At 69.0% G+C, this 85810-nt stretch carries 57 protein-coding genes; 26 read left to right on the forward strand and 31 right to left on the reverse strand.

Annotation, left to right across the window (positions count from 1 at the left end; translation table 11 throughout):
* Positions 1-115 precede the first annotated feature (115 nt).
* From ACWIGI_RS36170 to moxR1, 3 genes are read right to left on the reverse strand one after another with little or no spacing between them, the layout of a single operon-like run.
* Entirely contained in the window at positions 116-1120 is a 1005-nt protein-coding gene (locus ACWIGI_RS36170; RefSeq protein WP_454208062.1) for a VWA domain-containing protein, read from the reverse strand.
* Positions 1117-2091: a DUF58 domain-containing protein gene (locus ACWIGI_RS36175; protein WP_454208063.1), complete on the reverse strand. Its 975-nt coding sequence runs from the start codon at positions 2089-2091 to the stop codon at positions 1117-1119. The genes ACWIGI_RS36170 and ACWIGI_RS36175 overlap by 4 nt, the downstream gene beginning before the upstream one ends.
* Positions 2092-2117: 26 nt before the next feature.
* Positions 2118-3314, reverse strand: coding sequence for a chaperone MoxR1 (gene moxR1, locus ACWIGI_RS36180; protein ID WP_454208064.1), 1197 nt, complete (start codon positions 3312-3314; stop codon positions 2118-2120).
* Between the two features lie 458 nt (positions 3315-3772).
* On the opposite strand from moxR1, the gene ACWIGI_RS36185 reads away from it, so the two are divergent.
* Positions 3773-4714 (forward strand): M23 family metallopeptidase, encoded by a 942-nt coding sequence (locus tag ACWIGI_RS36185; protein WP_454208065.1) that lies wholly within the window; start codon positions 3773-3775, stop codon positions 4712-4714.
* Positions 4715-4840: 126 nt separating this feature from the next.
* On the opposite strand, the gene ACWIGI_RS36190 is transcribed toward ACWIGI_RS36185, so the two are convergent.
* Complete coding sequence (locus tag ACWIGI_RS36190; protein WP_454208066.1) at positions 4841-5254, reverse strand: hypothetical protein; 414 nt, start codon at positions 5252-5254, stop codon at positions 4841-4843.
* 219 nt (positions 5255-5473) lie between these two features.
* Here ACWIGI_RS36190 and ACWIGI_RS36195 point away from each other — a divergent pair, with 219 nt between their 5' ends.
* Positions 5474-7027, forward strand: a complete 1554-nt coding sequence (locus tag ACWIGI_RS36195) for an amino acid permease (RefSeq protein ID WP_454208067.1) — start codon at positions 5474-5476, stop codon at positions 7025-7027.
* Between the two features lie 111 nt (positions 7028-7138).
* Here the strand turns inward: ACWIGI_RS36195 and ACWIGI_RS36200 are convergent, their stop codons facing one another.
* Positions 7139-8503, reverse strand: a complete 1365-nt coding sequence (locus tag ACWIGI_RS36200; RefSeq protein WP_454208068.1) for an MFS transporter — start codon at positions 8501-8503, stop codon at positions 7139-7141.
* 96 nt (positions 8504-8599) lie between these two features.
* Positions 8600-8818, reverse strand: coding sequence for a heavy-metal-associated domain-containing protein (locus ACWIGI_RS36205; protein WP_454208069.1), 219 nt, complete (start codon positions 8816-8818; stop codon positions 8600-8602).
* Positions 8819-8994: 176 nt separating this feature from the next.
* On the opposite strand from ACWIGI_RS36205, the gene ACWIGI_RS36210 reads away from it, so the two are divergent.
* Positions 8995-11322 (forward strand): galactose oxidase-like domain-containing protein, encoded by a 2328-nt coding sequence (locus ACWIGI_RS36210; RefSeq protein WP_454208070.1) that lies wholly within the window; start codon positions 8995-8997, stop codon positions 11320-11322.
* 73 nt (positions 11323-11395) lie between these two features.
* On the opposite strand, the gene ACWIGI_RS36215 is transcribed toward ACWIGI_RS36210, so the two are convergent.
* The 4 genes from ACWIGI_RS36215 to ACWIGI_RS36230 all read right to left on the reverse strand — a co-directional run bounded on the left by ACWIGI_RS36215 (position 11396) and on the right by ACWIGI_RS36230 (position 14482).
* On the reverse strand, positions 11396-11809 hold the full coding sequence (locus ACWIGI_RS36215; RefSeq protein WP_454208071.1) for a hypothetical protein: 414 nt from the start codon (positions 11807-11809) through the stop codon (positions 11396-11398).
* A gap of 803 nt (positions 11810-12612) precedes the next feature.
* The gene (locus ACWIGI_RS36220; RefSeq protein WP_454208072.1) at positions 12613-12957 is read right to left on the reverse strand and encodes a hypothetical protein; all 345 of its coding nucleotides are present in this window, start codon (positions 12955-12957) and stop codon (positions 12613-12615) included.
* Positions 12958-13196: 239 nt separating this feature from the next.
* The gene (locus ACWIGI_RS36225; protein ID WP_454208073.1) at positions 13197-13361 is read right to left on the reverse strand and encodes a hypothetical protein; all 165 of its coding nucleotides are present in this window, start codon (positions 13359-13361) and stop codon (positions 13197-13199) included.
* 47 nt (positions 13362-13408) lie between these two features.
* The gene (locus ACWIGI_RS36230) at positions 13409-14482 is read right to left on the reverse strand and encodes an alpha/beta fold hydrolase (protein WP_454208074.1); all 1074 of its coding nucleotides are present in this window, start codon (positions 14480-14482) and stop codon (positions 13409-13411) included.
* A 286-nt stretch (positions 14483-14768) separates the two neighbouring features.
* On the opposite strand from ACWIGI_RS36230, the gene ACWIGI_RS36235 reads away from it, so the two are divergent.
* From ACWIGI_RS36235 to ACWIGI_RS36245, 3 genes are all read left to right on the forward strand, one after another.
* Positions 14769-15815, forward strand: a complete 1047-nt coding sequence (locus ACWIGI_RS36235) for an ABC transporter substrate-binding protein (RefSeq protein ID WP_454208118.1) — start codon at positions 14769-14771, stop codon at positions 15813-15815.
* Entirely contained in the window at positions 15812-16837 is a 1026-nt protein-coding gene (locus ACWIGI_RS36240) for a FecCD family ABC transporter permease (protein ID WP_454208075.1), read from the forward strand. Before ACWIGI_RS36235 ends, ACWIGI_RS36240 begins: the two co-directional genes overlap by 4 nt.
* A gap of 67 nt (positions 16838-16904) precedes the next feature.
* On the forward strand, positions 16905-17666 hold the full coding sequence (locus ACWIGI_RS36245; protein WP_454208076.1) for an ABC transporter ATP-binding protein: 762 nt from the start codon (positions 16905-16907) through the stop codon (positions 17664-17666).
* Between the two features lie 58 nt (positions 17667-17724).
* On the opposite strand, the gene ACWIGI_RS36250 is transcribed toward ACWIGI_RS36245, so the two are convergent.
* The 5 genes from ACWIGI_RS36250 to ACWIGI_RS36270 form a co-directional block, all read right to left on the reverse strand.
* Entirely contained in the window at positions 17725-18399 is a 675-nt protein-coding gene (locus ACWIGI_RS36250; RefSeq protein ID WP_454208077.1) for a hypothetical protein, read from the reverse strand.
* Between the two features lie 454 nt (positions 18400-18853).
* Positions 18854-19033, reverse strand: coding sequence for a hypothetical protein (locus tag ACWIGI_RS36255; protein WP_454208078.1), 180 nt, complete (start codon positions 19031-19033; stop codon positions 18854-18856).
* A 137-nt stretch (positions 19034-19170) separates the two neighbouring features.
* Positions 19171-21885, reverse strand: a complete 2715-nt coding sequence (locus tag ACWIGI_RS36260; protein ID WP_454208079.1) for a DUF4132 domain-containing protein — start codon at positions 21883-21885, stop codon at positions 19171-19173.
* 329 nt (positions 21886-22214) lie between these two features.
* Positions 22215-23273, reverse strand: coding sequence for a protein kinase family protein (locus ACWIGI_RS36265; protein WP_454208080.1), 1059 nt, complete (start codon positions 23271-23273; stop codon positions 22215-22217).
* Between the two features lie 8 nt (positions 23274-23281).
* Entirely contained in the window at positions 23282-23692 is a 411-nt protein-coding gene (locus ACWIGI_RS36270; protein ID WP_454208081.1) for a PPOX class F420-dependent oxidoreductase, read from the reverse strand.
* A gap of 158 nt (positions 23693-23850) precedes the next feature.
* On the opposite strand from ACWIGI_RS36270, the gene ACWIGI_RS36275 reads away from it, so the two are divergent.
* The 5 genes from ACWIGI_RS36275 (at position 23851) to ACWIGI_RS36295 (ending at position 29385) form a co-directional block, all read left to right on the forward strand.
* Positions 23851-24378: an AAA family ATPase gene (locus ACWIGI_RS36275; RefSeq protein ID WP_454208082.1), complete on the forward strand. Its 528-nt coding sequence runs from the start codon at positions 23851-23853 to the stop codon at positions 24376-24378.
* A gap of 251 nt (positions 24379-24629) precedes the next feature.
* The gene (locus tag ACWIGI_RS36280) at positions 24630-25562 is read left to right on the forward strand and encodes a hypothetical protein (protein WP_454208083.1); all 933 of its coding nucleotides are present in this window, start codon (positions 24630-24632) and stop codon (positions 25560-25562) included.
* A gap of 51 nt (positions 25563-25613) precedes the next feature.
* Entirely contained in the window at positions 25614-26372 is a 759-nt protein-coding gene (locus tag ACWIGI_RS36285; RefSeq protein WP_454208084.1) for a phosphotransferase, read from the forward strand.
* 148 nt (positions 26373-26520) lie between these two features.
* Positions 26521-28023: a DUF222 domain-containing protein gene (locus ACWIGI_RS36290; RefSeq protein ID WP_454208085.1), complete on the forward strand. Its 1503-nt coding sequence runs from the start codon at positions 26521-26523 to the stop codon at positions 28021-28023.
* 753 nt (positions 28024-28776) lie between these two features.
* Entirely contained in the window at positions 28777-29385 is a 609-nt protein-coding gene (locus tag ACWIGI_RS36295; RefSeq protein ID WP_454208086.1) for a dihydrofolate reductase family protein, read from the forward strand.
* Between the two features lie 35 nt (positions 29386-29420).
* Here ACWIGI_RS36295 and ACWIGI_RS36300 read toward each other — a convergent pair whose 3' ends face one another.
* Both ACWIGI_RS36300 and ACWIGI_RS36305 read right to left on the reverse strand, forming a co-directional pair.
* Positions 29421-29924, reverse strand: a complete 504-nt coding sequence (locus ACWIGI_RS36300) for a hypothetical protein (RefSeq protein WP_454208087.1) — start codon at positions 29922-29924, stop codon at positions 29421-29423.
* 30 nt (positions 29925-29954) lie between these two features.
* Complete coding sequence (locus ACWIGI_RS36305) at positions 29955-30143, reverse strand: hypothetical protein (protein ID WP_454208088.1); 189 nt, start codon at positions 30141-30143, stop codon at positions 29955-29957.
* Between the two features lie 80 nt (positions 30144-30223).
* Here ACWIGI_RS36305 and ACWIGI_RS36310 point away from each other — a divergent pair, with 80 nt between their 5' ends.
* Entirely contained in the window at positions 30224-31069 is an 846-nt protein-coding gene (locus tag ACWIGI_RS36310) for a class I SAM-dependent methyltransferase (protein ID WP_454208089.1), read from the forward strand.
* A 124-nt stretch (positions 31070-31193) separates the two neighbouring features.
* Complete coding sequence (locus ACWIGI_RS36315) at positions 31194-32330, forward strand: LLM class flavin-dependent oxidoreductase (RefSeq protein ID WP_454208090.1); 1137 nt, start codon at positions 31194-31196, stop codon at positions 32328-32330.
* A gap of 160 nt (positions 32331-32490) precedes the next feature.
* On the opposite strand, the gene ACWIGI_RS36320 is transcribed toward ACWIGI_RS36315, so the two are convergent.
* Positions 32491-33702: a glycoside hydrolase family 76 protein gene (locus tag ACWIGI_RS36320; protein WP_454208091.1), complete on the reverse strand. Its 1212-nt coding sequence runs from the start codon at positions 33700-33702 to the stop codon at positions 32491-32493.
* A 60-nt stretch (positions 33703-33762) separates the two neighbouring features.
* Positions 33763-34113 (reverse strand): HNH endonuclease, encoded by a 351-nt coding sequence (locus tag ACWIGI_RS36325; protein WP_454208119.1) that lies wholly within the window; start codon positions 34111-34113, stop codon positions 33763-33765.
* Positions 34114-34299: 186 nt separating this feature from the next.
* Between ACWIGI_RS36325 and ACWIGI_RS36330 the strand changes: the two genes are divergently transcribed.
* Positions 34300-34698, forward strand: coding sequence for a hypothetical protein (locus ACWIGI_RS36330; RefSeq protein WP_454208092.1), 399 nt, complete (start codon positions 34300-34302; stop codon positions 34696-34698).
* Positions 34699-34711: 13 nt separating this feature from the next.
* Here the strand turns inward: ACWIGI_RS36330 and ACWIGI_RS36335 are convergent, their stop codons facing one another.
* Both ACWIGI_RS36335 and ACWIGI_RS36340 read right to left on the reverse strand, forming a co-directional pair.
* Entirely contained in the window at positions 34712-35374 is a 663-nt protein-coding gene (locus tag ACWIGI_RS36335; RefSeq protein WP_454208093.1) for a hypothetical protein, read from the reverse strand.
* A 5-nt stretch (positions 35375-35379) separates the two neighbouring features.
* Positions 35380-35988 carry a hypothetical protein gene (locus ACWIGI_RS36340; RefSeq protein ID WP_454208094.1) on the reverse strand — a complete coding sequence of 203 codons (609 nt, stop codon included), beginning with the start codon at positions 35986-35988 and terminating at the stop codon, positions 35380-35382.
* Between the two features lie 171 nt (positions 35989-36159).
* Between ACWIGI_RS36340 and ACWIGI_RS36345 the strand changes: the two genes are divergently transcribed.
* Positions 36160-36795 (forward strand): TetR family transcriptional regulator, encoded by a 636-nt coding sequence (locus tag ACWIGI_RS36345; protein WP_454208095.1) that lies wholly within the window; start codon positions 36160-36162, stop codon positions 36793-36795.
* Between the two features lie 31 nt (positions 36796-36826).
* Here the strand turns inward: ACWIGI_RS36345 and ACWIGI_RS36350 are convergent, their stop codons facing one another.
* Complete coding sequence (locus ACWIGI_RS36350) at positions 36827-37939, reverse strand: lipase family protein (protein WP_454208096.1); 1113 nt, start codon at positions 37937-37939, stop codon at positions 36827-36829.
* A gap of 98 nt (positions 37940-38037) precedes the next feature.
* Between ACWIGI_RS36350 and ACWIGI_RS36355 the strand changes: the two genes are divergently transcribed.
* Together ACWIGI_RS36355 and ACWIGI_RS36360 are read left to right on the forward strand one after the other, a co-directional pair.
* Positions 38038-38607: a TetR/AcrR family transcriptional regulator gene (locus ACWIGI_RS36355; RefSeq protein WP_454208097.1), complete on the forward strand. Its 570-nt coding sequence runs from the start codon at positions 38038-38040 to the stop codon at positions 38605-38607.
* 118 nt (positions 38608-38725) lie between these two features.
* Complete coding sequence (locus tag ACWIGI_RS36360) at positions 38726-39589, forward strand: aldo/keto reductase (protein ID WP_454208098.1); 864 nt, start codon at positions 38726-38728, stop codon at positions 39587-39589.
* A 135-nt stretch (positions 39590-39724) separates the two neighbouring features.
* Here ACWIGI_RS36360 and ACWIGI_RS36365 read toward each other — a convergent pair whose 3' ends face one another.
* Together ACWIGI_RS36365 and ACWIGI_RS36370 are read right to left on the reverse strand one after the other, a co-directional pair.
* Positions 39725-40918 carry an RNA polymerase sigma factor gene (locus tag ACWIGI_RS36365; protein ID WP_454208120.1) on the reverse strand — a complete coding sequence of 398 codons (1194 nt, stop codon included), beginning with the start codon at positions 40916-40918 and terminating at the stop codon, positions 39725-39727.
* A gap of 5 nt (positions 40919-40923) precedes the next feature.
* Positions 40924-41331, reverse strand: a complete 408-nt coding sequence (locus ACWIGI_RS36370) for a YciI family protein (RefSeq protein ID WP_454208099.1) — start codon at positions 41329-41331, stop codon at positions 40924-40926.
* Positions 41332-41860: 529 nt separating this feature from the next.
* Between ACWIGI_RS36370 and ACWIGI_RS36375 the strand changes: the two genes are divergently transcribed.
* Complete coding sequence (locus ACWIGI_RS36375; RefSeq protein ID WP_454208100.1) at positions 41861-42760, forward strand: patatin-like phospholipase family protein; 900 nt, start codon at positions 41861-41863, stop codon at positions 42758-42760.
* Positions 42761-42826: 66 nt separating this feature from the next.
* On the opposite strand, the gene ACWIGI_RS36380 is transcribed toward ACWIGI_RS36375, so the two are convergent.
* Together ACWIGI_RS36380 and ACWIGI_RS36385 are read right to left on the reverse strand one after the other, a co-directional pair.
* Positions 42827-43897, reverse strand: coding sequence for an NAD(P)H-dependent amine dehydrogenase family protein (locus tag ACWIGI_RS36380; protein WP_454208101.1), 1071 nt, complete (start codon positions 43895-43897; stop codon positions 42827-42829).
* Positions 43898-43910: 13 nt separating this feature from the next.
* On the reverse strand, positions 43911-44735 hold the full coding sequence (locus ACWIGI_RS36385) for an SDR family oxidoreductase (protein WP_454208102.1): 825 nt from the start codon (positions 44733-44735) through the stop codon (positions 43911-43913).
* A 94-nt stretch (positions 44736-44829) separates the two neighbouring features.
* Between ACWIGI_RS36385 and ACWIGI_RS36390 the strand changes: the two genes are divergently transcribed.
* Positions 44830-45486 carry a TetR/AcrR family transcriptional regulator gene (locus ACWIGI_RS36390; RefSeq protein WP_454208103.1) on the forward strand — a complete coding sequence of 219 codons (657 nt, stop codon included), beginning with the start codon at positions 44830-44832 and terminating at the stop codon, positions 45484-45486.
* A 76-nt stretch (positions 45487-45562) separates the two neighbouring features.
* Here ACWIGI_RS36390 and ACWIGI_RS36395 read toward each other — a convergent pair whose 3' ends face one another.
* Both ACWIGI_RS36395 and ACWIGI_RS36400 read right to left on the reverse strand, forming a co-directional pair.
* A complete protein-coding gene (locus tag ACWIGI_RS36395; RefSeq protein WP_454208104.1) occupies positions 45563-46321 on the reverse strand; it encodes a hypothetical protein in 759 nt (252 codons plus the stop codon).
* A gap of 173 nt (positions 46322-46494) precedes the next feature.
* Positions 46495-48162 carry a GMC oxidoreductase gene (locus tag ACWIGI_RS36400; RefSeq protein ID WP_454208106.1) on the reverse strand — a complete coding sequence of 556 codons (1668 nt, stop codon included), beginning with the start codon at positions 48160-48162 and terminating at the stop codon, positions 46495-46497.
* An 883-nt stretch (positions 48163-49045) separates the two neighbouring features.
* Between ACWIGI_RS36400 and ACWIGI_RS36405 the strand changes: the two genes are divergently transcribed.
* The 3 genes from ACWIGI_RS36405 (at position 49046) to ACWIGI_RS36415 (ending at position 76405) form a co-directional block, all read left to right on the forward strand.
* Entirely contained in the window at positions 49046-73513 is a 24468-nt protein-coding gene (locus ACWIGI_RS36405) for a non-ribosomal peptide synthase/polyketide synthase (protein WP_454208107.1), read from the forward strand.
* Positions 73510-74289, forward strand: a complete 780-nt coding sequence (locus ACWIGI_RS36410) for an FkbM family methyltransferase (protein WP_454208108.1) — start codon at positions 73510-73512, stop codon at positions 74287-74289. Before ACWIGI_RS36405 ends, ACWIGI_RS36410 begins: the two co-directional genes overlap by 4 nt.
* A gap of 187 nt (positions 74290-74476) precedes the next feature.
* Positions 74477-76405 carry a hypothetical protein gene (locus ACWIGI_RS36415; protein WP_454208109.1) on the forward strand — a complete coding sequence of 643 codons (1929 nt, stop codon included), beginning with the start codon at positions 74477-74479 and terminating at the stop codon, positions 76403-76405.
* A gap of 770 nt (positions 76406-77175) precedes the next feature.
* Here the strand turns inward: ACWIGI_RS36415 and ACWIGI_RS36420 are convergent.
* Positions 77176-77538, reverse strand: coding sequence for a hypothetical protein (locus ACWIGI_RS36420; RefSeq protein ID WP_454208110.1), 363 nt, complete (start codon positions 77536-77538; stop codon positions 77176-77178).
* A gap of 230 nt (positions 77539-77768) precedes the next feature.
* On the opposite strand from ACWIGI_RS36420, the gene ACWIGI_RS36425 reads away from it, so the two are divergent.
* The 3 genes from ACWIGI_RS36425 to ACWIGI_RS36435 all read left to right on the forward strand — a co-directional run bounded on the left by ACWIGI_RS36425 (position 77769) and on the right by ACWIGI_RS36435 (position 79663).
* Positions 77769-79178, forward strand: a complete 1410-nt coding sequence (locus tag ACWIGI_RS36425; protein ID WP_454208111.1) for a tetratricopeptide repeat protein — start codon at positions 77769-77771, stop codon at positions 79176-79178.
* Positions 79179-79289: 111 nt separating this feature from the next.
* Complete coding sequence (locus tag ACWIGI_RS36430; RefSeq protein ID WP_454208112.1) at positions 79290-79418, forward strand: hypothetical protein; 129 nt, start codon at positions 79290-79292, stop codon at positions 79416-79418.
* Entirely contained in the window at positions 79415-79663 is a 249-nt protein-coding gene (locus ACWIGI_RS36435; RefSeq protein ID WP_454208113.1) for a hypothetical protein, read from the forward strand. Before ACWIGI_RS36430 ends, ACWIGI_RS36435 begins: the two co-directional genes overlap by 4 nt.
* A 533-nt stretch (positions 79664-80196) precedes the next feature.
* Here ACWIGI_RS36435 and ACWIGI_RS36440 read toward each other — a convergent pair.
* Together ACWIGI_RS36440 and ACWIGI_RS36445 are read right to left on the reverse strand one after the other, a co-directional pair.
* Positions 80197-81615, reverse strand: a complete 1419-nt coding sequence (locus tag ACWIGI_RS36440) for an NlpC/P60 family protein (protein WP_454208114.1) — start codon at positions 81613-81615, stop codon at positions 80197-80199.
* A gap of 358 nt (positions 81616-81973) precedes the next feature.
* Positions 81974-82537, reverse strand: a complete 564-nt coding sequence (locus ACWIGI_RS36445; protein WP_454208115.1) for an Rv1476 family membrane protein — start codon at positions 82535-82537, stop codon at positions 81974-81976.
* Between the two features lie 287 nt (positions 82538-82824).
* Here ACWIGI_RS36445 and ACWIGI_RS36450 point away from each other — a divergent pair, with 287 nt between their 5' ends.
* On the forward strand, positions 82825-85617 hold the full coding sequence (locus ACWIGI_RS36450; RefSeq protein ID WP_454208117.1) for an aconitate hydratase: 2793 nt from the start codon (positions 82825-82827) through the stop codon (positions 85615-85617).
* The last annotated feature ends 193 nt before the right edge of the window (positions 85618-85810 follow it).

Genomic DNA, 85810 nt, shown 5'->3' on the forward strand with positions numbered 1-85810 from the left:
TTTCTTTGTTATTCCCCGTTTTTTTATTATATTGTTTTTCCCCCCCCGCGACTTTAAAACCCACTGTGCCCGCCCCCCTATAAACTCGCGGGGCCGCCACTGTTCGATGATCCCGCTACGGAATTCGCTGGCGCAGGATCAGTCCCACACCCACGCCCGCCGCGACGAGCAAGCCCGCCAACAACATCCACGGCCGCGACGCGTCGCCGCGGGTGGTCTCGAAGCCGATCTGCTCCTCGAGGGTGTCGTAGACCTGGGTCAGCTCCTCCAGGCTCTGGGCGGTGTAGAACTCGCCGCCCGAGAGCCTGGCGATCTCCCGCAGGGAGTCGTCGTCGACCGGCACCTTGACCCGCTGCGAGCCCTTGCCGTCCTGATCCGGAATCTCCACCGTGCCCCAACTCGTGCCGAAGGAGATCGTGGAGACCGGAATCCCCTTCTCCTTGGCCAGTCGCGCGGCGGTGAAACCGTGCCGCGGATTGTCCACGTCATCGTCGGCGGGCACGGTCTGCTTACCGTCCGACATGAGCACCACGCGCGCGGGCGGCGGGGTCTCCGCGCCGCCCAGCACCGAGGCCAGAGTGTCGATGGACTGCAGGGCGGTCAGGATGCCCTCGCCGGTCGCGGTCCGCTCGGCCAGCTTGATCGAGTCGATGGCCGCCTTGACCGCCTGCCGATTGGTGGTCGGCGACATCTGCACCGAGGCGGTGCCGGCGAAGGTGACCAGCCCCAGGTTGATGCCGGGGGTCAGGCCGTCGGCGAACTCCTTGGCCGCCTCCTGCGCCACCTGCAAACGGCTGGGCGGCACGTCGGTCGCCTCCATGGACAGCGAAACGTCCAGCACCAGTACCACGGTCGCGCGGTTGCGCGGCACCTTCTTGATCTCGGTGGGACCGGCCGCGCCGATGGTGAAGGCGACCAGGGCGACCAGCAGCAGCGCCATCGGGATGTGGCGCTGCGGGCCGGGCCGGGCCGGCGCGACCTTCTCCAGCTGCTCCATGTTGCTGAAGCGCAGCATGTGCTGCCACCGGGAGCGCTGCACCAGCACGTAACCCAGCGCGAGGGCCGCGACCACCGCGAGGAACAGGAACCAAATGTACGAAGTGAAGCCTGAAATACTCACTGTCGCGGTACCAGCCGGGAGGTCGGGGCGCCGAAGGTGTGGCGCCGGGTGGATACGAATCGAACCACGTCCGCGATCCAGTCCCGATCGGTGCGCAGGCTCATCACCGGCGCGCCGCAGCTGCGCAGCGACGTCTCCACCTGCACGCGATGCCGTTCGGCAGCGCGTGCGAAATCCGCACGCAGGGAGGGGGTCACACTGAATTCGCGGGTGCGGCCGGTCTCGGGATCGTGCAGCACGACATCGCCGATGTCGGGCAGTTCGAGATCGCGCGGGTCCAGCACCTCGACCGCCAGCAGATCGTGGCGGCCGGAGATGGCGCGCAGCGAACGCTGCCAGTTCACCTCGCCGAGGAAATCGGAGATGACCACGGCCAGACCGCGTTTGCGCTGCGGACGGCGCAGCGCCTCGATGGCCCCGGCCAGATCCCCGCGGACCCCGTCCCGGGCGTGCGGGGTGGTGGCGATCTTGCGCAGCATGGTCTGCGCGTGCACGCGGCCGCTGCGGGCCGGAATGCGGATCAGCTGTTCGCCGTTGGCGACCACCGCGCCGATGCGATTGCCGCCGCCGCTGGTCAGATGGGTGACCGCGGCGGCCGCGGCCACCGCGAGATCGCGCTTCTGACAGGCCGCGGTACCGAAGTCCAGGCTGGCGGACAGGTCCACCACCAGCCAGGTCTCCAGCTCCCGATCGGCGATCGACTGGCGCACGTGCGCGTGCGTGGTGCGGGCGGTGACCGACCAATCCATCTGGCGCACATCGTCGCCCGGCTGGTACATCCGCGCGTCGCCGGCGTCGGAACCCGGTCCGGGGATCAAGCCCAGGTGATCACCGTGCAGGACGCCGTCGAGGCGGCGGCGCACGGTGAGCTCGAGGGTCTTGAGCGCGGCCGACAGGTGCGGGTCGGTCAGCTCGCCCGACCGGAACGACGGCGGGGCGTGCGGGGAACCGCTGGGAGATGAGTTCGTCACGGGCGCAACCGGATCCGAGGCCCGCCTCACTTAGGCTGGGGCTGGCCGGGGACCTGGGGCACTTGACCGTTGGGCGGCTGCGGGATGCTCTGCTGCGGCGGCTGCGGAATACCCTGCGGCGCACCGCCGTGCGGGGCGGCCGGCGCGGACGGGATCGGCGCGGGCGCGCTCGCGCCCGGGGCGACCGCCTGCGGGGCGACCTGCGGCAGACCCACGGTCTGCAGCACGCGGCGGATCACGTCGTCGGGCGAGATCTCGTCGGCCAGCGCGTCGTACGAGAGGACCAGGCGGTGCCGCAGCACGTCCGGGATCACCTCGACCACGTCCTGCGGCACCACGTAGTCGCGGCCGCGGATCAGCGCCACCGCGCGGGCCGCGGCGATGATGCCGAGGCTGGCGCGCGGGGAGGCGCCGTAGGAAATCCACCCGGCGACATCGTGCATGCCGAACTCGGCGGGCTTGCGGGTGGCGGCGATGACGCGCACGACGTAGTCCACCAGCGCGTGGTGCACGAAGGTGTTGGCGGCGAGCTTCTGCAGGCGCACCACCTCTTCGGGCGACAGGATCGCCTTGGCCTCCGGCGGGGTGACGCCCATCCGGTAGATGATCTCGCGCTCCTCCTCGACGGAGGGGTAGTCCACGACCACCTTGAACAGGAAGCGGTCGCGCTGCGCCTCGGGCAGCGGGTACACGCCCTCGCTCTCGATGGGGTTCTGAGTCGCCATGACCAGGAACGGGTTCGGCATCGGGTAGGTCTTGCCGCCGATGGACACGTGCCGTTCGGCCATGACCTCGAGCAGCGCCGACTGCACCTTGGCCGGCGCGCGGTTGATCTCGTCCGCGAGGACGAAGTTCGCGACGACGGGGCCGAGCTCGGTGTCGAACTCCTCGCGCCCCTGCCGGTAGATACGGGTGCCGACGAGGTCGGTCGGCACCAGGTCGGGGGTGAACTGCACGCGGGAGAAGCTGCCGCCCACCACCTTTGCGAACGTTTCCACGGCCAGGGTCTTGGCGATACCCGGCACGCCCTCGAGCAGCACGTGGCCGCGCGCGAGCACGCCGACCAGCAAACGTTCGACCAGTCGATCCTGGCCGACGATCACTCGTTTGACTTCGTAGATCGCCTTTTCCAGGGTCTGGACATCGCGCTCGAGGGTGTTCGGCGGCGGCGCGTCCTTCACCGTGCTTACCCCGCTCACACCATCAGTCGAAGTCACCAACATCCCCGCTTTCGCTTTGGTCCTGTGCGTGCTGACACAACTATTCCAGGTATCCCGCGCGTTCGCCGCACCCGGTTGCGATCGCGGGTGTCGAGCCGCCTCGAAATCGGTGAACGCCGCCCGCGGGATTCCCGAACTCCGAACAATGGCCGGGCATTCACATTAGCTATAACGCCGGGTCGAATCACGGTGAGATCGCGGCCGCCGATCCCGCTCGGCTCGGGCACGCCGGTCACCGGGACGTTCGGCAACCCGCCGGTATCCGCCGCGCTCGGGCGCGTCCGGGACCGGCGGCGGGCCGGGGCCCGAGAGCACATCGGAAAAATAGGCTCGGGCATTTCACCGAAAGGGACACGGAATGATCACGCCTGGGTACAGTTTCTGAAACGTCACCACACCAACATCGAATTCGGCGTTCGCCGAGCCCCCCGATGACTTCGCTGATCTACCGAGGACGTGCCGTGCCGCTGCACCGAGAGACACCCGGTTCCCTATCCGTCCTGGACCTGCTCGGCGAGGCCGACACCGCCGGCGCGGTCAGTCACCGCGCCGACAGCGGTTCGCCGTGGGGCATGCGCGGCCTGTCCGGCGCCGCCGTCGCCGCGGGCGCGCTGCTCGCCACCACGGTCCAGCTCACCCCCGCCACCGCGACCGCCGCGCCGACCGATGCCAAGGGCACGCTCGACGCGGCCGAGGTCGCGGTCGCGCCCAATCCCTTCCAGGTCGCGGTCGACGTGGTCGCGTCCTATGTGCCGCAGCTGGCTCCGCCGGCCGCCCCGGCCGCGCCCGTCTTCGCCGAAACCCCGGGCGACGTCAGCGATGTCGCGCCCGCCCCGGCTGCCGAGGTGACCGCGCCCTTCGGTCTGGCGAATCTGCCCCAGGAGATTCGCGGACCGCTGGCGCAGGCCGAGCAGGCCATCAAGAACATCCAGCAGATGGCCGCGCCGGCGATCCCGCAGCTGCCCGCGATTCCCCAGCTGGCGCCGCCGGTCTCGGCGCCCGCGGTCCTGCCGGTCGGCGGCGAGATCAGCTCGGGCTTCGGAACCCGCTGGGGCTCCATGCATTACGGCGTCGACATCGCCGACGCCCTGGGCACCCCGATTCGCTCGGCCATGGGCGGCACCGTGATCGAAGCCGGTCCGGCCTCGGGCTTCGGCCTGTGGGTGCGCGTGCTGCAGGACGACGGCACCACCGCGGTCTACGGGCACGTGAACGACATCTACGCCCAGGAGGGGCAGCGGGTGAACGCGGGCGATGTGATCGCCTCGGTCGGCAACCGCGGCCAGTCCACCGGACCGCATCTGCACCTGGAGATCTGGGACGAGAACGGCGGCAAGATGGATCCCGTGGCCTGGCTCGCCGCCAAGGGCGTGATCATGGAACAGCACTGGGGCGCGGACTAGCACGGTACGGCCGAGCCGCGCGGGGCACACCCGCGCGGCTCGGTACGAACGCACACCCCGATACGACAAACGGTCGGCGACACTGGATTCCAGTGCGCCGACCGTTGTCGGTGATGCGTGGGGTGACTAGCCCGCCATCGAGGCGTAGCCGATCAGCAGCTGCTCGGACTCGGCCGAGAACTTCCAGGTGCCGCCGACGTTCACCCAGGTGACCGGGATCGGGTAGTTGAGGTCGCCGAGGCGGCTGTTCAGGTTCGCGTTCAGCACGTCGCCGTCGACCGAGATCGGGCCGCCGATGTCCCAGCTGTAGCCGGGGATGGCGGCGATGGTGCGGCCGACGCCCTGGATGCCGGCGGCGTTGCCCGACTCGAGCTCGGAGGCATTGCCGTTCAGCGCGGACTGGAGCTTGCCCTGCAGCTCGCCGGCCGAAGGCGCGGCCGGAGCGGCGATCGCAACGGGAGCGGTGAGCACCACGGCGGCGGACACGGGCAGCAGCAGCCCGGCGGTCGCCATCGAGGCCGCGAGGAACTTGCGAATCATGGGTAAGTCTCCTTGTGCATAGGTTAGCCTAAGCATATTCCACACGAATGGCCCCGCCGTCAACTCGGCCCCGGCGCTCGCCGGCGGCCGGGCACGCCGTAGCGGCCCGATTCGTACACCGACCAGTTTCCACGTTGTCGTGCGCGACAGGCGCGCTTACCGCACACTGATCTCCTGGCAAACGCCGTGCGCGAGCGGCGTTTTCACGCGGGAGCACGAATGACTGCTACTTCTCCTCCGTCCGACGATGAACGCCGCCTCGCCGAACTCGGCTACAAACAGGAACTTTCCCGATCCTGGTCCGGGTTCTCGAACTTCGCCATCAGCTTCACGATTGTGTCCATCCTCACGGGCGGCCTGGCCAGCTACGGCATCGGCCTGGCCAACGGCGGGCCGATCACCATGGCGTGGGGCTGGCCGCTGGTCTCGCTCATGGTGCTGTTCGTCGGACTGGCCATGGCCGAATTGGCCTCGGCCTACCCGACTTCCGGCGGCCTGTACTGGTGGGCGTCGGAACTGGGCGGGCCCATCTGGGGCTGGTTCACCGGCTGGTTCAATCTGATCGGGCAGATCGCGGTCACCGCCGCCATCGATTACGGCGCCGCCATTTTCACCACCGCGGTGCTCAATGTGATCGGCATAGAAATCGGAACCGACCGCACCGCAATCTTTTTGGTGTTCGCGGCCATTCTGGTGCTGCACGCGATATTGAACGCGATAGGCCCGCAACTGTCCGCCGTCATCAACAACATTTCCGCCTGGTGGCACGTGGGCGGCGTGGCCATCTTCGTGCTGGTGCTCGGAATCGGCGCCGAACACCATCAGAGCGTGGGCTGGGTCTTCACCGAGACCGTGGACAACAGCGCCGTCGGATTCGGCGGGGTGGCCTTCAGTTTCCTGCTGGGCCTGCTGCACGCGCAGTACACCTTCACCGGGTACGACGCCTCGGCGCACATGTCCGAGGAGACGCACGACGCCTCGCGGATGGCGGCCAAGGGCATCATCAACACGATCATCGTCTCGGCGGTGGCGGGCTACCTGCTGATCCTGGCCGTGACCTTCGCGATCCGCGATCTGGACAAGACCCTGGATCCGGCGCTCAACAGCGGCTATCCGGTCATCTACATCCTGGAGAACGCGCTGAGCCCGTTCTGGTCCGGGCTGCTGCTGGTGATCGCCGCGATCGCCCAGTTGTTCTGCGGCTACGCCTCGGTCACCTCGGCCTCGCGGATGCTGTTCGCCTTCGCCCGCGACGGGGCGGTGCCGGGTTCGGCGCTGTGGGCGCGACTCTCGGCGCGCAAGGTGCCGGTGAACGCGGTGCTGTTCATCTCGTTCTTCGCGTTCGTGCTGCTGATCCCCTCGATGCTGGTGCCCGCGGCCAACGCGCCGACCGCCTACGCCGCGGCCACCTCGGTCGCCACCATCGGCCTGTACATCGCCTACGGCATCCCGATCCTGCTGCGTCAGTTGCACGGCGGCCGATTCCACACCGGCCCTTGGCAACTGGGCCGCTGGTATCGCCCGGTCGGCGCGGTCGCCCTGGTCTGGATCGTGCTCATCAGCCTGCTGTTCATCCTGCCGATGGACGACCGCGGCTACCCGTGGAACGACGAGTTCACCTGGACCGCGGTCAATTACGCGCCGCTGACCCTGGTCGGGGTGGTGGGCGCGATCGCGGTGTGGTGGTTCGTCTCGGCACGCCGCTGGTTCACCGGCCCCAAGCGCACCGTGGCCGAGCCGCCCGAGGGCGCGCCCGCCGTGGAATCGGCGTAGCGCCCACCCGGCGAAAAGATCGCCGCCGGAATCACTTCCGGCGGCGATCTCGATCCGCGAGGATCGTCTCCCGTTGGGCGTTAGGCAGGCAGGGTCCGCGAGTTGCGAGCGCTACCCGACTGTCGCGAGTGGGCCACGCGGCCAGCGCCGGTGTTCGGCGTCGATGATGAACGCGTGGGTGTGCTGGTAGATACCTTCCCCCACCCGGACGGCGTCGACCAGGCGGGCGGGATCGATCGTGCCCTCCGCGTGCAGGTGGGTGATCTCGGCCGGATCGTGGCGGGGCCACATGCCCGCCGCCGCACCGATTCCCAGCACCGCGAGCGCGGTCAGGGTCACCAGGGCGGCGGTGAAACCGGCGCCCGCGGTCACCCATCCGGCGATCGGGTAGGCGATCAGCCAGGCCACGTGCGAGAGCGAGAACTGGGCGGCGAACAGCGCGGGCCGATCGGCGGGCTGGGCGGAGCGGCGCAGCACCTGCCCGGTGGGCGTCAGTACAGCGGCGGTGCCGGCGCCCACGATCGCCCACGCGGCCAGCGCCGCGCCCCAGCGCCATTCGCCGGTCGGCGCGGTCGAGAGCGCCACGATCGAGCCGAGTCCGGTGAGCAGTACGGCGGCGCCGGTGAGCATGACCGGGCGCGGGTCGACGCGATCGAGCACCCGGGGCAGCGCCAGGGCACTGAGCATGGTGCCGAAACCGTTGGCCGCCAGCAGGATCGCCACCCCGGTCTGGGTACCACCCAGGGTGTCGCGCACGTAGTTGACGGTGTTGACCATGATCACCGAGCCGGCCGCGGCGACCACCAGGTTGAGCCCCATGAGTCCGCGCAGGCGCGGGGTGGCGGCGAAGATGCGCACGCCGAGCACGACGCGTTCGCGGAACGAGCCCGCGCTCACCGCACCGGCATTCGGAATCCGGGTCGCCAGCACCAGCGCGGCCGAGAGCACGAATCCGATCGCCGTACCGACGAACAGCCAGTGGTAGCTCATGAGCAGCAGCGCGGCGGCGGCCAGCATCGGGCTCAGCAGCGTCTCCATGGTGGCGGCCAGCTGCGCGGCCGACAGCGCGCGGGTGTAGTCGCGCTCGTCCGGCAGGATGTCCGGGATGATCGCCTGATAGGTGGGGGTGAAGGCGGCCGAGGCGGTCTGCAGCACGGCGATGAGCGCGTAGATCTGCCAGACCTGGTCGATGAAGGGCAGCGCCAGCACGACCAGCGCGCGAATCACGTTGAGCACGACCAGGAATCCCCGGCGCGGGAGGCGGTCGGCGTAGGCGGCCACGATCGGGGCGACGGTGACGTAGACCAGCATCTTGATGGTCAGGGCGGTGCCCAGGACGGCGGTCGCGTCCGCCCCGGCGAGTTCGTAGGCGAGCAGGCCCAGGGCGACGGTGGTGAGTCCGGTGCCGAACAGGGCGGACACCTGGGCGGTGAACAGCCGCAGGTAGTCACGATTGCGCAGGAGTGCGGTAATCATCGGGGTCGGTCCTTCGGGGAAGGGGCCGCGCATCGCGTCCAGGGCGCAAGGGTGGCACCGGCCCGGGCGCCGAGAGCATCGGCGCCCGGGGCGGAATCAGTCCTGGACGAGCTGGTAGCCGAGGTTTCGGACGGTGTTCTGGATCAGGTCGTCATCGAGCGCGCCGCCGATGACGGTCATCCGGCCGGTGGCGAGTTCGATGTCCACGCCGTCGATGCCTTCGAGCTTCCCGATCTCGTTCTTGACCTTGCCTACGCAGCCGCCACAGGACATTCCGGAAACGGTGTAGGTGCTCGTACTCGTCTCGGCGCTCATATCGCTCCTCCTTGTGCCGCGGGCTTTCCCGAGGAGACCGTACGACGAAATCGAACGAAAGTAAACCCCTACCCCCTAGGGGTATATGTACTCGTCCGATTCGCACCGTTCGGGCAGCCCCGGACAACCTCGCCGGTCGACGGGCGAGATCGCGCGCGATCGGCGAGTATCGAAGTGTGGCGGGAGAATTCGTACCGATTCCGGAGTGGTTCGCGTGGCAGAACCAGGACTGCGGTATCGCGATCGGTGATGTCGACGGCGACGGCGAGCCCGACGTGGTGGTGCTCATGGTCGATGATCCCGAGGGGCAGAACGCCGGCCTCTACCGGATCGGCGCCGGCCTGCGCCCCGACGGTTCGGTGCGCGCGTGGGGGCCGTGGCGGGCGGTGCCGGACTGGTTCGGCTGGGAGAACCAGGGCGCGGGCATCGCCGTCGCCGATCTGAGCGGCAACGGCACGCTCGACCTGGTGGTGTTCGTCGTGGACAACCCGCCTGGCCAGAACCAGGGCTACTACCGCATCGGCCGCGACCTGGCCGCCGACGGCGCGGTCACCGGCGGCTGGACGCCGTGGCTGCCCGTACCCGACTGGTACGGCTGGGAGAACCAGGGCGCCGACATCTGCCTGACCATCATCGATGGGCAGGCCACCCTCGTGGTGCTGACCGTGGACAATCCGCCGGGACAGAACTCCGGGCAGTTCCGCCTGGCCAAGGGCCTGGCCGCGGACGGGACGGTCGCCGCGTGGACGCCGTGGGTGGCGGTGCCGGACTGGTACGGGTGGCAGAACCAGGGGGCGGGGATCGCGGCCGCCGATCTGGACGGCGACGGCAGACCGGAACTGCTGGTGTTCACGGTCGACAATCCCGACGGCCCCAACACCGGCGTCTACACCATCGGCTGGGGCCTGGACGGCAGCGGGCACGCGATCGACGGCTGGAGCGGATGGACGACGACGCCCTGGCGTTTCGCCGAGAACCAGGGCGCGGCAACGGCTCTGCTCGACACCGGCGGCGCGACCCCGGAACTCGTGCTGTGCGTGATCGACGCCCCGGACGGACCCAATGCCGGCTACCTGCGGACCCTCGAACTGGAGACCGATCTCGGGCACGCCGCGCACCACGGGCTGTGGCGCATCCTCGATTTCGACACCGAGATCAATCCGGTGCACGCCGCGCTGCTGCACACCGGCGACATCCTGTTCTTCGCCGGATCCGGCAACGATCCCGAACACCATGCGGCACAGCGGTTCCGGACCCGCGTGTGGCACTACCCGAATCCGGGGTTCAGCGCGCCGGACACCCCGATCGATCTGTTCTGCGTCGGACAGGCGTTCCTGCCCGACGGCCGGTTGCTCGCCGCCGGCGGTACCGGGCACTACGACCCGTTCTACGGCCTGCCCGACGCGCTGATCTTCGATCCGGCCGACCTGACCTGGAACGCCGTGCCGGACATGACCTTCGGCCGCTGGTACCCGTCGCTGGCGGCGCTGCCGGACGGCAACATCGTCGCCGTCTCCGGGCTCGGGGCCGACAACTTCCTGTCGGTGGTGCCGGAACTGTTCGACGCCGGCACCGAAACCTGGTCGCCGCTGCCGGTTCCCGGCCCGATTCCCATGTACGGCCATCTCGTCCTGCTGGCCGACGGGCGGCTGTTCTACACCGGCGGACAGTACGGCGGGAACAACGGCGTGCGGCCGTCGCTGTGGGATCCGGCGACCGGGGCCGTCACCGAGGTGCCCGGACTGACCGATCCCGGCTCGCGCAATCAGGCCGCCAGCGTGCTGCTGCCGCCCGCCCAGGATCAGCGTGTGCTCATCCTGGGCGGCGGTGGCTACGACATGCACAGTCCCGCACCGGCACTGGCCGACGCGCGGGTCGTGGACACCTCGGCCGCGCACCCGCGATACGAGGCGGTGCGGCCCATGGATCACGCGCGCATGCACCTGAGCGCGGTGCTGTTGCCCGATCGGACCGTGCTGGCCACCGGTGGTTCGGGTATGGAGGAGATGGCGCACGCCGCCCCGCCGCACGGCGAGATCTACTCCCCCGCCGACGACTCCTGGATGCACACCGCGCCCTGCCGCGTCCCGCGCCTCTACCACTCGATCGCGCTGCTCACCCCCGAAGGCAAGGTCGTCACCGCGGGCTCCAATCCGGCGCGCAAGACCGAGGAACTCCGGATCGAGATCTACTGGCCGCCCTACCTTTTCGCCGAGACGCGCCCGGTGCTGACGCTGTCCGCCGACGAAGCGGCCTACGGGGGTTCGATCGTCGCGACCACCGGCGGCCCGATCCGCGAGGCGAGCCTCGTGCGCCCCGGCGCGTGCACGCACTCGTGCGACAACGAGCAGCGGCTGATCGACCTCGAGTTCAGCGGTCCCGCCGACGCGCTCACCCTGACCATGCCCGGCAATCCCGCCCTCGCGCCGCCCGGCTGGTACCTGGTGTTCGTGGTGGACGAGGCGGGCACGCCGTCGATCGGGCGGTGGCTGCGCCTGCACTGACCGGTCCGACGGGTGCGGCCGCCACACCCGGATCGGATGTGGCGGCCGCACGACGCGTCGGTTCGACGGGTTGCTATCCCAGGGTGACGAGCTTGTTCTGCCCGGTGATCACGGTCTCGGCCTTGTCCACCAGCGCGACCCGCACCTGCACCTGCTCGCCCGCCTTCAGCGTGCCGTCGGCGCCGTTGATGCCGGCGAGCGTCACCACGGTGGTCTGCTGCTTGCCGTCGCAGACCACGGAGGTCTCGGTGCCGGTGGCCGAGGGCTGCTCGGCGTTGGGCCCGCCGACCAGGACACTGATGGCGGTGACGCCCGCGTTCGCGTCACAGCTGTAGTCGATGCCCACGTTGGCGGGCCCGACCCCGCTGACGTCGATGGCGTTCTCGGCCAGCGCGGGCCCGGCGCCGATGACGGCGGCCGTCCCGAGTGCCCCGAGAGCGGCCAGCACGAGCGCGGACCGGCGATGATTCCGAATAGTAGAAGCCATAGATCTACGTCCTCCTGAGCTAGGAAACCGGATCGGCGTACACAATCGGATGAGCACGGCGCAAGCGCGCCGCGCACCCATCCTCTCCCAGGAGCAATCTCCTAGCAACCATCGGGTTGTCGGTAACCACCGATCCCGCGCCCAGGGGTCGCCGCACCCGAACTCTCCGGGACGGTCGATCAATCCACGCCCGATTTGCCCGATTTTGCCCGTGGATTCGGCACCAACCGACGTCCGTCAGCGCATAGACGCCACGCGGCGCCACCCGATATCCCGGCGGCGCCGACGTCCTCCGATTCGACGGGCCGCCCGGGCGAGTCGGCCCAGCACCCGCCGATCCAGCGGCCGCGGCTATCGATCTCCGGCCACCGGGCGCTACGCCGACCCCGCCACCCTTGGTAGCAGGTACCGCGTTCGCGGGTCGCGGTCGATTGCGCACCCGCCCCGGCGAACCACAGCGCGGGCCCGCGCGAGCCACGTCCAAGCGCCGAGGCATCGGCGATGTAGTTAACCCGCGCGGGTTGACGATCTCCAGGCCGGACTCCGCGGGGCCGGCGCTGTCGCCGTAGTACGCGGTGAAAGGCATCGGCATCGCTGTGAGATGCGGATGAAGGCCGGCCGGCGCAGGGTTTCCCGGGGGTAGCGGTGCTGGTTGCCGCTGGTTCGACGGCGAGCCCTCGACAAGGGACTCGACCATCTCGGCGATCCTGACGGTCCGGCGACCCGCCCTGCCGCACCGACCGCGGCGCGACCTCAGGCCCGCCGGTCCAGCCCCGAGCACGTCGGCGCCGGACCGAGGCGAATCACACCGGCGCGTAAGCGATTTCGGTGCGGCCGGTGATCCGGATGCGCGAGCCCGCGAGGAAACCGGTGTACGTGCGCCGGCCGTGCTGGGACTCGACATCGGTGGTGGCGTCGGTCAAGCACAGCGCCTGCGCCCAGGCCAGCAGGTAGCGATCGGTCCATTCGGGTTGTTCGGCCGGTGCGACCCGGCCGCGGAACTCCTCGGTCTCCTGCTGTTCGGCGTAGGGCAGCGAGTACACCCCGCGCCGCCACACCCACACCAACGGGGGTAGATCCATACCGGACTCGGCGACCGCCCGCGCGTTCACCGCATCCGACACCGCGTCGGCAACCTCCGTCGTCAATGAAAGCAATTGCGTTTCAGTCGGATAAGCCGTCATGCCACGCACACTCTCACCGATCGACGGGGAATGGGTGTCACCACGCGGGGCGGGTGCCGGTATCCGCGCGGTTTGCCCGAATCACGGGGTGAATGCCCGCGTATCGCGAATGGTTGTGCCGCACTTCATGCGCCGCGCGACAGCCCCGGCTCGCGAAAGATCGCCGCCGGGGCCCGACGCGCTCGGCGCACCCGCGCGACCCGTCAGTCGCGGGCGCCGATCAGATCGCGCCGCACCTCGCGCTGGGCGTAGGCGGTGCGCTGTTCGTGCTGGCGGTAGTCCAGGTCCGCGCCGCCGCCGAGCGCCGCGGCGGCGCGCAGGGTGGCCCAGATTCCGAGGGGCAGCAGCAGGGTGGTGGGCTCGATCATGATTCATCCACTTCGTCGGGGTTGGGAATCGAGGGGGTGAGAACTGTTCAGCGGTCGAGGAATTCGAGGATGGCGGGCCAGGTGGTGGTCGCGGCGTCCGGGCCGACCACCAGGCCCAGGTGGCCGCCGGTGACCTCGGTGAAGCGGACCTCCGGCGAGCCGGTGAGGATGTCCAGCCCCCGGCGCACGCCCGCGGCGGGCACCAGCACATCGGTGCGGCTGCCGATCAGCAGGACCGGGCAGGTGAGCTTGGCGAGTTCGACGGTGAGATCCGAGCGCAGCCGGATGACGCCGTCGGCGAGTTCGTTGCGCAGGATCAGGCTGCGGTAGATCTGCCAGTACGAGCGGCCGGGATAGCCCGGCATGGACGCGGTGAAGCGGTCCACGGCCGTCATCCGGGCCAGCGCCTCGGCGTCGTGGGCGTTGCGGGCCAGGAACAGCGGGCGCGTCAGTTCGCGCTCGAGGGCCTGGATCCGGAAGCCGATGCGCACGAACTCCTGGGGAATGCCGCCCATGAGCCTGGTGGCCCACGCGACCTCGCGGCCGCCGGTGAGCCGTCCGGCCTGGCGGATCGGGCCGAGGAAGACGGTGTGCCGCTGGTCGATCGGGGGCGCGAGCGCGGTGATCGAGGCGATCGGCAGGTCCGCGTGCGCGGCCCCGGCCAGCATGGCCAGCACTCCGCCCAGCGACCAGCCGATCAGGTGCACCGGGCCCTCGTGCTCGGCGGCCACCCGCCGCACCGCCTCGGGCACGATGTCGTGCGTCCAATCCTCCAGTCCCAGATCGCGATCCGCGGAGGTGAACTCGCCGTAGTCGATGACGTAGGGCTGTTTGCCCCGTGCGATCAGGTGCCGGACGAGGCTCTGGCCCGGACGCAGGTCGAAACAGGCCGGGGTCGAGCCCAGCGGGGGCACGAGCAGGACCGGCTGACCGGTGCGCGGCAGGGCGGTGATGCCGCGCGGCGTGCCGGATTCCGGCGTCTCGTAGCGGCGCAGATCCGCGTGCTGACGGCGTTCGATGGACACGCTCGGGGCCGGGCGCGGCGGCTCGATGCCGCCGCCGAACGAGGCCGACCACAGATTACGGACAGCGCGCGGCAGTTCAGCGACGTTCGCGACCACCGGTTCTCCTCTACGCCTGGGTTCCGCGGGCTGGCGGAACAATCACCGGAGTTTATCGAGACTGTCCGTAACAGGTAAATCCTGACGGGCCGAGGTGCGCGACCTCACACTCACCCGGGGATCACATCGAACCCGTTCTCCGACACCGCAACCCGCGCCGATCCGGCCATTCACCCACCGCAACCCGGGCCGACCGGCCCACGCGTCGGCCGCCGCGAACGCCGAGCACACCACCCGGATACGCTGCGGCTTTCGAACAATTCCGATTGGTACGGTTCTTCGCATGATGACGACGCGAGCGAAGCGGCTGCTGTCGGTGGTCGGGGCACTGTGCCTGGTCACCGGGCTGAGCGCGTGCGGGAACTCCTCGGACGCGGCCGAGACCACCGACGGTATCACCGCCGCGCCCGGCCGGACGAGCTATCCGTTCACCCTGGAGAACTGCGGCGTCGAGGTCACCTTCGACCGCGCGCCCGACCGCGCGGCCTCGCTGTACCAGGCCTCGACCGAGATTCTGCTGTCGCTGGGTCTGGCCGATCGAATGGTCGGCACCTCGACCTGGTTCGACCCGGTCCTGCCGAACCTGTCCGCCGACAACGCGAAGGTGCCCCGGCTGGCCGACAACGATCCCTCGCTCGAGGCCGTCCTGGCCACCGAACCCGACATCGTGACCTCGGCCAGCGCGCACACCTTCACCCCCGCCGTGGTCGCCGAGCGCTCGCGGTTCGCCCAGCTCGGCATTCCCACCTACCAGTCGCCGTCGGTGTGCACCGGGGCGACCGTCGACGGCGAAACCGTCACGCGCACAGCGCCGCTCGAAGTCGACACCCTCTTCCAGGAGATCACCGAGCTGGCACGTGTCTTCGACGTGCAGGAGCGGGGCGCGCAACTCGTCGATCAGCTGCGCGGCCGGCTCCGGGCCGCCACCGAGAGCGCGAAGACCTCGCCCGAGCCGACCGTCGCGTTCTGGTTCTCCGGCATCAAGACGCCCTACATCGCCGGATGCTGTTCCGCGCCGGGCATGTACGCCCGCGAGGTGGGCGCCCGCAACGTCTTCGCGGACCAGCGCGAGGACTGGCCCGAGATCAGCTGGGAGGCGGTGGTGGCCGCCGATCCCGAGGTGCTGGTGCTGGCGGACCTGAGCCGCAAGCGGATCGACGGCGACGCGCTCACCACGAAAATCGAGTTCCTCGAAACGAATCCGGCGACCCAGCAGATGCGGGCGGTGCGGAACAAGCGCTACGTGGTGATGACCGGCTCGGAGCTCGATCCCGGCATCCGCGAGATCGACGCCATCGAGAAGCTGGCCACCGGTCTGACCGCGGCGCGTTGACCGTCGCCCGGCGCGCGGCCGCGCCCATCTGCGCGGTGTCGGCCGTCCTGCTGATCGTCTCGATCGCGATCACGGTGTCGATCGGCCCGGCGAACGTGTCCCTGCGCGATGTGTACGGCGTGATCGGGCAGCATCTCGGACTCGGCACCTCCGGGGCGAGCCGGTTGACCGACGGCATCGTGTGGCAGTTGCGCCTGCCCCGGGCGCTGCTGGCCGCGCTGTGCGGGGCCGGGCTCGCGCTGTGCGGGGCGATTCTGCAATCGCTGCTGCGCAATCCGCTCGCGGATCCCTTCGTGCTGGGGGTGTCCTCGGGCGCGTCGACCGGGGCCGTGCTGGTCGCGGTGCTCGGCGTCGGCGCGGGCGCGCTGAGCCTGTCCGGGGGCGCGTTCCTGGGCGCCGTGCTGTCGTTCGCGCTCATGCTGGCCCTGGCCTACGGCGCGGGCGGCACCCCGGACCGGGTCATCCTCGCCGGTGTGGCCTGCACCCAATTGTTCTCGGCCCTGACCTCGCTGGTGGTGCTGGCCTCGGCCAATGCCGAGCAGACCCGCGGCATCCTGTTCTGGCTGCTCGGCTCGCTCGCCGGGGCCGGCTGGACCGATGTCACGCTCTGCGCCGTCGTGGTCGGCGTCGGCTGCGTGGTCTGCCTCTGGTACGCGCCGACCCTGGACGCCTTCGCCTTCGGCGCGGACGCGGCCGCCGGACTCGGTGTCGCGGTGGGCCGCACCCGCGTGATACTGCTGCTCGTCACGGCCGTGGTGACCGCGACCCTGGTGAGTTCGGCCGGCGCGATCGGCTTCGTCGGCCTGGTGCTGCCGCACGTCGCGCGTTTCCTGGTCGGCCCCGGCCACGCCCGCCTGCTCCCGGTGACGATCCTGACCGGCGCGGTCTTCATGGTGTGGGCGGATACGCTGGCGCGCAGCCTCTTCGGGGCGCGGGAGGTGCCGGTCGGCGTGGTAACCGCGCTGCTGGGTGTCCCGGCTTTCGCGGTCCTGCTCGCCCGTCGGCGCAGGCAGCTCACATGAGCCGGGCCGGCGGTGCGCACGTCATCACGCCGGGCTCGGGCGCTGTCGCACGGACGGAGGTCGTCGAATGACGTTGCGCGCGCTCGAGGTGTCCTGGACCCGATCCGGGCGGCTGGTGCTGGACGGGGTCACGCTCGACCCGAAGCCGGGATCAACCGTGGGGCTGCTCGGGCCGAACGGTTCGGGGAAGTCCTCGCTGCTGCGGCTGCTGGCCGGGCTCGACCGGGCCGATACCGGGCGGGTGCTGCTCGATGACGCGGAGCTGCACGAGATTCGGCGGCGGCAGCTCGCGCGGCGCATCGCGCTGGTCGGGCAGCACGCGGACACCGATCTGGATCTGACCGTCCTGGACGTGGTTCGCCTCGGGCGCATTCCGCATCGCGGGGTCTTCGGCGGCGACTCGGCCGCGGACACCTCCGCCGTCGAGCGGGCGCTCGAGGCGGCGGGCCTGACGCACAAGGCGACTCGGCGCTGGCACACCCTCTCCGGCGGCGAGCGCCAGCGGGCGCTCATCGCGAGCGCCCTGGCCCAGGAGCCGCGCGAACTACTGCTGGACGAGCCGACCAACCACCTCGACATCGCCCACCAGCTCGAGATCCTCACCCTGGTGCGCGCGCTGCCGGTGACCGCGATCCTGGCCCTGCACGATCTGAACCTGGCCGCCATGTTCTGCGATGTGCTCATCGTCCTGGATCGCGGTCGCGTCGTGGCGACCGGCACGCCGCCCGAAGTGCTGACCGAACAGTTGATCGCGGAGGTGTATCACGTGCGGTGCCGGGTCGAGGTCACCGACGAGGGGAACACCTCGGTGCGGTTCCTGCGCGGGTGACGGCGCGATCGAGCGGTGTCGCGTCCCGGCGGATGTCACCGGGACGCGCTGTCGCACTTCAGTTCTGACAGACCGGCACGACGGCGGCGGGATCGCAACGCGCCGGGCAGGCGAGAATGTAGACCTGATTGCCCAGCAGCAAGCCGTCGTCGATGCCGTCGCACGCGAGCGACTCCGCAGGGTCCGGATCGAGGTAATCGCGGAACGCGAAGTCCTCGGTGACCTGGCACAGGAAGGTCATGTCCGCACCGCAGGCACAGCGGACCGCCGGCGCGTCCTGCACCCAGTACGCTGCGCCGCCGACTTTGAAGCCCTGGAGCGGACCGCTGTAGTCCGGATCCGGATCCCAATCGGCGTGTGCGGCCAGCGACAGGCGGCGCGGCGCGAAGTACGGGTCGCGGTCGGGACGGGGAGTTCCGGCGTGCTGGAGCAGGATTCGCCAGAATCGCGAGTCGTTGGCCAGCGGCGTCTCCCAATACCGCTCGGGCAGTTGCGGTTCGGGATCGAACGCGGCATCGCTGTCCACCGGGCACTGGAACACCAGCAGCTGATCGCCGCCGAAATGCGGTACGTCGGCGGGGACTTCGAGCTGGAAGTACAGGGCCATCGTGGTGCCGCAGTCACACACCGGCACCTGCTGTCCGGGGTCTAGTACCGGCCATCCGCCGATGCTGTCGCGGTCCCCCGCTCGCGCTGCCGCCGAATCGATTTCGATCAGATACGTACGTTCCATCGCCCTGCTCACAACCCCTCCCGTGCCGTTCTCGCGGGGAACGTTAGCGCAAACCCCGAACAACCGAGCGACCGAGCAGGCACGGGATGTCAGCATCGGAGGCACAACAGAGCATGGTCAGCCAGCTACCGGCGAGCATAGAGTTTCCCGGTGTCGGCCCCACACGCCCCGGGACCGACAGGGTGGAAGCCCCGTCCGAGCGTGTCTGCCTGACCTCGGACGGGGCCCGCCTCGTGCGGTAGAGGGGAACGCACGAGGCGCGAACACCCACCCGCGCACCGGCCGTCAGCGGTCGAGCGCCCGCCCCGCGGGCCGGCGAGAAACCCATCCCAGGCAGCACCCTCGAACAGGAGGGCGGGTCCTCGCGGTCCCCGGCCACAGACCTCGTCTCGGACGTCTCACAGGCCGGATGCGGGTTACGCCATACCGGCCGGGATCACCCGAGCCGCAACGATCACCGCTTCGGCGGCTCGGCGGACAGCAGTCGCCGGATAAGCCCGAGCAGCGGCACCCGCACCACGGTCCGGTGCGCCTCGCCCTCGGAGGTCACCAGCGCGCGGGTGAGGTTCTTCGTGTTCACCTGGAAGCCCACGACCCGGACCTCGGTGTGCTGCTCGTCGTTGCCGCTACCCACAGTCGTACTCCTACGCTTCCGCGCCCCGCACCGACCGCCGGGGCCACCGCCACAGCATGCCCGCACGTGCCCGGGCCCGCAGCCGATCGGCGCGGCGGATTCCGAGCGACGCCACCTCTTCGGTCACTCGCCCGCGCTCACCTCGCACCCGGTGTGTTCGGCACCAGCAGGTGGAGCTGCCGCACCAGCTCGGATTCGGCGATCGCCGCCGTGTATCCGCCGACGCGCTCGGGCGCCGCGCCCCGGCTCGCGCGGCGGACAGCGAGCCGGACCGTGATGGTCTGCTCGGGGAACAACCCCGCGTTGCCGATCGGGACACCGGGCCGCAGGTCGATCTCCACCGTGCGATCCATGCCGAGATCGTGGAACACCTCGTCCCACACGCCGTTGTCGAGTGCGGGCCCGCGATCCCACCCCACCTGCACCAGGCCCAGAATCCCGCCGGTCGGCACCGTGACCTCGGCGAATCCCGGAAGGACGCCGACCGCGCGTTCCGCTTCGGACAGCGCGTAGGTCTCACGCTGGATCTGCGAGAACGGTTGCAGCATCTCGTAATCGGCGAACAGCTCGGCCCACGCACCGAGCCCGGCGGTCAGGTGCAGGGGATGCGCGATGCCGACGGTCACGTCGTCCGGCAGGGGGATCGGGGCGTCCGCGGCATCGGCGAAGCTGAGATCCTCCGCGATCCGGAACGACCCGGCCACTCCCCCATCCCGATCGATGATCACCCACACCAGGCGACGGGCGATATGCCGGATCAACGGGTGCTCGACGAACAACGTCCGGTGATCGGCGACGGTCCAGCGGCGACCGGTGACCATCGCGCGTTCGAATCGCCGAATCTGATCGCCCGCGGCGGTTCGCACCGCCTTCTTCACCTCCGCGAACCGCTTGTGCGCGGCCGGCGCCAACTCAGGATCGTCCTTCGCGCCGGGCTTGGGCAGCGATTTGCGCGCGGCGAGCCGCTGCCAGCGACCGTCCTCGTCCCGCGTCGCGTCGTGGACGATCGGCTTCAACTGTTCGTCGAAGCCGACGACGAACCCGCGCGGACCGTAGTCGAGGACGAGGCCGCCGTCTGCGTCCAATCCGAAATCCGGGGTCAGCCGGTCCGCCAGCTCGTCCGCCGTCAGTCCCCGGGCCCGCGCCACCGCGGCGATCTGCGCCCGCGCGGTGCTCTTGAGCCCCTTGAACTTCGCCTTCTCCGCGATCCCGTTCAGCTGCATCAGCGCGGCGTCCGTGCCGATCGAGGTCAGCACGTCCAGCCCGGCCACCGCCCGTGCGTGCCCCGACTGTCCGGGCCACGCGTGGATCAGCGGGGTCAGCCGCCGCACGGTCTCGTCGTCACCGAGCACGGCCAGCGCGCGCAGCACCCACGGGTTCTTGGCCGGGAATCCGGCGCGCTGCCAGAGTTCCAGGACCGTCCAGGCGAATTCGGCCAGCGAGCCGGGATCCGCCGCCGCCCGCACCTGCGTGATCGGGCCGGCGTCCCCGTCCGTTCCGTACTTCACGAGCGCACGGCACAGGTCGTCGAGCGCGGCGACCGGCAGCACCGCGTCCCCGCCGCGCAGGGTCACCGCCGGAAGCGTTTCCGGTATCAGCCATTTCGGGGTTCGGGGAGCCTTCGCCGATCCCGCCTTCGGTTGCCGCCACGGCGGGTCGCGCAGCACCTCGGGCAGCTCGTCGGGGCGGGCCTGGCGGATATGGCCGCTGCCGGTGTAGGCGACCACCGGCGGCAACTCCGGTGCGAGGGCCGGGTCCGCGTGCGCCAGCGATCGCAGGATGTGCCGTGCCAGTGTCGATGTCGGCGCGAGGGGAAGCAGCACCGGCAACGCGCGACGCGGAGCGCGCCGCGCGGCCAGACTCAACGTCTGCGTGGCGTGTTCGTTGCCCAGCTGGGTGAACGCCGCGGCGAAGGCGGCGGCGGTCGGGAAGTGGGTCAGGATCTCGGCCACGCGATCGGCGGTTCGCGGTTTGTACGCGCCCCCGCGCAGGAGCCGCTCCAGCACCAGCGCGACCTCCGGGCCGAAGCGGTGCAGGGCGACCGGCAGGTAGCTCCATTCGCTGTGCCAGAAGAAGCTGTCGCGCAACGCGGTGAGCAGTGTCTCGAAGTCCGCGGCCGTGGTCACCGAGGCGGCGAGGAAGGCGAACCGGTGCGGGTTGACCGCCTGCCCGGTGACCGTGGCGAGATCGGCGGCCGTCCACTCCGGTTCGGTGGGCGCCAGGTAGGAGGTGGCCTGCTGAAACAGCAAGCCGCCCGGGGTGTTCCGCAGGAGCGCCAGGCGCCGCACCACCTCGCGGTACTCCGGTTCGGGCAGCGCCGCCAGGTGGGCGCGCATCGATTTCAGTTGATCACTGACTGCGGCCGACGCGGGCGAGCCGGGATCCTGCGGGTGTAGCCAGGTGGTCCGGAAGCGCTGCACCCAGTCGTACCGCGAGGTTCCGGTCAGCGTCAGGTGCCACACGGCGGTCTCCGCGGCGAAGGCGACGCCGCGCTCGGCCACCCAGACACCGGCCGCGTTGTTCGGCTTGTCGGCGGCACGCACGAGCGCGTGCGCCAGCACCGCCGCGCCGAGCGGTGAGCAGGTCGACGGATCGGCCAGTGCCTCGCGTCCGGCCGCCGCCAATCCCGGCTCCCCCTGCGCCGCTGTCTCGTCGAGGATCTCCACGACCCGATCCCGCTGTGCCGCGATCAGATTGCGGTAGGTCTCCTCGGCCGGCACCGGAAGTGGTGGCGGCGGCTCGGGCGGCGGTGTGACACCGCGGGTCGGCGCGGGGCTCCCGCGCCAGGCCGGAGGCAGTTCCCACTCCTGCGCCTCGATCGGCTCGGCGAAACTCGTTGCGGTGTCCGGCATGATCCCCCGAATCGTCGTTCGTGTTGTCGCCGCGACTGTAACGACCATTGCCGACATCCGTCCCCAGGCTCGCACCGTAGGAAGGCAGCCACACCTGGCACGTCCGGGGGCATGGGGGTCCGTCAGGTGTCGGTGCTCGCCACCGATTGCACAGCACACCAGGGTATTTGTCCGGTTGTCCTCGTTTTCGACGCGAGTCCCGAGTTCCTGCCGTCGGCCCTGCCGGAGCACATCGTGAACGCGACGGCCTGTACGTCGGGCCGTCGCGCGGGCAAGGATCTCCGGCCACATCCGTTGATCCGTTCGCCACGTCATCCGAGGTCGGGCAATCACCCGTCGAGAAACCGCTCGATCTCCCCTGCTGGGTACGGCGTGGTCCGGCTGGTCTCCCGAAACTCCCTCGCGAACACCGCCATCGCCGCGGCGACCGGCGCGTTCCGCGCGATGACGGCGGCGACCTCGCCCGAAATCGACTCCACCGGTTTGCCTTCGGCGATATCCCGCATCATCGCCGCACGGAGGTCCCGGTCGCCGCGCTCGAGCCCGCACAGCGCGGTGAGCAGCCATCCCACCAGATAGTTGGCGGTGAAAGCGCGGTCGTAGGTCCGATTCCTATCGAAGAACTCGGCCTCCTCCGGTGCGAGATCGAACTCACGGGACAGCGCAAGGCCGAAATCGCCGAAGTAGAGACGGTGACCGTCGGTGAGGATGTTCTCGAAATGCGCGTCCATATGCAGCATTCCCCGGCCGTTCATGAACGCGACCCCGGCGGCCAGTTCCCGCTCCAGCATCGCGCAGGCCCGCGCGGCGGCGGCTTCGCCCGCCTCGATCCGGTCGTTCAGCCAGGAGTGCAGCGTCTGCGGGATGTACTCGAGGAACAGCGCGATGCTCGCCGACGAGTCCCGCACGGCCTCGATCCGGTGGCGGATCCGGGTGCGGCCGTCCCAGTACGCGACGGCGTGGTCGATGTCGGCGAGCTCGTCCGGGAGCGGTGTCGTATCCGGCAGCACCCGCCAGTGGTACATCAGCGGAAACCCGTCGTACACACCGGAAATCACCCAGTCGGTCGTCATGACGTGCGCGGCGAGCTCACGCCAGGCCCCGAAACCCGCACCGCCCACCAGGCCGATACCGTAGTGGTAGAACTGCGGCAGGCCGAACAGGTTCGCCGTCGACCGCCGGTGCCGGGGCTCCCGCTCCAGGTCGCTGAGCGGCACCCGCTTCACGAAAACCGGTGTGCCGCTGACCTCCAGCAGCGCCGACTTCCCGCCGATGCCCACCCCGAGCGGCACGGCCGCGTCCAGCAGCTCACCGATCGCGCGGTCGCTGTGCAGCGCCAGCGCCGTGGAGACCGTGCCGTGGGCGAGCAGGCGCGCCGGGCGGGTCATGTCGCCGTTCATCGATGCCGCGCGTGGCGGGTGCCGTACCACTGCTCGCCCGCCGACTCACCGGTCAGATTCCAGCTCCAGGATTCGTTCGGCGCGATGCGCAGGTAGTAGCCGGGGCCGACCATGCCCATACGCTCGACGGGCGGTTCGGCGAGACCGTAGACGCGGACGCCGCGCGCGATGAACGGGTCGAGCGAGACCAGGTCGTCGACGACGAGCGCCACCTCGGTGTTGCCCGCGATGACGTTGCGCGCCTTGCGGGTTAGAGGAAACGTCGCGCCGCCGCCTACCCAGAAGGCGGACCCGTCGAACTCGAAGGCGACCGGGACGACGTCCGGCTGCCCGTCGGCGGAGCGGGTGGCAAGTCGAGCCAGCGGCTGCGACCGGAGATAGTCGAGTTCGGCATCGGTGAAACCCATGCCGACCTATTATTCCGCAACCGTGCGGATGCTCCCGGACGGTCCGCGCCCGGCGGCCCGTGTCGCCCGGGCGGATACCGATTCCGGCGCCGGCTGTGCGCAATGCGACGCTGAACCATGGGACTCGTCGTCCACCACCGTCGAAGCGAAGGAGTCGAATGCGTATCGGGGTATCCGGACCTCACGGAACCGGGAAGACGACGCTGGTCAACGACCTGTGTTCGCGTTTCGGCGAACTCACGCCGGTCGACGAGCCGTACGTCCTGCTCGAAGAGGACGGCTACGAGTTCGACTACCCGCCGTCGCGGGCCGACTACCGGGCGCAGCTGTCCCGCTCGATCGAACTGCTGGCCACCGAGCCCGACGGTTCGGTCTTCGATCGCACCCCGCTGGACTTCCTGGCCTATCTGTCGGCGACCGGGTCCGATATCGACACGTTCGAGCCCGCTGTGATCCGAAAGTCTTTGGCCACATTGGATCTGCTGGTGGTCGTTCCCATCACGCGCGAGACGGAGGCCCGGCTGCCTCCGGCGGAGATGCTCGGCCTCCGGAGCGCGGTCAACGACTCGCTGCTGGAGCTGGTTTACGCGGACCAGTTCGTGCCCGACATACCGGTGATCGAGTTGACCGTTCCGCTCGCGGATCGCGTGGAGAAGATCGGCGCGGTGATTCGCGAAAAGCGATAGGGCGGCGGCATCTTCGGGGCATGCGCCGACGTGCTGACACCCCAGAACTCGCGCCCCCAGAATTGACGTCAGCGCCATTGTCCGCATTCGCAATTCGTCGTGCCGGGGTCGGATATGTTCGGTCGGAATCCGGCCTTGTCCGGCACCACCTCGAACTTGCGGGATCGCCCTCGAACCCGGCCGTCGAGCAGTTCGAGCCGAGATAGAGGAGCGGTAGGATCCGCACGCGCAGAACAGTTCTCGAACGGGCGATGTCCGTCCTGCTCGCGGCGGTCGCGGCGCTCACGCTCACCGCCTGCTCCGGGCTGCTGACCGACTATGACGCGGTGGCCGCAGAGCTGAAGGCGCAGATCTCGGCCATGCCGGGCGTCCAGCGATTCGACATCACGATCGGTGACGATTTCTTCGAGGGGGACAGCTACCTGCGCATCACCGCGGGTGTGCCCGACGCGACCGACCAGCAGCTCGATGACGTCGTCGAGCGCCTGCGCGAGCACATCGGCGAGTTCGACGGGCTGCGCGAGCGCGACATCGAATTCGTCGTCGGCGACAGGGCACGGGTCGCGATCAACCGGGAACTGGACCTCGATTCGTTCCGTGAGACGGTCCGACATGTTCGCCAGTACACGGCATCTGTCCCCGACGTACGGATCTACTGGGACGAGCGCACGACACCCCGGATCAACATCATGGACGTGAAGACCGGGACCGCCGAGCCGCTCGTCGCGATCCGGGCGATGATCGGCCCGGACTCGGCAGCGGAGGTGAAGATCGAAGCCCCCGAGTTCGAGCACTGGAACGTGAAGCTGCCCCTGCCCGTCGATCGGGAAATCGACCTGCGGCGGCAACTCTCCGAGATTCCCTGGGCAATAAAGTTCATCGAGATCGATGGCAGCCAAGTCGTCTCGCTCATGCTGCACGAAAAGACGCCGTCCACGCCCGACGCCGACATCGCCTTCGACGCGCTGTCCAGCGCCGTGCGGGCAGTGAGCCCGACCCCCGAACATCCGCTCCGGCTGACGTGGAACTGGTTCTTCTACTACACCGAGAGCAAGCGCAACGAGGGATACCTCCACGCCGCCGGCTGCGACTACTACCTTTCGACGATCACCGAGGAAAGGCTCAGCGCCGTCGCCCTGACCGTCCAACGCCGAATGCGCGAAGAGTTCGACACCTGCGAGTGAGATGCGTCGGGCGAGGGGTCCGCAGTCGGGGAGCCCGGATATCTTTCGGGAATGGAATTCGCCGGAGGATGGGACAGTCGAGCGACCCTGGTGGACGGGCGCTGGGTAGTGCGCACACCGCGCCGCCCCGAGGTCGAGGCACAGCTGCTGCGCGAGACCGAGACCATGCCGTGGCTGGCGGCCCGGCTGCCGCTGCCGGTCCCGATTCCCGAGGTGGTCACCCGCACTCCGCTGGTGGTGCGGCACCCGCTCGTACCCGGCGAACCGCTCGAGACCCCGCTCGCCGCGCACGGCCGGGCACTCGGGGAGTTCCTGCTCGCCCTGCACGGCACGCCCGTCGACGCCGCCGTGGAGCGCGGGTTCGCGGGCGCGGAACGGACGCATCACGATCGAGTTGATGCCGACCGGCGATTCCGCGCCGAAGTGCTTCCGCTGCTGCCGGATTCGCATCGGTCGCGAGGGGTGGAGCTCCTCGACGCGGTGCTGCGGTTCCCCACGGACACCCTCGTCCACGGCGACCTCGGACCCGAGCACGTGCTGGCCGACGGGACGCGCGTCACGGGCGTCATCGACTTCGGCGACGCTCATGTCGGGGACGCGGCGATCGATCTGGCATGGGGGTTGTTCGGCACGCCGGCGGGGTTCGCGGACGAACTCGCGCGGGTGTACGGGGTCACCGAGGAGCTGCGTGAGCGGGCGTTGGCGTGGCATCGGCTGGGGCCGTGGTACGAGGTTTTGTACGGGGTGGATATCGATGATGCGAACGTGGCGGCGCAGGGGGTTGCGGGGGTTATCGAGCGACTTGGATAGGTTTTGCTCTCGAGAGCGGAGGGTGGTTCGTTGCCTATTGAGAGCACTGTGAATTGCGGGAGATTTGACATGCCGATTTGCCCGAATAGTGTTGTATACCAATAGAATTGGGCTATTCATTCTCGCTATCAAGGCGTAGAATAGAGGCATGGATTCGAGAGAGGTGCCCACCATCGCGACCAGTGCCAAAGCACTCGCCGCCGCGGTGGAAAACCTGCTCGAATTACCGATGTACTCAATGGCCGATGGCGAGGTCGTCGACGTCATGCAGGAGCTCGAAACCAGCTTCCGCAAACTCGAAGCCGTCAAACAGCGGTTCGCTCTCGAATGCGGAGCACGAGACCTGGGCCCTCGCGCAGGCGTGAAGAGCTTGATCCTGTTCCTGCAACAGACACTGCGCCTGTCCTACGCCGAGGCCGCCACCCGAGTCCGCAACGCTGATCTGCTGTCGACAGTGTCGGCGGGTTCGAGCACCCGGCCCCCGAAATTGCCGCTCGTAGCCGCAGCCCAACGGGCCGGGGAGATCTCCGCCGACCATGTGAAGGCCATCCACGATGCGCTCGAGCGGATCCCCGACGCCGCCGGTACGGAGGTCAAAGACCATGCCGAGGAGCATCTGACCTCTTATGCCCGTGAGGGTGACCCGAAGGGTGTGACCAAGCTCGGGGTGCATATCCTGGCCCACGTTGATCCCGATGGGCGTTTGACCGAGGACCGGGACCGGCAGCGAGTCCGGAGCGTCAAGATCGGGCACCAGGGCATCGACGGCATGTACCCGATCTCGGGGTATCTCACCCCGCAGTTGGGGGCGGTCATGATCCCGATGTTCGAGAAGTTCGGACGACCCGGAATGTGCAACCCCGACGACCCCGAAAGCCCCTGGACCACCGCCGAACTCGGCCTCGACACCGAACTCGACGACGGCGACGAGAACGCCGACGACGCCGATGCGAACGACCCCTCGCTGACCCCGGCCCAGCGTGCCCGCGCCGCTCTCCGCGCGAAGCTGCGCGCGGCAGCCAAGCGCGATCACCGCAACGCCGAGCAGCGCAACCACGACGCGCTGATGGTGTTCTTCCGCCCCGACATGGGACCCACGAAGCTCGGATCGCATCGCGGACTTCCGGTTTCGACCATCATCACCATGAGCATCGAAGACCTGGAGAAGCGCGCGGGCGTAGCGACCACCGCGACCGGTGGCACCATGTCGATCACCCAAGCCCTCCAGGTGGCCAGGAACTCGACCCCGTATCTGGTGGTGCTCGACCGAAACGGCCGCCCCTTGCACCTGTCTCGTGGTCAGCGTCTGGCGAACCCGGCTCAGCGGTTGGCGCTCACCGCCACCGAACGCGGGTGCACCCGCCCCGGTTGCGACGCGCCGGCGAGCCGCTCCGCCGTCCACCACATCCGAGAATGGGCCGATGGCGGCGAAACCGACATCGAGAACCTGACCTTGGCGTGCGATGCCTGCCACGCCCAGATCAACACCGGCCCGAACGGGTGGCAAACCGTTGTCATGGGTGAGGATTCGGAGAATCCGGGCAAGACCGGATGGATTCCTCCACCACACATCGACCGAAGTCGTAGGCCGCGTGTGAACTTCCGTCATCATCCCCAGTTTCCGGGTATCCCCGCACGATGGCGCTGTTAGCCCTGGCCCTGAGTATCGAGTCTCACCGCTGCTTTCGACTCTGCCTCTTCGGCTTTCCCATGCCGAAGGGGCTCCTCGCGCGCCCAAGCCCTGGCCCGGCCGTTCACACCCATGCGGCTGGTGCGTCCACACGTATCAGTGTTCACGCCCGTGGCCGACGTAGCCCAACCCCACACCCACTCCGGCTTCCGGCGGGGTTCGGGAGAGCGGGCAAAACAGATGCGGCAGTGCTGGTCACGTCGCCTGCCGTACCCGGCCTTTGGCTCCCCAATTGGAAGCGCGTTCGTCCTTCCAGCCGGGTCGACTGGCCGTGGGAACCTTCTCGAGACCTACAGACAAAGACTCGTCATCAACACAATGAGGTGATGTCTCTGGCGGTGATAGTCGTATCCGGCCCGGGGTTGGGAACTCGGCTACGCATCCGAGGGCTTCGATCCCGTTGATCGGCTCGGGAGGGCTGGAACCGCCGTCGAGGCTCCCAACCTGCTCCGGCTGGTACTCCGTTATCCAGGCGTCCTTCCCCCGGTAGGGCACCCAACCGCCGTCGAGTCTCCCGACGTGCCCCCGCCGGTACTCCGTTTCTAGTCGTCTTTCCTGCGGTAGGGCACCCCGACGGTGATCCAGGCACCCCACCCACCCCGGCCGGTACTCGGATATCGCGGCCTCACTCCCCCGATCAAATCACCAATCACCCGATGAATTTCCGCCCCTCACCGAGTCACAACCCATAACACCGAAGGAAAGGACCCCACCATGTCGGAACTCCTCGTCGATTTCATCACCTCCCTCGACGGCTATGCCTCGGGCGAAGGCTGGCCCGGATTCTGGGGCCTCGAAGGCCCGGAATACCTCGCCTGGCTGGGCGAGCAGCCCAAGGCCACACACCTGATGGGCGCCAATACCTATCGCCTGATGTCGGGCTTCGCCGCGGGCGAGGTTCCGGATGGCCAGGATGAGTTCCGTCCCGAGGAAGAGGCGTCGGTCGACGAGCTCACGCGAGCACGCAAGGTGGTGTTCTCGTCCTCGCTCGAGGACCCGCTGACCTGGGCCAACTCCACCCTCGTGCGCGGCGATGCCGTCGAAGCGGTGCGCGCCATGAAGGCCGATGACTCGGGCCTGCTCGCCACGATCGGCAGCCTGAGCCTTAGCCGTTCCCTGCTGCGAGCCGGTCTGGTGGATCGCTTTCGGGTGGTGATGTTCCCGGTGATCACCGGCGCTACCGGCTCGGAACGCATTTACGACGGCTATCCGGATGTCGCCCTCGAAATGGTCGAGCACCGCACCTTCGATGATGGTATTCAGCTGGTCGAGTACAAGCCCCGGGTGCTGGAGCACCCCCCGCTCGGCGCGCCCGCGGAATGACACCCGGTTCGGTGCCGGCGATCAACCGGGAGTGATCACGAACCCGAGGAACCGGCGAAGAGCGGGAGCACCAGTGCGGCGGAGCCGGATGTCGAGCCGGAGTTCAGGGAGCTGCCGATGATGTTGCAGACGCTCGAGACCGCCGAGCCCAGCGAGAGTGAGATATCCGGGTAGCCGGACGGATTCGGCGGGCAGATGGCCAGTTTCACCGAGCGAGTGGAGCTGCCCTGGGTGACGGTGATCGTGTACGCGCCGACAGCGGGCGGGGTCCATGCGACCTCCGCGAATCCGTACAGTCCGTCCGAGCTGCCGAATGGAGTGTCCTGGCCGATGATCGTGCCGTTCACCGCCACGGTCACCGGGCTGAGCCGGTCGGCTCCGCTCGTCGTGATCGAAACCTCGCAGGGCACCGCGGGTTTGCTGCAGCTCACGCCGAACGATTCGACGGTGGCGTGTGCGGCGGGCGCCAGCGCGACCGGCAGGGCGACGGCCGGTGCGCAGAGGAGTCCGATGGCCGCGATCCGGGATGAGGAGATCATGCGCGGGATCGTATGCGAAGTGCTTGCATTTCAATTGCGAAGCGCTGCCCCGGATTTCATGGGGTGGACAGCGGGCGCTACCTCATCCGGATCGAACATCTCCTGGAACGGCCCGGCGAATGATCCGCCGAGCCAGCGGCGCTTCGCACGCATGGCGGCCCACCCGAGCACTATCAGGGGACCGAACATGGCCGGCAGCAACAGCACATCCCCGCCCATGGCTGCGAGCGTACCGGCGTGGCGGGCCCTCCGGCCGGGCGCGACGTGACCGCACCGCCGAACAGGAATAACGTCGGGACATGGACTCGCCCGCGCCGATCGCCGCGCCGAATGATCCGCACTACACGCTGCCCAATGGCTGGGACTTCGCCGCCGAGCGCCTCGCGCTGCTCGGCGCGGCCTACGACCCGGAGAGCACGGCGCTCGCGCGCCGGCTGGGGGTGGATGCGGGGTGGCGGTGCCTGGAAGCCGGAGCCGGCGGCGGGTCGTTCGCGCGATGGCTGTGCCGGACCGTACTGCCCGGTGGGCGGGTGCTGGCGGTGGATGCCGATCCGCGTCACCTCGCCGACATCCCGGGACTCGGCGGTGAAGTCGCTCGCGTGGATCTCGTCGGCGGCGCGCTTCCCGAGCGCGAATTCGATTTCGTCCATACGCGATTCGTGCTGCTCCACATCGCGGATCGCGACATCGTGCTGGAGCGATTGGTTCGGGCACTCGCGCCCGGTGGCGTTCTGATGGCCGAGGAAGGCGATGGACTCGGGGTCCTCGATCAGATGCCGGGCGCGTTCGGCGAGGTGTGGCGCGGGTTCGCGCGCTCGACCGAAATCGCGGGCGCGAATCAGTCCTGGGCGCGGAATCTGCCGGCGCGGCTGGAGGCGCTCGGACTCGTCGATGTCCGGGCCGAGGCGCAGATCCCGATGTTCCGGGGTGGTTCGCCCGCCGCGCGGATGTGGAGTCTCACCTGGGCCCAGGTGAGCGATGCGCTTGTCCCCCTCGGGGTTTCACCCGGCACGATCGCTGCCGCGCAGGCGGAGCTCGCCGACGAACAGCGGTGGTTCCATGCCCCGCCCACCGTACGGACGTGGGGATACCTCCCGGCCGCGCACGCGCACCACGCCGAGGAGTCGACACGGCGGCCGGGATAACACCTTCCCCTGTTCACCGGTCAGGAGTCCTAGCTTCTTGCTATAACTCCAGCAGGGTTCCTCTCGGGGGGTGGCTATGGTTCGGCGGGAAAGTCCGTACAAGGTACGGCCGCACGGTGATCGGGTGCGTATCGGGTCGTTGATCGAGCCCATCGCCCCGGTGTGGGCCATCAGGATGAATCTGCGGACCGCTGGTCTACTGGGGGTCGACGACGTGTGGTTCTCCGATCACACCAAGTCGGCGTTTCCCGCGGCCGCGTGGAATGCTCGCTTCTCGCCGATGGCGCGGTACGTCACATCACTGGATGCCTACCTGGATCCGACTGTCGCGCTTGCGCGCTGGGCTCGCCCACGCGGGCCCGCCATGGGTGTCGCGGTCACCGATGTCGTGCGCCGCAGTCCGGCGGATCTGGCGCGCGCGTGGATGTCGCTGCACCATCTGTCGCGCGGCAAGGTCGTGCTGGGGATCGGCTCGGGCGAGTTCGAGAACACCGTTCCCTACGGCTTGACCCTGGAGCCGCGCGCGGCCCGGCTCGCCGACGCCTTGACGGCCCTGCGCGCCGCGTGGGCGTCGCCCGACGAATTGCTCACGCACAAGGGGCAATTCCACGATTGGCACGATGCGAGGTTCGGGCTGCCGCCGCTCGGCGGCACGACTCCCCCGGTGTGGGTCGCCGCGCAGGGACCGCGCGCCTGCCGCATCGCCGGGGAGCACGGCGATGGCTGGATGTTCATCCTGAACGACACCACCACCTCCTGGCACGATGCCGCGAGTAACTTCGCGCGCGGCGCCCGGGATGCCGGACGCGATCCGGAAACCCTGCACCGCAGCGTGTTGCTGGCACCGCTGCTCGCACCCGATCAGCGGGTGCTGGACGAGCTCTGCGATGCCCCCTTCATCCGGGCCATGGCCCTGGCGATGCCCGGGGCGAGCTGGACGGCGGCGGGCGCGACTCATCCCCTCGGCGCCGATAATCCCGGCTATTCGAGTGTGGACCCGGCCGTCTTCGAGGGCGAGCAGTTCGCCGAGTACAGCAAGCACGTCACCCCGGAGCTGGTGCGCGGCCTGATGCCCTCCGGCACCGCCGCCGACGTCGAGCGCTGGCTGAGCCCCTACCTCGACGCCGGTCTGAATCACGTGCTGTTCTACGCCTTCGCCTCGGCCGTGAAGCCGCGGCTGGCCGCCGCGGGCCTGCGCGAGCAACGCCGCCTGATCAGCTCACTGAAGAAGCGCCGCCCGGGCAGACTCGCCGAGGCGTGATCGGCTGCGAGACAACGCCTCCGACTGCTCAGGACACCCCGTACTCGTCCTCGACGTGTTCGAAGGCGCTGATCCAGAAGTCGGAGTCGAGCCAGGCGGCGGGCACGTCCGAGCGGAGGGAGCACACGAGGGGCTCGGCGGCCCCGGCTGCGCGCTCGAATCACAGTCCGGCGGCGGTGATCCGGTGATCCGCTTCGAACAGCATCCAGCCGCTCAGTTGAACGGACAGATCGGGGCTCAGATTCTTCGAGGGCGGGCCCGGGGGCAGGAGCAGCTGGGCGGCGGCGGGCAGGCCCGATGCCGTCACCGGGGCCGACCAGTCCACGCCGAAGAGCGGGAGGCCGTCCACCTCGGCCCGGTTGTCCCAGGCGGCGCGGGCCGAATCGTGCACGATGCGCGCGGCGGTCGTATCCCCCAGGGCTAGTGCGGCTTCGGCCAGATATCGGGCGAGCACGCCCATGAAGAGCCCGGAGTCGTCGTCACCGCCCGCGGTGATCACCCCCGCGTCGGTCAGGCCCGGACCGGTCGCCGCGATCAGGTCCGTCACTCGCCGCCGACGCTCCGAATCGCCCGTGCGCACGGCCAATTCGGTTTCCAGTCCGATGGCGAGGCCGTGACAGTAGGTCAGCGTGGTGCGGTTCAGTCGGCCGCCGGGTTCGTGCACCCCGTCCAGGGTCAGGCCGCTGTCGGGATCACGTAATCGGGTGTGCAGGAATTCCGCCAGCCGCTCGGCGCGCGCCACCTCCCCGAGCCGCGCGAAGGCGATACCCGTCGGGCCGATCGCGGGGGTGTTGAAGTAGTCGTCGCCGACCCGCCACGGCACCGCGCCGACCACCGGATCCCAGCCGTCGAGCAGTGCGGCGCGCAGGTCGCCGACGGCGTCGCCGAATCGGAGACCGAGTAGTCGATCGGCCCGTTCGAGGGTGATCGCCAGCCAGCCCATGTCGTCGTAGTACCGGTTCGTCCAGCCACCGAAGTTGCGGGCCCGGATACCGGCCGCGAGAGCGGCGACGCGGGCGAGGCGCTCCGGGTCGCGGTCGCGGCAGGCGGCATCCACCGCGCAGTCGAGCAGGTGCGCCTGCCACCAGTAGCACCATTTCACGAAGGGCCGATCGGTGACCGCCGACGGCCAGACCAGCCTGCCGAGTCGCAGACCCTGCTGACCCCACAGCGGGCGCACGTGGCGGCGCACGATCGCCTGTTCGGCCGGTTCGGCTCGTGCGCGGCTCGCGTCGGCCCCGGCGGCGTACGGGCTCACCTCCCGGGTGATCCGCCCGGTCGGAGCAGGCCTGGTCACGGCGGCGACCGTGATCGCGGACCCGGCCGCGATCAGCACGCGGCGGCGGCTGACACCTGTGTTCCGGCAATCCATCCGCCCGGACTCCTCTGCCAGAGAAACGATCGCCGACAACGAAAATCGTTCAGCTACAGCCTATCCGGCCACGTCGTCGATCGTGTTCGGACCGATCGGCTCCGCATCGGCCGCGGCGGCGAATCGGATGGTGAGTTCGGCGCAGATCTCGTAGTGGCGCACCAGGAACGCGCGTTCGTCGAGCTTCTTGCGGCGCAGCCACCCCGTCACCTCGGCATTGCACTTGCTGGCGTTGCACGATCCGCACGCGGGCACGACGTTACCGAGCGTGTAGCGCCCGCCGCGCGAAATGGCTTGCACGCAATCCTTCTGGGGCGCGCCGTCCGGGGCGCCGCAGTAGGCGCATCCGCCCCAGGAGGTCTTGAGCGCGGTCCACTGCGCCTCGGTGAGATCGTGGGTGACACGCGCCATCCGCTTCTTGCGCTTGCGCGCGGCGCGAACCTGTTTGCTACCGCCAGTCGGCACGAAGAATGAGAATACGCGTCGCGAGAGCCGATGTGCCGGAGGCGAGCACGGCGATGTCGGATCGCACGGAGGTTTGAATTCGTGCCCGGGCGGTACTGACCACACAGGGCGAATACCGGGAGGTTGGCTACCGTGGTCAAAGCGCTACTCATCGCGGCCGGGGTGTACATGGCCGTCATCGGACTCGCGTTGCTCGTGGTTCCCGTGCAGTTCGGGGTCGACGCCGTGCCGGAGGACGCCTCGCCGGAGCTGGTCGCGCTGCTCCGGCTGCTGAGCGGGCCGTTCCTGGGGGTGGCGGTGCTCAACTGGATGTCCCGCGCGGCCGAGCCGGGATCCATCCGGAACACCGTGCTGCTGGCCAACCTGGTGGGGTTCGGCGTCGTGGCGGGCAACGACGTGTGGGGCGTGCTCAGCGGGGACGCGCGGGATCTGGCCGCAGTCTTCCTGGTCGTGCACCTGGCGTTCACGGCCGCGTTCGCGGTGGCCCGGGTGCGGGCCGGGCGCGCTCCGGAGAGCGCACCTTCCCCCTAGAGCGCCACCGTATTCAGTTGGCGGCCAGGCGAATCCACACCTGCTCCGAGCGGGACAGCAGGCGGTTGTCGCTGCCGTACAGGGCGGTGGCGGTACGCACCTTGCGGCCGTCCTCCGCGTGCAGCGCGCCGATCACCACGCAGGGCTCGCCCGGGGCCGGGTAGTCCAGGACGGCCGCGGTCATCGAACCCAGAACGGCCGGGCGCTCGAAGAGTTCGGGGACCGTCCAGCCGCCCGGACAGTCCATGGCGGCCCACAGCAGCGGCTGACCGATGGGCACCGTGCCGTCCGGTGTCCAGGGCGCGGCCACCACGCCATCGCCGACGGGACCGGCCTCGATGCGCAGGCCGTCGGTGCGCAGACTGCCGCAGACGAAACAGCGCCCGAAGATCTCGCTGTCGTTGACCTCCCCGCTCGCCGCGGCCGCCGTCGCCGGTGACACCGGCTGGGGCACCGCACGTTCGAACGCGCCCGCGGACGAACGAGCGATCAGGTTATCGCCGTCGAACAGTTCGCCGTCGGCCACGCGCAGCGGCGTCTCGAGCGGCGGCGGATTCCGCAGCACGACCGTGACGACGTCCTCGTCCCGGGTCTCGGCCAGCAGCCCGGCGACATATCCGCCGTTGCCCGAGTCGGGCGGGCCGTTGAAACGAGCAGGCACATAGAGCGTGGTCATATCGATCACGGTAGCGAACCGGGTCCGACCGGGTCGCGGAGATCTTCCGGGACGTAGCGATCACCGGGCCACCAGAGGCCGAGCGCGGTGATCCACGGCTGGAAGGGCGCGCCGATCACGCCCTGGTCCTGGGACATGCGCTCGAAGTGGCGTTCGACCGCGATGACTTTGCCTGGGTTCGCGTCCCAGAGGTTCGCCATGGCGAGGGTGGCCGGGCGGTCGGCGCGGTCCGCGGCGGCGTCGTCTTCTTCGTCGTCGTCATCGTCGTCATCCGGAGACGAATCCGGTGGCGGCAGGAACTTTCGATAGACGAGCTCGGGTTCGGAATCGGTGACGCGCCACGTGCTCCAGGCGCAGCCGTGCTCGTCGTAGTCGTCGGCGGCGGCCACCCGCGCGGTGTGCAAACCGGCGAACAGACCCGGGGCATCGGAAGACGCGTACGTCACGTAGGCGCACACGCGCCACCAATCCCCGACCCGCCGTACGGATTCCACCAGCACGCGATCGCCGTCGACCCCGGCGGCGGCTGCCACGCGGTGCACGTTCTCGACCATCGCGGCGGCTTCGGAGGCGGTGGCGGTATCGGCGATCACCGCCAGGCCGAAGGTACTCATGCCCGCATTCTGCCGCAGATCCGGGCGACCGGGCGGGCCGTAGCTCCGGCGTTGTGCGCGCCGAATGCCCCGGTGGATCCGCTACCATCCCGGGTATCGGAATTATTCACAGTGCATGGTTATCCGACATGGCGTTTCGGTTCACGAACGAGCGATGGAGGGCGTAGCGCAGTGGCTGCTCGAAAGGTATTGACCCGCGCGGAAAGTCAGGCGCAAACCCGGGACAACCTGATCGACGCGGCCGCGGAGCTCTTCCTGCGCGACGGCTACTACGCCACCTCCATCGCGGCCATCGCCGCGGAAGCCGGTCGCACGATCGGCGCGGTGTACAGCAATTTCGACAACAAGGAATCGCTCTGCCTCGAGGTGCTGCGCCGCCGGGCTTCGGCCGAACTCGCCCGCCTGATGGCCGATCTCATGGCCGCGCCCACCGGAGTGGACGCCCGGCTGGTCGTCATCTCCACCTGGTGGGCGCGGCTCTCCAGCGAGGTCGCGCTGTCCACGCTCTTCGCCGAATACGCGCTGAGCGTCCTGCGCGATCCCGACCAGAGCGCCCGCGCCCGCGAAACCGCCCTGCGGGTGCTGGAATCGGGCCGCACGCTGTTCGAGGACTTCGCACCCGAAGGCATCGACGCCGCGGGGCCCCAGATGGATCGCGCCATCATCGCCGTCATATCGATGGGAACCGGACTCGCCGCGGGCCGGGCCGCCGACGTGGTCACCGCCGAGCAGTCGGCCACGATTCTGAGCGACAGCATTCGCATGTGGTTCCGCGAGATTGGCGAGGGCGTGCTCGCCGAATCCTGAACGGCTGCACCGTCGCTCGCCGCCGGTCGACCTACCGGAACAGGCCCGCCAGGAAAGCGTTGGTCTCGGCGTGGGTTCCGTCCAGCACCTGCATGTGGTCGTAGCCCGGATAGTCGCGGAGGGTGAACTCCACTCCGGCGGAGCGCAATTCGGCCGCCTGGCGCCAGACCATCGGCGCGGGGACGTCGATGTCGTTGGTGCCCTGGACGATCAGCAGTGGCCCGGTGTAGCCGGTTGTGGGCACATCCAGGACCGGGCGCGCCACCGCTTCGAAATCGCCCTCGGCCAGGGGGCGGGTGAACATGTCCGCCATCGAGACCCCGTCCAGGGTCGCGGTCATCTCGTCGTAGCACAGGCGGGAGCCGTCGGCGACGATGCGGCGGCCCAGCGGGGTGAGGTAGGCGTCGAGGTCGAAGCCGGGGCGGGCCGCGTGCACACCACCGAGTACGTAGGCGGTGTAGGTCTTCATACCCGCGGGCAGGATGTCGGGGGTGCCCGGGCGACCCAGCAGCAGCATCGTGTCGGTGATGCTCGCGCCCGGCGCGAAGGCCACCGCGCCCCGATAGTCGAGTTCGGGCGCGTACGTGGCGGCGATCGCAGCGGTGAACAGCGCGGCGTGGCCGCCCTGGGAGTGACCGACCGCCGCCCAGCTGTTCGACAGGGCGGGATGGGCCGCGCGCGCGGCGCGCACCATGTCGATCGCGGCCTGCGCGGCCGCGCGGCCGTCGAGGTACGCGTGCTCGCCAGAGGTACCCAGGCCGATGTAGTCGGTCGCCGCGACGGCGTATCCCTGGGCGAGCAGGTTCTCCAGGTAGGGGCGGTAGAAGGTGAAGTCGGTGTTCGACGGCGCGCAGGCGTCGGCGCGGCCGACGGTTCCGTGCTCCCAGGCGATGATCGGCCGGCCGCCCGGCGGGGGCGGGCCGGGTGGCAGGAACAGCGCACCCGAGGAGGTGACCGGCTCGCCCAGTGAGTTCCGCGTCGAGTACTCGAGGCGCTCGACCGTGGCGGCGCCGGGAATTCGCACGTCCAGGGCCGCGACCTGATCGACCGCCCCGAGATTGTCCGCGTGGGCGGGCGCGGTCGCGGTCACGACGGCCGCGACCCCGATCGTCGCGGCACAGCAGGCGGTGATGAACCGGTTCATGCTCGGGGACTCCTCTGCGATCTGCAACGCTGTTATGCAACGCTGTTGTATGACAGTGTTGCCGGAGTCGACCGCGAACGCAAGGCGAGGACTCCCAGATGCCCATCGAAGTGAACAGCTCCGACCGCAAACAGCAGATCGGCCTGGCCGGGGTGCGCATCGTCCGCGAGCACGGCGTGGCCGGCCTGACCGTGCGCGCGGTCGCCGACGCACTCGGCGGCTCGACCAGCCTGGTCACCAACTACGTCCGGAATCGCACGCAGCTCCTGGACCTGACACTGGAAACCCTTGTCGCCCAATGGGACAACCAGATCGCGGAGCTCACCGGCTCCCCCGCCGACAAGTTGCGCGCGGTCACCGTCTGGGCCCTGGACTGGACCGGCGAATCGAGTCCGCTGGTGGCGAAGATCCTCGTCCAGTTGCTCGGCGAGAAGACCATCGACGCCGATCGGCTGGCCGCGCTGCATCGCGAACTCGACCGCCTGCACGGGCGCATCACCCAGGCGCTGACGGCCGCAGGCATCCCGGACCCCGAACCCGTGGCCGATCTGCTGTTCCTGGCCTCCCGGGGCGCGATGCTCGCGCAGGTCGAGAATCCGGCGGGCTGGCCCGCCGACCGGCTCGCGCGGGCCGCGACCGCGTTCACCGGGCGCCTCACGACGGAGTGACATAGACCGGGCCGGTCACGAGCACGATCGGCGGCGGCTCCGCGCAAACCCGGGCGCGGTTGGGTAGGTTTCCAAGCGAGCGGTGACGCTTCGTCGAATCCGACCGGAAGGAGACCCGGTGACTGCGCGACCCCCTGCCGGCCGATTTCTCCTGGGCGGGGATCTGCCGGTGCAGCGGATCGGGTTCGGGGCCCTGCAGGTCTCGAGCCACGGGTGGCAGGGGCCGCCGCGCGACCCGCAGGTGGGGCGGACCGTGCTGCGGCGGGCGATCGAGCTCGGGGTCGACCACATAGACACGGCGGACTACTACCGCAGCGGCGACGAATCGGTGGCCGCGAATGATCTGATACGGCAGGCGCTTTCGCCCTATCCCCCGGAACTGGTGATCGCGGTCAAGGTCAGCCCGGCCTTCGGGCCCGGCGGCGTGTGGGAGACCCCGGACGGGGATCTGCGCTCACAGGTGCTGGCCAATCTCCGATCGCTGGGGGTCGATCGACTGGATCTGGTGTATCTGCGGATCGGGACCACGTCGGTGCCGCACGGTCTGTCGCTGGCCGCGGAGTTCGAGATGCTGGCGGAACTGCGCGACGCCGGGCTCATCCGGCATCTCGGGCTGAGCAACATCGACGCCGGCCATCTGGCCGAGGCGCGAGCGATCGCCCCGGTCGTGGCCGTACAGAACGACTTTCAAGTCACCGACCGCGGCGAGGACCCGGTGCTGGCGGCCTGCGAACAGGACGGAATCGCGTTCGTGCCGTTCTTCCCGCTCGGCGGCCACCGCACCGATCACACCGCGCGGCTCGCCGACGTCGCCGCCCGGCGTCACGTCACGCCCACGCAGGTCGGGCTGGCCCGGCTGCTGGCGCTCTCGCCGGTCACCCTCGCCATCCCGGGCACCGGCTCGGTCGGGCACCTCGAGGAGAACATGGGGGCGGCCGGAATCACGCTCACCGAGGACGAGTTGCGGGAGCTCGGCGGCTGAACCGCGTTCGGTGGGCGCCGCGTAGTTCCACCAGCCCGAGCCGCCCGCGCGCGGAATCCGAGCGGGCAGCCGACTCGCCCGAATTCGTTGCGCTGGAGCGGGTTCGGACCGGACTCGGATCGGAGTGTTCTCGGACTATCCGTCGGCGACTTCCCCTCGACCAGGTAGAGGCTCGGCGGGCCCGTCTCGGCCGATCAGGGCATTGAGCCGGGCGGCCTGGCGGGTGAGGTGATCCCGTTCGGCGGTGTTCGACGCGGCACGGGCCGCCTCGGCGTACAGGCGGGCGGCGGTCTCGGGATCGCCGGCGCGGTCGTGCAGGTAGGCGGCCGCGGCGGTGTGGCGGGGCAGGGACGGATCGAGGGCGGCCAGGGCCGCCAGGCCCGCGCGGGGACCGTCGGACTCCCCGAGGGCGACGGCCCGGTTGAGGCGGGCGACCGGGCTGTCGATGAGCCGGATCAGCTCGTCGTACCACTCGACGATCTGTACCCAGTCGGTCTCCGCCGCCGAGTACGCGTCCGCGTGCAGGGCTGCGATGGCGGCCTGGGACTGGTACTCGCCCAGTCGATCTCGGGCCAGCGCGGCCTGCAGGACTTCGACGCCCTCGGCGATGAGCCGCGTGTCCCAGCGGGTGCGGTCCTGTTCGGCGAGCGGGACCAGGCTGCCGTCCGGGCGGGTGCGCGCGGGCCTGCGGGCGTGATGCAGCAGCATCAGCGCCAGCAGGCCCGCGGTTTCCTCGTCGTGCGTCATGACCGCGAGTTGCCGGGTCAGGCGGATCGCCTCGGCCGCGAGGTCGACCTCGCCCGAATAGCCCTCGTTGAAGACCAGGTACAGCACGCGCAGCACGGTGGCGAGATCCCCGGGACGGTTGAAACGGGCATCGGACACCGTGCGTTTGGCGCGGCTGATGCGCTGCGCCATCGTGGCCTCGGGGACCAGGTACGCCTGCGCGATCTGCCGAGTGGTCAGGCCGCCGACCGCGCGCAGGGTGAGGGCGACCGCCGACGCCGGGCTCAGCGCGGGATGCGCGCACAGGAAGTACAGCTCCAGCGTATCGTCCACCGCCGCAATCGGTTCCGCGGCGGGCTCGGCGTCGGCGATGTCCTCGCGCCGGCGGCGGGAGGCGTCCGCGCGGGTGGCGTCGAGGAACTTGCGCCAGGCCACGGTGATCAGCCAGCCGCGCGGGTCGCGCGGCGGCTCCCCCGGCCACAGTCGCAGCGCCTCGATCAGCGCCTCCTGCACGGCATCCTCGGCCGCCGCGAAATCCGCACCGCGCCGGACGAGGACGGTGATCACCGCGGGTGTGAGTGTCCGCAGCGCGACCGGGTCCACCGTGCTCACTCGGTGATGGTCGGCGGCTTGGTCATGAACGGGCGCAGCTCGAGCCATTCGTGGATGGGCTCGCCGCCCGCGCCGGGTGCGGCGGACAGTTCACCGGCCAGTTCCAGGGCGCGGTCGTAGCTGTCGACGTCGATCACCATCCAGCCGGCGATCAGGTCCTTCGTCTCGGCGAAGGGGCCGTCGGTCACCGGCGGGCAGCCCGGGCCGGCCGAGCGCACGAAGGTCCCCTCCGTCGACAGCGCCTGCGCGTCGACGAACTCGCCGGTTTGCTCGAGCCGGTCCGCGAAATCCTGCATGTACTTGATGTGCGCCGACACCTCTTCCGGCGTCCACTTGTCCATCGGCACGTCGTTGGCCGGGGCCGGGGCGCCGCGGTAGTGCTTGAGCAACAGGTACTTGGCCATCGTGATCTCCTCTGTGCGATGCGGCCGGTGTCGGCCGTCTTCACTGCGGGGACGGAGCCGGGCGCCGGTTCTCGACATCGCGCGGGAAAAAAATTCTCGGCGTTCTTCCGCCGGCCGTTCCCACGGTCATCGAAACAGCTCCCGGGGCGGAAACTACCGCATGCCGCGCGGGGGCCGCTGCCACGGACGATCTGCCGCGACCACGGAACAGGCGCATGAGGTGACGAACCCGCGGACGCCGCGTAGCACGCTGCTCCCGTCCCGAGCGACCGGCACGATCGGCCATTGGACGGGGCCATCTCCTCCAGCGCGCACCACTGCCGTCGCGAGGGTGGGGTTCGGCGCGTGCCTGATCGGTCGCGTCGGAGCAGACGTACCGGTCACCTGCGATCGAACCGGCGGTACCGGAAGCCACGCGACTGGACCGCCTCGTCGACCACCGGCTCTCGATCCCACCGGAAGCGGGTGCCTCGGGCAGCGCGCACCTCGTTCAAAGCGCCACGGCGCCTTCATCATTAGGATCGCGGGCATGGACAGTCGCGTAGTCGATCGAGCCTCCGGGGACGATGTCCGGCGCTCGATCGTTTTAGGTGGAGGCGGCGCCATCGGGGGCGCTTGGATGCTGGGCCTTGCCGCCGAATTGCAGCGCGCGGGTATCGAATTGGGAGCCGCGGACTCGATGGTGGGAACGTCGGCGGGGGCCGTCGTCGGGGCCGCGCTGGTCACCGGACAGGACCCGAATGTGGTTGCCGACGGGCCGTCTCCGGCGGGGAGCCCGAGTCCGCCCGTGCCGGTGCTGAACTTCGAGTTGCTCGGCCTCGCCTTCTCGGCGCTGTTCGACCGGACGCCGGATCGCGCCGAGGTAGGGCGCAGGGTCGGGCGGGTCGCGATGACGGAGCCGGTCGCGCTCCCGGCGCATATCGCGCCGATGGAATGGTCGCTCGGCGGCAAGGATTGGCCGGACGACAGGCTGCGGATCGCCGTCGTGGACGCCGCGACCGGTCAGCGACAGGTGCTGGACAGCGGCGGCGGGGTGCCACTCGCCGTCGCGGCCACGGCGAGCCGGGCCTTTCCGGGATCGTTTCCGCCCGTCCTGGTCGGTGATCGGCGCTACATCGACGGCGCGTTCTGGTCGCCCACCAACGCCGATCTCGCGGCGGGCTCCGATGTTCTCCTGGTACTGGAACCGCTGGCGCATCGCTATCCGCCGGAACAGGTTCGGGCGGAACTCGCGGACACGGCGACCGGCACCGTCGTGCGGTTCGGGCCCGACGCCGAGACCATCGGCATTTTCGACGGATTCACGGCGAAGCCCGATCTGAACGCCGCCTGGCCGGCGGCTTTTCGGGCGGGGGTCCGACAGGCGGATACGTTGGGCAAGCAATTGATCGACGCGGGGTGGGTGGGCTCGGCTCCGTCAGTGTCGTAGCGGGGCGGGCTCCCGGCACGTCCGAGTGACGTGCCGGGAACCGACTGCTATGCGCGGAGCGGGATTTCAGCGAATCGTGCCCTTGCCCGGGATCAGGGGCAGGTCGAGTGCCGTCACCCAGCCCGGGGGCAGATCGTTCACCGCGGGCACGGCGTTGAGCGCGCGCAGGCCGGTGGACAGGCAGCCCGCGACCGCGGGGGTGCGGCCGGACCCGTCGGTGAAGCGGAACGAGGTCTCCTGGGAGATCGACGGGGAACCGATGATGTCGACCCGGTAGACGTCATCCTTTGTGCCGGAAGGCCATTCGGGCGCGGCATCCAGGCCGATGCGGTTCACGTGCTCCAGGGTGATAACCTCGCGGCCGCGGTAGATGCCGTTGATCGTGAAGCGGATCGCGGCGACCGTACCCGCCTTGACGACGCCCTTGACCGACTGACGATCCTCGGGCGTCACCCACTTCTCCCACGTGGTCGTGATGTTCTCGAGCTCGATGCCCGCGGCGGCCGCGATCATCGGTACGGTCGCGCCCCAGGCCATGATCAGGATGTCCGGGTGTTCGAGCATGGCGTTGAACTCCGGCGGGTGGCCGATGCCCATCTCCAGCTCGTAATCGCCCTCGTAGTCGGTGTAATCGAGCAGTTCCGACGCGCGCACCGACTCCACCTCACCGCACAGGCCCATGAGCGTGAGCGGGAACAGATCGTTGGCGAAACCGGGATCGATGCCGGTGGTGAAGCAGGACGCGCCGCCCTCCTCGCAGGCCCGCGTGATCGGTTCGCGCCACACATCGGGCAGCTGCTTCATCGCGGGCCACACCCAGGGCGTCATGGCGGTCGAGCACACGTCGATGCCCGCGCGCAGGAAACTGCTGATGACCCTGATGTTCTCGTCGGCCAGGGCGGCGGTGGGACCGTAGTGCACGACGGCGTCGGGGCGCAGGGCGATCAGCTCGTCCACCGAATCGGTGGCCAGCACACCGGTTTTCGCGCCGCCGCACAGGTCACCGGCATCCTTGCCGACCTTGTCGGGATTGCTCACCCCGACGCCGACGAGTTCGAAGTTCGGATGCTTGGCGATCTCGGTCAGCACCATGGAACCGACGACGCCGGTGCCCCACAGGACAATTCGCTTCTTCATGGGCACTCCCGGGTTATCGGTGGAATTCACCGCAGTCGACGGTCAGCATCTGACCGGTGATCGCGGAGGCGAGGTCGCTGGCCAGGAACAGGGTGGCGCGGGCGACCTCTTCGGGCCCGGCCAGCCGCTGGAGATCGGTCGGGGCGGCCTTCTCCCGGTAGATGTCCTGGTGGGTGACGCCCGCCTGGCTGGCCAGCCAGTCGAAGTACGCCTTGTTGAGGTCCTCGTAGATGTAGGACGGCGCGACGCTGTTGACGCGGATGCCGCGCGGGCCGAGCTCGGTCGCCAGCGAGGACGCGAGATGCTGCAGCGTGCCCTTGGACAGCTTGTAGCCGGAGTACTCGGGCTGCGAACTGTAGGACACGCACGAGTTGAGCATGATCACCGAGCCGCGCGAACGCTCCAGCGCGTCGGCGAACAGGGCCGAAAGACGCAGCGGGGCGAACACATTGGTCTCGTTCACCGTGCGCAGGGCGTCCAGGTCGATCGTGGTGATCGGGTTCATCGGCGGGATGGCGAAGGCGTTGTTGATGAGGCAGTCGACCCGGTCGAATTCGGCGAGCGACCGCTCGACGAGAGCGCCGCGCTGCGCCTCGTCGGTGATGTCGGTGGGGACCGTCAGGACGGTGCGCCCGAACGCGCGAATCTCCTCGGCGACCGCCTCGATTCGCTTCTCGGTGCGGCTGGCCAGCACCAGATTCGCACCCATGCGGCCGGCCTCGACGGCCAGCGAATGACCCAGGCCGGGTCCCACGCCCGAGATCACGATGACCTTGTCCTGCAGCAGCGGTACCGGCGCGTATGTGTCCGCGGGTACGGCTTGCGGGGCAGCTGACACGACTACTCCTCGAGTCCGCAGCAGTTACACGATGTAACGACTTTGATGTGACAGACTGTAACGACTTCAGCCGCGACCGACAAGGACGAATTCCGTGACCGCACGCCACCGGCTGGGCCCGCACCGCGACCCCGCGCTGGACCACGCGGTACTGGACGCCGCCCGCGAGCTCCTCGTCGAACAGGGTTATGCCGCAACGTCGATCGACGCCATCGCCGCTCGCGCCGGCGTCAGCCGCCCCTCGATCTACCGCCGCTGGCCTTCCAAGGCGCACCTGATCGCCCAGGCGGTCTTCCCCGACGTCGGCTCCGAGAAAATAGCCCCCGACCTGCCCGCCGAGGTCCGCAAGGTCATTCGCGGCACGATCCAGCTCTTCGGCTCCGCAGAGACCCGAGCCGCGATGCCCGGCCTCATGGCCGAGATGCGCGAGGACCCCAGCCTCTACCGCAAGTTGTCCGCCCGCCTGGACACCCCCACCCGCGAGGAGCTGACCGGCTACCTGGACAGCACCCCCGCCCGCCCCGGCCTGGACCCCAACACCTTCCTCGACACGGTCGCGGGCGCGGCCCTGTTCGCGATGTGCATCCGCGACATCGACGACCTCGACGGGTTCGCGACGTCCCTGGAAGACCTACTGCTGTACGGGATCCTGGGCTCCCGCGAGCGCGCGGCGCGCGCGTCGAGCACGGATCAGCACGAGGACGGCGGGTCGAGTTCGCCGCCGGGCGAGGACCTCAGCCCCGCCCGATAGGCCTCCCAGGTCGGAACCCGGACGTCCTCGTCGGAGGCGACCTGTCGTGCATCGAATCCATTGTGGCTCCGGCGGATCAGCTGCTCGGCCTGCCGGCGAACACGTTGTAGAGGGTGTCCTTCAGGGTGTTCATCCAGCGTTCGTCGGTCTCGCGGCGTTGGGCGCGTTCGGCTTTCGAGGAGGCGGGGGGATAGCGCCAGCGCGCCCAGGGTGAGTGGGGGCGGGCCAGGCGGAGCGCGCCCACCACGCCTACCAGGGGGATGAACAGGGCCAGCATGCCTGTCCAGATCTTGCCTTTGGCGAGGGTTATCAGGGCCATCGCGCCGTGGAACAGGACCAGGAGGGTCAGGAACTGCCAGCCTCGGAACGAGTCGGTGACACCCAGGGGGGTCGCGCCCAACAGCATCAGGGCTATCACCGCGGTCGCGATCACCACCGCGTCCACCGAGATCCGGCCCTGCCGGGACCAGTAGACGTCCTGCAGATCCAGCATCAGGGCGAACTCGTCCAGGACCAGGGCGGCGCCCACCCCGAACAGGGCCGCGCAGAGTTCGAGCCAGGGCGAGCGGTCACCGGCGGGGCCGAACACGCCGAACCCGGCGACGAGCATGAAGATCACGCCGAACACCATGTGGTGGATGTGCAGGCCGCCGGGGGTGACGTTGCCGGGCCACCAGGACACCCCGGCCCGGATCATCCGCACACTGCAGCGGATGAACAGGAACGTGCACACGAAGGCCAGCAGCAGGATCGCCAGCGGCAGCTTGCCGGGCAGCACGATCATCCGATCGAACCACCCGGCCGCGAGCACATCGACCGGAGCGGCGGGCGACATCGCTCATCGCCCCGGCACGGTCGCAACGATTATCGGCATCATGTCGAACTTTCCGTCCCACCGCGATGTCGGATATCAGCACGTGCGATCAAAGCTACCGCGTAGTGCGTACGAGACTCGGCAGCTTTGCCGAATCACCCGACACTATCCAGCGATACCGGAGAGCGAGCGGATCAGCGACGTCCCACATCGCCGGCGATGATGGCGTCGATATTGCGCTCGGCCAACGCCGTCACCGTCACGAAGGGATTCACCGTGGTCGAGCCGGGAATGAGCGAACTGTCGATGACATACAGGCCCGGATACGACGTCAAACGCCCGTAGTTGTCGGTCGACTCGTTCAGCACGCAGCCGCCCAGCGGATGGTAGGCGAAATCGTCACCCCAGACCTTGCCGCCGCCGAACAGATCGTCGCGATAGGTGGTGCCGGCGCTGGCGTTGATCGGATCGAGGATGCGCGCGGCCGCGTCGATACTCGGCTGGTTCCACGCGGTCTGCCAATCCAATTCCACCCGGCCGGTGGCCGCGTCGAACCGGAAGGCGCCGCGATTCGGATTCTTGGTGATGACCAGGTGCATATTGACGAAGGTTTCGACGCCGATCGGGAACGAGGTGATTTCGGCGAACGCCGGTCCCGCGGGGTCGTTCCAGTTGTCGATGCCGAGGGCGGTGATGGTGGACTGGTTGATCCCGGTCGGATCGTCGAGTCGATTCTGCCTGGCGGCCATCACATTGCCGTTGTTGCCCCACCCGGACCCCACCGAGTCCGGGAGATCCGGCAACGCCCCGGTCGCCTTCTGCGCGACCAGCAGTTTGCTCGTGCCCACGCTGCCCGCGGCGAAAAACACACGCTGCGCGACAACGGATTTCGCGGCGATCGTGTGACCGTCGGTGCCGATCTCGTCCATCCGCACCTGATAGCCGCCGGGCGCCGGGGCCACCCCGGTGACGGTGTGCAGGGGAACGACCGTCACCCGGCCCGTCGCGGCGGCCTCGGCGAGATAGGTTTTGTCCAAACCCTGTTTTCCGAAATTGTTGCCGTACAACGATTCCTTGTTCAGCGCCGAGAGCGGTACCGTCCCGGCCTGTTCCTGCTTCATGTATTCGAAGTCGTACACGTTGGGCACGAACGTGGTCGAAAAGCCCGCGCCCGCGGCCAATGCGCGACCGACCCGCGCGTATTCGTAGCACTGCGCGCTCTCGAACCATTCCGGGTCGATGTGGTTCACCCGCAACGCGGCATTGGCGCGCGGATAGTAGGTGGCATACATTTCCTCGGGGTCGACCGAGGGCAGGATGTCGGGGAAGAACTCGCGTCGCGGCGTCACCGCCATTCCGCCGTTGACCAGCGATCCCCCGCCCACCCCGCGGCCCTGATACACCCGGATACCCCCGAAGTGCTCGGCGGCGAGCACGCCGGTGTACCGCTCGATCGGCATGTTGATCGGAACCCCGAGCAGGTGATCGGTCGGCTGATCGGTCATCGTCGACAACCAGGAGGACCGGCCGTCGGCGGGCACGGTCCCGGAGAAGACCTTGCCGTCCGGTCCGGGCGTATCCCAGGCCATACCCTGCTCGACGATCGTGACGGTGTGCCCGGCCTGCGCGAGCCGCAACGCCGCGACCGCACCCCCGTACCCGGCGCCGATCACCAGGATCGGCACTGCCGCACCGTCTTCCAGCCGCCCGATCGGCAACGCCGCCCGCGACCGCCGCCCGCCCCCGAGCACCGCGGCCCCGCCGAACGCCGCCGCCCCACCCAGCCCGGCCAGCACACCGGCCCCGATCAGAAACCCACGACGTCCGAAACCACGACCGGACACCGCATCACCCGCAGGCACACGCACCACAAACCTCTCAACACAGGAGCAACCGGGCGCAGTCTATGCGGACCGGCACGCTTTTGGCGCGCCGCTTGCCGATTGTCGTTCGCGCGGGCCGACATTCACGCGACCCGCTGCGCCGGCGGGCCATTCGACTCTCGGCCCGCGGCGACCTCGAGCGCCGGACTCCCGCCGCACCATCGACACCATCCCGAACTGGACGGTCCCCCGTGCAGCAGCCCCCTTGCACACCGCCGAGTACGTATCGACATTCCACTCACACATAATGCGCGAATCGTCCAAATTGTCGGCATCGCGCATCGGTCGCGATTGTCAAGGATTAATGCACAACTGTGACACCCCCGCAACTAGATAACCCGTCCTGCCCAACCATCAATATCCACGATGCATTGCTGCTAAATTGCTAGTGGTGGAGACCTATTCACGACGGCCGCGACGCTCTTATCTCCAGGGTCAGCGACCTGAAACCATGGACCACACACCGCTCTGCGGTGAGGTTCGGAGGGACCGGTCTGTTCTACACACATTCTCTCGGTGCGCCTGTGTCGGCGCGCTATCGAACAAGGTCGACGCTCTTGTCCGGGCGATCGAAGGGAGTGTGGACTCGTCATCGAAGGGGTTGCATACCTTTACCTTGCCGCAGGACCCGGCCGAATGGGCCTGCACCGGGCCGAATGGCGGACCGGCAGAACTATGACCACTGAGTCGGATGCGCGCCGGATCGCTGTTCCAGCGGATTCGGTGCGGCCCGCCGGTTGATCCGGGGCTACACGAGAGCGGTACCGGGGCGGGCCGGCATCCGAATGCATTCAATTTCGTATGAGGTTGGCCGGTGCGGTTATTCGCGTCGCACGGCCGGTGATAACGAAGAGGTTGTGCAATGGACGAGAACCACGACAGGACCACTTCCGACTCGGAGTTGATTCCGCTTTCGAGAGCGCAGTACGGTATGTGGCTCGCCGGTCAGTCCTCGAATGGGACGGCCGTCAACATTGCGCACTACATCGAGATCGACGGCGTCATCGATTACGAGTTGTTCACGCGAGCGGTCAACGACGCCGGGCACGAGACCGAGTCGATGGTGGTGCGAGTCGTACTCTCCGACGGCGAACCCTATCAATTCGTCGATCGCAGTATCACCTACTCCGAACCGATACTGGATTTCACCGGCGAAGCCGATCCCGTCGCCGCCGCGATGGAATGGATGCGACGCGACAGCGGCGCGACGACGGTCGATCTGAGCCACGATCGCCTCGCCGTGACAAAGCTGATCAAGGTCGGGAGCGAGAAGTACTTCTGGTACGCGCGCGCCCATCATCTCGTCATCGACGGCTACGGCGCGTTCAATGTCCTCACCCGGGTCGCCGAACACTACAACGCTCTGGTCGAGGGCCGTGCGCCGTCGCCGCTACCGGCGGCGACCCTGGCCGAGATCGTCGAGCACGAGCGCGCGTACCGGTCCGGTACACGGTTCGAGACCGATCGCGGGTACTGGCTGAACAAGTCCGCCGAACTGCCCGCCCCGACCGGACTGGCCGGTCGCACCGGCCGGCCGAGTCCGTTCGACTCGGTCGCCGCGCGCGAGGTTCCGGCGTCGATCGCCGACGCCATCGATCGCTGCGCCACCCGGCACAGTGCCTCACCGCCGCAGGTGGTCATCGCCGGCTTCGCGGCGTTCCTTTCCCGCATGACCGGCGCGAACGATGTCGTGCTCTCGCTCCCGGTGAGCGCTCGCGTGACCAGACGCCTGCGCAACGCCGCCGCGATGCTGGCCAACATGGTGCCGATCCACTTCACCCTCGGCGCCGACAGCACCATCGAGACCCTGGTGCAGAGTTCGATATCCGAACTCGCACTCGCACTGCGTCATCAGCTGTACCGCTTCGAGGACATGCGCAGAGAGTTCCCCGCCTTCGATACGGCGGCCAGTGCCTTCGGCCCGATCGTGAACATCGTTTTCTTCGATTCCGAGATCCGGCTCGGCGCGGCCGTGGGGCGCTATCACGCCCTGACCTCGGGCGCCCTCGAAGATCTGCAACTGAACCTCTACCGCCAGGGAACCGACCCGCTGATGGTCGAACTCCACGGCAACACCGACCTCTACAGCGACACCGAACTGGCCTCGCATCTGGATCGATTCCTCGACTTCCTGTCGGGGCTGCTGGAGAGCCCCCCGGACACCCCGGTCTCTGCCGTCCCGATCATCAGCGCGGCCGAAGAGCGCCGGATCCTCGTCGACCTGGCCGGGCGTCCCGGAAACGACACGCCGGCGACGCTGGTCGACATCATCGGGCGAACGTCCGACGGCTCACCCACCGAGCCGGCGCGGGTCGCCGTCAGCGCGGAATCGGGCACGATCACCTACGACGAGCTGGACCGCAGGTCGAATCGATTCGCCCGGCGACTGATCGAGCTGGGCGCCGGCCCCGAATCGCTCGTCGCCATCGCGATGCCCCGCGACGCCGACCTGATCGTCGCCGTCCTGGGCGTGCTGAAGTCGGGCGCGGGCTACCTCCCACTGGACCTGACCCACCCCGCCGATCGGCTCGCGTACATCCTGTCGGACGCGAACCCGCTCATGATCGTGACCTGTGCCGGCGTGCTCGACGCGGTGTCGACCGACCACAGCCGAATCGTCTACTTCGACGACCCCGGCACCGACCGGGACGACGTCGACGACCGGCCGCTGTCCGAGGACGAGCGCCGCACTCCGCTGCAGCCGGATCACCTCGCCTACGTCATCTACACCTCCGGCTCGACCGGAAAGCCCAAGGGCGTCACGATCACCCACCGGGCGGCGGTCAGCCACGTGACCAACGCGTGCGCCGAGATCGGGATCCGGGACGACGACGTGTGGAGCTTCTTCCACTCGTTCGCGTTCGACTACTCGATCTGGGAGATATTCGGTCCTCTGACCACCGGCGGGCGCGTCGTCGTCATCGACGGCCTCACCGCCCGATCGCCGGACGAGGTGGTACGGCTCCTGGCCCGCGAGCACGTGACGGTCTTCAGCCAGACGCCCTCGGCGTTCTTCCAGTTCGCCGCCGCCCGGCAGCGGTACGCGGCCGCCGGTGAGACCGAAGGGCCGCTGGCGCTGCGCCTGGTCGTACTCTCCGGCGAGGCCCTCGACCCGGCGGGCCTGGCGCAGTGGTACGCGCACAATCCCGGACTTCCCTTGCTGGCCAACAGCTATGGAATCACCGAGACCACGGTCTTCGTCACCTACACCACGCTCACCGCGGACTCGGCCGTTCCCGGGGCGCAGAGCCCGATCGGAACCGCCTTGCCCGGGCTGCGGACGTACGTGCTGGATTCCATGCTGCGGCCGTGCCCGCCGGGCGCCTGGGGCGAAATGTATGTCGGGGGCGAGCAATTGGCCCGCGGCTACCTCGGCCGCACCGCCCTGAGCGCGGCACGGTTCGTCGCCGACCCGTTCGCGGGACCCGGCGCACGGATGTACCGCAGCGGTGACATCGCACGCTGGAACACCGGCGAGCAACTGGAGTACCGCGGCCGAGCCGACCAGCAGGTGCAGTTGCGCGGATTCCGGATCGAACTCGACGAGATCCGGGCGGCGCTGCTGTCGCATCCGGCGGTGTCGGTCGCGGTCGTGACCGTCGATCGACCCGACACCGAGGCCGCGCGGCTGGTCGGGTACATCGTGCCCGCACCCGCCGCGGTCTGCGATATCGACGAACTGCGCGCGCATCTGGGCGAGACCCTGCCCGAGTACATGATTCCCACCTGCATCCTCGAGATCGAGTCGGTACCCCTGACGGTCAACGGCAAGACCGACTTCCGAGCACTGCCCGCACCCGTGGTCGAATCCACCACGACGTACGTCGCCCCCGGAACGCCGGTCGAACAGGCTGTCGCGGAGGTGTTCTCGGACGTTCTCGGGGCCGCCCGGGTCGGCGCGCTCGACAGCTTCTTCGCGCTCGGCGGCAACTCGCTGTCCGCGAACACCGCGGCGGTACGAATCGGCGGCGCTCTCGGGTGCGAGGTCTCGGTGCGTGACCTGTTCCAGCAGCCGACGGTGGCGGGACTGGCGCAGCGCCTGGAAGCCCTCACCGCCGAGGGCGTCTCCCCCGCCCCGGCGCTGGTCGCCACGGACAGACCCGCGCCGATACCGCTCGCCCCGGCACAGGTCCGCATCTGGCTGCTGGATCAGGCCGGTGACGCGGCGGCCCTCTACAACATCCCGCTGGTCCTGCGATTGACCGGGAACCTGGACCTTCCCGCCCTGCGCGCGGCACTGCTGGACGTCATCGAGCGCCACGAATCGCTGCGGACCCGCTATCCGGCGGTCGACGGCGCCGGTACCCAGGTGATTCAGGACGCCGAGGAGGTCGTGTCGACGTTCGACCTGACCCCGCAACCGGTCCGCGCCGCCGACGTCGGCGAGCGGGTACGCGCCCTCGCCGCCGTCGGCACCGACCTGAGCGAGCACGCCCCCGTTCACGCCACCGTGCTGGCCGTGACCGACAACCCGGGCGAACACGTGCTCGTGCTGGTGCTGCACCACATCTGTTGCGACGGCGTCTCGCTGGGGCCGCTGGCCACCGACACCGCCATCGCCTACGAGGCGCGGGCGCACGGCCGAGCACCGGGCTGGAGCCCGCTGGCGGTCCAGTACGCCGACTACAGCCTGTGGCAGCACCGCGTACTCGGCGACCCCGACGACCCCGAATCACCGGCCGCACACCAATTGCGCTACTGGGTAACACAACTCGCGGACATGCCGCCGCTGCTGGAACTGCCCGCCGATCGCCCGCGCCCGCCCCGGCGAAGCTTCGCCGGTGGCGTGATCGACTCCGCCATCCCGGCCGATCTGTTCGCGGCGGTCGAGCAGTTGGCACAGCGCACCGGGGCCACGCCCTTCATGGTTCTCCATGCCGCGGTGGCGATCCTGCTCGCGCGCCTGGCGGGGACCTCGGACGTCACCATGGGCACCCCGGTCGCCGGACGCGGTGAACCGGCGCTCGAACCGCTGATCGGGATGTTCGTCAACACGGTGCCGCTGCGGACCCGCGTCGTGCCCGAGGAGTCGTTCACCGACCTGCTCGGGCGAGTCGTCGACACCGACATCGAGGGGTTCGCGCACAGCGCGCTGCCCTTCGATCGCATCGTCCAAGAACTGCATCCGGCACGCTCGATGGCCTACGCCCCGGTGTGCCAGGTATTTCTGTCGCTCGAGAACGCGGGGCGGCCGAGCGTGCACCTGCCCGATCTCACGGTGGAGGTCATCGAGCCCGCCGACGAGCCCGCCAAGGTCGACCTCATCGTCACCGTGTGCGAGAACGGCACTCCCGGAAGCGATGTCGGGTTGCGCCTGAACTACGCCACCGATCTGTTCGACGCCGGGACCATCGAGGCCCTGGCGGGACGCCTGGTCCGCGTGCTCGCGACGATCGCCGAGGATCCGCGGGTCCGGGTGGGCGACATCGACGTGCTGGATTCCCGGGAGAGACGTCGGCTGGTCCCGGCCTCGGGCGGGCCGGCCGAGCAGCCGTACCCGCTGGCCGCACTCTGGTCGGTCGATGACACCAAGGCCCCCGCCATCATCAGCGGCGACCGCACGGTGTCCTACGGGGAGCTCGACTCGTGGTCGAACCAGCTTGCGCGAGTGCTGATCTCGCGCGGTGTCGGGCCGGACCATCCCCTCGCGATTCTGCTCGGCCGCTCGATCGACTTCGTCGTCTCGATGTGGGCCGCGACGAAGGCGGGCGCGGCCTTCGTCGCCATCGATCCCCGCAACCCCGCCGACCGTGTCGCCCATATCGTGGCCGACTCCGGCGCCCGGGTCGTGATCACCACGGCGGAACACGAAACAGCTCTCACACAGCCGAATTCGAGCCTGGTCATCGACGACCCGCGCACCGCGGCCCAGGTCGCGGCGGCGTCGGCAACGGCCGTCACCGATGCCGAGCGCGCACGCGGCTGCCACGTCGCCGATATCGCCTACATCCTCTACACCTCGGGATCGACGGGGACTCCCAAGGGTGTCGCGGTATCGCACCGGGGGCTCGCGAACTTCGCCGCCGAACAACGGGACCGGTACCGGATCGACCATCGTTCCCGGGTGCTGCAGCTGGCCGCGCCGGGCTTCGACGCGGTGGTGCTCGAGTTGCTGATGGCCCACACCACCGGGGCCGCCCTGGTGGTGTCGCCGCCGGAGGTGTTCGCGGGAGACGAACTCGCACAACTGATCCGCGCCCAGCGGGTGTCGCACGCGTTCGTGACCCCGAGCGTGCTGGCGACGATGTCACCCGACGGGCTGGACTCGCTGCAGTGCCTGGTCGCCGGCGGTGAGGCCGTGACCGCCGAGACCACCGAAGTGTGGGCGCCGGGCCGGCGGCTGCACAACGGATACGGTCCCACCGAGACCACGATCATGGTCGCGATCAGCGACCCCCTGAGTGCCGGTGAACCGGTCACGATGGGCGGCCCGATCCGCGGTGTCGAGGCGGTCGTCCTCGACGAACGGCTGCGACCGGTACCCGCGGGGGTCGGTGGCGAATTGCACATCGCCGGAGCACATCTCGCGCGGGGCTACCTCGGCCGGCCGGGCGCCACCGCCTGCGCGTTCGTCGCCGACCCGTTCGGCGCACCGGGCAGCCGCATGTACCGCACGGGCGACCTGGTGCGCTGGAACAGCGACGACACCCTCACCTACCTCGGGCGCAGCGACTTCCAGGTCAAGATTCGCGGCCAGCGCATCGAACTGGGCGAGATCGACAGCGTGCTCGCCGCACACGACACGGTGGCCGCGGCGGTCTCGGTCGGTGTCCACTCCCCCGACGGGACGCGGCTCGCCGCCTACGTCGTGCCCGCCGGCGACGACGGCATCGACACCGTCGCACTGCGCGAGCACCTGGCCCGGCAGCTGCCGGCGCACATGATCCCGGACGTCGTCATCCCCCTCGACGCGATCCCGCTCTCACCCGTCGGCAAGATCGACCGGGCGGCGCTGCCGGAGCCGGACTTCACCCGCTCCACCGACTACGTGGCGCCGCGCACCGCGCTCGAGCACGTCGTCGCCGATGTCTTCGCACAGGTACTGGGATCGAGCCGGATCGGAGCCGACGACAACTTCTTCGCACTGGGCGGCAACTCGCTCTCGGCCACCCGGGCGACCGCGCGCCTGGGCGCCGCCCTCGGCATCGACGTGCCCATGCGCACGCTGTTCGAGCACCCGTCCGTCGCGTCGCTGGCCGCGCACATCGACGGTTACGCCCCGACGCGCCGCGTGCCGCTCGTTCCGCAACACCGGCCGGACCGAGTTCCGCTCTCGCCCGCTCAGACCCGGATGTGGTTCCTCAACCAGTTCGACACGGACTCCGCGCTGTACAACATCCCCGTGGTGGTGCGTCTGACCGGTGCACTCGACGCGGACGCCATGCGCTCGGCGTTCGCCGACATCCTCGAACGGCACGAAACGCTGCGGACGATCTATCCCGACGCTCCCGGCGGGCCGCACCAGGTGATCCTCACGGTCGAAGACGCCCTGCCCCAGCACGATCCGACTCAGGTGGCTGCCGGCGAACAGGACACCCTTGTCCACGAGCTGGTGACCGCCGGTTTCGACGTCACCCGGGAGGTTCCCGTCCGGCTCACGATCCTGCGGAGCGCACCCGATGCGCACGTGGTCGTCGTGGTGTTCCACCACATCTGCTTCGACGGGTCGTCGCTGGCGCCACTGGCCGCCGACCTCATGATCGCCTACCGGGCCCGTGCGCACGGTCGCGCGCCGGCGTGGACTCCGCTGCCGGTGCAGTACGCGGATTACGCACTGTGGCAACGTAATCTGCTCGGCGCCGACGACAATCCCGAGAGCCCGGCGGCAGCGCAGATCACCTACTGGCAGCGGACACTCGCCGGGCTGCCCGACCTGCTGGACCTGCCGACCGACCGGCCCCGGCCCCCGAGTCAGTCCTTCCGCGGGGCGACGGTCACCGCGAGCGTGCCCGCCGAACTCCACCGCGAGGTGCGGGCGCTCGCGCAGCAGCACGACGCGACGGTCTTCATGGTGATGCACGCCGCGTTCGCGGCGCTGCTGGCGCGGCTGTCGGGCAGTGGCGACATCGCGATCGGTACGCCGATCGCCGGTCGCGGCGAACCGGGGCTGGACGGTCTGGTCGGCATGTTCGTCAACACGCTCGTCCTGCGGACCGGGGTGCACGGCGACTCCACCTTCCTCGGGCTACTGGATCACGTCCGCGGCGCCGACCTGGGCGCTTTCGACCACGCCGACATCCCGTTCGAGCGCCTGGTCGAGGTGATCAATCCCGCGCGGAGCACCGCGCACGCGCCACTGACCCAGGTCGGATTCTCCTTCCAGAACATCGACGTGCCGGTGCTGCGGTTCGACGGTCTCACCGTGGCCACGGAGCTGGTCGACCCGCACGTCGCGAAGTACGACCTGCACCTGAACGTGGTGGACGCACCGGCCCTCGACGGTGAACCGGGGCCGCTGGGAATCGAATTCGGTTACGCCGTAGATCTTTTCGACGAGGCAACCGCCCGCACGCTCGTCGAACGATTCGTGCGGCTGCTGCGCGCGGTCGTCGGGGACCCGGAGTCCGTGATCGGGGACGTGGATCTGCTGGATGCCGAGGAACTCCGGGCGCTCGTCGGCGACGCGAGCCCGGTACAGCAGCCGGCGCCCTCGACCATCGCGGAACTCTTCGCGGCGCAGGTGGCCGCGACTCCGCTGAATATCGCCGTCCACGACCAGGAAAGCGGCCAACGGCTCAGTTACGCGGAGTTCGGCGCGCGGGTCGGCACACTGGCCCGAGCGCTCGAAGCCCGTGGGGTGGGCCCGGGTGACATCGTGGCCGTGGCCATGCACCGGTCGCTGGATCTGCTGGTCACCCTCTACGCGATTCACGCGGCGGGCGCCGCGTACCTGCCCGTGGATCCCGACAATCCACACGAGCGGATCCACACCGTCCTCGCGACCGCCCAGCCCCGTGCCGTGGTGACTCGTCCCCACGACAGCGCCGCACTCGGCACCTGGAATCCGGTGTGGCTGCTGGAGGAGCTGGACGGAACGCCGGACGGGTCCGAGGTGACCGAACCGAATCGATCGCCGCACCCGGCCGATCTGGCCTACGTCATCTACACCTCCGGCTCGACCGGAACACCGAAGGGCGTCGCCCTGCCGCACGCCGCGGTCGTCAACCAGCTCGACTGGATGCGCACGCACTACGGGCTCGGCGGCAGCGACGTGCTGCTGTGGCGGACACCGTTCACCTTCGATCTGTCGGTGTGGGAACTGTTCTCCGCTCTGACCTGCGGCGCGTCGGTGGTCATCGCCGACGACACCCACCGGGACGATCCGCGACTCCTCGCGCGGCTGATGGCCGACTTCGGTGTCACCACGGTCGATTTCGTACCGTCGCTGCTGTCGGCGTTCCTCGACGGCGCCGATACTCTCGCGCTGCCCGGCCTGCGGCAGGTGCTGTGCATCGGCGAGGCACTGCCCGCCGCCGTCGTGCGCCGGTTCCGCGAACTCGGCGACGCGCGCATCGACAATCTGTACGGACCCACCGAGGCCGCGGTCAGCGTCACGGCGTACCGCATCGACGCCACCGATGACACCTCCCCGGTGCCGATCGGCACACCGCAGACGAATGTGACCGTGCGCGTGCTGGATTCGCGCCTGCACCCCGTGCCGCGCGGGGTGGCCGGCGAGCTGTATCTGGGCGGTGTGCAGCTCGCGCGGGGCTACCACAACAATCCCGCCACGACCGCGACCTCGTTCGTGGCCGACCCCTTCTCCCGGATTCCCGGCTCGCGCCTCTACCGCACCGGTGACCTGGTCCGCTGGAACGGCGACGGCGTCCTGCAGTTCGTCGGCCGCGCCGACACGCAGGTCAAGATCCGGGGCCTGCGTATCGAACTCGGCGATATCGAAGCGGCCCTGACCTCGCACGCGGACATCCAGACCGCCGTCGTGCAGGTGTGTTCCGAGCACGACAGCCCGCGCCTGGTCGGCCACATCGTCGCCACCACCGTGCTCGACGACCGCCGCGTCCGGAAACACCTGCTGAACCAGCTGCCCGCATACATGGTGCCGACCGCGGTGATCCAGGTGGACGCCATTCCGCTCACCGCGAACGGCAAGGTCGACTACACGGCCCTGCTCGCGCTCGGCGATGGCGCCGACACGCACGACCGCGACTATCGCGAGCCCCGAGGGCTTTTCGAGGAAACCGTCGCCGCGGTGTTCGCCGATCTGCTCGAACGCACCGGGGTGGGCGCCGACGACAACTTCTTCGACCTGGGGGGAAACTCACTGGTCGCCTCCCAGGCCCTGAGTCGTATCGGCAGCGCCGCCGGGGTGTCCATTCCGCTGCGGGCGCTGTTCGAGGCGCCGACGGTCACCGAGCTGGCCGAACGGATCGCGGTGTCGCGATCGGTGCCTGCCCTCCCGGCGCTGACCAAACTCCCCCGGCCCGAACGCATTCCGCTGTCGCCCGCGCAGCTGCGGATGTGGTTCCTCAATCAGCTCGATCCCGACGCGGCCGGATACGTCATTCCGCTGGTGATCGCACTGCGCGGCGAACTCGACCTCGACGCCCTGGCCGCGGCCTTCGCCGATGTGATCGAGCGTCACGAGAGCCTGCGCACGATGTACCCGGCCACCGACGGACAGCCCGAGCAGCGGGTGGTCGAGCCGTATGCCGCCCTCGCCGCACACGATCTCACCCCCCGCCCGATCCGGCGCGAGCAACTGCCGATCGAGCTGGAAACGTTCTGCGGCACCGGATTCGACGTCGCCGAGGCGGTGCCGGTACGCGTTGCGCTGTATCAGCTGTCTGACAACGACTTCGTGGTGGCACTGGCCGTTCACCACATCGGTTGCGACGGATTCTCGGTGGCGCCGCTCGTCACCGATCTGGTCTCGTCCTATCGGTCCCGCGCTGCGGGGACGGCACCCGATCGGGCGCCGTTGCCGGTCCACTACATCGACTACACCCTGTGGCAGCGAGAATTGCTCGGCGACGTCGAGGACCCCGACTCCCGCGCGGGCCGGGACCTGGCCTACTGGCGCGACCGTCTCGACGGCGTCCCGGAGTTGATCGCGCTGCCCACCGATCGGCCGCGCCCGCGGGCACAGAGCTTCCGGGCGGCGGTGATCCAGCGGCAACTGGACGGCGAGCTGCACGGGCGGATCGAGGCGCTGGCGCGCCGCTCCGGCACCACCTCGTTCATGGTCGTGCACGCGGCCCTCGCGGTGCTGCTGTCGAAAATGTCCGGGAGCGAGGACATCACCATCGGCGTGCCGCACGCCGGCCGCGGCGACAAAGCGCTCGACCGGCTGGTCGGGATGTTCGTCAATACGCTGGTGCTGCGGACCCGTCCGGTGCCCGAGCAGAGCGTCGCGGCCCTGCTCGACGACGTCAAACGGGCCGCCCTCGACGCGTTCGACCACGCCTCGGTCCCCTTCGAGGCGCTCGTGGAAGCACTCAATCCGACCCGGACGACAGCACACTCGCCCCTGTTCCAGGTGCTACTGGCCTACCAGAACATGACCCGCGCGCGAGCGGAGTTCGAGGGCCTCACCATCGAGGAGATGGACCCCGGCGCGGGCGCGGCCATCTACGACCTGCTGTTCATGATCAGCGAGGACCACGGTCCACACCGCACGCCGGCCGGAATGACGGTCCGGCTGACCTATGCCACCGACCTGTTCGACGAGATCACCGCCCACCGCCTGATCGAGGGCCTGGCCCGCGTTCTCACCGCGTTCACGATCGACGACACCCGTGCGATCGGCGAGATCACACTGCTCGACGAGGACGAACGGCACCGGGTGTTGCGGGCCTGGAACGACACCGGCGCCTCCGTGGCGCCGGGACGCACGCTCGTGGACATGTTCGACGAGCAGGTCGCCCGGACACCGGACCTGCCCGCGATCCAGGCGCCCGGCGGCCCCGCGACGAGCTACCGGGACTTCGACGCCGCGGCCAACCGCCTGGGCCGCTGGCTCATCGCCCGCGGGGCGGGGCCCGAAACGGTTGTGGCCGTGGCCATGCGGCGCTCGACGACAACGGTGACCGCGGTGTACGCGGTGCTCAAGTCCGGGGCGGCGTTCGTTCCGATCGACCCCGACCACCCGCGGGCCCGCATCGCCCAGATCCTGGCGGCGACCGATCCGGCGCTGGTGCTGACCACCGCCGACCTCGCGGACGCGCTGCCCGACGATGCGGACCGGATCGCCGTCGACCGAATCGATCTCGACGACATCGACGACGCGCCGATCACCGATGCCGACCGGCGCACCCCGCTGCGGCCGGACAACCTCGCCTACGTCCTGTTCACCTCGGGATCCACCGGCGTGCCCAAGGGCGTGGCACTGACGCACGCGGCCACCGCGAGCCAGCTCGCCTGGGCGCAGCACCAATGGTTCCACGACGACTCCGATGTCGTGCTGCACAAGACCCCCCTCACCTTCGACATCTCCGTCTGGGAGATGCTGTGGCCCTTGCACACCGGCGCGCGGGTTCTCGTCGCCGCCGCCGACGGGCACCGCGATCCCGCCTACCTGGCGAGGACGATCGCCGAGCACCGGGTCACCACCGTCCACTTCGTGCCCTCGATGCTCGATGTCTTCGGCGAATCGGGCGGACAGCGCGCGCTGCCGTCGGTGCGGCGAGTGTTCGTCGCCGGAGAGGCGTTGGCGCACAAGACCGTTGCCGGCGCCCGCCCCGTCTTCCCCGACGCCGATCTGGTGAACTGGTACGGACCCGCCGAGGCGGAAGTCGTCACGGCTCACCGCTGCTCGGCGACCTCGGCCTCGGGATCGGTTCCGATCGGCGCCCCGGTATCGGGAATGCGGACGGTGGTGCTCGACCGGTGGCTGCGGCCGGTACCGGTCGGCGTCGCCGGCGAGCTGTACGTTTCGGGCGTCCAACTGTCCCGGGGTTACCACGCGCGCACCGATCTCACCTGCGGCGCGTTCGTCGCGCACCCCTTCGGGGCGCCCGGCGAGCGCATGTACCGCACCGGAGACCTGGCGCGCTGGCGCCCGGACGGCGAGCTGGAATACCTGGGCCGGCGCGACTTCCAGGTGAAGGTGCGCGGTCAGCGCGTCGAGCTGGGCGAGATCGAGGCCGCCCTGCGGTCCATCCCCGAGGTCGCCGGCGCCGTCGTGACGGTGACCGGACGGCAGATCGCCGGGTACGTGACGGTGACCCCCGGCGCGACGGTCACCGGCGGCGACCTCCGCTCCCGGTTGCGCGCGATGCTGCCCGGCTACCTGGTGCCCGACGGCATCCACGTGCTCTACAGCTGGCCGCTGACCCCGAACGGCAAGCTCGACCGCGCGGCGTTGCCCGCACCGGAGATCCTCCCCGACACCGAGCCGACAGCTCCGCGCACACCGGCCGAAGCCATCCTGGCGGACATCGTCGCCGGGCTCGCCGGGCTCGAGCAGGTCGGGGTGACGGCGAACATCTTCGAGGTCGGCATCAACTCGCTGTCGGCGGCCCAGTTCGCCGCCCGGGGCGGAGCAGCGCTGGGCGTCGAGATCAGCATCGGCGACGTCTTCGACGCGCCGACGGTCGCCGAGCTGGCCGAACTGGTCGACTCCCGCACCGGCGGCCCCGCCGGCCCGGCCCTGACCGCGTCCGCACGACCGCCGCTGATCCCGCTCTCGGCGGCGCAGCGCCGCATGTGGGTGATCAACCAGGTCGATGTCACCTCGGCGGGCTACAACATCAGCTTCGCGGCCCGGTTGACCGGTGCTCTCGACATCGACGCGCTGCGGCTCGCGTTCGACGATGTCGGCAGACGCCACGAACCCCTGCGGACGATCTATCCCAGCTTCGAGAACCTGCCCTGCCAGGTCGTCCTGGATCCCGCAGTGGCGAACGCGGATCTGGAGCTGGAACCGATCCAGGTCGCCGACGAGCGGGATCTCACCGATCGGATCGCGCGGGTGGTCGGCACCGGCTTCGATATCGCCGCCGAGGTCCCGGTGCGGGCACGGGTCTATCGAATCGACCCCGACACGCATGTCCTGGTGTGCGTGGTCCACCACGTCGCCGCGGACGGCGCGTCGATGGCTCCCCTGGCCGGTGACATCTTCGCCGCCTACCAGGCGCGGGCCAACGGCAAAGCGCCGCAGTGGGATCCGCTGGTGGTGCAGTACGCCGACTACGCCCTGTGGCAGCGGGAGATGCTGGGATCTCAGGACGACTCGGCCTCGCTGGGCGCCCGGCAGCTGGCGTACTGGACCGACACCCTCGAGGACGCGCCGGAACTGCTCGCCCTGCCGATCGACCACCCGCGACCGCCCATGCTGTCGATGACCGGGGCCTCGGTGGATTTCGACGTCTCCGCGGACCTGCACGACGCCATCGCCGGTCTGGCCCGCCGCGAGGGCGTCACGGTGTTCGTCGTGCTGCACGCGGCGCTCGCGGTCATGCTGGCGCGCACCACACACGGTGACGACATCTCGATAGGCACCGCGGTCGCCGGTCGCGGCAGACCCGAACTGGACCCGCTGGTCGGGATGTTCGTCAACACGGTGGTACTGCGTACCCACCCGCGCGACGACCAGTCCTTCCGGGCATTTCTGGCCGATGTGCGACAGGTCGACCTGATGGCGCTGTCCAACGCGGACGTGCCCTTCGATCGGGTGGTCGATGCCGTGGGCCGGTCGATATCCACCGCGTACACGCCGCTGTACCAGGTGATGCTCGGGCTCACGAATCACTCCAGCACGGAGTTCGCGCTGCCCGGGGTGACGGTCGATCTGATCGATACCGGTGTCGCACAAGCCAAGACCGATCTCACCGTGTTCTTCACCGAGCGCATGACGGACGGGCGACCCGCGGGACTCGACGGTGAAATCGTCTACACCACCGAGCTTTTCACCGAATCCACGGCGACCACGCTGGCCCGGCGGTTGCTGCTGATCCTGGAATCGGTCACCTCCGATCCGGACCGGTCCCTGGGTGCGATCGCTGTTCTCGACGCCGCGGAGACCCGGCGTCTGGTTCCGGCACGCGGCGGCGCCGTCGAGACTCCCGTCCGGCTCCCGGACCTGCTGACCGCGACGGCCGCGGCCAACCCGTCGGAGATCGCGGTGATCGTGGGCGACGACCGTCTGACCTACGCCGAACTCGATGCCCGTTCCAACCGGCTCGCCCGGTATCTGATCGACCGCGGCGCGGCGCCGGGAACCGTCGTCGCACTGGCGGCGGAGCGTTCCATGGAACTCCACCTCGGGTTGTGGGCGATCACCAAGACCGGGGCGGCGTTCGTCCCGATCGACCCCCACCACCCCGCGGAACGCGTCGAGCGGTTGATTCGCGACTGCGACGTGACGCTGGGGATCACCCGCGCGGACTCGCGCGCGCCGCTGCCGGAGGGAGTCGAGTGGGTGACCCTCGACGACCCGGAGGCCGGCGCGGCGATCGCGGCGTATCCCGACCGGCCGGTGACCGACACCGATCGGCGACGACCGTTGCATGTGCTCGACGCGGCCTACGTGCTCTACACCTCCGGATCGACGGGCACCCCCAAGGGTGTGGTCGTGTCCCATGCGGGCATGGCGAATCTGGCCACCGACCAGCGGCGGCGCTACGGCCCCGATTCCGCGTCGCGGATCCTGCAGGTGGCCGCACCGGTGTTCGACGCGGCGATGTCCGAAGTGCTGATGGCGCACGCCACGGGCGCGGCCCTGGTCGTCGCGCCGCCGGAGGTCTTCTGTGGCTCCGATCTGTCGGAATTCATTGCCGCGCATCGTGTTTCGCACGCGCTGCTGACGCCGAGCGTGCTCGCGACCATGTCACCGGCCGGGCTCGACGCGATGAGCACCCTGATCGTCGGCGGTGAGTCGGTGTCCGCCGATCTGGTCGCGCAGTGGTCACCGGGCCGCCGTCTCTGCAACGCCTACGGCCCGACCGAGGCGACCGTCGTGGTCACCACGAGTGGCCCGATGCGACCGGACCAGCCGATCACGATCGGCTCTCCGATCACCGGTGCGGAGGTCGTGGTTCTCGACGCGAAGTTGCGACCCGTCGCGGTGGGCGCCACGGGCGAACTGTACGTCTCGGGTCCCGGATTGGCGCGCGGATATCTCGACCGCCCCGGGGCCACCGCGGCGACGTTCATCGGTAATCCCTACGGAAAGCCGGGTACCCGGCTCTATCGCACCGGCGACATCGTCCGCTGGACCGCGCACCACACCCTGCAGTACATCGGCCGGCGGGATTTCCAGGTCAAGATTCGCGGGCAGCGTATCGAACTCGCCGAGATCGACGCCGCCCTGCTCACCTATCCGAATGTGGCCGCCGCGACCACGATCAGCCGACTGGGACCCGTCGGCCGGCCGGTGCTGGCCGCGTATGTCGTGCCGGCCGCGGACACGACCCTGGACCCGGATGCCGTCGCGGCCCACGTGGCCGCGGCGCTGCCCGCGCACATGGTGCCCGCCACGATCTCGGTGCTCGACCGGATGCCGATCACCTCGATCGGCAAGATCGATCGCAGCGCGTTGCCCGAGCCGGTGGTCCGGCCGGACGACGAGGACGAAGTGCAGGCGATGTCCGCGACCGAGCGCGCCATCGCCGCCGCGTTCGCCGATGTCCTCGGCACCTCGCCGATCGGGCCGACCACATCGTTCTTCGCGCTCGGCGGCGATTCCATCCTGTCGATTCAGCTCACATCGAGGCTGAAAGCCGCCGGTATCGCGGTGACGGCACGGGACATCTTCGAGAACAAGACCGTGCGGGCCTTGGCGCGTGTCGCCCGCAGCGGAGATCGCGTCGTCCTCGCCGAACTTCCCGGCGGCGGGACCGGCGATCTCCCCTTCACCCCGGTGGTGGCCTGGTACGCCGACCGGTTGGGCGCGGCCGCGGGCTTCGCCCAGTCGATGCTGCTCCGGCTGCCCGCCCAGGCCCGACCCGAGGACGTGGTCGCGACGGTGCAGGCCGTGATCGACCGGCACGACATGCTGCGGGTGACGTTGACCGGTGACGGGTTGTCGGTGCGTCCCGTCGGTTCCGTCGACGCCGCCGACGCCGTCCTGACCCGGGAGTTCCCGCGCGGATCCGCGCCCGGCAGTGACGGTTTCACCGCTATCGTCGACGCCGCGCTGACCGAGGCCGTCTCCCACCTCGATCCCGTTGCCGGACAACTGGTTCGGGTCGTGTGCCTGGTGCCGGCCGACCATGGCACGGACGCGCGGGTACTCGTCGTCATCCACCATCTCGCCGTGGACGCGGTGTCGTGGCGCATCCTCGTGCCCGATTTCGCCGCGGCCTGGCACCACGTCACCCTCGGTGGGACCGCGATGACGCCCGAGCACGGCACGTCGATGAGGCGGTGGGCGCACGCGCTGGTGGACGTCGCCCCGCGGCACAGCGGCGAGCTGGAGCTGTGGCAGCGGATGAGCGGGGCACCGGATCCGCGGCTGGGCAGTGTGTCCCTCGACCCGGGGATCGATGTCCAGGCCACGGTGCGCCGGCTCACCGCCACCGTCTCGCCGGAGGTGAGCGCGGTGATCGTGAACGCGGTGCCCGCCGCCGTGCACGGCAGCGTCGAGGACGCGCTGCTGGGTGCGCTGGCGGTGGCGATGACCCGGTGGCGCGCCCGGCGCGGAATCGCCCACGCCGGTGTGAAAGTGCTGCTCGAAGGGCACGGACGCGCCGAGCAGATCGTCGCCGGAGCCGACGTGTCGCGCACGGTGGGCTGGTTCACCAACGCCTATCCGGTCGCCCTGGATCTGACCGCCGTGCCGCTGTCCGACCTTGCGGCCGTGGTGAAGTCGGTCAAGAACCAGTTGCGGTCGATCCCCGACAGGGGGATGGGATTCGGTTTGCTGCGATACCTGAACCCGGCCACCGGCGCGGCGCTGGCCGCACATCCCGAACCGCAGATCGGGTTCAACTACCTCGGCCGGCTCGGTGTCGATCTCACCGCCGCGAGCGACGTGGCGTGGGCGCCCACCGGCGACGCCTACGACCGGTGGTCCGTGCTCGCCCCGACGGTGCCCGCCGCCGCGACCGTCACCTTCGATGTGGTCGTGACCGACACGCCCGCGGGTCCGACCCTGTCCGCGACCGTCGGCTACGCCTCCCGGCTGCTGAACCGCGACGACATCGCCGAACTGGTCGACGGCTGGATCGCGGCGGTGACCGAGATCGCTTCGGCCGCAACAGAGAACGACGACTGGGGTCTCACGCCGGCCGATGTCTCCCCGGTCGATCTCGACCAGTCGGATCTCGACCGATTCGCCCTGCGATACGGGCCGCTGACCGACGTGTGGCCACTGGCGCCGCTGCAGGCCGGACTGCTGTTCCACGCGGAGCTGGCCGCCGGCGATCTCGACGTCTACACCGCGCAATCGGTTCTCACCCTGTCCGGTTCGGTCGACGAGGACCGGATGCGGCGGGCGGCCGCGGCGCTGCTGCGGCGACATCCGAATCTGCGAGCGGCGTTCGCGCGCACGGGTTCCGGTGTTCCGGTCCAGATCATCACCGACGCCGTCGAGCCGGCCTGGCGCCGAGTCGATCTCGCGGACGGTGAGATGCCCGAGCACGTGATCGCCGCGGACCGCCGGTGCGGGTTCACCGCCACCGAAGCGCCGCTGCTGCGACTGCTGTACGTCGTCGTCTCCCCGCGGGAGGTCCGCCTGGTGCTGACCGCGCACCACCTGCTGCTCGACGGGTGGTCGATGCCGCTGCTGTGGCGGGAGTTGATCGGGTTGTACGCGGTGGACTCCCACGAGGCCGCGCTGCCGGACGCTCCGTCCTTCGGCGATTACCTGCGGTGGTTGCACCGCCGGGACGCCGAGGCCGATGTCGCGGCGTGGCGGGACATGCTCGCGACGGTGCGGGAACCCACCCTGATCTCGAGTTCGGCGGCCGGTGCGACCGTCGAGATCCCGAGCGACCTGACGGTCAGCATCGACCTCACCTCCACCGTCGAACTCGTGACCGTCTCCCGCGCGCACGCGGTGACGATGGCGACGGTCGTGCAGTACGCGTGGGCGACGGTGCTGGGCAAGGTGCTCGGCGTCGAGGAGGTGGTCTTCGGCACCACGGTCTCGGGCCGCCCCGCCGAGGTGCCGGGCGTGGAGTCGATGATCGGCCTGTTCATCAACACCGTGCCCGTCGTCGTCCGATTGCGCAGCGACGAATCGATCGGCGAAGGGCTGCACCGGCTACAGGCCGACAACACCCGCATGCTCGACCACCACTACCTCGATCTGCCGCGAATCCTGGCCGCCGCACCGACATCCCGGCTCTTCGACACCCTGGTGGTGTTCGAGTCCTACCCGGTCGACAGCAGCGGACTCGGCGAGACCGATATCGACGGGATGCGGGTGACCGCGGCGCAGGGCAGCGACGCCGCGCACTATCCGATCACCATCCAGGCCCATCAAACCGACCGTCTGCACATCCGGGTCCGTTTCCAGCCGGCGCACGTCGACGCGATGACCGCGACCACCGTGGCCACGCTCCTGGAATCGGCCCTGCACACGATCGCCGCGGCTCCGGCGACACCGCTGGCGGCGATCGACCTGATGGCTCCCGCCGACCGCAAGGCGCTGGTACCCGCGTGCGGCGGACCCGCGCTGCCGCCCTCGACCCTCGCCGTTCTGCTGGGCACCGGCATGCCGGCGAATCCCCAAGCGCCGGCGCTGATCTGCGAGTCCGCCACGATGTCCTACGCCGAACTCGACGAGCGCTCCACCCGCATCGCGCGGACGCTGATCGGCTGGGACGTGGGACCGGGCGCGACGGTCGCGCTCACGATGGCGCGCTCGGTCGAGTCGGTGCTCGCGATGTGGGCGGTCGCCAAGACCGGCGCGGCGTTCCTGCCGATCGACCCGCGCAACCCGGCCGACCGCGTCGCGCGGATTCTGTCCGATTCCGGCACCGGCACGGTGGTGACCGTCGAGGAATTCCGTCCGCTGGCGCCCGAGTCCGCGCGACTGCTCGTGCTCGACGATCCGGCCGACCGGGCAGCGATCGATCGCCAGTCGCCGGTTCCGCTGCTGGACAGCGACCTGGTGCGCGCGGCGAGCATTCGAGACGCCGCGTACGTTCTCTACACCTCGGGATCGACCGGGGTGCCCAAGGGCGTCATCGTCACCCACGAGGGGCTGGCGAATTTCGCTGCCGCGCAACGTGACCGGTTCGGTGCCGACAGCCGGGCACGGGTGTTGCAGATAGCCGCGCCCGGTTTCGACGCGGTCATCCTCGAACTGCTGCTGGCGCACACGGCGGGCGGCGCGCTGGTGGTGCCGCCACCGCAGGCGGTCGGCGGACCCGAACTCGCACAGTTCATTTCGACCCAGCGGGCGACCCACGCGTTCGTGACACCCAGTGTGCTGGCCACACTGTCCCCGCAGGGCCTGGATTCGTTGCAGGTACTGGTCGTCGGCGGCGAAGCGGTCACCCGGGACACGGTCGCGACGTGGGCCCCGGGCCGGCGACTGTTCAACGGATACGGGCCGACCGAGACGACCGTGCTGGCGGTGACCAGCACCGCGCTGGACCCGCGCGAACCGGTACAGCTCGGCACGCCGCTGCGTGGCGTCGACGCCGTCGTACTGGACAGCAGGCTGCGGCCGGTACCGGTCGGAGTGATCGGGGAGTTGTATCTGTCCGGTGTGCAGCTGGCCCGCGGATACCTGAACCGGCCGGTGGCCACGGCGGCGGCGTTCGTCGCCGACCCGTTCGGCCCGGCGGGGGCACGCATGTACCGCACGGGCGACCTGGTCCGCTGGACCCCGCAGCACACCCTGCAGTACCTCGGGCGCAGCGACTTCCAGATCAAGGTGCGCGGTCAGCGCATCGAGCCCGGGGAGATCGAGTCGGCGCTGGCCGGGCATCCGGGAGTCGAGCGCGCCGTGGTCCTGCTCCGGCCCGACGAGCGCGGAATCGACCGTCTCGTGGCCTATCTCGTCGCGAGCGAACACGTCGACCCCGATCAGGTGCGAGCGGCGGCGCGCCGTCAACTGCCGGCGCACATGGTCCCGGACGTGTGTATGGTGGTCGACGCGCTCCCGATGACGCGCACCGGCAAACTCGATCGGCTGGCGCTGCCGCAACCGCAGCTGGTCGCGGACAACCCCTGGGTTGCCCCGCGCACCCCGACCGAGCGTGCGGTGGTCGAGGTGTTCGGCCGAGTGCTGGACCTGACCACGGTCGGCGCGTGCGACGACTTCTTCGAGCTGGGCGGCGACTCGCTCTCGGCGACCCGGGTCACCGCCCAGCTCCAGGACACGCTGGGTCTGGAGGTCGGCATCCGCGATTTGTTCGAGGCGTCCACCGCGGCGGACCTGGCCGCGCGCCTCGAGGCCCGCGGCAGTCGTGCCGGGGTGCCGCTGCGCCGGCACACCCGCCCCGAGCTCGTGCCGTTGTCGCTGGCGCAGCAGCGGATGTGGTTCCTCAACCAGCTCGACACCTCCATCGGCGCCTACAACATTCCGCTGGTCCTTCGACTGACCGGCGAGCTGGATATCGTTGCGCTGCAACGCGCGTGCACGCTCGTCGTGGGCCGCCACGAGATCCTGCGAACGACATTCCCGGCAACCGACGGCGTCGCTCATCAGGTCACCATGCCGGTCGAGGCCACCACCGGGCCGCTGCCCGTGGAGCCGGTCGGGGCCGAGCAGCTGCTCGAGCGCGTCACCGCGATCGTGTCGGCCAGTTTCGACGTGACGCGGGAGCCGCCGGTGCGCATGATCCTGCTGCGGCTGGGCGAGCGTGAGCACGTCCTGGTCGCGGCCGTCCACCACATCTGCGCCGATGGCCAATCCATGATCCCGCTGGCACGGGATCTGGCGATCGCCTACGCGGCGAGCCGGCAGGGCGTACCGCCGGCGTGGCCCGATCTCCCGGTCCAGTACTCGGACTACACGCTGTGGCAGCGTCAGCTGCTCGGTGACGCGGACGATCCCGAATCCCTGATGGCGCAACAGTTGCGCTTCTGGGAGCAGACGTTGAGCGGACTGCCCGATCTGCTCGACCTGCCCACCGATCGGCCCCGGCCCGCGGTGGCCACCCTGCGCGGAGCCACCGCCGAGTTCGCGATCTCCCCCGCACTGCACGCCCGGATCTCGGCGATGGCGCGGGAGCGGCACGTCACGGTGTTCATGCTGATGCACGCCGCGCTGACCGTCGTGCTGGCGCGACTGGCGCACACCGATGATGTCGCGGTGGGCATTCCGGTCGCGGGACGTGGCGCGCGCGAACTGGACGACCTGGTCGGCATGTTCGTCAACACCCTCGTGCTGCGCACCCGGATCTCACCGCAGCAGGGGTTCGCCGAACTCCTCGAGGCGACGCGAGCGACGGACCTGGCCGCCCTGGCGCACGCCGATGTGCCCTTCGAACAGGTCGTGGAGACGCTCAACCCGGTACGGTCCACCGCCCATCTGCCGCTGTACCAGGTCACCCTCGATGTCCGGACCATGCAGACCTCGGCGCTGGAGCTGGACGGGCTGACCGTCGAACCGGCGGGCAGCGGTTTCCAACCGGCACAGGCCGATATGGCCGTCACGCTGGTCGAGCACTTCTCCCAGCGATCCGTCCCCCAGGGCATGATGGGCCAGCTGACCTACGCCAGCGACCTGTTCACCGCCGACACGATCGACCGGTTCGTCGGGGCCTACATTCGAGTCCTCGACCAGGTCACCGCGGATCCGGCGCTCGTGGTCGGCGGCATCGATTTCGTCGATGCCGATCAGCGGCGCGAACTGCTCCTGGCGGCGGGCAGCGATGGTCTCGAGCTTCCGGCGCCCACCCTGGGCGAGCTGTTCGCCGTTCAGGTCCAGGCGCGTCCGGACGCGGTCGCGGTGTCCGACGGACGGTCGCAGCTGACCTACGCGGAGCTCGATCGGCGGGCGGACGCGGTGGCGGCACGGCTGCTGGCGAGCGGCGCGGGACCGGATTCCCTTGTCGCGGTGGCGCTTCCCCGGTCGTTCGAGCTCATCGTCGGGCTGTTGGGCGTGATTCGAGCCGGGGCGGGCTATCTGCCGCTGGACGTGGCCTATCCGCCGGAACGGTTGCGGTTCATCCTCGCCGACGCCGAGCCGGTGGCGCTGCTGGCTGCCGCGGACACGGTGGCCGCGGTGCCGATGGCGGAGATCGCGGCTCCGACGGTGCTGATCGAGGACTGCGACGCATCCGGTGACGGTCCGCGTCCCTCGGCGCCGCGACCGGACAACATCGCCTATGTCATCTACACCTCGGGGTCGACCGGCCGGCCCAAGGGCGTCGTCGTCACCCATCGCGATGTGCTGGCCCTGTTCGCCGGCGCCGCCGAACGCTTCGACGTCGGCCCGGACGACATCTGGACGTTGTTCCATTCCTACGCTTTCGATTTCGCGGTGTGGGAGATGTGGGGCGCGCTGCTGACCGGCGGCAAGGTGATCGTCGTGGACTACGCCACGTCCCGGTCGCCGGAGACGTTCGTCGACCTGGTCACGCGCGAGAAGGTCACCGTGCTCAGCCAGACGCCGTCGGCCTTCTACGGGTTCGCCGATGCCGAACGCCGGCAACGGGACTCGGGCGCCGGGAACGGTCTCGCGTTGCGCTACGTGGTCTTCGGCGGCGAACCGCTCGATCCGGGTCGCCTGGCCGGCTGGTTCCAGGACCACAGCCCGGGATCACCGCACATGGTGAACATGTACGGGATCACCGAGACGACAGTGCATGTGACGCACGGCGAGACCACCGATCCCGGTGCGAACGGCATCGGCCGTCCGCTCCCGGGGCTGCGCGTCCATATCCTGGACGACGATCTGCGGCTCGCGCCCATCGGGGCCGTCGGGGAGATCTATATCGCCGGCGCGCAACTCTCCCGCGGCTATCTCGCGGCGCCGGGACTGACGGCGGGGCGCTTCGTCGCCGATCCGTTCGGCCGGCCCGGCTCCCTGCTGTACCGGTCCGGTGACCTGGGCCGGTGGCAGAAGTGCGGGGACACCATGGAACTGGTGCACGCGGGGCGTGCGGACGCGCAGGTTCAGTTGCGGGGCTTCCGCATCGAGCTGGCCGAGGTCGAGGCTGCGCTGCTGCATCATCCCGCCGTGACCCAGGCCGCCGCGGCGGTGCACCGGCGCGAGGACGGCATCGACCAGCTGATCGGGTATGTCATCGGCCGGCGCGGTACCCGCATCGACCCCCGCGACATCCTCGATCACGCGGCCGAATTCCTCACCGGCTACATGCTGCCCTCGACCGTCATGGTGGTGGACGAGTTGCCGTTGACCGTCAACGGCAAGCTCGATCGGCGGGCGCTGCCGTCGCCCGAATTCCACAGCACGACAACCGAAACGGTGCTGCCGAGGACGCACACCGAGAAGCTGATCTGCGACGCCTTCGGCCGGGTGCTGGGAATCGATCAGGTCAGCGCGGTGGACGGCTTCTTCGACATGGGCGGCAATTCGCTGCTTGCCACCAAGGTGCTGGCACAGTTGCAGGCCCAGGGAATCGGCATCGAACTGCCGTGGATGTTCGACGACGCGACGCCGCGTGCGCTCGCCGAACGGCTCGACGGCGCCCAGGGCGGGTCGGGCCTGCAGGTGCTGCTGCCGTTGCGGGCGTCGGGCAACTACCCCGCGCTGTTCACCGTGCACCCGGCCGGTGGACTGGCGTGGTTCTACGGCGGGCTGGCCGAGTATCTGGACGGGCAGCGCCCCATCCTCGGGTTGCAGGACCCCCACGTCGTCGCCGCCGAACCGGAGGCTTCGTCGATCGATCAGCTGGTCGACCGGTACGTGGCCGAGATCCGGCGGGCCCAGCCGGTCGGCCCCTACCATCTGCTCGGCTGGTCGCTGGGCGGGTGTTTGGCGCACGCGATCGCGGTGCGGCTGCAGCGCGAGGGCGCGCAGGTGGGTGTGCTGGCGCTGATGGACTGTGCCGTGGGCCTGCCCGACGACACCATGGACGCGGTCGGCATCGATCAGGGGCCGGGCGAGTCGATGGCGGATCTGCTGGGCGGCTGGCGCGAACTGTTCGACCTGGGTACCGAGGTCGGTGCGGCGACGCACGAACAGGCGTGGACGGTCATTCGTGAGCGGATCACGGCCACCGGCCTGTTCACCGACGACCAGATCGAGCGGGTGATGGAGAGCTTCGAGAACGCGGGCGCGATCGCACAGAGCTATCGGCCCGGCGTCTTCGACGGCGACATGATCTTCTTCGCCGCGGGCAAGGATCGCGCCGACCACGACGCGCTGGCGCGAACCTGGCGGCCGTTCGTCTCGGGCGCGCTGCACAGCATGGTCATCGACGCCCGCCACCTGGAATTGACCCATCCACAGTCACTGGCCGTCATCGGCCCGATACTCGAAAGGCACATGACCGGCCAATGACGAATCTCAAGGAATTCCGGCTCATGGACGGCAGGACGATTTCCTGCACCAGCGCCGCCGAGGCGCGCATGCTGTGGGTCGAGATGTCGGACGAGGGCTTCTACCGCAGCGCCGCGGCCACCCTGCGGGACGGTGACGTCGTGCTGGACATCGGCGCGAACATCGGGCTCAGCGCGATCATGTTCGCCGATACCCGCCCCGGCGTGCGCGTCATCGCCGCCGAACCCGCTCCGGTGACGTTCGAGTGCCTCGCCCGAAATCTCGGCACGCACGTACCCGGCTCGGTCCCCCTGCGGGTGGCCGCCGGCCGCGACAGGGGCCGCGCGCAGTTCACCTGGTACCCCCGCGCGTCCGCGAATTCCGGCCTGTACGCCGATCAGCGCACCGACGACAAGGCCACCGAGATATTCCTGCGGAACAGCGGCCTCGACGACGACGCGATAGGCGTGCTGACCAACGGCCTGCACGTGGGCGAGGAGATAGAGGTCGAGGTGACGACCGTGTCCGACATCATCGAAAGCCATTGCCCCGACGCCGAGATAGGTGTGCTGAAAGTCGACGTGGAGCGCGCCGAAATGGATGTCCTGGAAGGAATATCCGACACCCATTGGCCCCGCATCCACACGGTGGTGGCCGAGGTACACGATCTGGATGGTCGGTTGAACGAGATCTGCGATCTGTTGGGCGCGAAGGGCTTTCGCGTACACGCCCGCCAGGATCGGGTGCTGTCGGGAACGGAGTTGAACGAGGTGTTCGCGACCAGGGATCGGTCGTAGTCGGCGCCGTTCCCGAATCAAGCGGGCGGAAAACCGGCAGCTACCTGTGCTGTCAGGTATATCGTTGGTAGCAGTCGGACCCTCGACGCCCTTCTCCCGCAACGTTATTGACTTCGGACACTGGTCACGCACGGTCGTGAAGGATCAGGGTCGGGCCCGCCGCTGCAATTCCAGGGAGGCTCGCCGAATGATCCGGACTCGTGGCGCGATGCCGATGATGGTGTCGATCATCCTGCTGACAGGTTGCGCGGGGCCGGAATCACCGCCTTCTCCCCCTGACGTCGGCAGAAACGCACCGATCGCGAGCGCCACCGACACCACGGTCGAGATCACGAAGTCGTGGACCGCGCTGGTTCCCGGAGGCGCGGTCCCGGCCGACACGACGTTGACGATTATCGACCGGACCCAATCCAACTCCGCCGAGGCGATCGGGCACGGTGCCGCCGACCTCACCCTGGCCTCGGGCCAACCCCGGACACCGATCACGCTGACTCTGCAACTCCCGCAACCGTTGCCACGCTCGTCGACGATGCTGCTCCTGGACGACACCGGCGCCAACGCCGACCCCGAACACGACCCGTCCGCCGCGACCGTGCGCACCGCCACCCTCAACGACGATCGCACGGTCGCGACCGTGCAGGTCGACCACCTCAGCGACAAACAGTGGTGGGAAGTTCCGATCGACAACGTGGCGCACTTCATCACCTCGGTCGCCGGTCAGCGCACCGACCCGCCGACCTGTGCGACGCAACCGCGCCCGAGCTGGCTCGAGAACGCCATCTTCACCGAGGGTCAGAACGCCCCACTGCTGGTGTGCACCGGGACCGACCCGAAGGATCCCGACACCGCGGTAGTCAAGATCAAGAACAACCGCGGCGGCGCCATGATCGTCACCGCGCCGGTGACTCCGAAGTGGGCCGCGCAGAGCCTCGCCACCGGCGACGGCAGCATATCCTCGGCGATCACCGACCTGCTGACCTTGACCACCGAACCGCTCGGCGTCCCCGCCGATGAACGACCTCGGACCTGGGTACTGCCACCGGGAGGCGGGGTCGATATCGGTTTCACCAGGGCGAGCCTGGAACAGTTCCGCGGAATCGCACCGATCACAACGAAATTCACCACGGCCTCGGCGGCATACGGAGTGATCTGGCAGCTGCTGTCCGCCGCGGTCGGCGACCCCGAACTGCTCACCGCGCTCGAGCTCGGCTTCATGGGTTCCTGCGTGCACGACGCCGGTCGAGACGTCCTCGACGCTCGCACCGCACAGGAGTTGGCCGCGGGCGTGGCCGAACTCGCGACGTGCGTCGTGGAGCTCGGACCCGACATCATCAAGGATGTTCAGAAGCGGGTCTCCCCCGACGTGTGGAAGCGGATCAGCGGACCGGCACTCAACAGGGCTCTCAACGTCGCCAAAACCAAGGTCCTCCCGCTGGTCACCGCCGCGCAGGCCGTCGTCGCCATCACCGACCTGGTCAGCACTCTGGCCCTCGACGCGGCGGCGTTCACCGTCACCCTGGTCACCGAAATCACCACACGCAACGCACCCAAACCAGCGGGTATCAGCGACTCCGACATCGCGAACATCACCATCCCGGCAGGAACGTGCGGGACCTCGGCACAGGGCTGGAACCAGACCGCGCCGATCGTCCTGAAAGACGGAAAAGGCGAAGCCAGAACCCCGACAGGCACTTTCGGCGGCGCATCCATCGTCCAATCCACGCTGCACGGTTGGGCCGACATCGACAACGACGGACTGTCCGACGCGGTGGTGGACGTGCACTGCACGGGCGGCACCCTCGCCCAATGCTGCGCCGGCCGGTCCTCACACCTGAGCTACATCGCCGTCCTCAACTTCTCGAAGGGACGAACGCCCACCCTCATAGGCGCCCCCATCAAACCGGGCACGTCACCCCTGACCGGCAAAACCTATGGGGCAGAACGCTTCATCACCGATACCCGGATCGACAGGCTATCGATCGTCACCGAAGAACAACTGATCTATGCCGACAGCACCTCGACCAGCGAACTCGGCTTTCCCGCTACCGCGACCGTCGAGGTCACACACAACTACGTCGACGGCCGATGGGAGTCCACCGAACGGGTGCTGCAGTGACGCCGGACAACGGCACGGGCAATTCCGACAGACCTAATGGAAATTTGCAGGTCGGAGGCGGTGTAGGTTCGCGCCATACATGGCCAATCATCTTTGCTCGATCTGCGGAAGTATCGATTTCTCACCCATTTGTCCATGGATTTCTCATAGACGATGGCCAATTCCTCAGGACAAGGTTCACCTGTCCGAGGACATACCTTGCGCCTTCCCTGCCAGGTACTAGTCCCGCTTCCTCGTAGGTTTGCGTACTCATCAAATTAGCTAGTGGCCGATCTAGTTGACATGTCACGACCTCACACCCACTGTGGGACTTAACTGTTCGCAATGGTCGACGTTCGTTGGGCCGCGGTGCGCACGGACTCAAAAGGCCACCGTCAGCCGCTGCTCGCCATCACCGACACTGACACCGCCATGAGCTGAGAGACGGGTGTCGCTGCAGTGCGGAGGCGAGCAGCAGCAGGCACAGTCAGGCTACAGCTGCCAGGGCGATGATCTGGCGTCGCAGTTGCTATCGGTCGTCGGTCGGCCTTACGTGGCCGGTCCACTCAACTCCGTTCCATCAGCGAGCATCGGGCCCGCCCTGCGGGTCGCAATCCCAGCCCTGCGACGGATTCTGAGCTGCGGATGAAGGGGCCGGTTGTGTGCTCGGCTGGGCCGGGGGCGGACGAACTGTCAGTTCCCGGAGGTGGCTCGCGTGCTCGTCGCCGCTCCGCAAGATCATTTGCACATATCGGTTCCCACCCCACCGTTCCACCTCACCTGGGAACAGATCACCGCGTGCGCGCTGGCCCCGGAATCGCAATCCCGAGACCACCGACGACGTCCTGCACGACGGTCTTGCCGCGCTGCGATCCCACCGCTACCTGGTGCCGTGCGAGGGCGGCTGCACGTTGGACGTGCCCGACGACGCGCACAAGCATGCCTTCAAACCCACGCGCTGACCACCGATCCCGCGTGCTGATGAGGTAGGCAACCCGAGCGATATCGTTCGCAAGTCCGCTCACCGACGCGCCGCCGGCAGGGTGCTCAAGCGAGCTCGAATGCCACCGAATTGATGCGCCTTCGCTCGCGGTCGTCGCCGCCTCACCGTGCGGCAGCAGCTGCTGAATCACCCGGCCGCTGACGAAATCCACCATGCACACCTGCCGCTTCGCTTGACACCTCCAACGCCGTGCCCTTGCCGAAGGTCAGAAAAGAACCCAATGGTCCTTGCGTACGCAAACAAACTAATCCGGCCTGACATTGCATGGTTCTAATCATTGGAATCCAGGGGACGAAAGTATATTCTCGTAGTAGTCCACCCGGTCGCGAGGTGGTTTCGGTCCATTGGGTAAACCCTGGACGGCACAGAAGCGGGGCTGACATGGTCGTCCGGTTGAGGTTGGGAAACTTCGCGGAAACGCCCGACGATCCGCTCGGTCGCGAGTACGTCGGCTGGTTTCCGCGCATGACCGAACAGGAGGCATGGGAATCCGGGCGCGGGATCTACAAACTCGGCCACGACCGCATCGACCGCGAACGCTTCGCCTTCGTCACCGGCGGCGGCAACGTCTGCGCCATCGCCGAGATCACCGGCCGCGACGAGCACGTCGGCGGCCGCGCAGCCCTGCGTGGGCAGCTTCTCGGCGCGGGCCACCCGCTCTATGACGCCTGGATCGGCCGGCCCGATCCCGTCGCCAACGCCTCCCGAAACCCGGTCGCCTATCAGCGCGTTTCCGAGGAAGAGCAGTTCCTCAGCCACGAATGCTATTGCGGCTGCGGGGAACTCGCGACCGGCGGCGACTTCCTGCCCGGCCACGATGTGCGCGCCATGCAGGACCGCGTGCGCCTGCTCTTCGAGGGCTCACCCAGGCGCTTCCTCGACTGGGTCGACCACACCCTCGCCGAATCGGGCGACCCCGACACCCTGGCCCAACTGGGACAGCTATACCTGCAGCGAAGGAACGAAGAACAGACCGGATCCCGACCGGAGAGCGAAAGGCTGGCCGCGCAAGGAGAAGACGCCGACGCGAAGCTGGATATACCGGCCCGTCTCGCCGAAGCCGAGCGGTGGCTGCGCCTTGCTGCCGACACCGGACGCTCGACCGCCATGACACTCCTTGCCATCTTGCTCAAGAACCGCGGTGAACTCGCCGATGCCGAGGCGCTGCTGCGGCGCGCCGCCGACGCCGGCGACACTGTCGCTACGGTCCATCTGGGCATCCTGTTACTGAAGCGCGGCGATGACGGCGAAGCCGAGCACTGGCTGCGCCGCGCCGCCGATTCCGGTGACGCCCGTGCCATGGTCGCCCTGAGCACGGTGCTTATGATCCGCGGTGTTCACCGCGAAGCCGAGCAGTGGCTGCGCCGCGCCGCCGATACTGGCAAACCTGGTGCCATGAGCGCTCTGGGCGAGGACCTTCTGATCCGCGGCGAACACCGCGAGGCCGAGCACTGGCTGCGCCGCGCCGCCGCCCGTGGCGACACCCGTGCCATGCTTCACCTCGGCATCCTGCTCAACGAACGCCACGGCACCCGCGAAGCCGAATCGTCACTGCGCCACAACCACATTCAGTGCGAGCAGCGGACGCGCGCCCGTTTGGTGGACGAATGGTGGACACACAAATTCGACACCCGCGCAAAGGCCGAAAGCGCCTTCGCTGGGATGTTCCTTATCCAGAACAAGCAGGACCTCCGCCGGGCCGCCGACGCGCTGCTCCAAGCTGCTGACGATCCGTCCCGCGACCCGTTCGGCAACGGCATCGCTTTGGTGATGATGCGCACCGACCGGTAGAAGCCGTTCCACCCGCCGCGGAACACGACGCGGCCCCTGCACAGGCGTCCAAACCAGCAGGGGCCGAACAGCACCCAGAAGACCGAACCGAGAAAGGCCCCAGGTACCAAGATGACTTTACCCTTCCGCACCGACCACGAACCCCCGCCACAGGCCCTGCACGTTGTCGTGATGGTCGGGGCGACAACCACTGCGCACATGGCCACCTCCCACCTGCTGACCACACGGGAGGGCACATGACCACTCCGTCACCACACCATCACATGACGCCACCGCCACCTCCCGGCCCCGGCAGCACCAAGGGACTGTGGGTCACGATAATCGCGCTGGCCAGTCTGCTGATCGCCGCTGTCGTCGACGTGCTGACCCAGCGTGCGGGCGCCGCGTGGGAGGCCGGTCTCATCGCCGGCGGTGGCGCGTTTCTCGGTGCGTGCACGTTGGGCCTGCTTGTGCTCGGCTTCCTGTGGCCGCCAAACCGTCCCTGATGGTCGAATCCAGCATTGGACAGCCAGAAGGCCCGGTCACCGACCGGGCCTTCGCATGTCGAATCCGTTGCGTACAAGTCGTATCGAGTGCGACAGAAATCGGCCTGGAGCCGGTTCCGAACCGGAAACTGTTAGATCCTAGTCCGCGAGAAGGATTCTCGTCATTTCGAGGCGGCTCTCGTACGCCACATGGCGACTCATCGTGGTCGACCAATACCAACCTGAGTAGTGCTTGCGCCCCTTCCAAGACCGGAATCCTCGCACCGGGCGGCCACTTATGACAGCATCAAAAGGCAACTGCCGCAGAGTTTTCCACGAACGTTCCTGTGTCACTCCGATATCGGACAGCGACCTCAGATCGAGGAACCACTCCGGCCAGGGTCGCCCTGGCCCCTCACAGCCATATGTACATGGTCTCACCGCGCAGGCGAACACTCGAGAGATCATTCTCATCTAAATGTCCAATTGGACAAGTTTCGGACATCTATTGAGACAGTGGACATCTCTTATGAGAACCTACACGCCGGCCACTTTCAGGCCGCGATGCGGACCGCGTACGGCATGATCCCATCCTCGCGGACCGGGGAAACCCGGATGACCTCGCCGGACTGTGGGGCCTCGATCATCCGGCCGCCGCCCAGATACAGAGCCACGTGCTGGGAGCCGCCGGGGCCCCAGAACAGCATGTCGCCGCGTTCGCGTTCGTCTACGGGAACCCTTGTGCCCATGGTGTATTGGTAGCCACTGTAGTGCGGGAGGGAGACGCCTATCCCGGCGAACGCGTAGATCATCAGGCCGGAGCAGTCGAAGCCGGTCTTCGCGTAGTCGCCGAACGAGTCGGCGGTCCCGCCGTCGCGGATGCCGAGGGTCGCGCCGTCCTCATCGCCACCGCCCCAGGCGTATTCGACGCCGAGCTGGGACATGGCGCGGTCGACCACCGTCTCCACCAGGGCCGAGCGGTTGCCGCTGGGACGGGTGGGTTTCTGGCCGTAGCGGGGGGCCGGCGGGGACAGGTCGGTCAGGGTGTGGGGACGATGGGTCTGGGCCGCTTCGGACGCCAGGCCGTTCGAGGCGCGGTCCGCGGCCACCCGGGCCGCGGCGTCGGCGGCCGCGGCGCGCGCGGCCACCTCCTCGGCCCGGCGCTGCTGATCCCAGGCTTCGAAGGCATCGCGCTGGCCCTGCAGACCCGCGACCTGTGAGCGCGCCGCGTCCAGGCGCTGTTGCGCCGAATCCCGCTGGTGCACAAGGTCGTTGCGGGCAGCGGTCGAGTGGTCGAGTTCGGACTGGGCCGCGGCCACCGCGGACTGGGCCTCGGTCTTCTTCACCTCGGCCGCGGCAGCGGCGCCGTCGGCGACCTGCTGCGCCTGTTTGGCGCCGGAGGTCTTGTTGGCCTGATCGACCTGCGCCCGGCGCAGCCCGGAGACCACCTCGCGCTGATTCGTCGACGCGATGGTCAGCACCTGGGCGCGCTCGAGCGCGATCTCGGGGCTGGGCGCGGACAGGTAGTTCACCAGCGAGTTGGATCCGGGCCGCATGTACACCTGGGTGACGAACCGATCGAACTCGTCGTGCGCGACCCCGACCCGATCACCGGCGTCGGCGAGCTCGAGCCGGCACCGTTCCACCGCGCGCGCCGCGTCGTCGGCGGTGTCGCGGGCCGTCTGCAGATCCACCAGCGCCTTGTTGACCGCTTCGCGGCGCGCGGCCACGGCGCCGTCGAGCTGCTGCAGCTGCTGTTCGACCGAGGCGACCTGGTTGATGAGCGCACCCACCTCGCCCACCCCGGCGTCCACCGTCGCGCCCGCGTCGGCGATCTCGCTGTCACTGGGATTGGGCGGGGGCGGCGGTACCGCGTGCCCGGTCGATGCCCCCACCGTGAGCACGGTCAACGCCACCAGCAACTCGGTAGCGACTCGAATCGGACGTTTTCGACGCTCGCCCTGTAATCGCATCGCATCCTCCCTGGTTCGTCCGGCCAAGGGGAACGACGGCTGCCGCGGCAGCTCTCACCACACGAGCCCCAGAGATAACATCCCATTTCACGGGACTCAAGAGACCCTTCCGACACTTCTTCCCCACGAGTGCCGTTGCGAAACGGTACGACACTTCCAGCACGCGCGGAATCAGCCACGCTGAGATGAACGAGCCGTAATTCACTCGTTGCCGATGATTTGCGGGTTTGGCCGCACAATTCCACACGACCAGGCCGCACGACCGGCCGGAAACCTGCCGGAGGTCAGCTCAGCGGGGATGAAGTGAGATTCGGGTCACCCGGGCAAGCGCCCGCTACGACCCGCGTGGGAGGAGCCCTCAGGCGACCGGCGTACGCGGGCGCTCGGACTCGACCGGCGGCAGCGGGGGCTGCGGCGCGCGGCGCATCTTGACCACCGCGAGCCCGGCGACCGCGCTCACGAGCGCGATCATCGCGACCAGCGTGATGAGCGTCCACGACACCGTCTCGGGCTGCTCGAGCCGGTCGACGAACGTCTGCGCCGCCTCCTCGGTGCGCTGCGGACCGCGATACTTGGCCTTGTCCTCGGCCCATTCGAGCCGCCCGCGGGTGAACGCGTCGCTATAGGTGCCGACCCAGTCGTCACTGAAGACCACCACGGTCCCGCCGGTCTGCTTGCCGACCTCGGTCGCGAGATCACGCAGCACCGCTTCGATGCCCGGATTGCCTTGAATCACGACGATGTTGAGGTCGATGCCCTGCTCACGCGCCTGCGCGGCGATGGCGGCGAGCCCATCCTGCTTCCGCCCCTCGGGCGCGGCGACATGATTGTCGGACAGGTCGAGCTCGACGACCTCGAGGTCGGTATTCGGCGGTAGTTCCGCCTTGACAGGCGTGAAAACCGAGGCGCGCGTGACGGTCACGAACGCACAGTACGCGACGGCTCGTCCGATCACCGCACCACGGCACGCCGTAAGCTGCACCTGTCCCGTTGGACGAGGCTCGCGCAGCCAACGCGAGCACCTCGACGCACCGCTGTGAGAGACTCCCGCGCTCCGGCCGGCACCGAACACGGCCCGCTCGGGGGCCGGTTGCGCTCACAGGACAAGCGTACTGTTAGGGTGAAGCACGGACGAGGCCCAGCGCCTCGACGAGCCATCGGCACAGCCCCGCCGGTGGCCCTCCCATTCACAGACGAGTGGAGCTGACAGTGACGAGTATCGATTCCTTCGGCGCCAAGGGCACCCTCGAGGTCGGAAGCAACTCTTACGAGATCTTCCGCCTCAAGGCCGTACCCGGCACCGAGAAGCTGCCCTACGCCCTCAAGGTTCTCGCCGAGAACCTCCTCCGCACCGAGGACGGCGCGAACATCACCGCCGACCACGTTCGCGCCCTCGCGAACTGGGATCCCAGTGCCGAGCCCGACACCGAGATCCAGTTCACGCCCGCCCGCGTGATCATGCAGGACTTCACCGGCGTGCCCTGCATCGTCGACCTCGCCACCATGCGCGAGGCCGTCACCACCCTCGGCGGCGACCCGAGCAAGGTGAACCCGCTCTCCCCCGCCGACATGGTCATCGACCACTCGGTCATCCTCGACGTGTTCGGCCGCGCCGACGCCCTCGAGCGCAACGTCGACCTCGAGTACGAGCGCAACGGCGAGCGTTACCAGTTCCTGCGCTGGGGCCAGGGCGCCTTCGACGACTTCAAGGTCGTCCCGCCGGGCGTCGGCATCGTGCACCAGGTGAACATCGAATACCTGGCCCCGACCGTCATGGTCCGCAACGGCCAGGCCTACCCCGACACCTGTGTCGGCACCGACTCGCACACCACCATGGTCAACGGCCTGGGCGTGCTGGGCTGGGGCGTCGGTGGCATCGAGGCCGAGGCCGCCATGCTCGGCCAGCCCGTCTCCATGCTGATCCCGCGCGTCGTCGGCTTCAAGCTGACCGGTGAGATCAAGCCCGGCGTGACCGCCACCGACGTGGTGCTCACCGTCACCGACATGCTGCGCAAGCACGGCGTCGTCGGCAAGTTCGTCGAGTTCTACGGCAAGGGCGTCGCCGAGGTTCCGCTCGCGAACCGCGCCACCCTGGGCAACATGAGCCCCGAATTCGGTTCCACCGCGGCGATCTTCCCGATCGACGGCGAGACCATCAACTACCTGCGCCTCACCGGCCGCAGCGACGAGCAGCTCGCGCTCGTCGAGGCGTACGCCAAGGAACAGGGCCTGTGGCACGACGCCGACAACGAGCCGGCCTACTCGGAGTACCTGGAGCTGGACCTGGGCACCGTGGTGCCGTCCATCGCCGGCCCGAAGCGCCCGCAGGACCGAATCCTGCTGTCGGACAGCAAGAGCGCGTTCCGCAAGGACATCACCACCTACACCAACGATCCGGTCCCGCACACCGCGCTGGACGAGGCGATCGAGGAGTCCTTCCCGGCCAGCGATCCGGTGGCCTCCGGCACCGCGTTCGACGACAACCCGGTTCCCAACGCCGCCAACGGCAATGCGGGCCGCCCGTCCAAGCCGGTCAAGGTCTCGGACCCCGAGCGCGGTGACTTCGTGCTCGATCACGGCGCCGTCGTGGTCGCGGGCATCACCTCCTGCACCAACACCTCGAACCCGTCGGTCATGCTGGGCGCGGCCCTGCTGGCCCGCAACGCGGTCGAGAAGGGCCTGTCCTCCAAGCCGTGGGTCAAGACCAACATGGCCCCGGGCTCGCAGGTCGTCGCCGACTACTACGAGAAGGCCGGCCTGTGGCCGTATCTCGAGAAGCTCGGCTTCTACGTGGGTGGCTTCGGCTGCACCACCTGCATCGGCAACACCGGCCCGCTGCCGGAGGAGATCTCCAAGGCGATCAACGACAACGACCTGTCGGTCACCGCGGTCCTGTCGGGCAACCGTAACTTCGAGGGTCGTATCTCCCCCGACGTGAAGATGAACTACCTGGCCTCCCCGCCGCTGGTCATCGCGTACGCCCTCGCCGGCACCATGGACTTCGACTTCGAGACCGACGCCCTGGGCCAGGACACCGACGGCAACGACGTCTTCCTGAAGGACATCTGGCCGTCCCCGCAGGAGATCGACGACACCATCAAGTCGGCGATCAGCCGGGACATGTTCACCAAGTCCTACGCCACCGTCTTCGACGGTGACGAGCGCTGGCAGGGCCTGAACACCCCCGAGGGCGACACCTTCGCGTGGGACGAGAACTCGACCTACGTGCGCAAGGCCCCGTACTTCGACGGCATGTCGATGGACCCGAGCCCCGTCACCGACATCAAGGGCGCCCGCGTCCTCGCGCTGCTCGGCGACTCGGTCACCACCGACCACATCTCCCCCGCCGGTCCGATCAAGCCGGGCACCCCGGCCGCGCAGTACCTGGACTCGCACGGTGTGGAGCGCAAGGACTACAACTCCCTGGGCTCGCGTCGCGGTAACCACGAGGTCATGATTCGCGGCACCTTCGCGAACATCCGCCTGCGCAACCAGCTCCTGGACGACGTCTCGGGCGGTTACACCCGCGACTTCACCCAGGAAGGCGCGCCCCAGGCCTTCATCTACGACGCCTCGCAGAACTACCAGGCCGCGGGCATCCCGCTGGTCGTGCTGGGCGGCAAGGAATACGGCTCGGGCTCCTCGCGCGACTGGGCCGCCAAGGGCACCAGCCTGCTGGGCGTCAAGGCCGTCATCACCGAGTCGTTCGAGCGCATCCACCGCTCCAACCTCATCGGTATGGGCGTCGTGCCGCTGCAGTTCCCGGCCGGGCAGTCCGCCGCGTCGCTGGGCCTGGACGGCACCGAGGTCTTCGACATCTCGGGTATCACCAAGCTGAACGAGGGTGTGACTCCGAAGACCATGCAGGTGACCGCCACCAAGGCGGATGGTTCGAAGGTCGAGTTCGACGCGGTCGTGCGCATCGATACCCCCGGTGAGGCGGATTACTACCGCAACGGTGGCATCCTGCAGTTCGTGCTGCGCAACATGATTCGCGGCTGATGCACTCCCCGCACGTTGCGGGGATGAGCCGATGATTCGCGGCTGAAAGGCCCCTTCCCGCTGCGGCGGGAAGGCTCGATACTCGGCTGAGAAGGGCTGTTTCACAGCCGAGTTCGGTGGTGGGCACGATTTCGCGCCCACCACACGATCCCGCTGGGATCGTTTCGCTCGTCGCTAGTGCGGGATCGCGCAC

This window comes from Nocardia sp. NPDC055321 (assembly GCF_053645575.1).

Coding starts and splice junctions, on each gene's coding strand:
- ACWIGI_RS36380 (WP_454208101.1), bottom strand. CDS start 43,897: ATGAAGAAGCGAATTGTCCTGTGGGGCACCGGCGTCGTCGGTTCCATG.
- ACWIGI_RS36410 (WP_454208108.1), top strand. CDS start 73,510: ATGACGAATCTCAAGGAATTCCGGCTCATGGACGGCAGGACGATTTCC.
- ACWIGI_RS36350 (WP_454208096.1), bottom strand. CDS start 37,939: ATGAACCGGTTCATCACCGCCTGCTGTGCCGCGACGATCGGGGTCGCG.
- ACWIGI_RS36320 (WP_454208091.1), bottom strand. CDS start 33,702: ATGGATTGCCGGAACACAGGTGTCAGCCGCCGCCGCGTGCTGATCGCG.
- ACWIGI_RS36190 (WP_454208066.1), bottom strand. CDS start 5,254: ATGATTCGCAAGTTCCTCGCGGCCTCGATGGCGACCGCCGGGCTGCTG.
- ACWIGI_RS36260 (WP_454208079.1), bottom strand. CDS start 21,885: ATGCCGGACACCGCAACGAGTTTCGCCGAGCCGATCGAGGCGCAGGAG.
- ACWIGI_RS36440 (WP_454208114.1), bottom strand. CDS start 81,615: ATGCGATTACAGGGCGAGCGTCGAAAACGTCCGATTCGAGTCGCTACC.
- ACWIGI_RS36335 (WP_454208093.1), bottom strand. CDS start 35,374: ATGACCACGCTCTATGTGCCTGCTCGTTTCAACGGCCCGCCCGACTCG.
- ACWIGI_RS36200 (WP_454208068.1), bottom strand. CDS start 8,503: ATGATTACCGCACTCCTGCGCAATCGTGACTACCTGCGGCTGTTCACC.
- ACWIGI_RS36205 (WP_454208069.1), bottom strand. CDS start 8,818: ATGAGCGCCGAGACGAGTACGAGCACCTACACCGTTTCCGGAATGTCC.
- ACWIGI_RS36430 (WP_454208112.1), top strand. CDS start 79,290: ATGACTTTACCCTTCCGCACCGACCACGAACCCCCGCCACAGGCCCTG.
- ACWIGI_RS36355 (WP_454208097.1), top strand. CDS start 38,038: ATGCCCATCGAAGTGAACAGCTCCGACCGCAAACAGCAGATCGGCCTG.
- ACWIGI_RS36225 (WP_454208073.1), bottom strand. CDS start 13,361: ATGATCGAGCCCACCACCCTGCTGCTGCCCCTCGGAATCTGGGCCACC.
- ACWIGI_RS36275 (WP_454208082.1), top strand. CDS start 23,851: ATGCGTATCGGGGTATCCGGACCTCACGGAACCGGGAAGACGACGCTG.
- ACWIGI_RS36425 (WP_454208111.1), top strand. CDS start 77,769: ATGGTCGTCCGGTTGAGGTTGGGAAACTTCGCGGAAACGCCCGACGAT.
- moxR1 (WP_454208064.1), bottom strand. CDS start 3,314: ATGTTGGTGACTTCGACTGATGGTGTGAGCGGGGTAAGCACGGTGAAG.
- ACWIGI_RS36245 (WP_454208076.1), top strand. CDS start 16,905: ATGACGTTGCGCGCGCTCGAGGTGTCCTGGACCCGATCCGGGCGGCTG.
- ACWIGI_RS36280 (WP_454208083.1), top strand. CDS start 24,630: ATGTCCGTCCTGCTCGCGGCGGTCGCGGCGCTCACGCTCACCGCCTGC.
- ACWIGI_RS36285 (WP_454208084.1), top strand. CDS start 25,614: ATGGAATTCGCCGGAGGATGGGACAGTCGAGCGACCCTGGTGGACGGG.
- ACWIGI_RS36300 (WP_454208087.1), bottom strand. CDS start 29,924: ATGATCTCCTCATCCCGGATCGCGGCCATCGGACTCCTCTGCGCACCG.
- ACWIGI_RS36435 (WP_454208113.1), top strand. CDS start 79,415: ATGACCACTCCGTCACCACACCATCACATGACGCCACCGCCACCTCCC.
- ACWIGI_RS36415 (WP_454208109.1), top strand. CDS start 74,477: ATGATCCGGACTCGTGGCGCGATGCCGATGATGGTGTCGATCATCCTG.
- ACWIGI_RS36265 (WP_454208080.1), bottom strand. CDS start 23,273: ATGACCCGCCCGGCGCGCCTGCTCGCCCACGGCACGGTCTCCACGGCG.
- ACWIGI_RS36340 (WP_454208094.1), bottom strand. CDS start 35,988: ATGAGTACCTTCGGCCTGGCGGTGATCGCCGATACCGCCACCGCCTCC.
- ACWIGI_RS36305 (WP_454208088.1), bottom strand. CDS start 30,143: ATGGGCGGGGATGTGCTGTTGCTGCCGGCCATGTTCGGTCCCCTGATA.
- ACWIGI_RS36370 (WP_454208099.1), bottom strand. CDS start 41,331: ATGGCCAAGTACCTGTTGCTCAAGCACTACCGCGGCGCCCCGGCCCCG.
- ACWIGI_RS36405 (WP_454208107.1), top strand. CDS start 49,046: ATGGACGAGAACCACGACAGGACCACTTCCGACTCGGAGTTGATTCCG.
- ACWIGI_RS36295 (WP_454208086.1), top strand. CDS start 28,777: ATGTCGGAACTCCTCGTCGATTTCATCACCTCCCTCGACGGCTATGCC.
- ACWIGI_RS36215 (WP_454208071.1), bottom strand. CDS start 11,809: ATGGCTTCTACTATTCGGAATCATCGCCGGTCCGCGCTCGTGCTGGCC.
- ACWIGI_RS36270 (WP_454208081.1), bottom strand. CDS start 23,692: ATGGGTTTCACCGATGCCGAACTCGACTATCTCCGGTCGCAGCCGCTG.
- ACWIGI_RS36310 (WP_454208089.1), top strand. CDS start 30,224: ATGGACTCGCCCGCGCCGATCGCCGCGCCGAATGATCCGCACTACACG.
- ACWIGI_RS36325 (WP_454208119.1), bottom strand. CDS start 34,113: ATGGCGCGTGTCACCCACGATCTCACCGAGGCGCAGTGGACCGCGCTC.
- ACWIGI_RS36290 (WP_454208085.1), top strand. CDS start 26,521: ATGGATTCGAGAGAGGTGCCCACCATCGCGACCAGTGCCAAAGCACTC.
- ACWIGI_RS36395 (WP_454208104.1), bottom strand. CDS start 46,321: ATGTCGCCCGCCGCTCCGGTCGATGTGCTCGCGGCCGGGTGGTTCGAT.
- ACWIGI_RS36375 (WP_454208100.1), top strand. CDS start 41,861: ATGGACAGTCGCGTAGTCGATCGAGCCTCCGGGGACGATGTCCGGCGC.
- ACWIGI_RS36235 (WP_454208118.1), top strand. CDS start 14,769: ATGACGACGCGAGCGAAGCGGCTGCTGTCGGTGGTCGGGGCACTGTGC.
- ACWIGI_RS36250 (WP_454208077.1), bottom strand. CDS start 18,399: ATGGAACGTACGTATCTGATCGAAATCGATTCGGCGGCAGCGCGAGCG.
- ACWIGI_RS36195 (WP_454208067.1), top strand. CDS start 5,474: ATGACTGCTACTTCTCCTCCGTCCGACGATGAACGCCGCCTCGCCGAA.